111 protein-coding genes and 1 tRNA gene (1 of these 112 running past the window's edge) are annotated in these 115073 nt (G+C 52.3%); 54 read left to right on the top strand and 58 right to left on the bottom strand.

Annotation, left to right across the window (positions count from 1 at the left end):
• On the top strand, positions 1 to 1837 hold the 3' portion of the coding sequence (locus SQ11_RS02895) for an ABC transporter permease (RefSeq protein WP_041512643.1). Its footprint begins 668 nt before the window's first position; only the last 1837 of its 2505 coding nucleotides appear in the window; its start codon lies beyond the left edge, outside the window; its stop codon occupies positions 1835 to 1837.
• 51 nt (positions 1838 to 1888) lie between these two features.
• Positions 1889 to 3058, top strand: coding sequence for a DNA polymerase IV (gene dinB, locus SQ11_RS02890; protein WP_041512642.1), 1170 nt, complete (start codon positions 1889 to 1891; stop codon positions 3056 to 3058).
• A 15-nt stretch (positions 3059 to 3073) separates the two neighbouring features.
• Here the strand turns inward: dinB and SQ11_RS02885 are convergent, their stop codons facing one another.
• From SQ11_RS02885 to SQ11_RS02875, 3 genes are all read right to left on the bottom strand, one after another.
• The gene (locus SQ11_RS02885) at positions 3074 to 3367 is read right to left on the bottom strand and encodes a hypothetical protein (protein ID WP_041512641.1); all 294 of its coding nucleotides are present in this window, start codon (positions 3365 to 3367) and stop codon (positions 3074 to 3076) included.
• Between the two features lie 301 nt (positions 3368 to 3668).
• Complete coding sequence (locus tag SQ11_RS02880) at positions 3669 to 5321, bottom strand: membrane protein (protein ID WP_041512859.1); 1653 nt, start codon at positions 5319 to 5321, stop codon at positions 3669 to 3671.
• Positions 5322 to 5467: 146 nt separating this feature from the next.
• The gene (locus SQ11_RS02875; RefSeq protein WP_041512640.1) at positions 5468 to 6508 is read right to left on the bottom strand and encodes a phytoene/squalene synthase family protein; all 1041 of its coding nucleotides are present in this window, start codon (positions 6506 to 6508) and stop codon (positions 5468 to 5470) included.
• A 420-nt stretch (positions 6509 to 6928) separates the two neighbouring features.
• Here SQ11_RS02875 and SQ11_RS02870 point away from each other — a divergent pair, with 420 nt between their 5' ends.
• Positions 6929 to 7465 (top strand): dihydrofolate reductase family protein, encoded by a 537-nt coding sequence (locus tag SQ11_RS02870; RefSeq protein WP_041512639.1) that lies wholly within the window; start codon positions 6929 to 6931, stop codon positions 7463 to 7465.
• An 83-nt stretch (positions 7466 to 7548) separates the two neighbouring features.
• Here the strand turns inward: SQ11_RS02870 and SQ11_RS02865 are convergent, their stop codons facing one another.
• Positions 7549 to 8805 carry a sorbosone dehydrogenase family protein gene (locus SQ11_RS02865; protein ID WP_052493946.1) on the bottom strand — a complete coding sequence of 419 codons (1257 nt, stop codon included), beginning with the start codon at positions 8803 to 8805 and terminating at the stop codon, positions 7549 to 7551.
• 209 nt (positions 8806 to 9014) lie between these two features.
• On the opposite strand from SQ11_RS02865, the gene SQ11_RS02860 reads away from it, so the two are divergent.
• Positions 9015 to 9506 (top strand): macro domain-containing protein, encoded by a 492-nt coding sequence (locus SQ11_RS02860; protein ID WP_041512638.1) that lies wholly within the window; start codon positions 9015 to 9017, stop codon positions 9504 to 9506.
• Between the two features lie 74 nt (positions 9507 to 9580).
• On the opposite strand, the gene SQ11_RS02855 is transcribed toward SQ11_RS02860, so the two are convergent.
• The 4 genes from SQ11_RS02855 to SQ11_RS02840 all read right to left on the bottom strand — a co-directional run bounded on the left by SQ11_RS02855 (position 9581) and on the right by SQ11_RS02840 (position 14146).
• Complete coding sequence (locus SQ11_RS02855) at positions 9581 to 11986, bottom strand: penicillin acylase family protein (protein ID WP_041512637.1); 2406 nt, start codon at positions 11984 to 11986, stop codon at positions 9581 to 9583.
• Positions 11987 to 12098: 112 nt separating this feature from the next.
• Complete coding sequence (locus SQ11_RS02850) at positions 12099 to 12587, bottom strand: DUF1499 domain-containing protein (protein ID WP_041512636.1); 489 nt, start codon at positions 12585 to 12587, stop codon at positions 12099 to 12101.
• An 85-nt stretch (positions 12588 to 12672) separates the two neighbouring features.
• On the bottom strand, positions 12673 to 12981 hold the full coding sequence (locus SQ11_RS02845) for a cytochrome c (RefSeq protein ID WP_041512635.1): 309 nt from the start codon (positions 12979 to 12981) through the stop codon (positions 12673 to 12675).
• A gap of 352 nt (positions 12982 to 13333) precedes the next feature.
• A complete protein-coding gene (locus SQ11_RS02840; protein ID WP_041512634.1) occupies positions 13334 to 14146 on the bottom strand; it encodes a carotenoid biosynthesis protein in 813 nt (270 codons plus the stop codon).
• 295 nt (positions 14147 to 14441) lie between these two features.
• On the opposite strand from SQ11_RS02840, the gene SQ11_RS02835 reads away from it, so the two are divergent.
• On the top strand, positions 14442 to 17573 hold the full coding sequence (locus SQ11_RS02835; RefSeq protein ID WP_041512633.1) for a transglycosylase domain-containing protein: 3132 nt from the start codon (positions 14442 to 14444) through the stop codon (positions 17571 to 17573).
• 164 nt (positions 17574 to 17737) lie between these two features.
• Here SQ11_RS02835 and SQ11_RS02830 read toward each other — a convergent pair whose 3' ends face one another.
• From SQ11_RS02830 to SQ11_RS02785, 10 genes are all read right to left on the bottom strand, one after another.
• On the bottom strand, positions 17738 to 17938 hold the full coding sequence (locus SQ11_RS02830; protein ID WP_041512632.1) for a DUF2905 domain-containing protein: 201 nt from the start codon (positions 17936 to 17938) through the stop codon (positions 17738 to 17740).
• Between the two features lie 164 nt (positions 17939 to 18102).
• Entirely contained in the window at positions 18103 to 18777 is a 675-nt protein-coding gene (locus SQ11_RS02825; protein ID WP_041512631.1) for an alpha/beta hydrolase, read from the bottom strand.
• Between the two features lie 149 nt (positions 18778 to 18926).
• The gene (locus SQ11_RS02820) at positions 18927 to 19238 is read right to left on the bottom strand and encodes a ferredoxin (RefSeq protein WP_041512630.1); all 312 of its coding nucleotides are present in this window, start codon (positions 19236 to 19238) and stop codon (positions 18927 to 18929) included.
• An 84-nt stretch (positions 19239 to 19322) separates the two neighbouring features.
• Positions 19323 to 20441, bottom strand: coding sequence for a PotD/PotF family extracellular solute-binding protein (locus SQ11_RS02815; RefSeq protein WP_041512629.1), 1119 nt, complete (start codon positions 20439 to 20441; stop codon positions 19323 to 19325).
• Positions 20438 to 21244, bottom strand: a complete 807-nt coding sequence (locus tag SQ11_RS02810) for an ABC transporter permease (RefSeq protein WP_041512628.1) — start codon at positions 21242 to 21244, stop codon at positions 20438 to 20440. The genes SQ11_RS02815 and SQ11_RS02810 overlap by 4 nt, the downstream gene beginning before the upstream one ends.
• Position 21245: 1 nt before the next feature.
• Positions 21246 to 22157, bottom strand: a complete 912-nt coding sequence (locus SQ11_RS02805) for an ABC transporter permease (RefSeq protein WP_041512627.1) — start codon at positions 22155 to 22157, stop codon at positions 21246 to 21248.
• Positions 22150 to 23235: an ABC transporter ATP-binding protein gene (locus SQ11_RS02800; RefSeq protein ID WP_041512626.1), complete on the bottom strand. Its 1086-nt coding sequence runs from the start codon at positions 23233 to 23235 to the stop codon at positions 22150 to 22152. The genes SQ11_RS02805 and SQ11_RS02800 overlap by 8 nt, the downstream gene beginning before the upstream one ends.
• A gap of 195 nt (positions 23236 to 23430) precedes the next feature.
• Positions 23431 to 24945: a ubiquinone biosynthesis regulatory protein kinase UbiB gene (ubiB, locus tag SQ11_RS02795; protein ID WP_041512625.1), complete on the bottom strand. Its 1515-nt coding sequence runs from the start codon at positions 24943 to 24945 to the stop codon at positions 23431 to 23433.
• A gap of 97 nt (positions 24946 to 25042) precedes the next feature.
• Positions 25043 to 25645: an SCP2 domain-containing protein gene (locus SQ11_RS02790; protein WP_041512624.1), complete on the bottom strand. Its 603-nt coding sequence runs from the start codon at positions 25643 to 25645 to the stop codon at positions 25043 to 25045.
• Positions 25646 to 25657: 12 nt separating this feature from the next.
• Complete coding sequence (locus SQ11_RS02785; protein ID WP_041512623.1) at positions 25658 to 26518, bottom strand: Tim44 domain-containing protein; 861 nt, start codon at positions 26516 to 26518, stop codon at positions 25658 to 25660.
• 331 nt (positions 26519 to 26849) lie between these two features.
• Here SQ11_RS02785 and SQ11_RS02775 point away from each other — a divergent pair, with 331 nt between their 5' ends.
• The 4 genes from SQ11_RS02775 to SQ11_RS02760 all read left to right on the top strand — a co-directional run bounded on the left by SQ11_RS02775 (position 26850) and on the right by SQ11_RS02760 (position 30584).
• Positions 26850 to 27863 carry a 2-hydroxyacid dehydrogenase gene (locus tag SQ11_RS02775; protein WP_041512621.1) on the top strand — a complete coding sequence of 338 codons (1014 nt, stop codon included), beginning with the start codon at positions 26850 to 26852 and terminating at the stop codon, positions 27861 to 27863.
• A 50-nt stretch (positions 27864 to 27913) separates the two neighbouring features.
• Positions 27914 to 28816, top strand: a complete 903-nt coding sequence (locus SQ11_RS02770; RefSeq protein ID WP_052493945.1) for a GGDEF domain-containing protein — start codon at positions 27914 to 27916, stop codon at positions 28814 to 28816.
• A 60-nt stretch (positions 28817 to 28876) separates the two neighbouring features.
• The gene (locus tag SQ11_RS02765; RefSeq protein ID WP_041512620.1) at positions 28877 to 29773 is read left to right on the top strand and encodes a universal stress protein; all 897 of its coding nucleotides are present in this window, start codon (positions 28877 to 28879) and stop codon (positions 29771 to 29773) included.
• 250 nt (positions 29774 to 30023) lie between these two features.
• Positions 30024 to 30584, top strand: a complete 561-nt coding sequence (locus SQ11_RS02760) for a hypothetical protein (RefSeq protein ID WP_232297867.1) — start codon at positions 30024 to 30026, stop codon at positions 30582 to 30584.
• A gap of 173 nt (positions 30585 to 30757) precedes the next feature.
• Here the strand turns inward: SQ11_RS02760 and SQ11_RS02755 are convergent, their stop codons facing one another.
• Positions 30758 to 31597 (bottom strand): pyruvate, water dikinase regulatory protein, encoded by an 840-nt coding sequence (locus SQ11_RS02755; protein ID WP_041512618.1) that lies wholly within the window; start codon positions 31595 to 31597, stop codon positions 30758 to 30760.
• Between the two features lie 108 nt (positions 31598 to 31705).
• Here SQ11_RS02755 and ppsA point away from each other — a divergent pair, with 108 nt between their 5' ends.
• Both ppsA and SQ11_RS02745 read left to right on the top strand, forming a co-directional pair.
• The gene (ppsA, locus tag SQ11_RS02750) at positions 31706 to 34159 is read left to right on the top strand and encodes a phosphoenolpyruvate synthase (RefSeq protein ID WP_052493944.1); all 2454 of its coding nucleotides are present in this window, start codon (positions 31706 to 31708) and stop codon (positions 34157 to 34159) included.
• Positions 34146 to 34760, top strand: a complete 615-nt coding sequence (locus SQ11_RS02745) for an undecaprenyl diphosphate synthase family protein (protein WP_041512617.1) — start codon at positions 34146 to 34148, stop codon at positions 34758 to 34760. The genes ppsA and SQ11_RS02745 overlap by 14 nt, the downstream gene beginning before the upstream one ends.
• 234 nt (positions 34761 to 34994) lie before the next feature.
• On the opposite strand, the gene SQ11_RS18085 is transcribed toward SQ11_RS02745, so the two are convergent.
• Complete coding sequence (locus SQ11_RS18085; protein WP_156972391.1) at positions 34995 to 35129, bottom strand: hypothetical protein; 135 nt, start codon at positions 35127 to 35129, stop codon at positions 34995 to 34997.
• Positions 35130 to 35401: 272 nt separating this feature from the next.
• On the opposite strand from SQ11_RS18085, the gene SQ11_RS02740 reads away from it, so the two are divergent.
• Complete coding sequence (locus SQ11_RS02740) at positions 35402 to 35803, top strand: hypothetical protein (protein ID WP_041512616.1); 402 nt, start codon at positions 35402 to 35404, stop codon at positions 35801 to 35803.
• Between the two features lie 322 nt (positions 35804 to 36125).
• On the opposite strand, the gene SQ11_RS02735 is transcribed toward SQ11_RS02740, so the two are convergent.
• Together SQ11_RS02735 and SQ11_RS02730 are read right to left on the bottom strand one after the other, a co-directional pair.
• A complete protein-coding gene (locus SQ11_RS02735; RefSeq protein WP_041512615.1) occupies positions 36126 to 36404 on the bottom strand; it encodes a hypothetical protein in 279 nt (92 codons plus the stop codon).
• A gap of 337 nt (positions 36405 to 36741) precedes the next feature.
• On the bottom strand, positions 36742 to 37071 hold the full coding sequence (locus SQ11_RS02730) for a hypothetical protein (protein WP_041512614.1): 330 nt from the start codon (positions 37069 to 37071) through the stop codon (positions 36742 to 36744).
• A gap of 640 nt (positions 37072 to 37711) precedes the next feature.
• Between SQ11_RS02730 and SQ11_RS02725 the strand changes: the two genes are divergently transcribed.
• Entirely contained in the window at positions 37712 to 37891 is a 180-nt protein-coding gene (locus SQ11_RS02725; protein WP_041512613.1) for a hypothetical protein, read from the top strand.
• A 199-nt stretch (positions 37892 to 38090) separates the two neighbouring features.
• Positions 38091 to 39446, top strand: a complete 1356-nt coding sequence (locus SQ11_RS02720; RefSeq protein WP_041512612.1) for a bifunctional diguanylate cyclase/phosphodiesterase — start codon at positions 38091 to 38093, stop codon at positions 39444 to 39446.
• Between the two features lie 205 nt (positions 39447 to 39651).
• On the opposite strand, the gene SQ11_RS02715 is transcribed toward SQ11_RS02720, so the two are convergent.
• On the bottom strand, positions 39652 to 40191 hold the full coding sequence (locus SQ11_RS02715) for a DUF1269 domain-containing protein (RefSeq protein WP_041512611.1): 540 nt from the start codon (positions 40189 to 40191) through the stop codon (positions 39652 to 39654).
• Between the two features lie 427 nt (positions 40192 to 40618).
• Between SQ11_RS02715 and SQ11_RS02710 the strand changes: the two genes are divergently transcribed.
• Positions 40619 to 41566: a DUF3578 domain-containing protein gene (locus tag SQ11_RS02710; protein ID WP_041512610.1), complete on the top strand. Its 948-nt coding sequence runs from the start codon at positions 40619 to 40621 to the stop codon at positions 41564 to 41566.
• 220 nt (positions 41567 to 41786) lie between these two features.
• On the opposite strand, the gene SQ11_RS02705 is transcribed toward SQ11_RS02710, so the two are convergent.
• The 6 genes from SQ11_RS02705 to petA form a co-directional block, all read right to left on the bottom strand.
• Positions 41787 to 41862, bottom strand: a tRNA-Thr gene (locus SQ11_RS02705).
• 74 nt (positions 41863 to 41936) lie between these two features.
• Positions 41937 to 42365, bottom strand: a complete 429-nt coding sequence (locus SQ11_RS02700; protein WP_041512609.1) for a ClpXP protease specificity-enhancing factor — start codon at positions 42363 to 42365, stop codon at positions 41937 to 41939.
• Entirely contained in the window at positions 42362 to 42961 is a 600-nt protein-coding gene (locus SQ11_RS02695) for a glutathione S-transferase N-terminal domain-containing protein (RefSeq protein WP_041512608.1), read from the bottom strand. The genes SQ11_RS02700 and SQ11_RS02695 overlap by 4 nt, the downstream gene beginning before the upstream one ends.
• A 55-nt stretch (positions 42962 to 43016) precedes the next feature.
• Entirely contained in the window at positions 43017 to 43754 is a 738-nt protein-coding gene (locus tag SQ11_RS02690; RefSeq protein WP_041512607.1) for a cytochrome c1, read from the bottom strand.
• On the bottom strand, positions 43751 to 44998 hold the full coding sequence (locus tag SQ11_RS02685) for a cytochrome bc complex cytochrome b subunit (RefSeq protein WP_041512606.1): 1248 nt from the start codon (positions 44996 to 44998) through the stop codon (positions 43751 to 43753). The genes SQ11_RS02690 and SQ11_RS02685 overlap by 4 nt, the downstream gene beginning before the upstream one ends.
• A gap of 1 nt (position 44999) precedes the next feature.
• Positions 45000 to 45605 carry a ubiquinol-cytochrome c reductase iron-sulfur subunit gene (gene petA, locus SQ11_RS02680; RefSeq protein ID WP_084226702.1) on the bottom strand — a complete coding sequence of 202 codons (606 nt, stop codon included), beginning with the start codon at positions 45603 to 45605 and terminating at the stop codon, positions 45000 to 45002.
• A 307-nt stretch (positions 45606 to 45912) separates the two neighbouring features.
• Between petA and yacG the strand changes: the two genes are divergently transcribed.
• The gene (gene yacG, locus SQ11_RS16660; RefSeq protein ID WP_084226701.1) at positions 45913 to 46107 is read left to right on the top strand and encodes a DNA gyrase inhibitor YacG; all 195 of its coding nucleotides are present in this window, start codon (positions 45913 to 45915) and stop codon (positions 46105 to 46107) included.
• Positions 46108 to 46132: 25 nt separating this feature from the next.
• Here the strand turns inward: yacG and SQ11_RS02675 are convergent, their stop codons facing one another.
• Together SQ11_RS02675 and SQ11_RS02670 are read right to left on the bottom strand one after the other, a co-directional pair.
• Positions 46133 to 47074 carry a Nudix family hydrolase gene (locus SQ11_RS02675; RefSeq protein ID WP_041512605.1) on the bottom strand — a complete coding sequence of 314 codons (942 nt, stop codon included), beginning with the start codon at positions 47072 to 47074 and terminating at the stop codon, positions 46133 to 46135.
• Positions 47075 to 47090: 16 nt separating this feature from the next.
• Entirely contained in the window at positions 47091 to 47972 is an 882-nt protein-coding gene (locus SQ11_RS02670) for an ATP-binding protein (protein ID WP_041512604.1), read from the bottom strand.
• Between the two features lie 91 nt (positions 47973 to 48063).
• Here SQ11_RS02670 and SQ11_RS17135 point away from each other — a divergent pair, with 91 nt between their 5' ends.
• Both SQ11_RS17135 and SQ11_RS02665 read left to right on the top strand, forming a co-directional pair.
• Positions 48064 to 48222, top strand: coding sequence for a hypothetical protein (locus tag SQ11_RS17135; RefSeq protein WP_156972390.1), 159 nt, complete (start codon positions 48064 to 48066; stop codon positions 48220 to 48222).
• 128 nt (positions 48223 to 48350) lie between these two features.
• Entirely contained in the window at positions 48351 to 48845 is a 495-nt protein-coding gene (locus tag SQ11_RS02665) for a hypothetical protein (protein WP_232297866.1), read from the top strand.
• A 192-nt stretch (positions 48846 to 49037) separates the two neighbouring features.
• Here the strand turns inward: SQ11_RS02665 and argJ are convergent, their stop codons facing one another.
• From argJ to SQ11_RS02635, 6 genes are all read right to left on the bottom strand, one after another.
• The gene (gene argJ / locus SQ11_RS02660; protein WP_041512603.1) at positions 49038 to 50276 is read right to left on the bottom strand and encodes a bifunctional glutamate N-acetyltransferase/amino-acid acetyltransferase ArgJ; all 1239 of its coding nucleotides are present in this window, start codon (positions 50274 to 50276) and stop codon (positions 49038 to 49040) included.
• Positions 50277 to 50494: 218 nt separating this feature from the next.
• Positions 50495 to 50722, bottom strand: coding sequence for a sulfurtransferase TusA family protein (locus SQ11_RS02655; RefSeq protein ID WP_041512602.1), 228 nt, complete (start codon positions 50720 to 50722; stop codon positions 50495 to 50497).
• Positions 50723 to 50789: 67 nt separating this feature from the next.
• A complete protein-coding gene (locus SQ11_RS02650; protein WP_041512601.1) occupies positions 50790 to 51743 on the bottom strand; it encodes an ADP-ribosylglycohydrolase family protein in 954 nt (317 codons plus the stop codon).
• Positions 51744 to 51811: 68 nt separating this feature from the next.
• On the bottom strand, positions 51812 to 51991 hold the full coding sequence (locus tag SQ11_RS02645) for a Trm112 family protein (protein ID WP_041512600.1): 180 nt from the start codon (positions 51989 to 51991) through the stop codon (positions 51812 to 51814).
• Positions 51992 to 52131: 140 nt separating this feature from the next.
• Positions 52132 to 52548, bottom strand: a complete 417-nt coding sequence (locus SQ11_RS02640; RefSeq protein WP_041512599.1) for a biopolymer transporter ExbD — start codon at positions 52546 to 52548, stop codon at positions 52132 to 52134.
• Positions 52549 to 52614: 66 nt separating this feature from the next.
• Entirely contained in the window at positions 52615 to 53229 is a 615-nt protein-coding gene (locus SQ11_RS02635; protein ID WP_041512598.1) for a MotA/TolQ/ExbB proton channel family protein, read from the bottom strand.
• A 505-nt stretch (positions 53230 to 53734) separates the two neighbouring features.
• On the opposite strand from SQ11_RS02635, the gene xseA reads away from it, so the two are divergent.
• The 3 genes from xseA to SQ11_RS02620 all read left to right on the top strand — a co-directional run bounded on the left by xseA (position 53735) and on the right by SQ11_RS02620 (position 56881).
• Positions 53735 to 55066: an exodeoxyribonuclease VII large subunit gene (xseA, locus tag SQ11_RS02630; RefSeq protein ID WP_084226715.1), complete on the top strand. Its 1332-nt coding sequence runs from the start codon at positions 53735 to 53737 to the stop codon at positions 55064 to 55066.
• A gap of 210 nt (positions 55067 to 55276) precedes the next feature.
• Entirely contained in the window at positions 55277 to 55651 is a 375-nt protein-coding gene (locus SQ11_RS02625; RefSeq protein WP_041512596.1) for a DUF423 domain-containing protein, read from the top strand.
• Between the two features lie 51 nt (positions 55652 to 55702).
• Positions 55703 to 56881: a class I SAM-dependent RNA methyltransferase gene (locus SQ11_RS02620; protein WP_041512595.1), complete on the top strand. Its 1179-nt coding sequence runs from the start codon at positions 55703 to 55705 to the stop codon at positions 56879 to 56881.
• A gap of 161 nt (positions 56882 to 57042) precedes the next feature.
• Here the strand turns inward: SQ11_RS02620 and SQ11_RS18080 are convergent, their stop codons facing one another.
• Positions 57043 to 57174, bottom strand: a complete 132-nt coding sequence (locus SQ11_RS18080) for a hypothetical protein (RefSeq protein ID WP_269746024.1) — start codon at positions 57172 to 57174, stop codon at positions 57043 to 57045.
• On the opposite strand from SQ11_RS18080, the gene SQ11_RS02615 reads away from it, so the two are divergent.
• The 3 genes from SQ11_RS02615 to htpX all read left to right on the top strand — a co-directional run bounded on the left by SQ11_RS02615 (position 57164) and on the right by htpX (position 59383).
• Positions 57164 to 57745, top strand: coding sequence for an epoxyqueuosine reductase QueH (locus SQ11_RS02615; protein ID WP_232297865.1), 582 nt, complete (start codon positions 57164 to 57166; stop codon positions 57743 to 57745). The two genes, SQ11_RS18080 and SQ11_RS02615, sit on opposite strands and share 11 nt — an antisense overlap.
• 181 nt (positions 57746 to 57926) lie before the next feature.
• Positions 57927 to 58421 (top strand): disulfide bond formation protein B, encoded by a 495-nt coding sequence (locus SQ11_RS02610; RefSeq protein ID WP_041512593.1) that lies wholly within the window; start codon positions 57927 to 57929, stop codon positions 58419 to 58421.
• Positions 58422 to 58501: 80 nt separating this feature from the next.
• Positions 58502 to 59383 (top strand): protease HtpX, encoded by an 882-nt coding sequence (gene htpX / locus SQ11_RS02605; protein ID WP_041512592.1) that lies wholly within the window; start codon positions 58502 to 58504, stop codon positions 59381 to 59383.
• A 227-nt stretch (positions 59384 to 59610) separates the two neighbouring features.
• On the opposite strand, the gene SQ11_RS02600 is transcribed toward htpX, so the two are convergent.
• Entirely contained in the window at positions 59611 to 60498 is an 888-nt protein-coding gene (locus SQ11_RS02600; RefSeq protein ID WP_084226700.1) for a VacJ family lipoprotein, read from the bottom strand.
• Positions 60499 to 60900: 402 nt separating this feature from the next.
• Entirely contained in the window at positions 60901 to 62439 is a 1539-nt protein-coding gene (gene murJ / locus SQ11_RS02595; RefSeq protein ID WP_041512591.1) for a murein biosynthesis integral membrane protein MurJ, read from the bottom strand.
• Positions 62440 to 62663: 224 nt separating this feature from the next.
• On the opposite strand from murJ, the gene rpsT reads away from it, so the two are divergent.
• The gene (gene rpsT / locus SQ11_RS02590) at positions 62664 to 62927 is read left to right on the top strand and encodes a 30S ribosomal protein S20 (protein WP_041512590.1); all 264 of its coding nucleotides are present in this window, start codon (positions 62664 to 62666) and stop codon (positions 62925 to 62927) included.
• A gap of 82 nt (positions 62928 to 63009) precedes the next feature.
• Here the strand turns inward: rpsT and SQ11_RS02585 are convergent, their stop codons facing one another.
• Together SQ11_RS02585 and SQ11_RS02580 are read right to left on the bottom strand one after the other, a co-directional pair.
• Positions 63010 to 63810: a slipin family protein gene (locus tag SQ11_RS02585; protein ID WP_052493943.1), complete on the bottom strand. Its 801-nt coding sequence runs from the start codon at positions 63808 to 63810 to the stop codon at positions 63010 to 63012.
• A 60-nt stretch (positions 63811 to 63870) separates the two neighbouring features.
• The gene (locus SQ11_RS02580) at positions 63871 to 65274 is read right to left on the bottom strand and encodes a nodulation protein NfeD (RefSeq protein WP_052493970.1); all 1404 of its coding nucleotides are present in this window, start codon (positions 65272 to 65274) and stop codon (positions 63871 to 63873) included.
• A 252-nt stretch (positions 65275 to 65526) separates the two neighbouring features.
• Between SQ11_RS02580 and SQ11_RS02575 the strand changes: the two genes are divergently transcribed.
• The 5 genes from SQ11_RS02575 to SQ11_RS02555 all read left to right on the top strand — a co-directional run bounded on the left by SQ11_RS02575 (position 65527) and on the right by SQ11_RS02555 (position 71722).
• A complete protein-coding gene (locus tag SQ11_RS02575; RefSeq protein ID WP_041512589.1) occupies positions 65527 to 67506 on the top strand; it encodes an aminotransferase class I/II-fold pyridoxal phosphate-dependent enzyme in 1980 nt (659 codons plus the stop codon).
• Positions 67507 to 67779: 273 nt separating this feature from the next.
• Positions 67780 to 68952, top strand: coding sequence for an aspartate aminotransferase family protein (locus SQ11_RS02570; RefSeq protein ID WP_041512588.1), 1173 nt, complete (start codon positions 67780 to 67782; stop codon positions 68950 to 68952).
• 94 nt (positions 68953 to 69046) lie between these two features.
• On the top strand, positions 69047 to 69970 hold the full coding sequence (gene argF / locus SQ11_RS02565) for an ornithine carbamoyltransferase (RefSeq protein WP_041512587.1): 924 nt from the start codon (positions 69047 to 69049) through the stop codon (positions 69968 to 69970).
• A 26-nt stretch (positions 69971 to 69996) separates the two neighbouring features.
• Positions 69997 to 71214, top strand: a complete 1218-nt coding sequence (locus SQ11_RS02560) for an argininosuccinate synthase (RefSeq protein WP_041512850.1) — start codon at positions 69997 to 69999, stop codon at positions 71212 to 71214.
• Positions 71215 to 71236: 22 nt separating this feature from the next.
• Positions 71237 to 71722 (top strand): YajQ family cyclic di-GMP-binding protein, encoded by a 486-nt coding sequence (locus tag SQ11_RS02555; RefSeq protein ID WP_041512586.1) that lies wholly within the window; start codon positions 71237 to 71239, stop codon positions 71720 to 71722.
• Positions 71723 to 71731: 9 nt separating this feature from the next.
• On the opposite strand, the gene SQ11_RS02550 is transcribed toward SQ11_RS02555, so the two are convergent.
• The 6 genes from SQ11_RS02550 to SQ11_RS02525 all read right to left on the bottom strand — a co-directional run bounded on the left by SQ11_RS02550 (position 71732) and on the right by SQ11_RS02525 (position 75522).
• On the bottom strand, positions 71732 to 72442 hold the full coding sequence (locus tag SQ11_RS02550; RefSeq protein WP_041512585.1) for a type 1 glutamine amidotransferase: 711 nt from the start codon (positions 72440 to 72442) through the stop codon (positions 71732 to 71734).
• A 125-nt stretch (positions 72443 to 72567) separates the two neighbouring features.
• Positions 72568 to 73089, bottom strand: coding sequence for a FecR domain-containing protein (locus tag SQ11_RS02545; protein ID WP_041512584.1), 522 nt, complete (start codon positions 73087 to 73089; stop codon positions 72568 to 72570).
• 104 nt (positions 73090 to 73193) lie between these two features.
• Positions 73194 to 73613 carry a biopolymer transporter ExbD gene (locus tag SQ11_RS02540; protein WP_041512583.1) on the bottom strand — a complete coding sequence of 140 codons (420 nt, stop codon included), beginning with the start codon at positions 73611 to 73613 and terminating at the stop codon, positions 73194 to 73196.
• Positions 73613 to 74353: a MotA/TolQ/ExbB proton channel family protein gene (locus SQ11_RS02535; RefSeq protein ID WP_041512582.1), complete on the bottom strand. Its 741-nt coding sequence runs from the start codon at positions 74351 to 74353 to the stop codon at positions 73613 to 73615. The genes SQ11_RS02540 and SQ11_RS02535 overlap by 1 nt, the downstream gene beginning before the upstream one ends.
• Before the next feature lie 4 nt (positions 74354 to 74357).
• The gene (locus tag SQ11_RS02530) at positions 74358 to 75002 is read right to left on the bottom strand and encodes an energy transducer TonB (protein ID WP_041512581.1); all 645 of its coding nucleotides are present in this window, start codon (positions 75000 to 75002) and stop codon (positions 74358 to 74360) included.
• 4 nt (positions 75003 to 75006) lie between these two features.
• On the bottom strand, positions 75007 to 75522 hold the full coding sequence (locus SQ11_RS02525; protein WP_052493969.1) for a redoxin domain-containing protein: 516 nt from the start codon (positions 75520 to 75522) through the stop codon (positions 75007 to 75009).
• Positions 75523 to 76029: 507 nt separating this feature from the next.
• Between SQ11_RS02525 and SQ11_RS02520 the strand changes: the two genes are divergently transcribed.
• The 4 genes from SQ11_RS02520 to SQ11_RS02505 are packed head-to-tail and all read left to right on the top strand — an operon-like array spanning position 76030 to position 77830.
• Complete coding sequence (locus SQ11_RS02520; RefSeq protein WP_041512848.1) at positions 76030 to 76599, top strand: RNA polymerase sigma factor; 570 nt, start codon at positions 76030 to 76032, stop codon at positions 76597 to 76599.
• Positions 76596 to 76964, top strand: coding sequence for a DUF3619 family protein (locus SQ11_RS02515; RefSeq protein WP_041512580.1), 369 nt, complete (start codon positions 76596 to 76598; stop codon positions 76962 to 76964). The genes SQ11_RS02520 and SQ11_RS02515 overlap by 4 nt, the downstream gene beginning before the upstream one ends.
• A gap of 4 nt (positions 76965 to 76968) precedes the next feature.
• The gene (locus SQ11_RS16655; protein ID WP_084226699.1) at positions 76969 to 77361 is read left to right on the top strand and encodes a DUF3106 domain-containing protein; all 393 of its coding nucleotides are present in this window, start codon (positions 76969 to 76971) and stop codon (positions 77359 to 77361) included.
• A gap of 28 nt (positions 77362 to 77389) precedes the next feature.
• Complete coding sequence (locus tag SQ11_RS02505; RefSeq protein WP_041512578.1) at positions 77390 to 77830, top strand: RDD family protein; 441 nt, start codon at positions 77390 to 77392, stop codon at positions 77828 to 77830.
• Positions 77831 to 77940: 110 nt separating this feature from the next.
• On the opposite strand, the gene tldD is transcribed toward SQ11_RS02505, so the two are convergent.
• From tldD to SQ11_RS02490, 3 genes are all read right to left on the bottom strand, one after another.
• Complete coding sequence (gene tldD, locus SQ11_RS02500) at positions 77941 to 79401, bottom strand: metalloprotease TldD (protein ID WP_041512577.1); 1461 nt, start codon at positions 79399 to 79401, stop codon at positions 77941 to 77943.
• A 35-nt stretch (positions 79402 to 79436) separates the two neighbouring features.
• Positions 79437 to 80309 carry a carbon-nitrogen hydrolase family protein gene (locus SQ11_RS02495; RefSeq protein ID WP_041512576.1) on the bottom strand — a complete coding sequence of 291 codons (873 nt, stop codon included), beginning with the start codon at positions 80307 to 80309 and terminating at the stop codon, positions 79437 to 79439.
• Between the two features lie 416 nt (positions 80310 to 80725).
• The gene (locus tag SQ11_RS02490; protein WP_232297864.1) at positions 80726 to 84544 is read right to left on the bottom strand and encodes a YhdP family protein; all 3819 of its coding nucleotides are present in this window, start codon (positions 84542 to 84544) and stop codon (positions 80726 to 80728) included.
• A 312-nt stretch (positions 84545 to 84856) separates the two neighbouring features.
• Here SQ11_RS02490 and glnE point away from each other — a divergent pair, with 312 nt between their 5' ends.
• The 4 genes from glnE (at position 84857) to SQ11_RS02475 (ending at position 90427) form a co-directional block, all read left to right on the top strand.
• Complete coding sequence (gene glnE / locus SQ11_RS02485; protein WP_269746023.1) at positions 84857 to 87715, top strand: bifunctional [glutamate--ammonia ligase]-adenylyl-L-tyrosine phosphorylase/[glutamate--ammonia-ligase] adenylyltransferase; 2859 nt, start codon at positions 84857 to 84859, stop codon at positions 87713 to 87715.
• 129 nt (positions 87716 to 87844) lie between these two features.
• Positions 87845 to 88765, top strand: coding sequence for a branched-chain amino acid transaminase (locus tag SQ11_RS02480; RefSeq protein WP_041512575.1), 921 nt, complete (start codon positions 87845 to 87847; stop codon positions 88763 to 88765).
• Between the two features lie 44 nt (positions 88766 to 88809).
• On the top strand, positions 88810 to 89016 hold the full coding sequence (locus SQ11_RS16650) for a zinc-finger domain-containing protein (protein ID WP_084226698.1): 207 nt from the start codon (positions 88810 to 88812) through the stop codon (positions 89014 to 89016).
• 34 nt (positions 89017 to 89050) lie between these two features.
• Positions 89051 to 90427 (top strand): phosphomannomutase/phosphoglucomutase, encoded by a 1377-nt coding sequence (locus tag SQ11_RS02475; protein ID WP_041512574.1) that lies wholly within the window; start codon positions 89051 to 89053, stop codon positions 90425 to 90427.
• A gap of 275 nt (positions 90428 to 90702) precedes the next feature.
• Here the strand turns inward: SQ11_RS02475 and SQ11_RS02470 are convergent, their stop codons facing one another.
• From SQ11_RS02470 to SQ11_RS02460, 3 genes are all read right to left on the bottom strand, one after another.
• Positions 90703 to 91194 carry a hypothetical protein gene (locus tag SQ11_RS02470; protein WP_041512573.1) on the bottom strand — a complete coding sequence of 164 codons (492 nt, stop codon included), beginning with the start codon at positions 91192 to 91194 and terminating at the stop codon, positions 90703 to 90705.
• Positions 91195 to 91362: 168 nt separating this feature from the next.
• Positions 91363 to 92856: an alpha-amylase family glycosyl hydrolase gene (locus SQ11_RS02465; protein WP_041512572.1), complete on the bottom strand. Its 1494-nt coding sequence runs from the start codon at positions 92854 to 92856 to the stop codon at positions 91363 to 91365.
• Positions 92853 to 93050, bottom strand: a complete 198-nt coding sequence (locus SQ11_RS02460) for a hypothetical protein (RefSeq protein ID WP_041512571.1) — start codon at positions 93048 to 93050, stop codon at positions 92853 to 92855. The genes SQ11_RS02465 and SQ11_RS02460 overlap by 4 nt, the downstream gene beginning before the upstream one ends.
• 452 nt (positions 93051 to 93502) lie before the next feature.
• On the opposite strand from SQ11_RS02460, the gene SQ11_RS02455 reads away from it, so the two are divergent.
• Positions 93503 to 93979 carry a low molecular weight protein-tyrosine-phosphatase gene (locus tag SQ11_RS02455; protein WP_041512570.1) on the top strand — a complete coding sequence of 159 codons (477 nt, stop codon included), beginning with the start codon at positions 93503 to 93505 and terminating at the stop codon, positions 93977 to 93979.
• Positions 93980 to 94232: 253 nt separating this feature from the next.
• Here the strand turns inward: SQ11_RS02455 and SQ11_RS02450 are convergent, their stop codons facing one another.
• Positions 94233 to 97052 (bottom strand): Rne/Rng family ribonuclease, encoded by a 2820-nt coding sequence (locus SQ11_RS02450; protein WP_041512569.1) that lies wholly within the window; start codon positions 97050 to 97052, stop codon positions 94233 to 94235.
• 413 nt (positions 97053 to 97465) lie between these two features.
• Between SQ11_RS02450 and SQ11_RS02445 the strand changes: the two genes are divergently transcribed.
• Both SQ11_RS02445 and SQ11_RS02440 read left to right on the top strand, forming a co-directional pair.
• On the top strand, positions 97466 to 98494 hold the full coding sequence (locus tag SQ11_RS02445) for an RluA family pseudouridine synthase (protein ID WP_084226697.1): 1029 nt from the start codon (positions 97466 to 97468) through the stop codon (positions 98492 to 98494).
• Between the two features lie 196 nt (positions 98495 to 98690).
• Positions 98691 to 99641, top strand: a complete 951-nt coding sequence (locus SQ11_RS02440; RefSeq protein WP_041512568.1) for a S49 family peptidase — start codon at positions 98691 to 98693, stop codon at positions 99639 to 99641.
• On the opposite strand, the gene SQ11_RS02435 is transcribed toward SQ11_RS02440, so the two are convergent.
• Together SQ11_RS02435 and SQ11_RS02430 are read right to left on the bottom strand one after the other, a co-directional pair.
• The gene (locus SQ11_RS02435; protein ID WP_041512567.1) at positions 99633 to 100358 is read right to left on the bottom strand and encodes an SAM-dependent methyltransferase; all 726 of its coding nucleotides are present in this window, start codon (positions 100356 to 100358) and stop codon (positions 99633 to 99635) included. The two genes, SQ11_RS02440 and SQ11_RS02435, sit on opposite strands and share 9 nt — an antisense overlap.
• The gene (locus SQ11_RS02430; RefSeq protein ID WP_198140778.1) at positions 100355 to 100951 is read right to left on the bottom strand and encodes a Maf family nucleotide pyrophosphatase; all 597 of its coding nucleotides are present in this window, start codon (positions 100949 to 100951) and stop codon (positions 100355 to 100357) included. The genes SQ11_RS02435 and SQ11_RS02430 overlap by 4 nt, the downstream gene beginning before the upstream one ends.
• Positions 100952 to 101147: 196 nt before the next feature.
• Between SQ11_RS02430 and SQ11_RS02425 the strand changes: the two genes are divergently transcribed.
• From SQ11_RS02425 to mltG, 9 genes are all read left to right on the top strand, one after another.
• Positions 101148 to 101648 (top strand): DUF177 domain-containing protein, encoded by a 501-nt coding sequence (locus SQ11_RS02425; RefSeq protein WP_041512566.1) that lies wholly within the window; start codon positions 101148 to 101150, stop codon positions 101646 to 101648.
• 22 nt (positions 101649 to 101670) lie between these two features.
• Positions 101671 to 101850 (top strand): 50S ribosomal protein L32, encoded by a 180-nt coding sequence (rpmF, locus tag SQ11_RS02420; protein WP_041512565.1) that lies wholly within the window; start codon positions 101671 to 101673, stop codon positions 101848 to 101850.
• 78 nt (positions 101851 to 101928) lie between these two features.
• Positions 101929 to 102990 carry a phosphate acyltransferase PlsX gene (plsX, locus tag SQ11_RS02415; protein ID WP_041512564.1) on the top strand — a complete coding sequence of 354 codons (1062 nt, stop codon included), beginning with the start codon at positions 101929 to 101931 and terminating at the stop codon, positions 102988 to 102990.
• Complete coding sequence (locus SQ11_RS02410; RefSeq protein WP_041512563.1) at positions 102987 to 103946, top strand: beta-ketoacyl-ACP synthase III; 960 nt, start codon at positions 102987 to 102989, stop codon at positions 103944 to 103946. Before plsX ends, SQ11_RS02410 begins: the two co-directional genes overlap by 4 nt.
• A gap of 61 nt (positions 103947 to 104007) precedes the next feature.
• Complete coding sequence (gene fabD, locus SQ11_RS02405) at positions 104008 to 104958, top strand: ACP S-malonyltransferase (protein WP_041512562.1); 951 nt, start codon at positions 104008 to 104010, stop codon at positions 104956 to 104958.
• Positions 104959 to 105018: 60 nt separating this feature from the next.
• On the top strand, positions 105019 to 105762 hold the full coding sequence (gene fabG / locus SQ11_RS02400) for a 3-oxoacyl-ACP reductase FabG (protein WP_041512561.1): 744 nt from the start codon (positions 105019 to 105021) through the stop codon (positions 105760 to 105762).
• A gap of 146 nt (positions 105763 to 105908) precedes the next feature.
• Positions 105909 to 106145, top strand: a complete 237-nt coding sequence (acpP, locus tag SQ11_RS02395; RefSeq protein ID WP_004177211.1) for an acyl carrier protein — start codon at positions 105909 to 105911, stop codon at positions 106143 to 106145.
• A gap of 35 nt (positions 106146 to 106180) precedes the next feature.
• Positions 106181 to 107428 (top strand): beta-ketoacyl-ACP synthase II, encoded by a 1248-nt coding sequence (gene fabF, locus SQ11_RS02390; RefSeq protein WP_041512560.1) that lies wholly within the window; start codon positions 106181 to 106183, stop codon positions 107426 to 107428.
• Positions 107429 to 107444: 16 nt separating this feature from the next.
• Positions 107445 to 108443 (top strand): endolytic transglycosylase MltG, encoded by a 999-nt coding sequence (mltG, locus tag SQ11_RS02385; RefSeq protein WP_041512559.1) that lies wholly within the window; start codon positions 107445 to 107447, stop codon positions 108441 to 108443.
• A 133-nt stretch (positions 108444 to 108576) separates the two neighbouring features.
• Here the strand turns inward: mltG and gshA are convergent, their stop codons facing one another.
• On the bottom strand, positions 108577 to 110232 hold the full coding sequence (gene gshA, locus SQ11_RS02380) for a glutamate--cysteine ligase (protein WP_084226696.1): 1656 nt from the start codon (positions 110230 to 110232) through the stop codon (positions 108577 to 108579).
• Positions 110233 to 110988: 756 nt separating this feature from the next.
• Here gshA and SQ11_RS02375 point away from each other — a divergent pair.
• The 4 genes from SQ11_RS02375 to SQ11_RS02360 all read left to right on the top strand — a co-directional run bounded on the left by SQ11_RS02375 (position 110989) and on the right by SQ11_RS02360 (position 114741).
• Entirely contained in the window at positions 110989 to 111936 is a 948-nt protein-coding gene (locus SQ11_RS02375) for a CoA ester lyase (RefSeq protein WP_041512558.1), read from the top strand.
• Between the two features lie 264 nt (positions 111937 to 112200).
• Positions 112201 to 113391 carry a malate--CoA ligase subunit beta gene (locus tag SQ11_RS02370; protein ID WP_041512557.1) on the top strand — a complete coding sequence of 397 codons (1191 nt, stop codon included), beginning with the start codon at positions 112201 to 112203 and terminating at the stop codon, positions 113389 to 113391.
• Positions 113392 to 114279 (top strand): succinate--CoA ligase subunit alpha, encoded by an 888-nt coding sequence (gene sucD / locus SQ11_RS02365; protein WP_041512556.1) that lies wholly within the window; start codon positions 113392 to 113394, stop codon positions 114277 to 114279.
• Between the two features lie 54 nt (positions 114280 to 114333).
• Entirely contained in the window at positions 114334 to 114741 is a 408-nt protein-coding gene (locus tag SQ11_RS02360) for a hypothetical protein (RefSeq protein ID WP_041512555.1), read from the top strand.
• Positions 114742 to 115073 lie beyond the last annotated feature (332 nt).

Raw genomic sequence — 115073 nt, 5'->3', positions numbered from 1 at the left:
GGTGGAAAATTTCCGGAGATGGGCTCAATCGCATTTGACGCTGGGAGAAAGAATTGAAGGCATCCGCGATGCTCGCCCTGAGATCAAATCGGCGTTGGAGCGGGCAGAAAAATTTCTCAGTCTGGCCGCTCTCGCAAGCGTGGTACTGGCGGCGGCGGCAGCGGCGCTTGCGGTGCGCCGTTTCACGCAGCGCCATCTCGACGGTTGCGCCGTGATGCGTTGTCTGGGCGCCAGCCAGGCAGCGATGCTACGCCTTTACCTGGGGCATTTCGCCGCACTGGGCCTGATCGCCAGCGGGGCCGGTTGCCTGCTCGGTTTTTTCGCGCAAGAAGCGCTGGCTTTCTGGCTCTCCGGGCTGGTGAAGGCGGAATTGCCTTATCCCAGCGTGTGGCCTGGCGTGCATGGATTGCTGACCGGCATGGTGTTATTGCTCGGCTTTGCGCTGCCGCCCTTGCTCAATTTGCGTAGCGTGCCCGCATTGCGCGTATTGCGCCGGGATATCGGGATGCCGAATACGGGCAGCCTGACGGGCTACGCTCTGGGACTGATAGCGCTGGCGATATTATTTATGTGGAAGGCGGGTGACGTGCGTCTGGGTGCTTCTGTCATGGGCGGATTTGCCGCGGCGATAGCGGTTTTTGGTTCGCTGGGATTTCTGCTGGTTAAAGCCTTGGCACATATGCGCGGTCAGGCGGGGGGTGCGTTGCGCTATGGATTGGCGAGTATCCGGCGGCGCGCCACCGCTAGCGTGGTGCAGGCGGTGGCGCTGGGATTGGGCCTGATGGCGCTGCTGGCGCTGACATTGATCCGGGATGATTTGCTGCAAAACTGGCGCACGAGTTTGCCTCCGGACGCACCCGATCATTTTCTGGTGAATATTCAGGACGATCAACTGGAGCCGCTGGCGGCATTCTTTGACCAGCACGGCCTCAAGCGGCCACCGGTTTTTCCAATGGTTCGCGGGCGCCTGACAGCAGTCAACGGCAAGACCGTGACCGCTGGAGAATATACCGACATCCGCGCAAGACGGCTGGTTGAGCGCGAGTTCAATCTTTCCTGGGCGGAGGAAATGCAGAGCGATAACCAGATTATCGAGGGCCGCTGGTGGAAAAATGAGGATAAGGGAAAAGCGATGATGTCCCTGGAGGAAAGTATCGCAAAAACGATAGGTGTCGGTCTTGGTGACACGCTGACTTACGACGTTGCGGGGAGCACCTTTTCCGCCACGATCACCAGTCTGAGGAAGGTGGACTGGGATACGTTTCACGTTAATTTCTTCGTGGTTACACCCCCGGGCGTGCTGGAAAAATATCCGGCCACCTACATTACCAGTTTTCACCTGCCGCTGGAGCGTATGGAAGTCACCAACAAACTGATCAAAGCCTTTCCCAATCTGCTGGTGATCGATGTGGCGACTATCATCAGCCAAGTCCACAAAGTAATTGAACAGGTGACCAAAGCGGTCGAATTTGTTTTCCTGTTCACGCTGTTGGCGGGATTGGCAGTGCTGTATGCCGCGATCGCTTCCACCCAGGATGAACGCATTCACGAGGCTGCCATATTTCGCACGTTGGGGGCCAAGCGCGGTCAATTGGCGCGCGCCTGGGCTGCGGAATTTGCCTTACTCGGCGGACTGGCCGGTCTTTTCGCCGCGGCGGGAGCCAGTGCGCTGGGCTATGTCATCGGTGAATATACGTTGAATCTGACCTACACCTTCAACCCGTGGATATGGCTTACCGGCTTGCTTTCGGGAACGATAGGCGTCACCGTGGCGGGGCTGATGGGGACCCGCTCCGCGCTTTCAACTCCACCACTCATGACGTTACGGAGAATTTGATGAAGTATCGCAGGAATTTACTGCCTGCATTTTGATCGGGTGGATTGCTGAATGGTTCGGCGCATTGCACATCTTGATATGGATGCCTTCTACGCGTCGGTCGAGTTGTTGCGCTACCCTGAATTGCGCGGGGTCCCTGTCGTGATCGGCGGACAGAGCGATCGGCAACCGGCGCTTCTCAAGGACGGCAGCCGGCATTTCGCACGGCTGCGGGATTATGCGGGACGAGGAGTGGTGACCACGGCTACTTATGAGGCCCGCGTTTTCGGTGTCTTCTCCGGCATGGGTCTGATGAAAGCCGCGCCGCTGGCACCGGATGCGATCTTGCTGCCCGCGGACTTCCATGCCTATCGCCATTATTCACGGCTGTTCAAAACCGCCGTGGCCACTATCGCCCCCCGGATCGAAGATCATGGCATTGATGAGATCTACCTCGATTTGAGCGATCTGCCCGGCGACACCATGACGCTCGCCCAACGCATCAAACAGGCGGTATATGAAGCCACAGGACTCTCTTGTTCCATCGGCGTGACACCCAACAAGCTGCTATCGAAAATCTGTTCGGATCTCGAAAAACCCGATGGGCTCACCATACTAGGCCTGGCGGATATTCCAAGCCGGATCTGGCCTCTACCCGTCAAGAAAATTAACGGCATCGGCCCCAAGGCGACTGACAAGCTCGCAGCGCTTGGCATCACTACCATCGCCGAACTGGCGGGTGCCGAGCCCTCCTTTCTGCAGATGCACTTCAGCCACGCCTATGCTCGCTGGCTGCACGAGGTTTCCCACGGCATCGACGAACGCCCGGTCATCACGCATGCCGAACCTAAGTCGATCAGCCGGGAGACAACTTTCGAACGGGATCTCCATGCCCGCCGGGATCGCTCCCTACTCTCGGAAATCTTCACGGCGCTATGCACCGATGTGGCAGACGATCTCCAGCGCAAGGGTTACCTCGGACGCACCATCGGCATCAAATTGCGGTATGCCGATTTTCGCACCATAACCCGCGACCTCACGCTATCCCTTCCTACCGCCGACCCCATTACCATTCGCCGGGCAGCTGAAGAATGTCTGCGGCGCGTACCGCTGAATCGGAAGCTGCGGTTGCTGGGTGTGCGGGCCAGCGCGCTGTCTTCCGCGAAGGTTGCACAGCAGAGTGCCCGCATATCCCGTCAAAGGGAACTCCCGCTGACTGTGCAACAACCTATCGAGCAATAGAACGTGGCTGGTCACTCAAGGTTGCCGGTCTTTACGCAACCAGCGGAAAAAGAATACATAAATAAAGGCAGGAACGAACGGAAGTATCCACGGAAACATCTGTGCAAGCCATGCGGCATAAAAATTGTTCATGTAGCGAGCCTTGGCTGAAGCGCAGGCTTCCGCGGCAGGCAGACGGCAGGCCACCTCGATCTCCAGGGATACCTGGGCATGGGCCCGCCACAGCCAGTATGCCATTGATGCCGCAAAAATAATCAGAAGTAGCGTAAACAGCGTTATGCTGCCTTTTTGTCGCAATATCGGTTGCATTTCTTTCCGCTCCCGGGAGGGGTGGCTTGATTTTGAATAACGGAAGGTTCAACGGCCTTGCCCGAGCCAAGCGGCAAACGGATGGGAAATCCGGTGGAGCGTTCTGAGGAGCCCAATTCCTCACCCCGTCGCATGATGTACTCCGGGTGAAATGTTGTCAAGTGACGGGAGCAGCGGAAATCAGGTCTCCTTCATGACAAGCTTTCGTTTTGCATGAGTTCACACGCGCTTTCTGCGGCTCAGCGCATATCGATCGTGACGTACATGCCAAAATGACCTTGTAATAGTCGGCATAAAGAATTCAGGCGTTACGAAAGCGCGTTCGTTTGACGAACAAAATGGCCAGGAGTGGGAGCGCAAAACCGATGGCGGTCACGGTTATCAGGAGTAAGCCCAGTTCGCTGTAATCGGCAGGTACCGTGATTTCACCGGTGGCGGGGTCCTTTACCTCGCGGGCGACCACAAAGATTTGATTGATGTATTTGGTTGCGAGCTGCGAAGCGGATAGGGCAAGGTTGGTAAATGAGGCCATTACCGCAAAGAAGGTTGCCTTGAGCTTTTCAGGCGCCGAGTTGGCGATCCACGCCAGCATCGGGATCATGGCGATCTGACCGAGGGGCGACTCCAGCGCGGTATCGATAACAGCGATAAACCGGGCATCCACGACGCCGCCGGTAAGGGAAGCAGTCCATTCATGCAAGCCGAAATACATGCCGATTATCGGTAATGACAGGAAAGTCCCGGCAATGGTGAGGGCGCCTATGATATAGGCCATCGAGCGCTCAGCCATGAAACGGCGGAAAATGAACATTCCGGCGAGCGTCAGCGTTGCGCCGATGAGCGACAATGCAGCAAGAAACTGCTGATCGAAACCCAAGTCGTCGATCATCCACCATGTCGAACCCGCGCCCGGTCCCGGCATGGCGCGGAATACAAATATCAAGACTGCGGTGCCTACCAGTACATTGCGCGCCTGGGGCTCGAGTTCTCCAGTTAGCCGCCACATCAGAAATAGCACAATCGCCATGGAAACGCAGAAGACGATTTCTTCCCCGCCAGGGATGCGGTTGAGACCCACGCTGAGGGAAACCGCGGTAAAGGCCAATCCACCGCCGAGGATCCACCAGTTGACCGGAGGCGGTTCGGTATATGTGCCAAGAAGCGCTTCGCATTCCTCACGGCTGTGCCCTTGTGCCGCAAATCGCGCCATATCGCGCCGCCGCAGCCAGGTAGCGAACAAGACCCCAAAAACGGAAACCAGCGGGATTATCAGGGCAAGCTGATAGACGAACAGATAAGTGGCCGCCTTATCCGCCTCGGGCAGTTCACCTACGCCGTGCAGCAGGAAGACATTCATCAACGAAACCAGGACACCGCCGCTGATAATGGCGACACGCCCCAGGGTCTGCATAGTGACATGCATGGACTTTCGATCATCCAGTGTCAAGGGCTGTCCGTATGCATCCACGCGCGGCACGGCTTCGACCGTCATGGCATCCGCAACCACGTCCTGCAGCACATAGCCCACGGGTGCGAGCAATGCCGCGCTGACGTACCAGGCTTCCACCGTGGCGATGGCGCGCATTGCGTCCGTGTGGCCAAGCAGCCCGATCATGATCAGCAGGCTCAGCGTGATAAGACTTGCCCCCAGATATACGAGCAGCCCCTTCCAGCGCCATACCAGATCCACCAGATGGCCGAGCGGCATTTTCAGCGCCCACGGCAGCATCATCCAGAACCCGAGTGCCGCCAGAAACTCGGCTGAAAGACCCAGCCGTTCCTTGACATAAAATGTACCCACGATTCCTGTCAGGCCGGAAATACCGGCGGCGGCATAGACCATGAGCGGCGGCAGGTACGACAAACGCATTTCCCGTCCCAATGCGAAAATATTGGCATCGAGCCAGCGGCCCACGGCAGCAACAAATCCGATGGAAGGGGGTGCGGTCGTCATAGAATGGTTTTTTTTGAGTGCTATCCGGATATGGCGTGCTAATTTATGGGCATGGCCTTGCCATTGCATGCTTTGCTTTTGATCTTAGTGGATTCGCCGGAAAATTTGCCGGGTAAGACCCACCGATTCGCCTGCGGGTCTACGACTCAGACAATATACTCCCTGAGACGGTTCCAGTAGGCGGTCGCCACGTATTCATTGGCGCAGGTAAGTGTTGTTATCGCCATTACCCCATACACGGTGCTGCGGGGCGCTTTCACATTGACGGCGGGGTTGAGTAAGTCGGGAGCCACCGCGACGCGTCTCAATGTCTCTCCGGCCAACAAAATCGGCCACATACAGGCCAATCGCTGGCGTGTCTCGGATCGGGGAATGGCCAGGGTGTACCGCCAGCCCTCATCCAGATGTTCCAGGGCAAGCCGGATGAGCCGATTCAAGGCGGGCCGGAATTTCGGCAGATTGTCTTCATTCAGCAGATCAGCGGGCTTTAATCCAGCTTCCTGCAGGAGCGGCACTGGCACATAGCAGCGGCCATTATGCAGGTCGCGGGCGATGTCCTTCACAATATTGGTAAGTTGCAATCCTTTTCCGAATCTCACACCCATGGCGGACATCTTCGTGACATCCCATCGCGCCATCACCGAGCTATGCGCACAGACCATTCTGGTCCAGAATTCCCCGACACAACCCGCGACATAGTAAGTGTACTGATCCAGCTCGTCCAGCGTGGATAATGCAGTAAGTTGCCCGGCCGACTCACCGGGAAACCGGGTCAGATCCATTTCCATCCCGTTGGGCAGCACCTCCATCAGCCATTGGATGCGCGCCCGATCCCCGGCGGAGTATGTTTCATACAATTTCAAACAATCCTCCAGCCGCTGGAGAAGAATGCTTTCCGCAGAGTCTTTCTGGTGGGGAACCAGTGCGGTCTGAATCTCCCGAATGGCCCGCCAATCAATTTCAATAACTCCAAATTGCGCGCGAAACTGATTGAGGTATTTCAGACGTTGCGTACGGTCGATAAGATCCGTATCGGCAATGGTATCGGCGGCGCGCGCAAACAGATACGACAGTCCCATCTGATCGCGCACCCCTGCCGGCAGCACATTAAGCGTGAGATAAAATGACCGGGAGACCTGCTTGAGAATATCATGCAGAAGCTCGTGTGTGGCGGATTCGGTGCTCAAGGATAGGAATTCCAGAAATGCTCGATCAATCAGGGCCGAACATTACATGGTGCCGAACATGAACGTCAAGATATTGCGTTCTTCAAGCGGATATTCGGGGAGAGAAGCTTCTCATTCCGGACGGATGGCATTAACGAAGCCACAATAAAAACGATAATTTGGAGCCCAAGTAAAATCAGGGCAGATTCATCGTTTATGCTGCGTGCTTAGGATGGATGGGGCGTAGCATAGCCTGTCGAAAGATCCTGCGCAAAATGGTTTGAGCCCGCCTAGGCGGAGCTCAGATTGGATGGGCTGATGGACAACATTTGATCCAGCACGGCGTCAAGGAGAGAGCTTCGCCAGATATGCTTTTGGATCTCGCCATGGATAATTTGTAAACGGATATTCATCTATAAATCAATAGGAGATTGAAAACGAATGGCGAGGATTCTCGGCTATATTGCGTCAAGCCTTGACGGCTTCATTGCGACCGACGACCATAACCTGGATTGGCTCTTCCGATACAACGATATGGATTTGGGAGAGCATGACTACGAGTTGTTTATCAAGCGTATCCGTACGGTTGTTATGGGGCGCGGCACCTACGATTTTATCGCCAACGATCCGGCTCCATGGAGTTATGGAGACCAAAGGGTTTTGGTTGTTACTTCAAGCCCCATCGATCGCCCTAAAGGGGATCTTGAGGTGCGCAGCGACGTCGACGCTCTCATCGCCGAGTTGCGAGTACTGGAAGATGGCGACGTATGGATGCTCGGAGGCGGGCAATTGCAAATGACATTCTTGGAAAAAGGCGCCCTGGATGAGATCGAAATCTACCTCATTCCCGAGTTATTGGGCGGTGGCCGCCCACTGTTTCCCGCTACAGGCCATCGCGATAGTCCAAAGCTGATTAGTGCGCAACCGATGGATAGAGGATGCGTACGTCTTCACTATCGCTTTGACCGTTTCGAGTGAGCCGAAGATTGTTGCAAAACTTCCGGGGACCGTGTGAAAACGATCAGGTAGCGCCCGGCCGATGAAAGCATATCGAGACAGCATTAATCTTGGCACATTCTCTCTCTACGTCTGACCCATAGCGCTATCAGAACCATTCCCGCCAGCATCATCGCGTAGCCTTCCGGTTCCGGTACGGCGGTTATCATTCCAATCCGGCCGTTGATGCTCACCAGATACAGATTACCAAAGCCATCTTCGCCGAATGAAGAAATTTGTCCGGAAATGCCGGTGGGAGACAGCAGTTCGGCGGTTCGGTCGGTGAGTTCCGTAATGCCGGTGCCGGTGAAACGGAAAGACATGACCTGATCGGTAACGAAGTCGGCAAAAAAGTAAGTTCCTTGCAGTCCATCAATCTCCAACCCACGGTATACATAGCCGCCGGTGATTGAAGCACCTAATCCGTTATGATCATATTCGAAGATCGGCGGCGTGTGATTCGGAGGTTGCGCATCGTCCGGAAAATTCAAACGGGTTCCTTCGAATACGCGCCAGCCGTAGTTGGCGCCAGCGCTGCCGATGTTGATTTCTTCCCGGTTGTTCTGCCCGACATCGGCAATATAGAGAGTACCGGTTTCCCGGTCGAAACTGTCGCGGTATGGGTTACGCAATCCGTAAGCATAGATTTCGGCGTTGATTCCGGGGTTGCCATTTGCCAGATTGCCTGCGGGAATCGCATAGCCATATCGTGTGGTGTCGCCGGGGAAACGGTCGGCCGATACGTCGACACGCAGCATTTTACCGAGGTTCTCGGTGAGATTTTGTGCGCGATTCTGCGGATCGTCACGAAATCCGCCGTCTCCGGTCCCAATGTATAGATTGTTTGCCTCACCGGGGCGAAAACCGATCCAGCCCGCTTTGTGGTTGCTGAACTCGGGTTGAGCGATGGTGATCACGGTCTGTGCGCTGGCGGCATCCGCGACATTAGGCTGGGCCGCACTGGCTTGGTAGGTGGCAACCACCGTATCGAGGGTGGTCTTGTTTATATAGTTGACATAGAAGCGCCGATTGTCCACGAAGTTCGGATCGAATGTCATGCCAAGCAGGCCACGCTCACCCGAGGTATCGACCGAGCCGGATAAATCGAGGAACGGAGTTGGCAGCACCGTACCGTTCTGAATAATCTTGATTAACCCGCCCTTCTCGACAACGAACAGACGCGAGTCTCTATTGGGTGCGGTGGCGAATAATGGTTGATCAAAGCCGGTCGCGACAAGCCGGGTCTGTAGCGGGGGAATGGGCGCCGCCCAGGCGGTAGTGGAAATTGTTGCAGCTAATAGCGTGAAAAATGATTTGATCATTATTGTTTCCTTAAGACCAAATTTTATGGACGGGTACCCATTTTCTAGATTAATGCTTAGCCGCATTTCTATGAATAACATTAAATCCTGTACGTTGTTTCCTGTATATAGGACGATCTTCCCATTGCGCTTGATAAAGGAGGTACGCCAGCAAATAAGAAATAAATTGCTATACTGGATTTTTAATAGTCCCTATTACTGGAGGCTACGTGATTTATGAGGTAAGGGGCGATATTCTGTTGAGTCATGCCCAGGTTATTGCCCACGGGGTGGCCCCCGATGATTATTTCAATCAAGGATTGGCCCTGAGCCTGGGTGAGCAATGGCCGGCCATGGTCAAAGATTTTCGGCACTTTTGCCACGCAGCGCAGCCAAAATCCGGTGATGCGTGGGTGTGGTCTGGCGCAATGAGCAAGCGCATTATCAATCTGCTCACTCACGAAGCGCTGCATAGCCAAGGTAGTGGACCGGGGCGTGCCAGAACCGAATATGTCGATCATGCATTACGCGAACTGCGTTATTTGCTGGAATATGACAGATTCGCCAGCCTGGCGTTGCCGCGCCTCGCAACCGGAGCAGGCGGTCTGGATTGGGATGCGGTACGGCCGCTGGTCACGCATCATCTTGGAGAGTTAGGATTGCCTATTTACATCTATACCCATTACGAGAAGGGAATCCAGGCCGTCGAACCCAGGCAGTGATAGCGTTCTCATATCGCTGATATTCGTTTCTTGCTCGATATATCCCGCCTCTTGCCACGCTGATCATTATCGGATTATGGCATTCTCCCAACAGGATGTGCGGCAGGCTGCAGATGCAGCGTCTGCCTGGGCGGACCCGGGAGGAATGGCGTTGGTTTGCCGGCCACCCAGTCCGCATGACCGCTTCCATAGTAGGGCGACAGCGGGTGCCCGCTTTGTCCACCGGCCATTTCGAAATAACCATGCTCTTCATCGCCGGGTGCAACCGCGAAACGCTGCGAAGCGCCAAAATCCGGCGCTTGTACGCGCGGCATATTGACGTCACCAGGTAGCGCGTCTTTTCTCATGTCCAGCCAGTATGCGACAAATTCCGGCAGGATACGGCTAAGCGGATGCCGGATACGCGCGGTGTTGCGCTCCCCCCAGCTGCGTTCGGCGATACCCCCCGGCTGATTTTGCATGCGCTCGGCTACGCGTTTGGCACAGCTGACGAGCAAATCATCCCAGCTGGCATAAGCCGGCGGCAACAGGTGTTGCGGGCGGTGCGCGATCAAGGTCCACACCGCGTATTCGGCCTGATTCAGCTTTGGCAGCACAAAGTCTGGGTGATCGCGCCGGATGGCGGCAGCAAAGCCGCTGAGGACACTATGGGTGACTTCCTGGCGGAATGCCCGCACCGCCCGGTAAGCCACCGATGCCGTCGAAGCATGTCCATTCCAATCAAGGAGTGCCTGCTGCATTTCGGTGTGCCAGGGTGCGGCTTCCAATGGATTCAGGGTGAGTTCAAGAAGCTTTTTCCAGCGTACGAGGAATAGCGCGCGATCGTCGAGCTGGATCGCCAGCATGCCGGCAGGCGAGAAACGCTCCTGTTCGCGCATGCTGTCGCGGATTTGCTTTGCACGCGCGCCAAGGTCGTAGCCGCCGTCGCCGAGTCTATCAAGCAACGGGCCATCGACGGTACGTGCATTGGCGGTCCACAGGCGCTGCTCCGGTGGATCGACAATCAGTGGATACTGCGCGGGCATAAGCCAGCCGTTCCACCCCATGTCCGGCTTGCTCCAGTCGGCTGGAAGCGTCGGGTCATAACCATTCGTACGTGCGGGGATGCGGCCTGCGATGGTCCAGCCAATTTTACCTTGCCGGTCGCCGACGACAAAGTTTTGAGCCGGAATGCCCGCATTTTGCGCAATTGCGATGGCTTCATCAACGGATTCAGCCTGATCCAGCAAGGTGAGTTCCATATTTACCGCGCCAGACCGGTGTGCGGCCCAGGCCAGTGCCAGCGGCGTGCCATCATGGTCGGCAGCCAGGATAGGACCCCACTCCGTCTCATGCACCTCCTGCGTTTCATCAGGCGCACCGCGCACATGCAGGATTTCGCGGTGAATAGTGACGGGTCGCCATCCAGTCGAGCTGAGATAACGCGAGGCATCCGCCGGATGATGGATAACACGAACCCAATCCGCGAGATCACCATAACTGTTGGTAAAGCTCCAGGCAATCTTACGATTTGAGCCGACGGCAATGGCCGGTGTACCGGGCAGACTGGCACCGCTGATGTCGTTCATGAGTCCAGTGCGGCGCGAGTTCGGATAGATCAGGCGCGCGCGGAACCAGATACTCGGTACACGAAGATCCAGGTGCATGTCATTGGCGATCAGTGCGGCGCCAGCAGCCAGCGAACCAGCAACGGCGAAGCTGTTACTGCCAGGCAGGTTGTCGCTGTGCTCATCGGTGCTGCGCATCAGGCCGGGATCGAGCTTATGCAGATCCAGCTCTTCAGCGGAGGGAAGCCGTGGCCAATCAAGTGCCGTGCCAATGAGTGGCGCGTCCCAAGCACCGCCCCCGGCGGTGAGAAATCGATAGGCGGCTTCAGGGAGAGCCGCGCGCATGGTGGAGAAGGCAAGCTCGCGGCGATTGCCGCCATCATTCAGCATGAAATACATTGCCTTGACGACCAATATACTATCCTCGCTGCGCCATGGGAGCGGGCGCGTACGCGTCAGCAGATATGGAAATGGCCGCACCGTAAGAGCGTCCAGACCCTCATTCACCCCATCGCGATACGCATCGAGCAACTCGCGCTGTGTGGCTGGCAGCTCTTCCAGTATCGCCGATGCGCGGGCACGCATGCGATGCATCCGTACTTTGAGGTCGGTTGGCAAGGCGGCGGGACCGAATAATTCCGCCAGTTCCCCGGCTGCCTTGCGCCGCATCAGATCCATCTCGAAAAAACGTTCCTGCGCATGGATGAAACCGAGTATCCGAACCAGATCATGACGATCTTGTGCGCGCAAGGTCACGCTGCCAAGCGCATCCCGCTCGACCGTCACGGGTGCGGCCAGTCCCGCCATGTTCACGGTTCCCTCGTATTGAGGCAGGCTGCTCCGTAGGGCCAGCCAGGCAGCAGCCATCAACAGCAACGCCAGTATAAGCAATCCAGACAGGAGCCGGTAGATCGGGCGTAGCGCGGCGGTCATAGAGGAAGCGTAGAAGTTGAAAACGGTTGTGCCGGCGCCGGTTTAGCTTAGTACATCCGGTTTCCGGGCGCCATGCTCGCGACCAGCCAAGCATTCATACCGATAAGCAGGTTCAGGAAGATTCCAGTTTTTGCCGGATGAACTCGATACGTTCGCGGTTTACGCCTAAATCGCTGCTTCCCAGGCGCGAGGATGACCGTACTTGAATTACTCCCGCAGCCGGGTCAAAATAGAATTCGGCATCATCCACATACTTCATGATCCGGGTAGTGAATTGTACGTAAAGGTAACCAGGTTCCATTTTAACTATTTGCGCACCATCCATTGTCTTGATGATGCTGGCAATTTGGGACAGCGTGGCGGCACCATCTCCCTTCATCGATAAGGGTGCGATGCTGGCATAAGCACGCTGCGGGTGATCGGGATAGAGTGATGCTTGACTGGAGACACTATTGGGTGTTTTTGAAGGTGGCTTGAGTTTACCTTCACGCACGCCTAGATCAGTGGGCGGCGTGCCTTTCAGGAGCCCAAGCTGGCCAGCGATCACCCCCGTGATAACCACGAGAGCGACAACAATAAGCAACCACTTAATAATCACCATTAATATCGAGATCCTGCCGTAAACTGACCGCCCGCATTACGCGTTGACCTGTTGTTCATGGGGTCGTGCAAGGACGATCGGCGGATTACTTGGTTTTGCTGTTTGAGAGTACAAATTCCGCCAAACGTTGCGCCGGTTCACCTTTAATATTGGGGAATGCAGGCATGGACATGCTTCCTTTATGTATTTTCTGGATAATGGCATCCTTATTCGCCACGGCGGAACTCAGCGTCATCACGTTGCCGGCCGCTTCCGGCTTGTGGCATTTGGTACAGTTTGCATAAAATATATCTTCTCCGCTTGCACTTTCGGGCGGCGTGTAAGGATCGGTCTTCGAACAACCAACCAAACTTACGAACGCGGAGATTGCCAACAATAAGGTCATTTTTTTCATTTTCTATTCTCCAGTTTATTTTCTGATGGTAGGAATTCAGGATTGAATTTCATGGATGGCATTATCCCAGATAATCCATTAGCCGGCTCTCCAAGCTTAGGCGAGCGCTGGCGGCCAGACTGCGGCCATTTTCGCCGCTTGTCCGGCGTCCACGGACCCAGCTATGGACTTCCCTCATCCGGTAAAACTGCCTCGCAACCTACCTTGCCATCATCTCGAGTCCTAAGGGATGATCCGGGATTATATCTTGTCTGTCTGAGGGTTAAGATATTGTATTGCTCGACTGGGCTGAAGAGTGGCCCTGGGAATATGTCTGCCGCCGTTGTGGAAGCAGAATACCCACGGCGGGGGCTTATTCAGAAGCTCCCAAGTGACCCAGAAGCCGAAGGGCGAGTAATACGGTGAGCGGGATATAGATGAGCAGACCCGTCATGCCTAGAAGTGATTCGCCGATCCAGAAAGTGACAGTGAGGTTGAAGATCAATACGCCATAATAGAGGCCGCAACCCAGGAGTATGTATCCGGTGACCGCCCGATCAGGCGAGAGACCGGTCTGGAGAAGTTTTCGATCCAATGGAAAATAAGCACGGAGCGAAAGGAAGCCGACAACCGCCCAGCCGATATAATTCGCCACAGGTACGCCAAAATGGGTGCCGGGATCGGGATAGTAATAAATCTGACCGAGAAACCAGCGCTCCCCGCGAAGTGCGACTGGATCAATGATTATGTCGATGAAACTGAAAAAAAGAATTGTCAGCAGCATGACAGGCCAATCCGTTCTTGTAGCGAGAGGAAATCGCATCCGGACCATACCGATAGAGAGCCCAAGGCCCTGTGGACGGGTGGCAGGTAAAAGAAAAGCCAAGGCCATGCAGTAACTCGCATAAAGAAGGAAGGGAAGCGAGAGGGAATCCATAAACGGAATATCCGCGATATACAATTCCTGCCCGACGGTCGAGCCGGTATAGTGATACCAGCCGAATGGAATACCGGTACGAGTGGAAGAAAATTCGCACAAAAGTGCCACGAGCCATGTGATTCCCATGAAGTACCATGTTCTTCGCCAGCCGATCAGGCGGGCCGCGGAGAATAGAAAAACGGTGAGGAATATAAATACGTAAGGGCGGAGGGCAATTGTCTTAAGGAGGAGGCTAAAAAATTCCATCGGGATTCCATTGGTTCAGTAAGGCAGGTTCACAATTCCGAGATACCGTTGCAGGCCCCCATCCATGTTGTTTATTATGCAGTTCAAAATTCCTTTGCTGCAACGCAACACTGCGGCAAGCGTGAGATTATCAGGCATTTGTGCTATGGAATGCGGATAAAATCAACGATATCAATGAATTTGCCAATATATCCCGCTTTATCCCATCAATCATGCAATATAGCGTGAAACTGAATCCATATCGTGGATCTTCAATAACTTATAGAGATCAAAATCCCATTTTGATAACTCCATCGTGAGGCGTGCGCTCAAATTTCTTGCCCTTGTTGTCCTGATCCTGCTTTTCGTCGCGCTGATTATTGCTGCTTTCCTTATCTACTGGGAAGCGGAAACTTCTACATATCAGGCACACCGTCTCGCCAGGCTGGCCGGCGAGCTGAACTGGGAAGTAAAAAGTGGACCCAGTGACGATCCGCATTTTCCGCAATCGGGACCTTATGACGTGCGTTTGGGCTATAGCCGGCTGCCGGAGATGCTGCATAATCTGGTCATACATGGTTTTCAGGTGCAGGCGCAGGCACGGGCTTCCGCACGCATGAAGGAACTTGTCGCCCACGGTTTGTTCGTCCCCTATCATGAGAAAACCCAGGCCGGGCTGGAAATTGCCGCTAGCGGAGGGCGGCCATTGTATCGGGCCATCTTCCCGGGCCGGGTTTACAAAAACTTCGAAGCGGTTCCCTCGCTGGTGGCGGACAGCCTGTTGTTCATCGAAAATCGAGAGTTGCTTGATCCAATCCACTCAAAAAAGAATCCCGCAATCGAATGGGATCGGTTGGGCAGGGCAATACTGGACAAGATAATCCAGGTCTTTCGTCCCGAGCACGGTGTGGTAGGGGGCAGCACGCTGGCAACCCAGATCGAGAAATACCGCCATTCCCCCAATGGCCTGACGATTACGCCCGAAGACAAGCTTCAGCAGGTTGCTTCCGCCTCCGTGCGCGCTTACCTGGATGGGAAGGAAACGATGCCCGCCCGCAAGCGTATTGTCGTGGATTATCTTAATACCGTCCCGTTGGCCGGGGCCGCGGGTTTCGGCGAAGCGAACGGGTTGGGGGATGGTCTATGGGTATGGTACGGTCTGGATTTTGATGAAACCAATCGCATCCTCAGCTCGCGATTCGTCGACGGTGATGGGCTGATCGAGGGGGCCCGTCTCTACAAGCACGTGCTGAGTCTGATCATTGCCCAGCGCAGGCCCTCCTATTATCTGCTTGCCGGACGCAAAGCGCTCGAGGAGCTTACTGACAGCCATTTACGCGTGCTTGCCCAGGCTGGCGTGATCCCTGACAGCCTCAGGGATGCCGCACTGGAAATTCCGTTACGTTTCCGCGACACCGCGCCACCCGAAGAACCCAGGAACTTCTCCGCCAAGAAAGCCGTTAATGCGGTGCGCATGCAACTTGCATCCCTGCTCGGATTAAAGCGCATGTATGATCTGGACAGGCTGGATTTGTCTGTGCAGAGCACTCTCGATGCAGACCTCCAACAGAAAACCACGGATGTGCTGCGCCAGCTCAAGAATCCGGAACATGCGAACGCGGCGGGATTGTATGGGCCTCGCATGCTGGATACGGAGGATCCGAGCAAGATCGTCTACAGCTTCATGCTCTCGGAGTTGACCCCGGAAGGAGCCAAGTTCCGGATCCAGGCTGATAACTTCGACCAGCCCCTGGATATCAATAAGGGGACCAAGCTTGATTTGGGTTCCACCGCGAAATTAAGAACATTGGTGACCTACCTTGAAATTGTCGAAGCGCTGCATGGGAAATATGCAGCATTGGACAAGAAATCCCTGCTTAAACAAGAGGTGGATCCAAGCGATATGCTGAGCCGCTGGGCGATCGGGTATCTATCGCAAAGTACGGACAAAAGCCTGGCAACCATGCTGGATGCCGCTCTGGAGCGTAATTATTCGGCCAATCCTGATGAACGTTTTTTTACGGGTGGCGGTGCGCATGTTTTTCACAATTTCAAGCGCGAAGACGACCGCAAGTTTCTGAGTGTGCGCGAGGCAACGCTGAAGTCGGTCAATCTCGTATACATCCGTTTGATGCGAGATATCGTGCGCCACTATATGTTCCACATCGCGGGTTCGTCCGCCAGGATACTGAAAGATGCTGGAGACCCTGACCGGGAAGGGTATCTCAGACGATTTGCGGACAAGGAAGGCAAGCAGTTTATTAACCGGTTCTATCTTAAATACAAGGGGAAAACAGCGACGCCGGATATGATTGGTAAAGTATTTTTTTCCAGCTTCCGGCACACGCCGCGCCGTCTCGCCGCCGCATACCGTTATATTTACCCTGAATCGACGTTCGGGGAATTCGAGAAATTCATGCGGCCGTATCGGTCCGTTTTTAAACGTCTGACCCCGGATTTTCTTCAGGATCTGTATGAAAGTTACGGACCCGGTAAATACTCGCTGGCCGACCAGGGCTATATAGTCACCGTTCATCCCTTGGAGTTATGGCTGGTACGCTATTTGATCACTCATCCGGGCGCGCAATATGCGGATGTAATTCAAGCCAGCACTGATGAGAGGGTGGCTGTCTACCACTGGCTGTTTAAGACTAAATACAAGAACTCGCAGGATAGCCGAATTCGCGGACTCCTGGAGATCGAAGCATTTCTTGAAATTCATCGCAGCTGGAAACGGCTTGGCTATCCTTTCGATTCACTGGTGCCGTCGCTTGCCACCGCCATCGGGAGTTCAGCGGACCACCCCGCTGCGCTTGCCGGACTGATGGGTATCATTCTCAATGATGGAGTGCGGGTTCCAGCGGTGCTGATCGAACATCTGCACTTTGCGGCTGGCACGCCTTTTGAAGCCATCGTCGAACGGCCACCCGTCCAGGGCGAGAGGATATTTTCCCCCGAACTGGCGGCGGCAGTGCGTGGCGTATTAACCGATGTGGTGGCGACGGGAACAGCGTCGCGGCTCGCCCGCGCCATGGTGGAAGAGCGCGCCATGGTGGAAGAGGATGGTAACGTGGAAGAGGACAGTAATGAAATCCTGATTGGAGGAAAGACGGGGACAGGAGATCACCGTTACATTACGTTTTCCTCGCCTGGCGTCGTCAAAGAATCCCGTGCTGTGAATCGTTCAGCGACTTTTGTGTTCTTCATCGGCGATCGTTTTTTCGGAACGATGACAGCGTTTGTGCCGGGTGCGGATGCTGCGAATTATAAATTCACCTCGGCGCTCTCCACACAAGTCGTGAAGCATCTCCTGCCCATCCTGAAGCCTCTCACGGACAAGGCCCAGCCGCTGCCCGAGCAAGCCGAACAGGCCAAACGAGCTTCGCAGAAAAAGGTAGTCAAAGAAGCTTTGCCTAAAGCAAAAAGAAAGCATGGAAACTCGAGTTGAGGATCTCCAGAATAGGGCTCAGTCATCACTGCTGATCCATCGTAGGAAGACGATTAATCCTAGAATAAACCCAAGGCCTAAAACGGCCTTCAGAAATTCCTTGACGAACCAGAACAGCATGGATTCATAAAGATCCAATTATTTATCCTCTTCAAAAGCAGTGGTTATTTTCGGAACCACCACCATAGCAGTGACAGGAAAAGGGACACTACCAGCCCCGTAGTCAGGGGAAAGTAAAGCCGGAAATTCTCCCGCTCGATGACGATATCTCCCGGCAGCCGTCCGAGAGGTAGTTTCGACAGCCACGGCCATGCAATGCCCATCAATACCAGCAGTATCCCGAGTATGATGAGTAGACGTTGCATAACGATTTCTTTGAGATACTCGCGCCCGTACCCGCATGAGTGTGGGTGAGATTCCAGGGGGGATCTGCGGCTTAGTGTAAACGGTTTTTTCGGAAAAGATCAATTTGCTCTTTCGGGTGATGCATAACCCCGTTATCCTCTGCAAGCTTCCCGGTTGATCACACTCAGGGCCGGCATGAATCTTGAACAACGCGTTTAAGTATGTGCAGCCGGCCATGAAAAAAATGTTCGGCGCCGGGAATGACAACGACCGGCAATTCCTGGGGGGCAGCCCAGTTCAGAACGGTATTGAGCGGAACGATGTCGTCCTGATCGCCGTGAATAATGAGTATATCCGGGATCGATTCGCTGTCCTGTTTAGCGCCGGGGTGAGCGAGGGAAGGGGCATTCAATCGTTCCACCGATGGGGCCACCATGATCAGTTTTTGAGGCGTGAGCCTGTGAGCGACATACGCCTGGATTGCTCCACCGAAGGAGAATCCAGCCAGTATCAGTGGTGGAGACTCATTGAAAGAGGAAGCGAATTGATTCCTGGTTGTTTCAATCACTGCGAGCACGTCCTCGATCTCGCCAGCCCCATGGTCGTTCCCTGAGTAACGATCACCCTGGCTTTGTTCCACGCCACGGAAATTGAATTTGACCGCGATGAATCCCAGTTCGAGCAGTGCCTTGAAGAGGGTATGGACCACTTTATTGTTCATTGTTCCGCCGTACAGCGGATGAGGGTGCGTAATGATGGCAATCCCGCGCGGATGGTCGGAATCCGGTTCCGCCAGAACTGTTTCCAATCTTCCCGCGGGACCATCGACAAAGATTTTTTTTGGAGTGCGTGAATTCAATCTAAATCCGGTAGCCGTAGCGGACTTAGCCAAAAGGTGAGAATCAAATGGCAAGTTCTTTACGAATCATAATCTTAAACTGATAAATAAGCGGTCGACTGCGAGTCTCAGATTCAACAGATGAACCGAATCTGGCCATTTTCCCGCCTTCAGATTCTCAGCCGTTCGACTACGCGGCCATTTCTCAGATGTTCTTCAATGATTTCGTCGATGTCTTCTTTATCCACATACGTATACCAGACATCTTCCGGATAGACCACAATAACCGGCCCTTCATTGCAACGGTCAAGACATCCCGCGTTGTTGACCCGCACTCTTTTGCTCTTGCTGTCGAGTCTAAGCATCTTGACACGCTCCTTGGCGTAATCGCGCATTGCCTGGGCACCGTGATTGTTACAGCAGGCTGCCCCTCCTTCACGCTGATTGACGCAGAAAAATACATGCCGCTGGTAGTAACTCATAAAGAAAGTTTTAGAATGGGTGAATAAGAATTATACCGGAACGGATGAGTATTTCCAGAGAGTGCCGCTGCCGGCAGCGGCGGGCTATCGCAGCTTAATTTCGGTCCATAACCGGCTTAGCAGGCGGCGTTTCTTGCGGTCGAGGTCGTGCAGCATCTCCAACCGGTTGTGCAATTCAGCGTCTGGAAATATCGCCTTATTGTTCGCAATTTCGGGCCGGATATATTGCATCGCGCCCGTGTTGGGATTGCCCGATCCTATGAGATTGGTGAGCTCGGCGGAGTTTTTTCCGTCCAGCATGAAATTAATGAATTGATGAGCGAGGTCGGGACGATGCCCGCTTCGATGGAGTACCAAACTGTCGAGTGCCAGAACCGCTCCTTCCTTGGGGGTCGAGTAGCCGATCGTGAATCGGCGTCCGGTTTTTGTTGCATCGAGCGCCGCCTGAAACATATCATTGGAATATCCATGCGCCACCCACAGGTTGCCTATGGCCAACTCTTTGATATAGCTGGTGTTGCTGAAAGCTGCCCAGTAGGGCTTTGCGCGTATGATCAAATCCGAAGCCTGCTTCCAGTGCCCTTCGTCAGTATCGTTAGCCGAATAGCCCAGATACTTTAGTGCCGCAGCCATCAATTCGCGCTGGCTATCAAGTACGGTTACGCGCCCCTTGATCTTTTCAAGGTATTCCGGTTCAAAAATAATTGCCCAGGTGTCGGTGGGAAGGCCGAGTTCCTTTATTCTTTCCGCATTGAAGCCAAGCAGGGTAAGCGTATAGGCATACGGAACGGAATATTTATTACCCCTATCGAATTCGGTATCAAGATATGCGGGGTTGATATTCTTGAGATTGGGCAGTAACGATTTATCCAGCGGCTTGAGCGCCCCCTGCCGAATAAGAGTGTCCATCGCATTGCCGGTGGGAACAATGAGATCATGTCCAGTCGCGCCGGCAGCCAGTTTCGCCAGCATTTCCTCGTTGTCGGAATAATAGTCCTGCGCTAGCTTGCAATTGCAGAGTTCCTCGAATCGCACAATTGTTTGCGGTGCAATATAATTATTCCAATTGAATAGGTGAAGCGTGTTTCCGGCCACCCTGGCGCCATCTTGATCCTGTCTTGCGCAGCCCGTAACGAATGGAATCAGCAATGCGATCAACAAAAGCGATACCAGCGGTAACGCGAGCAAACGCCGTGGATTCATTGTTTTACTATTTCTCGCGGCATTTTGACTCTTCCCGACGAGGCGCGCGATTCCAGTCTGGCCGCAATGATGATCATGACCAGCGTAAGCAGCATCAACAATGTGGAGATGGCATTCACTTCCGGTGTCACCGCTACCTTTATCATGGTGTAGATCTGGATGGGAAGTATCGGTTCGCCGACGCCTTTGGTAAAGAAGGTGATGACGAAGTCATCAATGGAGAGGGTAAAAGACATCAAGGCGCCGGCCACCACCGCTGGCATGATAAGCGGCAGAGTAACAAGCCGGAAAGTTTGCCACCGCGATGCGCCGAGATCGCGTGCCGCCTCAAAGAGGCTTTCATCCATGCCCTGAAGCCGTGCCCGTACGATAATGGCAACGAAGCCGATACAGAACGTGGTGTGCGCGATGATGATGGAAACCATGCCCAGCGTTAGATTCAGGACTTGCAGGAAGAATAGCAACAGCGACACGCCCAGGAGGATTTCGGGCATTGCCACCGGCGTGAAAACCAGTATTGGCAGAACCTTGAGCTTATATCGGTGTATCGCCAGCCCTGCCATGGTGCCAAGCACGGTGGCGCCGAGACTCGCGCTAAACGCGATGATGAGCGAATTGCGCGCGGCAGTGAGCATTTCCGTGTTGTTGAACAGCGCCTGATACCAGGACAATGTGAAGCCTACCCACTCGGCATTCAGCCTGGAATCGTTGAACGAATAGAGCACCACGATCGCGAGCGGAATATACAGAAAGGCGTAGATCAGCACCGCCATGGACCATAGCCAGATATTGCCGCGGCGCATGCTAGGCTCGTTGTCCGGTGGCGGAACGCGCGAACCATGTCGCCAGCCCGGCGACGGATAGCACCGCCAGCGTTAGCATGATTGAAAGCGCTGAGCCAAAAGGCCAATCACGGGTGCCGAGGAACTGGTCCTTGATCAGATTGCCGATGAGAATATCGCCTGTGCCACCAAGTATATCGGGCACCGCAAACATGCCCAGCACTGGAATGAATACCAGCGCGGAACCTGAAAATACACCCGGCAGCGATAGCGGCCAGGTGACACGCCAGAAGCGTTGCCAGGCCGTTGCGCCCAGATCCTGAGCCGCATCCAAAAGGGAGGCATCGTGCTTCTCCAGATTGGTATAAAGAGGCAGTATCATGAACGGCAGATGTACATAAACCATTCCCACCAATACCGCGAACGGCGAGAATAACAGCGTCACCGGCGCGAGGCCGAATGCGCCAAGGATAGCGTTGACGAAATGGCTGAACGCGGACTCCGGTCCAAGAATGATCATCCAGGCATAAATGCGGATGAGGAAATTGCTGGCGAACGGTAGTACCACCAGCAGAACCATCAGATTGCGGAACCGTTTCTCGCTGCGTGCGATCAGCAATGCCAACGGATAGGCCATGATGAGACAAATCAACGTAGTGGCTAGTGCGACGCCGAAGGATTTGAGGAAAATCTTGGCATATAGGACGTCGCTGAAAAAGAATTGATAGGCCTCGGGCGTGAAACCATATTCACCCGAAATTTTCTCCGCGGGTGCGGCAATGGGCGCCAAACCTCCAAACTCGCCCGGAAAGCGGAATGAAGTGAGAATCATGATCAGGGTCGGCGCGACAAAAAAAACCACCAGGAACAACAGTGGCGGGCCGCTCACCAGATATCTGGCGGCGCGGTTCTCTCTTGGGGCTTCTTTAATCATTCAGGAAAATACCCGCATCGTGGCGCCATGAGACGCCGACTTCATCCCCAACTTCGAAAAATGTGGCGCGTCCTGGCGAGGAGTTGGGCAGCAAAGCCTCTATGTATGCGCCATTGGAGAGTTCCACGATATAGGTCGTGACATCTCCGATATACAGAAAATCATGTACTTTGCCGACGAAGTGGTTTTTCAACCGGGGCTCTTCCGAAGGATGGGAAATTCGAACCTGTTCGGGACGAATTGCCATCATGCCATCATCGCCCGCCTTTATCCCTTCCCTGCCAGCAGTGATCACTTCGCCCAATTCTCCCACATTAAGTTTCAGGTGCGACGGCGTGGCTTCCACAACCTGTGCATTCATCATGCTGATCTTGCCGATGAAATCCGCGACGAAACGGTTTCTTGGAAAACCGTAGATTTTGGAGGGTTCGTCAATTTGTTCAACATTGCCATGATTCATCACCGCGATGCGATGTGATAGCGCCAAGGCCTCATTCTGGGCGTGGGTAACGAAAACGAAGGTTACTCCCACTTCTTTCTGAAGGTTGATGAGTTCGATCTGCATTTCCTCGCGCAGCTTCGCATCCAGCGCCCCCAACGGTTCATCCAGCAAGAGCAGGCGAGGACGATTGACCAGCCCCCTGGCGAATGCCACGCGTTGTTTCTGCCCACCCGATAATTCATGCGGAAAACGGTTACCGAATTCCGGTAAACGCACGCTATCCAGGGCCTCTCCAACTCTGTTTTTTATGTCTTGCGGGGTTTTTCCCGCCATCTTGAGCGGAAACGCGATATTGTCGGCTACCGTCATATGCGGAAACAACGCATAGGTTTGGAACACGGTATGGACAGGGCGTTTTTCCGGCGGTGTGCCAACCATATCCTTCCCGTCCAGAAGAATTTGACCGGAATCGGGAAGATCGAATCCGGCGATCATCCGCAAGAGCGTGGTTTTGCCGCAGCCCGATGGTCCCAACAGCGTGAAGAATTCGCCTGTTTCAACGCTAATGCTGACGTTATCGACTGCGGTATAGTCACCGAAGCGCCGGGTTACGTTACGGATTTCCAGGAGCGACATGGTCGTGCCAATGAAAAATCGGGGATTTTACCAAAATTCTTTCAAATTACTGCGTTTGGGAGCCGCCGCACTTGCGCGGCACTGATAAGAGTGTGCCCCTGTGGAACTTAAATGGGAAGTGGAACTGCGCTGCGGCGGGACAATGCTTCCGTCTCTTCCGAGAGGGGGAGAACCGGTGGTCGGAAAGTTACAATCTTATTGCCACATCTGCCACAGTATTGCCACCGCCAGCAATATCACAATAATGGAAAGCAGGCGATTCTGGCGTTTTTTTTCCACCACAAATTCGCTCATTTTCTGTTCCAGCTCCTTTGTGCGGATTTCGCTCAAGGCATGATGAAGCAAACGAGGGAACTGCGGCAGCATGACTGCCCAGCTTGATGCCTCTTTGCCCAAACGGCGGGTGAATCCACGCCACCCGAGTTGCTCGGCCATCCAGTTTTCCAAGTACGGCTTCGCAGTTGTCCATAGATCAAGATCGGGGTCCAGGTCGCGCCCCAGTCCTTCAATATTCAACAAGGTTTTTTGTAGCATTACCAGTTGCGGCTGGATTTCAACATTGAATTGGCGCGAAGTCTGAAACAGTCGCAGAAGCACGCGGCTAAAGGAAATTTCCTTCAGCGGCTTATCAAAAATCGGCTCGCACACGGCACGGATCGCGGTTTCGAAATCATCAACCCGCGTATCTTTCGGCGCCCACCCTGCCTCAACATGCGCTTCCGCCACGCGCTTATAGTCACGGCGAAAGAATGCCAGGAAATTTTGCGCCAGATAATTCTTGTCCTCGTCGGTGAGTGTACCCATGATGCCGAAATCCACCGCGATGTAACGGCCGTCGCTGCCAACGAAAATATTGCCGGGATGCATATCGGCATGGAAATAACCGTCACGGAATACCTGAGTAAAAAAAATCTCCACGCCCACCCGGGCGAGCCTCGGGATATCCACCCCCTGCTCGCGCAGCGTCGTTACATGGCTGATGGGCGTGCCTTTTACGCGCTGCATCACCATGACGCCGGAATAGCAGTAGTCCCAATAGACTTCCGGGACCAAAAGCAGGGGGGAATCAAGGAAATTGCGCCGCAACTGACTACAGTTGGAGGCTTCGCGCATGAGATCAAGCTCATCTTCCAGATGCCGGGAAAATTCGCTTACCACTTCGCGTGGTTTCAATCGCTTGCCGTCTGGCCATAGCGCTTCAACCAGCCAGGCGCCGGTTTCCATTAATGCCACATCATGGGCGATTATGGGGGCGATGCCGGGGCGCAGCACCTTCACCGCGACTTCTGTGCCGTCTTGCAGCACCGCCAGATGGACTTGGGCGATCGATGCGCTGGCTACCGGCTCGGCATCGAATAGCAGGAAGACTTCATTGACAGGCTTCCCATAGATCTGTCCCAGTGTTGTAAGGGCGAGACTGGAAGAAAACGGTGGAACCTGATCTTGCAGCTTGGCCAGTTCATCGGCAATATCCTGCGGCAGAAGGTCGCGGCGGGTGGAGAGCATTTGGCCGAACTTGACAAAAATGGGTCCCAGCGCTTCCAGCGCTAGGCGAAGGCGTTCGCCACGAGCCTTATCCAGCCGTCGCCAGAATGTGGTTACCTTGACAACAGGTCGCAGGAAACGCAGCCGTGCATGGCCGAGAAAAAATTCATCAAGGCCGAAACGAAATGCTACCGCGAGTATTTTGAGAAGACGAAAGAAACGCATTTAAACGCCAGTTCATCCGTAGTTAGAACCTCTGAGCAAGCGACCTGGGTTTCCAGCAATGCGCTTCACGAAGTGGTTCCTTAATAATCTTCTCAGTTTATAGAGGTGTTCTGTTACCTAGAGGCCTGTCGGCCGTCAATGCTTTTACCCGTTCTTCCAATTGTGCCGCCTCGTCCTGCAATGCATTTATTTCCCGAATAAATTCATGCATATCAATGGGCTTGGCCAATAGTGGCTGCTCTTCCGTCAGGTATTCCACGAGCGTCTGAGACAGGTTACGAATGGTTTCGGTGTGCCAATGCATCAGACGGTCGCCGGCCTGTACCACGCGATGTGCCACGATATCGCCCACTACCCCGCTTAAATCCTGTTCCACGTCCCAATGCAGATTCTTTCCGATATGGAGAATCTCTTCGGCGAACGCGCTGTCGCCGGAAATCCTGATTTCACGATAAGCATCCTCCTCGTGTGCAAGCAGGCGCGGCAACAATCGGGGAGCAAGGGTGAAGACAGCGTCGTCCAGGGCGCCGCTTGATGCGGTGGATACCTCGCCGCTGGCCTGCACGGTCAGGGCGAGGTTAAAAAAAGGCGGAAGACGAAAACGCGCAGTCTTGCCGGCACAGGGTTGCAACCGTTTGCGCGCCCAGCTTTCCCCCCGCAGCAGGTGGTTGAGCGGGGCTATCGCGGCCGATGCCAACATAAGCACTAAAATCTAGGAAACCTGTTGAATTCCCGCCAACAGCCAGACGGATTCAGGGTCCTTAAGATTTTTCTGTACGTGCCATATTTCATCAAACGCTTCCGGTGATCCGCCGGGGGCTTCACGAAGCTGCCCATTGAAGCGGACACTGGCGATAGCCAGGTCTTTCTCGGTAACGACCTCGAGTAATTCCGCGTTAATGGCCATCACCTCGGTTCTTTGAGGCTCATTGCCGCGCTCGTTGATCTGCATGCTTATTTCGGCGAACATTTCGGGAGTGGTATATTCCCGGATATCACTTACGTCACGCGCATCATTGGCCGCTTGCAGGCGAATGAATGAGGTTTTGGCATTGCGTAGAAACGGCGCCACCTCAAAATCAGCGGGAATATTGGGGGTGCCGGTTTGGACAGGTGCGGCTGAACTTGCTGTGGTTGCCGCTGGTGCTGGGCTAGCCGGGGGAACGCTGGTATTGCCGGTGTTCCCTCCCATCCCCGAAAACTGCATCGGGCGCGTAGACTGTTCCTGCCGCGGCCTGCGCAACATCCGTACGACAAAGAACACCGCAGCCATCAGCGCAGCCAGCATCAGTACATCCATCATGTTGATACCTTCGAATGCGCCGCCCATGAAAAGCGCCGCCAGCAATCCGCCTGCGGCTAAACCCGCTAGCGGGCCCATCCATTTATTGCCTCCCGCGGCTGCAGGCGCAGCGGACGGAGCCTGCCCCGGTTTGGGCGCAGCTTGCGGACTCACCGCTTCACGTTGCTTGCCAATACTTTTACCCCCGCCAAAGCGTTTTGCCTCAGCATCAAAGGCGGCCAATCCGAAGCTAAGAATGGCCAAAGTGAGCAGAGTCAATATTTTCTTCATGAAGGTCTCCTGAAATAGGGCTGAAGCGGAGAGTATAGCACTATCGATTCATTCGAATGGGAGACTGTATTATGAAAATAATCGATATTTGGCGCGCGAGGAATTTGTAGCATGCCTACCCCTGCCCGATGTATCAAGCTAATGGAAATGGTAGCGTCTTATTCGCCGGTCAGACTTATTGTTCAAAAGAGATATTCATCAATCGCCGCCGGCGCAAGCAATTTGAAGAGTTTCCTTGCTTTCGTATATATTGCATAATCAGCCTTGATATATCCAAAGACTTCCCCCGAGCCTCCAGTCAAATTTGGATGTTTTTATTTGAAGTCATGCTATGACTACCGTTGCTTTTTACGATGCCAAGCCTTATGACCGTCAATATTTCGAGCGGGCACCGGGGGCTGGACGGCTGCGTCCTCGATTTCATGAATTTCGTTTGGTCGAGGAAACGGCAGACACGGCGGCGGGCGCGCAAGCGGTCTGTATTTTCGTTAATGACCGTTTGACCCGTCCTTGTCTTGAAGTCTTGCACCGCGCGGGAGTGCGGCTCATTGCCTTGCGATGCGCAGGTTTTGATAACGTGGATATCGATGTGGCCAGGAAACTCGGTCTTGTTGTGACTTATGTTCCCGCCTACTCGCCTCATGCCATTGCTGAGCATACCATCGGATTGCTGTTGACGCTCAATCGTAAAATACACCATGCTTACAATCGCACCCGCGAGCATAATTTCTCGCTCAATGGTTTCGTCGGTTTTGATATTTGCGGAAAAACGGTAGGCATTATTGGTGCTGGCAGGATCGGACGGATCGTGGCGCAGATTTTCCGGGGCTTTGAAGCCAGGGTGATAGCCTGTGATTTGCTTCCATCGGTTGACTGGGCGAAAGAACATGGCGTGACTTATGCCGATTTCGATACCGTGCTCACCACAAGCGATATTCTCACGCTACATGTGCCGCTTACACCGGATACGTTATACATGCTTAACGAACAGACGCTTTCACGGATGAAGGCCGGTTCGTACCTTATTAACACCAGCCGCGGCAAACTCATCGATACCAGCGCTCTCCTCGCGGCACTCAAGAATGACCATCTCGGCGGCGTTGCGCTGGATGTTTACGAGAAAGAGGCCGGTATTTTCTTTGAAAACCTTTCCGGCGGGATATTGCACGATGATGAGCTCTCGCGCTTGCTGACTTCCCCCAAGGTACTTGTTACTTCGCATCAAGGATTCCTGACACATGAGGCGCTTACCGAGATCGCTCATGTGACAACAAGCAATCTTTTGACGCTGGAAACAGGCGAGCCCTTTCTGGAAGGGACTACTTTAAGTCCGGCGAGTCGCTAGCGCCTTTGACGCGTTACGCACAGATCATACTTCTATTGGTAATTCAATAAATGACCTCAGATCATGACCCATCGCCAACATTGATTAATAATCCTCCGTTGCTGGAAAAGGCACTTGAAAAAAGCCAGGAGGTGAAGGATAAGGTGGAGAAGTGTGCCGATGAGCTATCTACCGTTAACGAAACCATAAAGAAGGAGATGGCGGCCGGTATTACATTGTGTCAGGCGGAGAAAGCGCTTGCACAAAGCGAAAGTGTGGAAGATAAAGTGCACGAGTGCGCTGGCGAGCTTAATGAAGTCAATGATGTTCTGGCGCAGGAAATCGATGACCGCAATAAGCTCAATCGGGAGTTGATCGAAACGCTGCAAGAGCTGTCCACTGCCCAAAATGTTTTATCCGATCCGCAAGATGTGCTGGCGATTGCGCAGGAGGTGGTGGGGGAGGCAAAACAACGTACATTGCGCGATTTTGTCACAGGAATTCCCAATCGTGAGCTATTCGACGATCGCCTCGACCAGGCGATTGCCCTTGCCAAGCGGTGCAACTGGATATTGGCGGTGATGTTCATTGATCTGGATGGTTTTAAGAAAATTAACGATACGCATGGCCATGCCATAGGTGACAGAGTCTTACAGGTTGTGGCGCAGCGATTGTACGAACGGGTTCGCGGTGAGGACACCGTCTGTCGTTATGGCGGGGACGAATTTCTTTATTTATTGGTAAACCCCCAGAGCACCGGGAATATTCAACGAATCGCGCGTAACGTGTTCGATCGAATTTCGCAAGTTTTGCTTATCGATGATTTGAGACTGATCATTGAGCCCAGTATTGGTATTGCGGTGTACCCTGATGATGGAAGTACCGCCCAGGAACTGGTGGCGAATGCTGATGCCGCCATGTATCGGGCGAAAGGCAAAAAAGCCGGTTGTATCTTTTTCACCCCGATTCTCTAAGTCCGGCTGGCTGCTGGCGCCACAAGAGTGCGCCAGGCCCTATTGCGAGGAACCTATATAGTGGAAAAAATTCAACGCATTCTCGTCGCCACGGATTTTTCTCCCCGGGCCGATCAGGCGGTGCAGCGTGCGGCGAAGCTGGCAGCCGGACACGAGGCGATATTGTATTTATTGCATGTTCTTCCGTCGTTTCCAATTGAAGCCTTCAAGCGTTTGATGACGGATACTCCGCTGGAAATGGAACAGAGGCTCTACAATCAAGCCAAGGCGATACTGCAAAAGAGGGCTGAAACGCTGGCCGGTGAGGGGCTGGACGTCAGGCATCACGTTGCAATCGGGAGGGCCCATATTGAGATCAATCACTATGCTGAATCCCATCATGCCGATCTGATCGTGATAGGCGATCAGGGCGAAAGCTTTCTTCAGGAATTCTTTTTGGGTACTACTGCATCAAAAACCCTCAGAAAAGGTCATCATCCATTGCTGATCGTAAAACAGGAAGCCACGGACCGATATCGTCGCATATTAGTGCCGGTGGATTTCTCACCCCCTTCACGATTCGCGCTACAGATGGCGTTGAAAGTCATCCCCGCCGGAATAGCGCCGATAGAGGCTTCCATTCACGTGCTGCATGCCGTTGAGCCATTTGGTGAGATGCTGCACGGTGACGAAAACAAGGAAGCAATTGAACTCTACCGCTCCAGGGCGCTTAGCCGTGTCCATCACAACATGGAGAATATTATCGCCTATTGCGCCCCGGGTGATACCCGCGTGATTTCCGTTGTCGAGCATGGTTTCCCGCCTGACATGATTCGGGACAAAGCGCGATCTCTCGATGCCGATCTGATTGTCATCGGTAAGCGTGGAGAAACGGAACTGGACGAAGCGCTGTTCGGGTCTGTCACCAAGCATGTTCTCTACGAGACACCCTGCGACGTCTTGATAGTCAACCCGTAAATGCCCGTAAATAAATGGCCATTTCGTATGGAACTTCTGGATAGGTCTTCGGATTTGCCGGCAACCTGTTGCAGGATCCTCTCAGAGTATTCTGATCCAGATATTTGACCGGATCGGGAAACGAAGGTGAGGGGGATTTGCGAATGGATTGGCGTACCTTGTATTGTTACCATGGTTTAAATAGCGCCCATAAATCATGATCTTCATCATCAATATTGTTGCAATTTTTGCTTCGTTTTCACTGAACCATATGAACGCGATTTATTGGGGTGCTGTCCTGCCAATACTATATGCAATTGTAGTCGCACCGCATGCATTGATCGGGAGGCCGGATATTCCCCGAACCGCAATAAGAAGAACGCTGGATGGAAAATGGAATAATGCGGAAGATCTGGCCAGCTATATTATTAAATACTGGATGGCCTTCGCCTATCCAGTCACTTCCTGGAAAAAACAGCGCAACAGCGTAATTCTGTATCTGACATCGTTTTTCCTGGGAACGGTCTATTTCTTCGAGGAATTATTTGTGGCCGGTACGGTGATGTTTACAGCCGGGTATGCTCTTTATCACATGAGCCTGAGAGTGGACAGACCCAGATCGGTATATGCCAATCAGGAACTCAGGGAGGATACCGAGTGTGAATTTGCGAGGCGAGAATGGGAGCTGGCGGCGATGTCGATCATCGCATTTTCTGATTTGTATCCCGATGATAAACCTTCGAAGGATTCCTCAAATCAGGTTTTGGAAGATGCTGATGTGAAATTGCTGCTGGCAAAACATCGCTACGATAATGGAGCGAGTTGGCTCTAGCCCGGGGTGGGCAGTTAGATCGCTCATTTTCAGTAAAGCCCGTGGTCCTAATTTCCCGCCTCTCAAAAACCGCACGTGCCACCCCGTCCCACCCTCTGATTTAGGCTGATTGACAAAGACTTTTCGTCCCTCTTTCCCGTTACAACCCGCCCCCGTACCATCGAAATATCGCATTAGTAAATTCTGCGCCCCAGTTTTGCCTGATGCAGGACAGCCGTTGCCAGCTCCTCAATGGATTTGTTGGTGGCATCGAGGTAAGGGATTCCCTCCTGGCGCATCAACGCTTCAGCCTCCCGCACTTCATATTCGCAATTCTTGAGAGACGCATAGCCGCTGCCCGGTTTGCGTTCGTTACGTATCTGGTGCAACCGTACCGGATCGGTGGTAAAGCCAAACAGCTTGTCGCGTAGGTTATCGAGCTCCGCTGGTAGCCGCCGGTAGCGAAAATCATCGGGTGTAAGAGGGTAATTGGCGGCACGGATACCGTATTGCAGCGCGAGATACAGGCAGGTAGGCGTCTTGCCGCTGCGGGAGACACCTATCAGAATGATGCCGGCTTGTTGCCAATTTCGATGGGAGATGCCGTCGTCGTGCTCCAGGGTATATCTGACCGCCTCGATACGTTGGCCGTAATCCGTCCCGGTGTCCACTCGATGGGAGCGCCCCACGGTACGCGATGAATGTGTGCCCAGCTCGGCTTCCAGCGAACTAATGAAAATATTAAAGCAATCCAGATGGAAGGCATTGGCAGAATCTAGGATAGACCGAATCTCGGGATTCACAAACGTGCTGAATATCAAGGGACGCACCCCGTCCACGATGGCACAGTCGTTGATCTTTATCACGGCGGCTGTGGCTTTCTCGGCGGTATCGAGATACGGCAGGGTGACTTCGGCAAAAGACAGGTTTTCAAATTGCCTTAACAGGCTATGCCCCAGCATTTCGATAGTAATACCCGTCCGGTCGGAAAGGAAGAACGCGCTGCGCCGGGGTGCCCCCGCTGTGGTTGACATTTGTAGTAATGCGCCAATAATGTTGACTGCGATCAAAATATCGCGTTTTAGCCTGTAACACAATCCAGCTTAGATACGATCCTGCAGCATGCGTCAACGGGAGTGAAAATGAACGATTCACGATACGTAGCCTGGTTCGACGAGCTGCGCATGGTCGATGTCAGTAGCGTGGGCGGCAAGAATGCCTCGCTGGGAGAAATGATCAACCAATTGTCTCGCGCGGGTGTGCGGGTTCCCGCGGGTTTTGCAACGACCGCTCATGCTTATCGCGATTTTCTTGCCCATGGGGGTCTCGCACAGCGTATCGAGAATGCCCTTGCAACTTTGGACGCCGGAGATGTGGGGGCGCTAGCAGCAACCGGTGCGCAAATTCGTGCCTGGATAGTGGAAACGCCATTGCCGGCACGGCTGGAGAAGGAGATATCCATCGCTTATGAGAAAATGTTGCAGGACACAGGGACCCGCGATGTCTCCGTGGCGGTGCGTTCTTCCGCAACCGCCGAAGATTTGCCTGACGCTTCCTTCGCGGGGCAGCAGGAGACTTTTCTTAATATTCAAGGGTTGGATAAATTACTGATAGCGATCAAGAATGTATTTGCTTCGCTCTACAATGATCGTGCCATTTCCTATCGTGTCCACAAGGGTTTCACTCATTCCGAAGTAGCGCTATCCGCGGGAGTGCAACGCATGGTACGTAGCGACATCGGCACTTCCGGCGTAATATTTACATTGGATACCGAATCGGGATTTGACCAGGTGGTCCTCATCACAGCGTCCTATGGTCTGGGAGAAACCATCGTGCAGGGTGCGGTTAATCCCGACGAATTCTATGTTTACAAGCCTGCACTGGAGCAGGGAAAACCCGCGATCCTCCGGCGAAATCTCGGTTCCAAGCTTATCAAGATGCAATTTTCCGCCAGTCGCGAGGCCGGCAGCCCGGTGGAAACGCTGGATGTGGACGAAGCCGAGCGCAGGCGGTTTTCCATTACCGATACAGATGTGGAGGAATTGGCCCGTCATGCACTTGTCATTGAGCGGCATTATCGAAGGCCGATGGATATCGAATGGGGCAAGGACGGCATAGACGGTAAGCTCTATATCCTGCAGGCACGCCCCGAGACGGTGCAAGCCCGAGCCGGCGGGGAGATGTTGCGGCGCTATCGTTTGAAAGCCAAATCGGAGGTGTTGATATCGGGGCGCGCCATCGGTCAGAAAATAGGCAGCGGACCTGTGCGCCTGATTTTGAATGCCGCAGAAATGTCACGGGTGCGGGCCGGTGACGTATTGGTGACCGACATGACCGATCCCGATTGGGAGCCGGTAATGAAACGCGCTGCCGCCATCGTCACCAATCGCGGTGGCCGTACCTGTCATGCCGCCATCGTTGCGCGTGAACTGGGTATTCCGGCGGTGGTGGGCTGTGGTGATGCCACCAGTGCCTTATCTGAAAATCAAATGGTCACGGTATCCTGCACGGAAGGCGATACCGGTAATATATACCGTGGCATTCTGGAAACCGAAGTGATTGATCTTGCGCTGGATCAGATGCCAACGCCACCGGTCAAGATCACCATGAATGTTGGTAATCCGGAGCTGGCGTTCGATTTCCAGCGTATACCCAACCATGGCGTGGGACTGGCGCGGCTGGAATTCATCATTGCCCGCATGATTGGGGTACATCCCAAGGCGGTTCTGGATTACCCTGATATCCCGCCGGACTTGAAAAAGGAAGTGGAAAACCAATGCGTGGGTTATCGTGATCCGGTCAGCTTCTATGTAGAGAAGTTAACCGAAGGTATTGCGACGCTGGGTGCCGCATTTTTCCCTAAGCCGGTGATTGTGCGCATGTCGGATTTCAAGTCCAACGAATACTCCAGCCTCATTGGCGGACAGCGATATGAGCCCAAGGAAGAGAACCCGATGCTGGGCTTTCGGGGTGCTTCGCGCTACATCGCGGAAAATTTCCGTGATTGTTTCGAGCTGGAATGCCGGGCATTGAAAGAAGTGCGCGACAAAATGGGGCTCACCAATGTGGAAATCATGATCCCCTTTGTGCGAACGGTGACCGAAGCCAGGCGCGTGGTAGAGTCGCTGGCGGCGAATGGCCTGAAACGGGGCGAGAACGGATTGCGGTTGATCATGATGTGTGAAATCCCGTCCAATGCGCTGCTGGCAAATCAATTCCTGGAGTATTTCGATGGTTTTTCCATTGGGTCCAACGACCTTACCCAACTCACTCTTGGGCTGGATCGCGATTCCAGTCTGATTGCCGAATCCTTCGATGAACGCGACCCCGCGGTGAAAACCTTGCTGCGTCTTGCGATTCAGGCATGTCTTAAAGCGGGCAAATACGTCGGGATTTGTGGCCAGGGCCCCTCTGATCATCCTGACCTGGCGCAATGGCTTATGAAAGAAGGTATCGAGAGCCTGTCGCTCAATCCCGATACCGTAGTGGAAACCTGGTTGTATTTGGCTGAAGAAGCAAAGAATCTGGCGTCGCGTCAGAGCGAAGCCATGTCACTCCAGATTACGTCTATCAAGGGTCACCATGGCAAGAAATAGCTTTCCGCGTCATATTGGTTTTATTCCGGACGGAAATCGACGCTGGGCTCAGGATCAAGGCTTGCCCAAGGAGCGCGGGTATGCTTATGGCATTGATCCAGGATTGTCGTTGTATGAAATATGTAAAGAGCGTGGGGTCATCGAGGCCTCCATTTATTGTTTTACTCAGGATAACACCAAACGGCCCAATGCTCAGAAGCTTGCATTTACTGACGCATCCGTGGCATTTGCTTTTGAAATCGCGCGCCGGGGAGCGGCACTGCTGGTTGTTGGCGATGAGACCTCGGCGCAATTTCCCAAGGCGTTGGAAGTATTTAGGCAGCGCCAGGGGACGGGCATGAAGGTGAATCTGCTCATTAACTATGGCTGGGAATGGGACCTGGGGGGGCTTAAAAATGGCAACCTACATTCAAACGACGTTTCACGGCTGGATCTCATTGTGAGATGGGGAGGAGGGCGCCGCTTGAGCGGTTTTCTTCCGGTGCAGTCGGTTTATGCGGATTTTTATGTCAGAGATGAATATTGGCCGGATTTTGATCCCCAGCATTTCGAACATGCGCTATCCTGGTTCAAGAGGCAGGATCGGACATTTGGCGGCTGATTTGGCTGATTTCCGAATGAAGCCTGCGCTACTGTATTGTTGATGCGGCAAGACAGATGAGGGTTTGACCCGGAATCCAGCCCGAATCAACAATGGCTTGCTTCTAACATCACTGGATATCGGCCTGTGCCGGTATGACTCTTCTATTGTTGTTCACGGGTCAGTGAGTAGAGTGCTCATTTCCTTGGTCCACTAATCAGACAATTCGCGTTCCAGCGCGAGCGCCGGATCATACTATGCAGATCCGGTCACGGTACCTTTCCATTCCCGGCTTTTATTGCCGCGGCGATTCAACGAACAATGATGGGGTGCGCCGATGGCGGCTTGTATGGCGATATCGAACATATGCCGTGGAATCAATTCGCGCATTCTTTGCCGCTACAAGTCCGCTGCTTGACGACTGCATTTTTTGCCGGCATATCCTGCCGCGCTAAATTCAAAATTTTCACAAATTAATCACATCTATGTGACATCTTCTTAACATCCGGTGTGGCAGTCTGTTCACCATGAGTGCATAGCAGAAGGGGTTCTATGCATTTCATAAATAGGGGAAAGAGATGTACGAGTTTGGCTGCCCTACTAGGCTGTTCTTTAGGCAACTACCAGGTGCTTATCTCATGTTGGTTTAAAGGAGAGATACTATGAAGCAATTGCTTTTTCATGTTTCGATGGTTTGCCTTTTTCTCCCCATCCTATGGGTGATCGGTATTTCATTAAATGAATATGGTTTTCCTTTAATGGAGAAATATCACGATAAGTCCATAAAATTCTTTGTTGCCTTGCCTTACTGTCTTATTATTGCAGCGTCGTTATATGGATCTGGTTGGGTTGCCGAGCGGTTATCCCGTTTTCTGATGAGGAAGTTCGGAAAACCCGATGAAAACCCACAGCCTGAAAGTGGGTGGCCGGATAAAGTCTTCAACCCGGCAATCATGGAGAAGAATCGTTCTGTTTTCATGAAGAACGTCGACAACTGGTTAAAAGATAATATGCTGGCGAGGGTCATTTTTGGTCTCATTATTGGTTTTGTAATAGTGATGTAATGACACCGGGACCGGTTACTGTTGATATTGTCCTGGGTTTTATCCTGTTTGCCGGTCCAAAGAAATAAAAAATCCAGATACGGATCGTTGATGGGCTGCTGCCATGAATCGGCGCGCTGAAAGACAAGATCGGTCCAGGTGTTTATGTCCCCTTTTTGGGGATACCCCGGATCGCTATTTCATCCCGTAGTAATTGCTAAGACCCCACACGATAAAGCCGGCTCCTGGCAGTCTCATCGCGGCGGGAGATGATGCCGTCCGCGGGTGGTGGCTGATTCAATCAGTTGCTTTACTTCGGACTTCCTCATTCCGGAAATCCAACTTAATGCCTTGTCTCTCCCGAACCGTCGCAAACGTTCAGTAGTACGCCTATCAGGTTTACCATCCCATCAATGAGTAAATTCAAATGCTCTTCGTTGGGTTCGAACGTTCGCAATAACATGAGCGTTTGACCTACCGGCACTTCCCCATGCTTTATCTGGTGGTGCGCAAGATTCAAGGCGAGTAACCGCGCACATTCGGCAAGTTGTTCTTTTGTCGCCTTTTCCATCAGTATATCCGCCAGTTCATATGTCTGGTCGAACGTTGACATTTCCGCCATAATATTTGCCTGTTTTGAAGTTATCAGACCTTAATTGGGGTATACACCTATAACTCCCCCACTTATCCTGCATCAGCGAAGCATAAATGAAAGCAAATTCGTCGCTTTACTTATGTTCAGGGAGGCGGAAAATAGCCAATCAGCGGGAGAATCATTCCCTCGTATGTTAACTGCATTACCAGGTTTTGCTATTGGACTGAAGTACGCCTAGTAGGCGAGGAACAGATTACGATATTGAGAATCGCTTAGGGGGGAGGAAGCAAATTGGAGTAATTGATCGGTAGCTCCAAGGCCGCACATATCGATTGAATTTCTTGCCGCTCATGTATGCAGCATCTTATTTCTGCCGCCTGTCACGCTGGCGTCGTTCACCCATCCCTCGCTCGTATGTTTCACTCTCAACTTTATGAGAGGAATTGGGCTTGCAAATAGCGGATACGATTTGCAGAGCCCTTTGATGAGCGGAATCAATGGTTATTTGAGATTCATCCCCCTCGGCAAGGGTTTGCAGCAGATCAATAAGCTCTTTTTTTGTGTGAGGAGGCAGGGTTGCCATAAGCGCCTCAACGATGTAATGAGACCGTTGAAGTTCTTCAAGCGAGGGGTTCGAGACCCGTTGGTTTAGTTCAATAACTTCCTTACTTGATCCAGCCTTCGCGTGTTTCATGGTCAATATCTCCTAAAGAGGCTTCGAGCATGATGCCATTCCAAAGCCTGGGAAGGAATTGATCTGTTCAATGACGTCGGCCATGGTGGCGCCGGTCGGGTAGCTCTCTTTCACCAGAGCCTTGCTGGTTATTTGGATCGGACTGTCTTCTACAGTATTGCCGCCTTTCCGGTCCCCTTCGTTTATATTCCCGCTTTGAATTCAAGTCTCTAGAAGGGAAAGAACGGAATAGGGGAATAACATTGGGCGGTAGCGATGAGTCATCCATTTTTATAGTCCTGTGATCGATCAATCGAGTTTTAATTCAAGCTGAACTTTTGGCCGGATCGCCCATGCCTTTAGGGGTTCGGTACGCCCGTCCATATACCTAGTATTAAGGAAGCCTTGAAAACATGCCAGCTTTAATCTTAGCATTCCTCTCTAAAATAACAAAATCCCTGGTGGATGGATACTGTAGATTACAGAAACTGATCGGCGGGTAGGGTTGAGTCACTGCGCGGAGTTTTATTGCCCAGAGTTGTGACATGCCCTTATCCATGCGATCCTTGGCTAATAGGGAGATCTGTCGATCACACCCAACCCGGGCAGGTTCGGGGAGTCAGCTAACGGAGAATCCGGATTTATTACAAAGGAGTTCAATATGTCAGCAGCTTCGGATGCAAAGAGAATGTTCGTTGAAAATCTCAATTCATTTGGGAATGAACAAAATCAACCGGAAAAATATAACCTTTATCTTGGACTGATCTATCTGGCCGCATCGGTGGAGCAGATCCAGCAGGACCTGGAACAAGTTAAGCAGCTATTAGCCAAACGGTATTAAATTCAGAACTTGGATAGCGCCGCGAGGTTTCTATTCAGAATAGGTGTTATGGGTTTTGGAGATTAAATTTAAGACAAGTTAACGTTCCAGTAATCGGGAGGCCAATATATTGGCGGCCTGCCACCAAAGACTTAAGAGTAATCGTTATAATCCTTTCCTTGATACCGGCAGGGTCAATCCTGGACAGCATCCTTCATATATGGACAAAAAAACTTACGCCCCTTTGGCTAAAATGATGGATTACCTGCTCGATGCTATTTGCGTTGTTGATGGAGAGGGGCATTTTGTCTTTGTCAGTGCCGCATGCGAGCGTATTTTTGGCTACACGCCGAAGGAAATGATCGGTAGGGCCATGATAGAAATGGTGGTACCCGAGGATCGAGCGAGAACTATCCAGGCGGCCGATGAAATAACATCCGGGCATCCCAAGCTTGATTTTGAGAACCGCTATATACGCAAGGATGGACAAGTGGCGCATATTATGTGGTCAGCCCGGTGGTCTGAAGTCGATCAATTGAGAATTGCTGTTGCACGAGACATCACCGAGCGCAAGCGGGCCGAATCAATGCAAGCAGCGCTCTACGCCATTTCCGAAGCCGCGCATACTGCAGCGGATCTAACCTCTTTATTTCAACTAATTCATCAAATAATCGGTGGGCTGTTGTCAGCGACTAATTTTTCCGTGGCAATATACGATGAGAGCAATAACCAACTGAGCTTTCCCTATTGCGCCGGAGACTTCGGCAAGGCGTCCGACCTTCAGCAAACGGCTGTAGGTACTCTCTGCGCGAAAGTAATTAGTACCGGCCGGCCCCTGTTGCTGGGACCTGAGTCTCTGCCCGCCCTTCCCGAGGAGTTACAAGCTGTCAGCAATAGCAGTGTGCTTTGCTGGCTCGCCGTGCCGCTCAACTCCCATAAGGGTATTATCGGCGTCCTGATATTGAAGGGTAATTCGGACAGTGCACCCTACACCAAAAAGGACAAGGAATTGCTGCAGTTTGTCTCCACTCAAGTTGCCACCGCTATCGAGCGAAAACAGTTGCAAGCCCGACTGACGCACATGGCGCAATACGATGGATTGACCGGACTCCCCAACCGAGGACTTTTATATGATCGCCTAAAAATGGCGCTCGCGAGAACACGAAGGGAACAAAGGCAAATGTCTCTGCTCTACCTGGATTTGAACAATTTCAAACAAGTTAATGACTCTTTGGGTCATGCTGCGGGAGATGAGCTGCTACAGGAGGTTGCCAATCGCCTGAAGCAGTGCGTACGCGATTTGGATACGGTTGCGCGCATGGGAGGGGATGAGTTTGTAGTGCTGCTCGAAAACATCCAGTGGCCTGAGCACGCCTCGAATGTAGCCAGAAAAATCCGTAGTGCCATCAGCCAGCCTATAAAAATAGAGAGTTGCAGCCTATGCATACTGCCGAGCATTGGAATTGCACTCTACCCTGATCATGGCGACGAGGCGCATCAACTTCTCAGACATGCTGACAAGGCCATGTATCTCGAGAAAAAGAACATTGACGCAAAAAACCGTAGTCCATCCTGAAATATCTAGCCACCTGCATACATATTACCCTCTCAAGGCATTCAAAGGGGCACCGTGGAATTTTGCCAGAATTAAGGCTGTATACCAGAGCCTCCAAATGGTGAACATCCACCTCTCCAACGATGGGATCATCCGCAGTGAGAGTGTGCTGCAGGCCACAAATTCATCAGAACCCAGAAAAATCTGATTGCGCCCTACATCTCAGCTATGCCGTGATGGAAGGTGTTGAATCTGCCAAGGCTTCCCGAAGCTTTTTCTCCTGCTCGGGAGACAGCGACGTTCGCATGACCTCGCCTCTAGTGCCGGAGAATTCCGCCAGAACCCTTTCCGGCTGCGCCTTGCGTACGAGAATGAAAAGTGCCGACGAGTTGATGGGAATGGTTTCGCCCAACGACTTGATGAAATCATCGTCGATGCCGTAGTCGGAGAGCGAACCGGACAGCGAGCCTGCCCCGACGCCGATTGCCCCGCCCAATACAAAGCCGGCAAACGGATGCAGGAACAGCAGTCCGACCAGGGCTCCCCATAAGCTGCCGGAAATAAAAGTGAAACTGGAACCGATCGTCGATTCGGTAGTGATAAGATTAATGTTCTGCTTAAGGTGGACCTTGCCGGCTTCGTCGCGGATGACGACAACGGCGTCCTCAAGATCTATCAGGTGTTCCTTTTTTAATTTGGCAAGCTTGAGCAAAACACGATCGGCTTCTTCGGCATCTTTAAAACCCACTGCAATCAATTCAGACATATTTCTCTCCCGTCATAAAGTTGTTGTTAGCCGGAACGCATGAAACTATCCAGTCATATTCCCGAAAGAAAGTTCATGGGGGATCTTTGTGTTCTTCCCTCCATCGGGCAATAGGGTTCAAGAGATGCAAATTGTTCCACTCAAGCCGGGTTCTGACGATGCCTGGCTTGCAGCTGCAATGGGAATAATATAGTAATTATCAGCCTCATTGTACCGGTCTTCCGTTCGGTGCCATACAGAAAAGGGTGGGGCATACGGTATGGAATGTGCTTCTGGCATGGCATAAGGCGAGGTCACGTGATGCAACGTCACTGGCAAACTCGATTCGCAAGGCCTTGGCATGCTAAAAGGCTATAGCTTCCGGCAAATAACAAGACCTGACCCTATGTATGTGTTTATTCAAACCGTTTCCATATAACGAGCAATCATGAACCTTAATACATCACTGAACCTCTTTCTTGATGAATATCCAGCCGCAGCAAGTCAGCCGCTTTCTGGAAACACAGTTGCCGCGCTCGTACGGCGAGAGATTCCTATAGCTATCGAGCGGGCCATTGGTGAGAACGACAGATATAAAGTTCGTGGGAGTCCCGGGCAAGGCAACTGGGCGCGCGTACCTTGGGTTGCCATTTACGACATATTCATTACTGAAACGGCGCAAGATGGTTTTTATGTAGTTTACTTAGTTAAGGAAGACTTCTCTGGTATTTATCTCTCTTTGAATCAAGGCGTAACAACTATCCGTCGTGTATATGGTTCCGATGCAAAAGATGCTTTGGCTGCACGCGCGTGTGATTATTTAGCCCGTCTCGGACCGATTAATAAGTCGCTAATCGTCGGTCCGATCAATTTAAAGGTTACAAGCGGATCGAACCTTGGCGCCTTTTACGAGCAAGGATCTATCTGCGCAAAATATTACAAACATGGGGAAATACCAAACGATGAGCTCTTGGGCAAAGACTTAAAAGAGCTGCTTAAGTTGTATCTACTTCTAGCGACAAAAGACCTAGTACCTGCTTCGGTTAGTTCAGAGGAAGATGATGAGGCTGGACTCAACACAGAAGACCTTACCAAGCTACGTGAACATAAGCGTATAGAAAGAAATCGCAAATTGGCTGAAAAGGCTAAAAAAGTTCACGGCTATATTTGCCAGACTTGTAGCTTTGATTTCGAAGAGAAATATGGGGAAATAGGTCGTGAATTCATTGAAGCGCATCATTTAACACCGCTACATATCTTAAAAGGGCGGAAGGTAATGCTTGATCCCAAAAAAGACTTTGCAGTTTTATGCGCGAATTGCCATCGAATGGTACATAAATCTGAATTTGTGAATCGGGTTGAAGACTTTCGTGCGAAATATATAGTTAAGAAATGAGGACTATTCACGTTATCCCCCAGAGGCTCTGTATGGCGTTAAATTGCCTCCTTTGCTGTAGTCTTACCGAATAATCTACTATAGGGCCTACTCATTTTTTGGCTTCCCAACCAGGGCGCGAACGTGAGACCTGTGGATTAAGAGTTCACATTGATATCGCTCCGGCGTCTACATAAAGAAAGTGGCTTACAGATAATTATCCGTAAGCCATTGTTTATAATGGTGCCGACACCAAGAGTCGAACTCGGGACCTTCTGATTACAAATCAGCTGCTCTACCAACTGAGCTATGCCGGCGCGGGTGTAATTATAGAGACTGGGAAGCGGAGGAGCAAACCTGTGAAGGGGGGTGCTGCAAAACAATGGGGGATTTATTTGATGACCTGAAAGCGGCGCTTTTTACTCGTAAGGGCGGGCGGGGTTTGTGCCGATGACTGTGGCTTGTGTGGATTTTCAATGCCGACGTCAGGTTGCGCCGTATCTGCTTCACCCTCCGGCGGAAAAAGGATGCCTTGCGAGGTTTCCTTGGCAAATATTCCCTGAACCGCATTCACCGGTACGGAGATCTCGCGCGATAAGCCGTTAAAGCGAGCGGAAAACTGGATGACATCGTTGCCTAGCGTAAGATGATGGGCTGCATCAAAACTGATGTTGAGTATGATCTCACCATCCCTTACAAATTCCTCCGGTACACGAGTCTGAGTATCCACCTTCACCGATAGATAGGGAGTATAGCCGCTATCGGAACACCATTCGTAAATAGCGCGAATCAGATAGGGCCGGGTGGAAAGTTCTTTCATTTGCGCATTGCCTTTTCGGAAGCGGTAAGCGCATCGATGAATGCCGGTCGGCTGAACAAGCGTTCGGCAAATTTCAGCAGCGGCGCAGCCTGCTTGGGCAGCTGAATGCCATAGTGATCGAGCCGCCAAAGAAGGGGCGCAATCGCTACATCGAGCATGGAAAATTCATCCCCCAGCATGTATTTCTGTTTGACAAATACCGGTGCAATCACCGTCAGATTGTCGCGGATTGTGGTGCGCGCCTTATCCGACGTTTTCTGATTGCTGCTCTCGACGGAGTCGATATGGCAAAAGAGCTCCTGTTCAAAGCGGTGCAGAAACAATCGTGCGCGGGCACGCATTACCGGATCCGCAGGCATGAGCTGCGGGTGTGGGAAGCGGTCATCGATATATTCGTTGATGATATTGGATTCATACAAAATGAGATCGCGCTCCACCAACACCGGCACCCGGCTATAGGGGGTCATTACCGCCAGATCTTCCGGCTTGTTGTGAAGATCGACATCGATAATCTGAAAATCCATGCCCTTTTCATACAGCACGATACGACAGCGATGGCTGAATGGGCAGGTGGTGGCTGAGTACAGCGTCATCATAAATAGTTACTTCCCAGCATAATTGAACTAAGCACCTTTGACGGAGGTGAGATAATTAGTGGACATCCTTCCAGTATTCCAGTTTCAGGGCATAGGTCAACCCCAGCATGGCGAACAGGAAAAGCATCACAATAACCCCCAATTGTACCCGTTTTGTGGCCGCAGGTTCCCCTACGTAAACCAAATAATTCACCAGATCAGCGATATACATATCATATTCGGTTTTTGAAAGCGTACCAGGCGTAACCTGTTTCAATTCCTTGACCTCATGTTTTCCACCGTGGCCGTCATCAACGGTTTTGACCGCAACCGATTGTATTCCCTGCAATTGGTAAAGTGCATGGGGCATGGCAACCTTATCGAATATCAGGTTATTCCAGCCAGTGGCCGTAGATTCATCGCGGTAGAATTTGCGAAGATACGTATAGAGCCAGTCTGCGCCACGAGAGCGGGCAATTACCGACAGATCGGGTGGAGCTACGCCGAACCACTGTTTGGCTTCCTTTTTCCTCATGGCCACCGTCATGAGTTCACCCACTTTCTGCCCGGTAAATATGAGATTGTCGCTGATCTGATTTTCGCTCAGATCGAGGTCTCTTAGCCGGTTGTAGCGCATGTATTCGGTACTGTGGCAAGCCAGGCAGTAATTGGCAAAAGCCTGCGCGCCGCGTTGCAGGGAAAGCTTATCAGTGGGATGAATGGGCGCCTTGTCGAGTTTCACTTCGGCGCCGCTGGCAAAGGCGACAAGGGGAGCCAGGCAAAAAATAAATAAAAGATGTGTTATTTTTTTCATTCTGTCACTCTTGTCGGCTCAGGCTTGGTTTTGTCTATCTTGCTGTACCACGGCATAAGAATGAAGAAGGCGAAGTAGATAACCGTGAATATTTGTGCCAGCAGCGTATAGAGCGGAGTGGGTGATTTCGTGCCGAGCCAGCCGAGCACAAAAACGCTAATGACGAAAAGCGTGAGGGCGATCTTGAAATAAGGTCCCTTGTAACGGATCGATTTTACGGGACTGCGGTCCAGCCAGGGCAACAGGGCAAAAATTGCGACCGACGCACCCATCAGCACGATACCCCAGAGTTTTGCGTCTATCCAGAGAAAGTTGACGGTAACCGCCCGCAGCATGGAGTAGTACGGGGTGAAATACCATACCGGCGCGATATGATCGGGGGTTTGCAGCGTATTGGCGGGCACGAAATTATTGTACTCAAGGAAATAGCCGCCCATTTCAGGCATGAAAAATATAATGCCGCAGAATACGATTAAGAATCCAACCACCCCGAAAATGTCCTTCACCGTGTAATACGGATGGAAGGGGATGCCATCCACCGGAATGTGGGTTACCGGATCCTTGTTTGCCTTGATTTCAATACCGTCGGGATTATTCGACCCGACTTCATGCAAGGCGACGATGTGGACGAATACCAGTGTCACGAGCACGACTGGCAGGGTCACCACATGATAGGCGAAGAAACGGTTGAGCGCGGCGTCCGATAGCATGAAATCGCCCAGGATCCAGTTGGAGAGGGTTTGCCCGACGACCGGGATTGCGCCAATCATGCTTATGATCACCTGGGCACCCCAGTAGGACATCTGCCCCCAGGGTAAAATGTATCCCGTAAACGCCAGCATCATCAGGATAAAGAAGATGCCCATGCCGATCAGCCAGAGAAGCTCGCGCGGCTTGCGGTAGGAGCCATACATCATTCCGCGGAACATGTGCAGGTAGACCACCACGAAGAACATGGATGCGCCGGTGGAGTGCATATAGCGGATCAGCCAGCCAAAGTCCACGTCCCGCATGATATATTCGACCGAGGCAAATGCCATGCTGGCGTCAGGCTTATAATTCATGGTGAGAAAAATGCCGGTAAGGAGCTGATTCACCAGCACGAGGAAGGCAAGCGAGCCGAAGTAGTACCAGAAATTGAAGTTCTTTGGTGCGTAATATTCGGCGAGATGGTATTTCCAGGTCTCAGTCAAAGGAAAACGTGCATCCAGCCATTCCCTCATTGAATCCAGTCGCTTGTTCATTTTATGCGGACTCCTTACGATCAGACCCGATCAATAAGAGGTTGTCGCTCAAATACGTATGGGGAGGAACAACCAGATTGGTCGGCGCGGGAACACTTTTGTAAACTCGGCCCGCCAGATCGAATTTGGAACCATGGCAGGGGCAGAAGAAACCACCCAGCCAGTCGGCTCCAAGATCTGCGGGAGCAATGTCCTTGCGAAAAACGGGGGAACATCCCAGGTGGGTACAGACACCTTCCACAACCAGAATTGCCGGCTTGATGGAGCGCGTTTCGTTCTGTGCGTAAGCAGGCTGCTGGGGTTTTTCCGATTTGGGGTCGGCGACCTGACCGTCAAGCGTCTTCAGGGTGGCCAGCATCTCGGGGGTGCGGTCCAATACCCACACAACCTTGCCGCGCCATTCCACCATCAATAGCATGCCCGGCTCAAGTTTGCTGAGATCAACCTCAACCGGCGCCCCGGCCGCCTTGGCGCGTTCACTGGGCATCATGGCCATCACGAAGGGTGTTGCGACGGCGGCGGTTGCGATCGCTCCCCCCACCGAGGTTACGGCGATGAGGAAACGCCGCCGGCTACTCATTTCCTGTTTTTTTTCAATATCTGCCATATTTTGCAGTCCCGTTTTCCGGTTCGTAAGCCTTAAAAAAAACCTATAAAAAACTTAACCATTTTAGCATAGTATGTATTGGAAAATAAATAATGATAAGAAAACATATTGATTGCATGGCGGAAATCATGAGAATCCGGCGCTTCGGCACAATGCGCATTTCCTTGTTCCGGCAAAATACACTTATGCGTGGGTGGTTATTATAATTAGATCGTTTGATGAGCCCGCAACACCGGGTGGCGGTGCTTGGTTTTATTTGCCCGGAATAGTTTCCCGGGCGTTTCTCTGGCGTATTTCTTATTCTTGAATGAAGCAACCCGTCGTCAATTGTCCCCAGTGCGGCAAGACCGTGATCTGGAATAGCACTCATCGTTACCGTCCGTTTTGCTCCGAGCGATGCAAGATGATCGACCTGGGACAGTGGGCTGCAGAATCCTATCGCATTCCGGAAAAGGATAGCGAACAAGATGAAGAATTAAAGGATGAAAAGGATGAGAAATAGAGCGGTCAGAAATCGGCAATACGTATCAGGTAGTACCCCGCATCATGGCGATGCCATGGGCGCCATGTTCCCAGGCGGTGGTTAAATCCTCTTGGCGCAAGCCGCCCAACGCGTATACCGGAAGCGAACATCCCCGGACAAGTGCCGCAAATTTCCGCCATCCCAAGGTTTGCGACTCTGGATGGCTTAACGTCGGCAGCACTGGTGCAAGCACCGCAAAATCCACACCGAGCTGCTCGGCTTGGAAAAGCTCCTCCGCGTTGTGACAGGACGCCCCACACAGGCCGATGTCGGGAAGCGCCGTAAGATTCATCAACTGTGCGGACGGGAAGTGGATTCCATCCGCGCCGGCTTCGCGGCACAAGTGAACATCACCGTTTATTAATACCTTGGCGCCGTAACGATGAGCCAGTGTAACCACCTCACAGGCAAAAACATGCAAAGCTTCTTTCGTCATTGCCTTCTCACGTACTTGCACCAGTCGCAAGCCCTCTTGCAACACATGTTTTATCCGCGTTAATGAATGTTTAGTTCCCAGTTCCATCGCGTTGGTGATCGCATAAACCGGCGGCAGATCGAGTGCTCGCAATATTGGCGCATTGGCCGGGAGCATGGGTTCAACTGCGACCTCGTTTGCGAATTGCCACGATAACTCCTGCTCTTCGCGGGGGTGGGGCTCGCCGTGCCATTCCATTACGCGATAAAAGTACAAGCGCACAGTCGCGTGAGGATAGGTAAATGTGCGAGTGATCCACGGATAGGCATATTGGAGTTGTATGCCCAATTCTTCCAGCAGTTCGCGCCTGAGGGCATGCAGCAACGATTCATCAGGCTTCACCTTGCCACCCGGAAATTCCCAGTATCCCGCATAGGGCTTGCCTTGGGGCCTGCGGGCAAGGAGAAAGCTGCCATCGGGCCGGGTGATGACCGCAGCCGCGACTTCGACGATATCAGGGGGCTGAAGCATGTCGCAAGAAATTTCCTTACCGCTTCTCGAATTCTGTTTTCTGTTTCCCTGCCCAGTCACGCGCAAACTGCCAGGCGACGCGGCCGCTCCGGGAGCCGCGTCCCAATGCCCATTGCAGCGCCGCTTCGCGGACAGGGGGAGTCATTTCGTTAATACCGAAATAACCAAGCCACCGGCCGGCAATATCCAGGTATTGATCCTGATCAAAAGGATAGAATGACAACCATAGACCAAAGCGTTCCGACAGCGAAATTTTTTCCTCGACCGACTCACTCGGGTGAATCTCCCCTCCAATATGCCGGGTGTCCAGATTGTCCCGCATGGATTCCGGCATCAGATGGCGGCGATTGGAAGTGGCATAGACCAGGACATTTTCTGAAGCGGTTGCGATGGAGCCGTCCAGTATCACCTTCAACGCCTTATAGCCGGGCTCATCGGACTCGAATGAAAGATCATCGCAATACAGGATGAAGCGCTCCGGTCGCTGGTATATTTTTTCGACGATATCGTGCAAGCCGGTGAGGTCATGCTTTTCCACTTCAATTAAACGTAATCCCGCGGCGGCATACTTGTTAAGCATTGCTTTTACCAGCGATGATTTGCCTGTACCGCGTGCGCCTGTAAGCAGCACGTTATTGGCGGGATATCCCCGCACGAACTGATAAGTGTTTTGGTCCAGGAGTTCTTTCTGCCGTTCGACGCCCCGTAATGAATCGCAGGTAACGCGATGGGGGTGGAGAACAGGCTGTAGTATGAATCCGTTTCCGCCACGTTTCCGCCAGCGGAATGCAATAGCCGCAGTATCCCAGTCTGGGTCAGGCTGTTCAGCGGACAATAGCCGTTCCAGGCGGGAGAGCAACGTTCCGGCACGATTGTATAGCGTGTTCCAATTATCCATGATTACCAATAGCGGATATTTTTATATAACTAGCTGAAGATAATAATCTATTACCGATTTTCTAAAATCACCCGGCACAACGGTATTCTTGATGCTTGATTACCTGATAACAGCACCGGGACATGATCTTGAGATCGGGCTTGAGCATCTACGTTATGTGCGCTATCGTACGGAACGGTTCCGCGGGAAACGCGACAATTTAAAGCGTTACGTCAATATCCGCAATGGTACCGGTTTTTCTGAAACGTAACAGATTGCTCATGCGCGGATCTTTGCAAATAGATCTTTTATGAGCTGCCATAGCAAGCGCGTCGGCAAGAGCGTGTTTTTTCGCAAGCTTATTATCAAACACCCAGTAAACATCCAGGAGAAAATATCATGAATAATATGCCCAGTAAAAAATCAATCATTTCTCTCGCCGTGGGATCCGCCATTGTCGCCACGCTTGGCGCTGCGCCTATTGCCTCGGCGGCCGAGAATCCTTTCGTTGTGCAATCCCTAGGTAAAGGCTATATGGTGGCCGAGTATCATGAGGGTGCAAAAAAGGATGCATATGGTGACAAGAAGCCCGGTGAAGGCCGATGTGGAATGTCCATGGCGGATACGGATAAAGATGGCCGAGTCAGCAAGGAAGAGCACGCTCGCCACAGTCAGATAATGTTCGAAAGAATGGATGCCAATGGGGATGGGTATATTGACAAGGAAGAAGCGGATAAAATGAGAATGAAACATAGGCGCGGCCATCACTCGCAAGGATCCGGTCAGGGATCCAGCCAGGGATACGGATCTCCCGGCCAAGCTCCCATGGCCGGTGAATATGAAGCAGGCTGGGGTGGCAAAAACCTGCAACATATGAAAACCATGGGCGATTAGGAAAAATCCATTGTCGGTTGCTTTATCCGCCGGCATGAGCGAACACCCGAGAGCCCGGGTACACGTTGAAAGGCAAGACCGTTGCGCGTTTTGTGGCGCGCAACGGTAGTCTTTTACACGTAGGGGTGCAGGGTCGGCGGGAATTGATTCACCAATACCTCCCCGATTGTTGCTTAGTATAGTGTGGGATTGCTAACTTCGATAATCCGCGTTGATTTTTACATACTCGTAGGATAGATCGCAGGTCCATACCGTGGTGGACGCCGGCCCCCTGTCAAGCACGACTCGTATGGTGATCTCAGATTGTTTCATCACCCGCTGCCCATCCTGCTCCCGATAGCCGGATGCTCTGCCGCCATTCTCCGCAACCAGTACGTCATCCAGATAGAGTTGCAACCTGTTCACGTCAAGCCCATCTATGCCCGCATAGCCAATGGCTGCCAGTATTCGGCCCAGATTGGGATCAGATGCGAAGAAAGCAGTTTTAACCAGCGGTGAGCGGGCAATGGCGTATGCGGCTTTATTGCATTCGTCCAACGTCTTGCCGCCTTCAATCCGCACGGTGATAAACTTGGTGGCGCCCTCCCCATCGCGCACGATCGCCTGCGCAAGCTGTACCGCAACTTCTGTGACTGCATCTTGCAGTGCGATGAATCCGGTACTTGCCTTATCCGTGATTACCGGATTGCCCGCATGACCCGTGCCAACCAGAATGAGAGCGTCATTAGTGGAAGTATCGCCATCCACGGTGATGCGGTTAAATGACTTGTCCGCGGCATGCCGCACGATTTCCTCCAGCAGCGGTTGAGTCACGGCGGCATCGGTGGCTATGTAGCCCAGCATCGTCGCCATGTTGGGATGGATCATCCCGGAGCCTTTTGCAATGCCGGTAACGGTCACGGTTGTGCCGTCAAGGCAAACCTGTTTCGACACCGCCTTGTGCACCAAATCGGTTGTCATGATTGCCTGCGAGGCGGCGAACCAGTTGTCCGGCTTGAGATCGGCTACCGCTGCGGGTAAACCCAGGACAATTTTCTCCAGCGGCAGGGGTTCCATGATCACTCCGGTGGAAAACGGCAATACCTGATGGCTGCCACAATCCAGCAATCGGGCAAGCTCGGCACAAGTGGCGCGGGCATGTGCAATGCCTTCCCTACCTGTTCCCGCATTGGCATTACCGGTATTGATGACTAATGCACGGATCGAAGATCTGGAATCCGCATTCGAAAGATGCTCTTTAGCGACAGCTACCGGCGCAGCGCAGAAAGCATTTTGCGTAAATACGCCGGCAACATTTGCCCCGCTATCCAGTGTGATCACGAGTAAATCCTTGCGGCCGGGTTTTTTGATTGCAGCTTCCGCAATGCCGAGGGAAACGCCCTTTATCGGAAGCAATTGTTCGGGAAGCGAAGGTATGAGGTTAACAGGCATAATGAGGCGGCTGGTAGTGGAGTGAACAGATTGATCTCAGATAATTTATCAGGCGGCTTTGCGAGGCGACGCAATTGCGGTCAGTGGGTTTGCCGCACTTTCGCCGTACCCGGGTCCATAAACCAAGGGCTTCTTCTTCGCCGTCATCTCGCGTTCTAATGGATTATCCGGGTTAAAAATACGTTGGTAGCGCTCGAATATATCCATCGCGAATGTGCTTATTTTTTTCTCAGGTAAAACATGAATTCTCCGGCTGTTTCGGAAGAGGACAGCAGCTCATTGCCTGTCTGATCGGCGAAAACCTGGAAATCAATCACCGCGCCGGGATCGGTTGCCAGAATTCTTAGCACCTGTCCCGTCGTCATTTCCGCCAGGGATTTTTTAGTTCGCAGAATGGGCAGCGGGCAATTCAGGCCGCGCACATCCAGTTCATTGTCGCAATTCATGCGTGTCCTCTTTGATGACTCGTTAACAGCTGGCGGCAAAGTGGATTCAAAAGGAAATACGTGAGCTTCAGAGTGCCGCCAGCGCGTCGGCAGCCGCGGTAAGCTTTCCATATCGCGCCAGCCACGATAGCGGGATAGGGAATCCGTAATCATTTTTTATTGCTGAATGAGCCGCAACCAGGGAGCCAAGCACGATTGAGCGTCCACAACTATCGCCGCCGGCACGAATGTTGGATTCGATTGCATGGCCATAGTCGGATGCGTGTTGCGCAATATGGAAAACTATCGGCAGACCTTCCGCGACATGGCAGGACATGCCAAAGTGCTGTGCCGCCGCGATGCAATCCAGCGTCGGCAACGCGAGCGCCTCTTCAAGCAGGGGCCGGAGAGCACTCCCCGCAAAAGGTAGAGCTTTTGCCAATGCCTGATCAATCGGAGTACCCTGCAATACTTCAAACAAAGCCGCCGCTGAACAGTGCGCCGCAGCAACCGCTAGCGCGTTATTATTGGTTACCCGCACGGCTTCCTCGATCCGCCCCAGCAACTCCTCCAGCGTCCCGGTGTGAGTGGCAACCAGTGGCGGAAGCGCTGCGAGGGAGGGGTGTTGATCATCATCGGCACCGGATGCCGCCGGAAATTCCGCAGGTTCCAACCACAACAATGTGCGCAGCGTCTGACGGGTGGGGGAGTCAATATAGCCTACGAATGCGCCGCCGGGCCCAAAGTGTGCGCGGTACTCGGCCTGATATTCGGGACGATTGAATTCTCCATGCTTTGCCAGATGTTTCAGCATTAACAAGCAAGCCTCGCCGTAGCTGCTCGAGTCTCCGGGAGATTTGCCGCCATGGGCGAAGTATCCTTTCGACCCCGCATAATTGCCGGCGTCGGGGTGCAGGAACACCAATCCCCCGGCCGCTTCAATTTCCGCAATACGCGCTGGATCGTAAAGCCAGTGCAGGCCGAGCGTGGCGGAATCGGCCACGAGAGCACCGAGGACAGCGGCGCTATTTGGACTTTTCATCGCATTCACAATCCCTCAAATTTCTCGGAAAGAATCGTTCAGATTCCTTTTAATTATCCAGGTACCTTCTAAACTTCTTCCTCGGGGGATAGTTTTCGCGCCTCATCTTCCAACATCACCGGAATACCATCCTTAATGGAAAAAACCAGCCGATCCGCCTTACAAATCAGTTCATTCTCAGCTTTCCGGTAAAGCAGCGGTCCCTTGCATAAAGGGCATACCAGAATATCAAGCAATTTTGCGTCCATAATTGTTATCCCAATTTTATAAGATTGCCTTAGCCAATCCGTATCAATTCTTCATTCAGCCAGGATTCAGGCGTTACCAACCTCAATTCCCTATCGATGAAAGTCGTGTATTTTAACGCCCATTCTCATGGACGCGCGTTCTATCTGGGATTTTCAGTCGTGAAAGTAATGCGATTGTATCCCGCCATGCGTGCCGCCTCCATAATCGCTATTACTGACTGATGAGTGGCATTTGCATCTGCATTGATGACAATGACAGGGTCAGGCCGGCTGCCCGCGGTGGCGCGCAACTCAGCACTAAGTCCTTCAGCACCGGAGTACTCGATGGATTTCCGGCCTACCATATAGCCCCCGCTGGCATTCACCGACACCTCAATGACATTAGGGTGTTCTGAGGTTTTGTCGGACGCTGCCTGCGGCAAACTGATCTCAAGTTCTGAAAATTTCGAGTAAGTCGTGGTAATCATCAGGAAAATAAGAATTACCAGTAATACATCGATCATTGGCACCAGATTAATTTCCGGCTCTTCTTTTTGTCTGCCACGCTGAAAATTCATGGGTAATCTGGGTTTAACCGTTTGGTAAAAATGAACAGTGAGCGATGAAGGGCTCGCGCCATAAAATCAATCCTGCCGCTCGCCGTGAATGATTTCCACCAGTTTTAGCGCTTGCAATTCCATTTCCACGACCAGTGAGTCCACTTTCGCACGGAAATGACGATAAAAAATCATGCTGGGAATAGCCACCAGGATGCCGAATGCCGCATTATAAAGCGCTACGGAAATACCATGAGCGAGTTGTGCGGGATTGCCGCTATCGGTGGAAAGCGTACTCGCGCCGAAAATTTCGATCATGCCAACCAAGGTTCCAAACAGCCCCATCAGCGGACTAAGGGAAGCGATGGTTCCCAGCGTGGTGAGATAACGGTCAAGGTCATGAGCTACCAAACGCCCCGCTTCTTCGATGGATTCTTTCATGACTTCCCGTGTACTCTTATCATTTCTCAACCCCGCGGCAAAAATTTGTCCGAGGGGAGAGTGATTTTGAAGACGGGTAAGCATACTTTCACTGATACCACTTTTACGGTATTCGTGTACCACCTCTGGCAGGAGATCTCTCGGGGTTACTACGCTTAGGCGCAAGGTCCAAATGCGCTCACCAATAATACCGGCGGCAACGACGGAAGCGAGGATAATCGGCCAGATTGGCCAGCCGGCAGCTTGAATCAAAGCGAACACGCGACAGTCTCCTTAATAATCCGGTGCGTAAAATCAGAGCCATAATCTTAAACCCAGATAATCCAGCCATTGAACGCTCATTTCTCTTTTTCCGCTCAGCGTCATACCGATGGTGATTTTTCTTCCCGCTCGATCTTCACCTTAATGGCAAGTTCGCTGCAAGGCGGATTGCGCGGCAAAAGCATATTCTTCACTTCGTTCAATTTGCCGGATTTAGGATAATGTATCTTGCCCATGTAATTTCAGCAAGGATAAGGAGGGAAGGACATTATTTTCTTGTCCACAATTGCTGTGGATAAGTTTGTGGGTGGTTTGCAGATAAGGGCATTAAGTCGGCCTCCCATAACAATATTTTCTGATTAGGTTAATTTTTGAACTTCCATATAATCGTTGTAAAAACATTTAGTTATCAATATAGATAGGATTCATGCGGGTTTGACCGGGAGAATTATGCATTTTTTGTGACGAATGTGGATTACTGTAGAATGTCAAGATGAATTTGTTTATGGAAACCGAGATTGCTCGCACCGTCTTGAGCGTGAGCGAATTGAATCGTGGCGCCAAGGACTTGCTTGAACAGGCGTTTCCGTTGCTGTGGGTGAGCGGTGAAATTTCGAATATCAAGTGCTATGGTTCGGGCCACTGGTATTTTTCTCTCAAAGACTCGAGCGCCCAAGTACGCTGCGTCATGTTCCGGGACAAAAATCAGTATCTGGGCTGGGAACCCAGGGATGGCATGCAGGTGGAGGTGCGTGCGCTGGTGACGCTATACCAGGCGCGGGGAGATTTTCAGTTGAGTGTCGAGACCATCCGGCGGGTGGGGCTCGGCACATTATTTGAAGCCTTTGAGCAACTCAGGGCCCGTTTGGGAAAAGAGGGGCTGTTTGACCTCGAGCGGAAGAAACCATTGCCCCTATTTCCACAACGGATCGGTATTGTCACGTCTCCGGCCGCCGCCGCACTGCATGATGTTCTGTCCACATTGCGGCGACGCATGCCTTCCCTGCCTGTGATCATTTATCCCACGCCAGTGCAGGGCATCGACGCAGCTGTAAAAATTGCGGCAGCTATTCGGCAGGCTGCAAGCCGTGCTGAGTGCGACATCCTGATTGTTTGCCGAGGCGGCGGCAGTATTGAGGATCTATGGGCATTTAATGAAGAAATTGTAGCCCGGGCAATAGCCGCCTGTCCGCTGCCCATTATCAGTGGTGTGGGCCATGAGACCGATTTTACCATTGCTGATTTTGTCGCTGACATTCGCGCACCTACGCCAACCGGCGCATCGCAGCTCGCCTGTCCGGATCGTGAAGAATTGCTGCATCGCACTAAAATTTTGTACGGCCGCGTGCAGCGCGAAATGCGGCGCGATTTGGAAAACCGCATGCAAAAAACCGATATGCTCGCAGCCCGGCTGGTGCATCCTGGTGAGCGGATCAAGGATCAGATTGCGCATCTTCAGCGTTTGCATGAACGGCTCGCTGGCTCCTGGCAACGGAATTCAGAGACAAGATATTGGTGCTTACGCGACCTTGATCGGCGCATCACCGGCAGCCGGCCTGACATTCCCCATCTGATGAAGCGGCAATATGAACTGGGTCTGCGGCTGAATCGGGTGAGTGTCAGCCGCATTGAAATGCTCATAATGGGTTTGCAGCGTCAACAGGCAAATCTAGCGCACCTAAACCCGGCGTCAGTATTGGAGCGTGGCTATAGCATCGTTTATGCCGCTGACGGCACAGTACTGAGAAGCAGTAAGCAGGTCGGCATCGGCGATACCATTCGAGTGACATTTGCCAAAGGGTGGGGCAAGGCGAGCGTGTCGGAGAAAGGCGAGTAGCCACGTCGTATCCGAGGCCTCCCGATCAATGCCAACACAATCGTAAAAATTCGCGATCATTGTGGACATTTAGGAAGCGGTAATGCAGACTTGGGATGTGCCTGACCGCGTTAGCCCTTAGTATGCCAGGTAGTATTTTTCAGCATAAACCAATGCGGCTTTCCGGCCACTGATTTTGTAAAGTCTTTTTCACCAGGGAAATTATCTCCAATGCCAAGAACCTTCCTTATGCTCGGGGCCATTAATGCATTTTTATGCGTAGGTCTCGGTGCTTTCGGCGCACATGGTCTGAAACAAAGACTTTCCACCGACATGCTCGCGGTATATCAAACGGGGGTGCAGTATCATTTCTACCACGCGCTGGGGCTTCTCGCGGTGGGCTTGATACTGCTGCACTTTCCCAAATCCAGACTGGTTGCGTTCTCAGGCTGGTCGATGATCGCGGGCATCGTCTTGTTCTCGGTCAGTCTGTATGTGCTGAGTCTGACGGGGATACGGGGACTCGGCGCGATAACGCCCCTTGGCGGCGTAGCGTTTCTGAGTGCATGGGCGACGCTTGCTTACGGCGTATGGTCTGCAAAATGATCTGTGTAGCTTTGTAATGGTCGTTGTTGAATTTTTGATTTCATTGCATCGGTGACACTTCATTATTTTTTCGCACCTTGCCCGCGCGGGTTGGAGTCCGTACTCGTCACCGAACTGGAACAGCTCGGCGCATCTTCTGTGCGGGGACGTGATGGCGGGGTGCAGTTTCAGGGCGATCGGCGCGTCTGTTATCGGGCGAATCTGGAAAGCCGTGTTGCCAGCCGTATTCTTTGGCGGATTGCAACCCGGCCCTATGCGAATGAGGCCGATATATATAATATCGCTCGCGCTTTGCCATGGAATGAATGGTTTGTTCCCGCGCTCACTATCCGGGTTAATGTGGCCGCGATCAAATGTCCGCTGCGCAGTCTCGACTTTGTCACTCTCAAAATCAAGGATGCAGTCTGCGATAAATTTCGCGAAATTACCGGCAGTCGTCCCAGCGTGGATACGGTGCAGCCGGATATACGTATTCATGGGTTTCTCGATGCCAGGGAATTTTCTTTGTACCTGGATACCTCCGGTGATGCATTGTTCAAGCGCGGTCTAAGAAAAACCGCCGGAGACGCTCCCCTGCGGGAAAATCTGGCGGCCGGAATTTTAAATCTGGCGGGCTGGCAACCGGGTATTCCGCTGCTCGATCCGATGTGTGGCAGCGGTACATTCCTGCTGGAAGCGGCACAAATTTCATTAAATATCGCGCCCGGATCGAAGCGCAGTTTTGCATTCGAGAAGCTGAAGGAATTTGATAAAGGGCTGTGGGCTCAGCTTAGGGAAGCAGCCATAGCACGGCAAAAACCGGTAGTCCGCCAGCCCATATTCGGCAGCGACCTGTATGGCGACGTTTTGGCGGATGCACATGCAAATTTGTCTGCCGCGGGATTTTCCGAGATTGTTACCCTCAAGCAGGCGAATTTGCTGGAAATCTCCGCACCCGCGCCTCTCGGCTTTCTTGTCACCAATCCTCCCTACGGAGTTCGCCTGGGCGAACCGGAAAGACTTGTGGAGTTTTATCCCAAACTGGGCGATGTCTTGAAGAAAAAATTCAGTGGCTGGAAAGCTTATATTTTTACCGCCGATCCGCTTCTGCCAAAATTCATACGCTTGACAGCTTCACGTCGCACGCCGCTATTCAACGGTGCGCTGGAATGCCGTTTGCTGGAATATAAAATGGTGGCGGGTGGAATGCGAAAGGTTCGGGAAACGGACATTACACACCAGGCAGACTAGCAGCCTGTCGGCCTTAAATGAAATTGGCTGCAAAAGCCGGGTGTAAAAGCATCGGGGCCGGTCCATATTTTGCCGCTTTTTCGGTCAATAGAGCAATTATTGGTCTTCAGAATCGTCAGAATCTTTCCTCACCCAGTCACTTTTTCGCTGCCGGTGGAAAATTACGCGTAAGTCTGATAGCCTGTTGCCATGAATGAAACGACACGACCCAATCTCGTTCCTCCGGGCGGCCATAAAAAGGTGCTGTTGCATTCATGCTGTGCGCCTTGTTCGGGAGAGGTCATGGAAGCCATGCTGGCCTCCGGTATCAATTACACGATCTTCTTCTATAACCCCAATATACATCCCGAGCGGGAATACCTTCTGCGGAAGGACGAGAATGTCCGATTTGCGGAAAAACATGGGATTGAGTTCATCGATGCCGACTACGACAAGGAAAACTGGTTCGCTCGCGCTAAAGGCATGGAATGGGAACCCGAACGCGGCATTCGATGCACCATGTGCTTCGATATGCGTTTCGAGCGCACGGCGTTGTATGCGTTCGAGAATGACTTTCCTGTAATGACGAGCTCGCTCGGTATCTCGCGCTGGAAGAACATGGAACAGATCAACGATTGCGGCCGCCGCGCCGCGGGACGTTATGAGGGTCTGACTTATTGGGATTACAATTGGAGAAAGGGTGGGGGCTCGGCACGCATGATCGAAATCAGCAAGCGCGAAGAGTTCTACCAGCAGGAATATTGCGGTTGCGTCTATTCCCTACGCGATACCAATCGGCACCGGCGAAGCCAGGGCCGCCCGCTGATCGAGCTTGGCACCCAATTCTATCGACTCCCCACTGCTGACGAAGACCCGTCGAAGTAGTGCTCTTCGCAACCTATTTCGTCCGTCGATGGTTGTTTCACTGGCATCCTGAAAACGGTATGCTCCACCCGTTTTATTATCTGATCCGAACTCCTGTAAGAATAAACCCGGAAAATCTATTAGTGGGCTCTCCGAACCTACTCGAGTGCTGGCCAGATCTTAACTGTCGTTATAATAGTCGATGAAGCCGGGAATAAGAGCGATCCTTTTATTGATATTTCTGAGCTGTGCCAGCCTGGTCAGCTATGCCCTTTATCTCCAGCTGATAAAAAATCTTTTGCCGTGCCCGCTGTGCGTCGTACAACGCGTGGCTTATTGGCTAGTCGGTTTAATTGCGCTATTGGCGTTTCTCCATAATCCTCGGGTAATACTACGCCGGATATACAGTGGTGCCATCGCCCTTCTTGCATTTACCGGGGCGGTGGTCGCATTGCGTCAAGCGTGGCTGGTGCGCTACCCCGAGGCATTCGAATGTGGCATCAGTCCAGAAGAAAAATTCTTGAATGCCCTGCCCATTGCGCGATGGTGGCCCACGATGTTCGAAGCAAATGGAGATTGCGCCGATGCAATATGGAAATTCGCATCACTCAATCTTCCAGATTGGTCAGCTATTTTTTTCTTAATCTTTGGTGGTTTGGCGGTTTATATTTTTTTCGCCGGACATAATGGACGTTAGTGAGCATTTTCGTACTTGAAAACTGAACTTGCAGCCCCATTTACAATCTGTCTTTTACACGTCTCAACGAACCCACCTCTATGAAACGAATTTTCTTATTTGTAATCACCAATCTGGCGATTCTATTAGTGCTGAGCATTACCCTGCGCCTATTAGGTGTGGACCGTATGCTGGATGCCGAGGGTAGCGGCATAGATTTCAATTCCCTGCTTATTATGGCGAGCGTGATAGGATTTGGCGGGTCCTTGATTTCGCTTGCCATGTCCAAGTGGACCGCAAAGCGTATGACTGGCGCGGTGGTGATCGAGCAGCCTTCCGATCCGACCGAGCGCTGGTTGGTGGAGACTGTCAAGCGTCAAGCCGATCGTGTAGGAATTGGCATGCCGGAAGTGGCGATTTATGATGCGCCCGACGTGAATGCCTTTGCCACGGGCATGAATCGCAATGATGCATTGGTGGCCGTGAGCACCGGCTTGCTGCATAACATGCAAAAAGATGAAATCGAGGGAGTGCTTGCGCATGAAATAAGTCATGTCGCAAACGGCGATATGGTCACACTCGCGCTGATTCAAGGTGTAGTCAATACTTTCGTGATTTTCCTGTCGAGGGTAATCGGTCATTTTGTGGATCGGGTGGTATTCAAGACCGAGCGGGATCACGGTCCGGCTTTTCTTATCACGACCCTGGTGGCCCAGATGGTATTGGGGATACTTGCCAGCATGATAGTCATGTGGTTCAGCCGCCAGCGTGAGTTTCGCGCCGATGCGGGGGGTGCGCAGCTGGCAGGGCGGAACAAAATGATTGCCGCGTTGGAGCGACTTAAACAACAGCATGAACCCACGCAGTTGCCGGATAGATTGGCGGCCTTCGGTATTTCCGGAGGGAATAACGGTCTTAGGGGTCTATTTATGTCGCACCCGCCACTCGAGACACGTATTGCGGCGTTACGTGCAATGCCTTGAATTTAGCTGGAATTTGATACAGAAAAGAAGTTGATTCGGGGATCGGGGAGGTATCCGGTATTTCCCCGAGGCCAAGCGACGGCCGTCTGGGAATATCAAGGTGCCGCGATGGGAAGCAGTGGCACCCGGTTTGTCACCGTCCCCCTGTCGTACCGCATTGTCTCGTAAAGCACGAACTTCTCTAGCCGGAACGGGATTGCTGCGATTCCTGAATTTTCAGAAATTGTTCAATCTTCTTCCGTATCTTTGCTCTTGGGCGGATTGCCATCATGCACCAGGTTGCGCCGACGCTGGAGATAGGCGTCGCGTACGAATTCATATTTATCCAGGGCGGCTTCATCCAGCGTCTTCTCGGATTTAAGCAATCCGGCACGTGTATCGGTTGCCCGGGTTCCGCCAACGATGGGGCCTACAAAAGGCGCTACAAAGAAGCTGCCTATGAAGACGGGATCTGTAGCCAGGTCAAGCACGCGGCCCCCGGCGTCACGAGTGGAGCTGGGTCCAAGAAAAGGCAGCACCAGGTAAGGTCCGGTCGCGACACCATGATAACCCATGGTTTGGCCGAAGTCTTCGTCGTGTTTCTCCAAGCCGATGTCGCTCGCCACGTCAACTATACCGGCAAGGCCCAAAGTGCTGTTGACGAGAAAGCGCGTGGTGCTCGTCAGTGCATTACTGAATTTGAGTTGCAGCAGGTTATTAACTGTGACCGGGACATCATTCAAGTTGGAGAAAACATTTCCCACCGCCGTTTCAACAGGATCAGGCACCAACCACTTGTAGCCCTTTGCCACCGGCTTGAACACGTAATTGTCAACCGACTCGTTAAACCCGAATATCTTACGATTCACGGGCTCCCACGGGTCTTTTTTGTCAGTGTATTTCGGATAGGCGACCGGCGCGCCATTCTTGAATACAGGGCCACCCGCCGACTCCGGCGAGCTCTTTTCGTTATTGACTGCGGCACTCTTATCGGTCGAAGCGCTGGTGCTTGGATCAGCAGAAGCACTCGTATCAGTGCTCGTTGCAGGCGACGCGCCCGTGGCAGAGGTGCCTGAGTCAACCGAAGCGCTCGTGGCGGCAGCGCTGCTACTAGCCGAAGCGCTTTCGCTAGTCACCGTGCTCTTATTGGTTGTAGCACAGCCACTAAGAAGAAATCCCAGGAGTAATAACGATAGGGAGGAAGATCTGACGAGGTGAGCCATGTTTAAAATATATAAATTATGTGCAGCCAGCACGAAGTAACCGTCGCCATTATAGGGCTAATTCGAGTTTAAAATGAACTTTTTTATAACGTGCGGTACGGCTTCGGTTTTAAAGATTTCGGATGCGGGTTCCGTGAAGGAAATTAGAGGCTAAGCGCAGCGAGGGGAAGGGTAATTTGCGCATGCCGCTTTTACGGCTGGGGATGCGGGATTGGCGAGAGCGGAAATCCCGCCGTGATGTTAGCGATTGCAAGTATCGGCAGGCATTCGCAGGCGGATTTTGTTCCAGCTTTTTGCTTCAACTCCGGCCCTTGGCTATATCGTGTCGCGTCGTTTGAAATTCCTGAGGCGGAAACCGAGCAGCCACAACGTAACGAAGTAACTTATTGCGCCCGCTATGACTATCCATGTCAGCCGGGCGGCGCGTTCCAGGGTTCGGGTCAACAACCACGACTCGTCGCTGCCTGAGGCAAACCATAATGTGCTACCCATTACCGCTAGCGCCACCAATATCTTGATGATAAAAATCGCCCATCCCGGTTGCGGTTGATAGATTTGATGGCTGCGCAACTTGTAGTAGAGCAGCCCGGCATTAAGACAGGCACCCAGGCCAATGGCTAGCGCGAGTCCGGCGTGGCGCAGCGGTATGATAAATGCGAGATTCATCAACTGGGTCGCGATCAGGGTAAGGACGGCAATCTTCACGGGTGTTTTGATATTTTGCCGCGCATAGAATCCGGGCGCCAGTACCTTCACCAGTATCAGTCCAAGCAGTCCCACGCTGTAAGCGACCAACGCGTTGCGCGTCATCCATACATCGTGGGCGGAAAACTCGCCGTGGTAAAACAATGTTGCGATGAGCGGCGTGGCAAGCAGTGCCAGCGCCAGCGCCGCGGGCAGCGTTAACAGCATGGTCAGGCGCAGGCCCCAGTCCAGCAGGCGCGAATATTCTTCAGTGCTGTTGTCGGCGTAGTGGCGGGATAATGAGGGCAGCAATATTGTTCCCAGTGCAACACCCAACAGGCCGGCGGGGAATTCCATCAACCGGTCGGCATAGTAGAGCCACGACACGCTGCCCGTAATGAGGAATGAGGCAAATATTGTGTTGATGAGCAAGCTTAGCTGGCCGATGGAGACACCAAACACTGCGGGGCCCATTTGCTTAAGTACGCGCCATGCGCCGGTGTCGCGGGATTTCAGCCGCAGACGCGGCATCAGCTTGATGCGCATAAGAAAGGGTGCCTGGAAGGCGAGTTGCAATATGCCGCCGATAAATACCGCCCAGGCAAGCGCGAGCACCGGTGGATTCATGAATGGCGCAAGCCACAAGGCGCAGCCGATGAACGACAGGTTCAACAGTGCCGGCGTGAGCGCTGGTACTGAAAATTTGCCATAGGTGTTGAGTATGCCTCCCGCCAGGGCAACCAGTGAGATGAACAGTATGTAGGGAAAGGTAATTTGCAGCAGTTCGACCGTCAGCTCGAATTTCTGCGGACTGGCCGCAAATCCCGGTGCGCTGACATATATTATGAGGGGCGCGGCGATAATCCCTATCAATGTAACCAGAAACAGCGCAGCGGACAGGAGTGTCGTAACATGATCGATGAGTTCACGTGTTTCCTCCGGGGTGCGGCGGGTTTTGTATTCTGCAAGGATAGGCACAAATGCTTGTGAAAATGCTCCCTCGGCAAACAGGCGGCGCAACAGGTTGGGAATGCGAAAGGCAACGAAGAATGCGTCGGTTGCGACGCCGGCACCAAAAATACGGGCGATCAGCACATCGCGTAGGAATCCCAGAATTCGGGATATCAGTGTCATCCCGCTAACGGTGGCAAGGGTTTTGAGCAGATTCATGGGGGAGTATGTTAACCTGAATATACCCGTTGCGGCCGTGTATCGCTGATTCGTCCCGGGACCGCCATCGATTCGGAAGGCTCTCCGCTTGGTTCCCGCACCCGGAGGAGGTCCCTAGATCCAGATAGTTTGGCCGGCTACCGTTAACACTGTTTTCCTTGCAATGTGGCGAAAATGTCCGTAACATTCAAAAATTTTTAGAAATCGTCAATCGAGGGATCTACATGGCCAATAGTGCACAAGCGAGAAAACGTGCGAGACAAAATGTTAAGCAACGTGATCAAAACACCAGTCTGCGTTCCCAGTTGCGCACCGCGATCAAACATGTGAGAAAGGCTGTTGGGACCACTGACAAAACCATCGCGCAAGCTGCATTCAAGGCATCCATCGGCACCATTGATTCGATTGCCGACAAGGGAATCATTCACAAGAATAAGGCTGCTCGCCACAAGAGCCGTTTGTCAGCCGCCATCAAGGCAATGGCCTGACCGGCCAGTCGCGTTAAAGGCGAGCCAGCAATCCGTAGAGTCTCTTCATTTTTTCTGTTTTTCGTTAGGTATTTATTTTCTGTTATCTGACAGCAGTACGTTCAGGGGACTTATTGGGCGTTTCTGCCGGATAACGGTTGAAGGCCTCCGTCAGCGCCGATACCAAGTCCATCGGTATGGGAAAAATGATGGTATTGGACTTGTCATTGGCGATATTTGTGAGAGTCTGTAGATAACGAAGTTGCATCGCGCCCGTTTGTTGGGAGAGAATTTGCGCGGCTTGCATCAATTTGTCCGATGCTTGCAACTCCCCTTCGGCATGAATCACCTTGGCACGCCGCTCGCGTTCTGCCTCCGCCTGGCGGGCAATGGCCCGTATCATGGATTCATCGATATCCACATGCTTAATCTCGACGTTGGAGACTTTGATGCCCCATGCGTCGGTCTGGATGTCCAGCGCCCTCTGGATATCCATGTTGAGTTTCTCGCGCTCCGCCAGCATTTCATCAAGCTCATGCTTGCCCAGTACGGAGCGCAGGGTCGTTTGCGCGAACTGACTGGTGGCAGCAAGGAAATTCTCCACTTGAATAATGGCTCTTTGCGGATCGACCACACGAAAATATACCACCGCATTGACTTTCACCGAGACATTGTCGCGTGAGATCACATCCTGACTGGGGACATCCATCACGACAGTGCGCAGGTCGACCCGTACCATTTTCTGGATACCGGGAATTATCAAGATGAGGCCTGGACCTTTCACCTTATGGAAACGGCCCAGCATGAATACGACGCCGCGCTCATATTCCCGCAAGATGCGAAACGCTGTAAACAGCAGCATGAGAATGATGACAAGGGTGCCAAAGCCGAAATTGGTAAACATGGAATGTCTCCTCTATTTAACCTAAATCTGGGAGTTGACCGCTCACTCCCGGATTTCGGTTTATTTCTCCGCTGAAGTTACCTGTAAGACCAGACCGTCCATTCCTGTCACGCGCACCTTCTGTCCATGGATTAGAGGTTGCGCGCAATGTACGTTCCATATTTCGCCATGAATGCGGGCCATGCCTTCTCCCGAGGCATCTTCCAGCATCTCTCCCACGGCGCCGATCAATTCCTCACGGCCGCTGACAATGGGGCTGCGCCGCGCCTTCAGCGCCATGCCGATGACAGAGATCAGGAATAATCCGCTGGCCAAGGTAATGCCCGCAATCACAGGCCAGGAAATGCCGTAGCCGGGCATATCGGTGTCAATCAGCATCAATGAACCGACTACAAAAGCAATAATGCCGCCCATGCCAAAGGCGCCAAAGCCCGATAGATAGATTTCCGCTGTTATGAATGCGATGCCGAGCAGGATCAAGGCAAGGCCGGCATAATTCACCGGCAGTAGCTGGAATGCATACATGGCAAGCAGCAGGCAGATAGCGCCCGCCACACCGGGTAATACAAACCCGGGATTGGAAAATTCAAAGAAAAGTCCGTATATGCCGATTAGCATCAGGATATATGCCACGCTGGGATTGGTGATCACTGCCAGTAATTGCGTACGCCAATCGGGTTCGACGACTTCCACTGTGGCCGAAACCGTATCCAGAGTCAGATTCCGGCCAAGTAGGGTGACTTGTCTGCCATTTACCTGTTTCAATAGATCCGGTATGTCAGTAGCAACATAATCGATGACTTTGAGATTCAGCGCTTCAGTCGCCGACAGGCTTACCGCTTCGCGCACGGCCCGCTCAGCCCATTCCGCATTGCGCTCGCGCATCTGCGCAAGCCCACGGATGTATGCGGCGGCGTCATGGATCAATTTGCGCGACATCTTATCCTGCGCCGGCACGCTGTCATCTTTTGCATTCTGATCATGGCTCTCATCCGGCTGTGTCGCGGGTGAACCCGGTGATGGCCTCGGCTTGGATTTGGGCTTGGCTGGCGGCTCGGGCGATTCCGGCAAGCCACCGATTTGAACCGGTGTGGCTGCACCCAGATTGGTGCCTGGAGCCATCGCGGCGATATGGCTGGCATAAAGAATATAGGTGCCGGCACTGGCCGCCCGCGCTCCACCGGGCGCCACAAAAACCGCCACCGGGACCGGTGACGCTAAAATGTCGCGCACGATCTGCCGCATCGAGCCATCGAGGCCGCCTGGCGTGTCCAGTTGCAACACGATGAGTAACGCCTTCTCGTGGTCGGCACGTTGAAAACCGCGTTCGATAAAGTCGGCGCTGGCCGGTGCGATCGGACCCTGCACTTTCAGTACTATCACCGGTGCAGCCAGAACGAGAGCCGGCAGCAAAAGCAGCAGCGCCGCCACACCATGATGCACAACAGAAATGATCGGTTTCATGTTTTTCAATATAGACCGTTTCAGTCCTGACTGCATTCAGACGCTCCAAGATGAAATGTGAACGCATTTTCGTCGCTTGCACAGCGTTGATAGACCAAGCTATGGACTTTTCCCGCCGGCAAGACTGTCTCTCCCCTGTTTTGCCGTCAACTCGAGCCCTTAATGGATCATCTGGATTGAAATCTCTTTCTAGGCTTGCAATCAATGTTGTTTTAGCGCATAAAGCGGTTTTTATATTGAAGGCAGCGCTTCATGAAGAGACCAGTCAGCCGGATTCTTGTCATCAACGATGAGAAACTGATATTAAAGGAGCTCATCAAGGGGCTGAATGCGGCCGCCAAGTCTCTGGAAAATCCGTTAGGGATCACTTTTGCCGGCGTTACCACCGCACGCGAAGCACTGCAGGCAATCGAGGAGGATGGCGACATTCAGTCGGTAGTGGTGGACGATACGCTCTATACCCTGAAAAACGGCGAAAAGGGTTCGCGTAACCTGCAAATGACAGCGTTGACGCTGGTACAGAAAATCACCCGATTTCGTCCGGAGTTGGATATCTACATCCTGATCGCACAGGAAAAAGAGGATGAAGTGGTGGATGCACTCTTTTCCGAAACGGTGGACGGCTACTTCTATCGTGAAGAGCGTGATTACCGGGGGATGTACCGCATTCTCAATGCGCAGCTTCAGGAGAAAGCGCGCACACCGTTTTATGACCAGCTTAAAAATTATGTGCTCATGGCGAAGGATGCGTGGCACACGCCCGGGCATTCTTCCGGCGATTCGCTTCGTGACAGCCCTTGGGCCAGTGATTTTTACCAGTTCATTGGCGAGCATGTTTTTCGTGCAGACTTGTCGGTGTCGGTACCGATGCTTGATTCGCTGATGGAACCCTCCGGCGTGATCGCGGAGGCGCAGAAGATTGCGGCGAAGGCATTCGGGGCGCGGCGCACCTTTTTTGCCACCAACGGTACCTCTACTGCGAACAAGGTGATATTTCAGACATTGCTCGCTCCCGGCGAGAAGCTGCTGCTGGACCGGAATTGCCACAAGTCCGTGCATCACGGTGTCGTGCTGTCCGGTGCCCATCCGATTTATCTTGACTCGTCGGTCAACAAGAAATTCAGTGTTTATGGACCGGTGCCCAAGCAGACCTTGTTCAGTGCCATTGAAGAACACCCGGATGCCCAGGCGCTCATACTCACCAGTTGTACGTATGATGGTTTGCGCTACGATTTGCCGCCTATCATTGAGGCGGCGCACGCCAGGGGAATCAAAGTCATCATTGATGAAGCCTGGTACGGGTTTGCCCGCTTTCATCCGGCCTTTCGCCCCACCGCGATGGAAGCGGGCGCAGACTATGCCACCCAGAGTACGCACAAGGTATTGTCGGCTTTTTCTCAATCCAGCATGATTCATGTCAACGACCCCGGCTTCAAGGAGCATCTGTTTCGCGAGAACTTCAACATGCACACGTCCACCAGTCCGCAATACAGCATGATTGCAAGCCTCGACGTGGCACGCAAGCAGGCGATGCTGGAAGGGTACAAGCTGCTTTCACGGACGTTGGAACTGGCGAAGGAAGTCCGTATGCAAATCAACTCCACCGGGGTATTCCGGGTACTGGAGCTCTCTGATCTGCTGCCTGACGAAGTCAAGCAAGACAATATTCAGCTCGATTCCACCAAGGTTACCGTCGACATCTCCCGCTGCGGCTTTACGGTGGAGGATTTAATTCAGGAATTGTTCGAGCGTTATAACATTCAGGTGGAGAAATCCACCTTCAATACCCTGACGCTACTGCTCACCATTGGCACCACCCGCAGCAAGGTTTCGCGGCTCTATGATGCGCTGATGCGCATTGCGCGCGAAGGCCGTGCGCCCCGCCGGCTCTACCAGACCCCGGAGATTCCCGGTTTTACCGACCTGAAATATCTGCCGCGTGATGCGTTCTACTGTGGCGGTGAGCTGATGCCGCTGCTGGATGAGCAGGAAAGAGTCAACAACAATCTGGATGGCAGGATATGCGCGGATCAAATCACTCCTTATCCGCCCGGCATACCCGTGCTGGTGCCGGGACAAACTATCACGCAAGCGGTCGTGCAATATCTCGTAAGCATGTTGCGTTCCCAGAAACGGGTTGAAGTGCATGGGATCGTTTATGATGGATATCTACCGTGTTTGAGATTGCTGACCATCACCGAGGAAAAAGGCTTGAAAAAGCTGGTTAAATAGGTAAAGATACAAGTTGTGTAAAAAATGAACAATTCACGGCGGCTCATGCCGCCGTGCTGCATTCTGGCTCTAGGAAAAGGTGTTTGTTTATAGGCGCTTCCAGGATTATGGGTACTTCCATGAACTGGAGACCCAAATCAGTTCAATTGCCAATCAGGCACCGGCTGAGCGTGCGAGGAATTTTGGCGCGGCGCATATACTTGCCGGTCTGTAATCGTCAGATAACTTGAGTAACGTAGTATCACGATAAAACTTGGATTTATAGAGATTCTTATGTCAAATTTGATGAATACTTATTCGCAGCTCCCCGTCACCTTTGCCAAAGGAGAAGGCGTGTGGCTGTGGGATGAAGCAGGGAAGCGTTATCTCGATGCGCTTGCCGGCGTTGCGGTATGCGGTCTGGGACATTGTCATCCCAAACTTGTTGCGGCGCTTTGCAAACAGGTCGGGACGCTTATTCACACTTCCAATCTTTATCATATCGGTAAACAGGAGCAATTGGCCAGCAGGCTGGCGGCATTGTCGGGCATGGACAACGCTTTTTTCTGCAACTCCGGCGCGGAAGCAAACGAAGCGGCGATCAAGCTGGCGAGGCTTTATGGCCATGGCCGAAGTATCGATCTGCCCACTATTATCGTGATGGAAAAATCCTTTCACGGACGCACCATGGCGACCTTGACTGCAAGCGGGAACCGCAAGGTGCAGGCCGGTTTTGAGCCGTTACTTACCGGCTTTGCACGGGTTCCCTACAATGACCTGGAAGCCGTGGCCCAAGTGGGCGTGCACAACAAGAATGTTGTCGCCATACTGGTTGAACCTTATCAGGGTGAGGGGGGCGTCAATGTGCCTCAGGCGAATTATCTGCAAGGTTTGCGCCATCTATGCGATCAGAACGGCTGGCTGCTGATGCTCGACGAGGTGCAGTGCGGGATCGGCCGTAGCGGCAAATGGTTCGCCTTTCAGCACAGCGGCATTATGCCGGATGTGATAACGCTGGCTAAAGGTTTAGGCTCGGGTGTAGCCATTGGTGCTTGTCTTGCGAAGGGCACCGCGGCGGAAGTATTCAAGCCGGGCAATCACGCTTCTACTTTTGGCGGCAATCCCTTGGCCTGTACCGCCGCGCTTACCACGCTGGAGGTAATCGGAGAAGACGATTTGCTAAGAAATGCGATGGAAGTGGGCGATTTCATGCGCAGCATGTTTAAAGCGCGGTTGGCCGGTTTGCCGGATGTCAGGCAAATTCGTGGACAGGGGTTGATGATTGGTATCGAACTTTCCAAACCCTGCGGCGATCTTGTGAAGGAGGCGTTAAAACGAGGGCTGCTGATCAACGTTACTTCGGATAAGGTGGTGCGTTTGTTACCGCCACTCGTCATGCAGCGGAGCGAGGCAGAGCAGGTAGTGGATACCCTATCCATGCTGATAAAGGAATTCCTGATGGCATGACGGAGAATCGAGGGCCATGAAAAGTGAAGCGTGAAAGCATCCCGGTTCATGTTTCGGTGCTTCGAGACTCGCCATCCATGATTCAGGAATAATTATGCAGATCAATCACTTTTTACAGTTCAACGATTTTTCCCGGGAAGAATTCGAGTATCTGTTTGAACGGACGCGCTGGATCAAACACGAGTTCAAGCAATACCGGCGGTATTGGCCACTGGAAGATCGTACCATGGCGATGATTTTCGATAAGCACTCGACTCGTACCCGCTTATCATTCGAGGCGGGTATGCACCAGCTGGGCGGTGCGGCGATCTATCTTTCCACCCGGGATACCCAACTCGGACGCGGCGAGCCGGTGGAAGATGCGGCGCGCGTAATTTCACGCATGGTGGACATCGTCATGATTCGTACCTATGAGCACGATATCATCAGGCGTTTCGCCGCGCATTCGCGGGTACCCGTGATCAATGGGTTGACCGACGAGTACCACCCCTGTCAGATCATGGGTGATATTTTTACTTTCATCGAGCAATGCGGAAGTATCTCGGGCAAGACCGTGGCGTGGATCGGGGATTCCAATAACGTTTGCAACACCTGGCTTCAGGCGGCAGAGGTATTCGATTTCAACGTACACGTTTCGACCCCGCCCGGTTATGAGGTCGAGCCGGAACGGGCTGGGCTTTATGGCACCGGTCATTACGAGGAATTCGCCGATCCGCATGACGCTGTGAAGGATGCCGATCTTGTCACTACAGACGTTTGGACGAGTATGGGTTTTGAGGCTGAAACCGAGGAGCGTAAAAAAGACTTCGCCAATTTTCGGGTGGATACCGAAATGATGTCCTGTGCAAAGAAAGGCACCTTGTTCATGCATTGCCTGCCTGCCCATCGGGGCGAAGAAGTGGCGGCGGAGGTCATCGACGGGCCGCAATCGATCGTTTGGGAAGAAGCCGAGAACCGGCTGCATACGCAGAAGGCGCTGATGGAATATTTGTTGTTGGGAAGATTAGAGGGTGTTTGAATATGAAAAAAGTGAAGAGCGGCGGCGTGTCCAAAGTTAACAAGGTCGTTCTGGCCTTTTCCGGCGGACTCGATACCTCGGTGATTCTGAAATGGCTGCAAGATACATACCAGTGCGAAATTGTGACTTTCACCGCGGACATTGGTCAAGGAGAGGAAGTGGAGCCTGCGCGCGCGAAAGCCAAACAATTCGGGGTAAAAGAGATTTTCATCGACGATTTGCGCGAGGAATTTGTACGCGATTTCGTTTTCCCCATGTTCCGTGCCAATACCATTTATGAGGGAGAGTACCTGCTTGGCACCAGCATTGCCCGTCCGCTCATCGCCAAGCGGCAAATTGAAATCGCGCATAAAACCGGAGCGGACGCGGTTTCGCACGGTGCTACGGGCAAGGGCAATGATCAGGTGCGCTTCGAACTCGGCTACTATGCGCTCCAGCCTGATATTCGCGTAATCGCGCCGTGGCGTGAATGGGATCTTACCTCCCGGGAAAAGCTTCTGAGCTACGCGGAACAGCATGGCATTCCGGTGGAAATGAAGAAAAAGGGTGGCTCTCCTTACAGCATGGATGCCAATCTGCTACATATCTCCTATGAGGGCCGTATCCTGGAGGATCCCGCACAGGAGCCGGAAGAATCGATGTGGCGTTGGAGCGTTTCACCGGAGAAGGCCCCCAACGAGGCGGAATACCTCGATCTGGAGTTCAAGCAAGGCGATATCATCGCCCTGAATGGTAAAAAGCTCTCTCCCGCGCGCGTACTCGCTAAACTCAATCAACTAGGCGGCAAGCACGGGATCGGACGTTTGGATCTGGTAGAAAATCGTTACGTGGGCATGAAATCCCGTGGCTGTTACGAGACTCCCGGCGGTACGATCATGCTGCGCGCTCACCGTGCCATGGAGTCCATTACGCTCGATCGGGAGGTGGCACATTTGAAGGATGAGTTGATGCCACGTTATGCCGCCCTGATTTACAACGGTTACTGGTGGAGTCCGGAACGCAGAATGATGCAAACCATGTTTGATGCATCCCAAAGCCATGTAAACGGATGGGTGCGCGTGAAACTCTATAAAGGCAATGTGATCGTGGTGGGAAGAGACTCCAAAACAGACTCGTTGTTTGACCCGCACATTGCCACCTTCGAGGAAGACAAGGGCGCTTATAATCAGGCGGATGCGGCTGGGTTTATCAAGTTGAATGCGCTACGCATGCGTATTGCGCAAAATTTGAAAAGCAGAAAATAATTGCCGGGCGAAAGGGGAGATCATGCCGTCATTCGATATTGTTTCGGAAGTTGATAAACAGGAAATCAGGAACGCGATCGATCAGGTGAATAAGGAGGTAGGCACACGTTTCGATTTCAAGGGATCCGATGCGCGTGTAGAGCAGTCGGATTACACACTTACTATTTACGCTGACGATGAATTCAAACTCAGCCAAGTATTGGATATTCTGATGGCCAAACTCGCCAAGCGCAATGTTGACGTACGTTGTCTGGATAAAGGAGGGGTAGAGAAAGTCAGCGGCAATAAAGCCAAGCAGCAAGTCACGGTTAAAACGGGGGTGGAAAGCGAGCTGGCAAAAAAGATTATCAGGCTTGTCAAGGATAGCAAGCTCAAGGTACAGGGCAGTATCCAGGGCGAAGCGGTGCGTATTTCAGGTGCAAAGCGCGATACCTTGCAAGAGGCAATACAACTGGTAAAGAAATCCGTCACCGAATTTCCGCTGCAATTCCAGAATTTCCGTGAATGATTCGACCGCCTACCCATTACACATTAGGCCGGAAACCCATTTTTCGTATAAGCGATGGGCGATTTGATTTAATGCTGATACCCGGTTAACCAGATCCCTTTGCATAGCCGCAGCGGATTGCACCGCCGGTCCGGAACTGCCGGCTATCTCCTCAGCACCTGCTTGGCACCAGGTTTTTACCATATCTTCAGTCATCTCGACATGGCATTGCATCCCCAAATGCATATTCAGTGCGAACGCCTGATTTTCGCAATACGGACTGGAAAGCAGGCAGGTTGCGCCATCCGGTAAAGTGAAGTTTTCGCCATGCCAGTGGAACGACTCGAATTTGGACGCTTCCCCGAACCATTCGCGGGCAGCGGCATTATCCGCGACGCTGACTTCACCCCAGCCGATTTCCTTGGTCGGATTTTTGCTTACCGCACCCCCTAGCGCCTTCGACATCAATTGGCCGCCGAGGCAGTGACCTAATACCGGGATATCGTTCGCTACCGCTTGCCGGATCAATGCAAGCACTGGCACAATCCAGGGTAGATCGTCGTTTACGCTCATGGGACCACCGAAGAACACCAGCCCACTGAATTGATCTGCGCTCGAAGGCAGTATTTCATTAGCGTCAACTTTCACGAGCCGCCACGGAATGGAATGTGAATCAAGAAACGTCGCGAAGTATCCCGGACCCTCAATGGGAAAATGCCTGAAAATTGCAACGGGTTTCATGGGAATAGGCTCGCTCGTTATGCGCTACGATACATGCTTGAAGGCCTAGCGACGGCCGAATAACCGGGAAAAGGGGGGGCGCCGGCACATTGCCGGTTTTTCGCCTGGCTACGGCCGCGTATCCGCTACCGGCGAGGGTGCCACGGGGCTACGTCCGTTTCAGCGATGACCCTTTGTCCGGTAACGCTCGTGTTATTGAAATCTGCCCGTTCATGGGCGCCAACCAGGTACTTCCCCGTCTCCACCTGGATTTCGACCTGTCCGCTCGCTACGGCGACGGTGCCGCCATCCGCCCGTTTGCTGACACTAAAACGCGTGCCGACATCCTTTATATAGGTCGTGCCCACCTTTACCTGGAGCTTGCCGGGGTCATGACCCTTGACATCGAAAAAAGCGTTGCCCCGCAGCAATTCGACGCGGGGAGGCTCAGTGTTGGTGATTGTTACGCTGCTGTCGGCATCCAGACTGATATCGATATCAGGGGTGGCCGCGAAAGTCATGCGCTCCCCCGGCACGGTTTCATGCAAACGCGTTGCTGTGGGTTTGGCGATAAGCCATGACATGAGGCCCAGAAATAGGGCTGCGGCGACAATGGAAAGATTTATCAGAAAACGGCGCCAGCCGCGAAACCGCATTACGGCAGGCATATCGCCATGGCTACCGAGGCCGTAAATTGCCTGCCGGGTATCAGACCTACAATGATCAAATTACCAGCAAGTGACGTTCCGATTCTAACCATGCCTGGAGGGCGCTACTGTAGTGATGGATCGGTAACAAATCCGATTCTTACCAGTCCGGCTTTTGCTGCAATAGACATTACCTTGGCCACATGTTCATAATGAACATGTTTGTCAGCCCGGATATGGAGCTCGACATTGGGATCCTGTTGTACCGTCGCACTAAAGCGCGGCGCCAATTGATCCATCGTTACAGCCTCGCCATTCCAATAAAGGCTTGCATCGTCTCGAAGACCAAATTCGATATGTTCCGGTTTAGTGATATTTGGGCTGCTAGATGCTTTGGGGAGATCCACCTTAACCGAATGAGTCAGCAACGGTGCGGTAATGATGAAGATTACCAACAACACCAGCATTACGTCCACCAGCGGTACGACATTAATCTCGGTCATTGGCGTCTGGCTGCTGCCGCTGTTCATGCTGCCAAATGCCATCACGACCTCCTTTCGCTAGGGCTAACCACACGCAACTGACGTTCATCCACCGCGGAACTATTGGTTTTGGCACCGACGGCGATCAATATGAACAGATCATGCGCGAAGGCATCAAGACGTCCCAGCCATATGCGATTGCGCCGCACAAATGTATTGTAGGCCAATACAGCCGGGATCGCTACAGCCAACCCCAGCGCTGTCATAATCAACGCTTCGCCCACCGGGCCGGCTACTTTGTCCAAGGTGCCCTGACCGGAAAGGCCGATTTGCACCAATGCATGGTAAATGCCCCACACCGTGCCGAATAAACCGATATAGGGGGCTGCCGAGCCTGCCGAGGCGATGACCGTGAGACCGTTCTCAACACGAGTTGCTTCCTGGTCGAGGCCGTTGCGCAGTACCCGTGTAATGAACTCGCTGGGTCCGCCCGCAGCGGCCAGTTTCTGCAGGCCATGTTTCTCGGAATCGACTGCGGCATCCATCGCAAGCCGAGCAAGTTTGGCAAATGCATTATCGTCCGAGCTATCTTTCAAGGTAGAGTTTACCTCTTGCAATGAACTGGCGCTCCAGAAACGCTTGAGAAACGCGTCTGCACGCCGTCCCGTGAGATAGTTGGAAATACTCTTCGTGAGTATGAGATACCAGCTTGCCACCGAAAGTGCCATCAGGAGTACCAGTACACTTATACCAACGCCATCTATCTGGGCGAGAAAGTGTGAAAATCCTAATCCCTGTTCCATTAAATCAATCTCCTTGCAGTACAAAGTTGAAGGGCTGAAGCGCAATGGCCCGTACCGGCTGGCCATTACGCTGGGGCGGCGTGCAGCGCCAGGTTTTCACCGCGACCAGGGCGGCTTCGTCCAGACGTTTGAAACCGCTGCTATTGATGATTTGTGCCACACTGATGCGGCCGTTTTCATCCAGTTCCACCCGTAGCACCAGCTTGCCTTCCTCGCCAAGCCTTCGCGAAAGAGCAGGGTATGCAGGGGCATTCAATTCCGGGCATGTGACCGATAGCTCCGAGGAAAGCGTGACGGGACCGGGCGCCATCTGTTGAGGCTGCGGCGCTACGGCTACCGGTTCTGGTTCTGGCTCTGGTTCAGGCGCGGTCGGTGGTGCCACCGGCTCGCTTGGCGATAATACCGGTGCTTCCGCCACCAATTGGCGAGATTGTGGTGGTTTCTTTACCGGCTGAGGCTTCGGTGGGGGTGGCTCTGGCTTAGATTCTTCCTTGGGTCTGGCTGCCGGAATAAAGTTGACGATCAGTGTCGCCAATTGTTCCGGTGGAGGAATCAGCTGCTGCTTAAACAGGAAATACAGCAACGCACCATGCGCCGCAAGAACAAACATCAGGCCGGGTAGGGCAACAGGATTACGCTTCATTATCATGCGTTCAACGTCCGGGGCCGGCTACGGCATTGCGAACCAACCAGTCCTCAAAGAACTTCTTGCTGACCAGACCGGTCTTGGCTTCTCGTTGATGCTTTTTGTCATAGAAATACGTACGCGGTACTTCGCCGTACCAGCGGCGGTCGATTTCAAAACGCAAGCGTTCCGGCATATCCTCCGCAAAAACCCATTGCTCGGCCTTGTCCATCCCATAGCTTTCTGTCCGGGCGATAAGCTGTGGCGTATCACCCACTGAATCAGTAGCAATGAGAACGACGTCCAGCGCCGGATGATTGCGCTTGAGCTCACTCAGCATTTTCAATTCGGTTGGGCAGTATTGACAATCAAGCGACCAGAAAACCAGGATGAAGGGCTTGCCTTCACGGGCACCAAGGACTTTGTCAAGACTTCCCAGCGTAAATGGGCGAACACTTTCGGCAGCACCGCTAGCATTCATGAAAGTGAGTATCAATACGAGAAGCAGCCCTCCCATTACGGGGCGAAACGGATAATGAGCCATGCCCAAACCGCCTGCCCGCAACGAGTGGATTATGATTTTGGTCTTGAAGATACCGAACATTTAGTAATGTAAATCTAATTAAGAATCAGTCGCACTTGCAATATTTTACCACTTAATTTGCATGTTGATGCGCAGCATGCAAAGTGTCGAGAATATTTTTTTCTTACCTTAAGGGTTTATGCTTGGGCAACCCTCGATTAAGCCGTGAAAGAGAATGATAGGCGTGAGATCCGCGTATCACAATGCGACAAATTGTCGCAGCTGGAATGGGTTAAACTTGACGACAAACTCTGATTGAGATTCAGGTGGTTCGGCTCATTATCAGGTGCAATTCTTACTATTTCACATGTGGCCAGCCATGCCGAATCAGCCGAAGCTAATCTTTGCAAACACCGCTGCTTAGGTTCTGTCTTTTCTTCAGTAAATTTTTTCGGAAACCAGGAAAACTTTGCTAACATTATTCCTGTTTTTCTGCCATTTTTTTTATCTACTTATAGGCAAATCGTCCTGGCTACTCAACAGGAATTTTCCAATTTTCTGGCTGAAGTCGAGCGGCGAGCCTATAAACAAGCATTGTTCGCGGTACGCGACGAACATGTGGCGCTGGATATTGTTCAGGACTCCATGACGAAGCTAGTTGAGAAGTATGCCGCCAAGCCACCGGAAGAATTACCGCTCCTGTTTCAGCGCATTCTGCAGAATACGATACGGGATTTTTACCGCCGCCAGAAAACCCGTTCCCTATGGACTACACTTTTTTCATCTTTTACACCTAAGCAGGAAAAAGATGACGAAGACTACGATTTCCTGGAAACCTTGCGTGTAAAGGGAGAGTCAGATTCTGATGATCCTCATGCGCAACTGGAGCAGGCCCAACTTATCAATTTGCTTGAGAGAGCCATTGAAACCCTTCCAGCGCGTCAACGGGAAGCCTTCCTGCTGCGTTACTGGGAGGAAATGGATGTCACGGAAACTGCAACAGCTATGGGGTGTTCCGAAGGAAGCGTGAAAACTCATTGCTCGCGCGCAACCCACGCTCTTGCTACTATATTGAGAAAAGAAGGAATTGAGCTATGAATGAACCAGAGTTGGGGGGGAAAGTTGCGCGGCTGTTGAATCATGGTCTGGATGATATCAAGCAGAGCACGTTGAATCAGCTGCAATCGGCACGCAGGGCGGCTCTCCAGAATTATCAGGTGACCGGGGAAATTGTTACAGCCGGTCACGGTGTTTCCGCGCGGGGGGGCGATGATTGGCATCTAAGAACAGGGAAATGGCTATCCTTGATAATGTTGTTGTTTGCTTTCGCAAGTGTGGTTTATTGGCAAACGTTCCAGCAGGGTGACGATAACGAGGAAATCGACATAATGTTGCTGGTTGATGATCTGCCAGTCAATGCCTATCTCGATGACGAGTTTGATGCCTGGCTAGATCATCCCTAGCAGCATGGCTAGATCATCCCTAGCAGCAGCGTTCTGGCTATGCATTTCGTTTTCAGTTCCCGCTCTATCTGAAGCCAGTCAGCCTGTCTGGAATGGATTGAGTCCTCAACAAAAAGAAGTCCTGGCTCCCCTTGCGGAAGAATGGGACCGTATGGACCCTGCAAAGAAAAAGAAATGGCTAGGCATTGCTAAGCGCTATCCGCGAATGACACCGTCAGAGCAGCATCGCACGCAGTTGCAGATGCGTGACTGGTATTCTCTGACTCCTGAGCAGCGCGAGCTGGTGCGCGAGAAGTACAAAACAATTAAAAAACTGCCGCCGGACAAGCGGCATGAAATAAAGCAGAAATGGCGCGAATATGAGCAGACTCCCGAGGATCAGCGAGGCAAGAAATAGCCCGTATTGCGCATTATTCTGGTAATAAATGAAAATTTCCGCACCCGGATTTTGGCGTCGGCTGGTGAGCATGATTTACGAATCCCTGCTCCTGGCTGCGATACTGTTTATCGCTGGCTTCGTTTTTCATCTTATATTCCGGGACACCAGTTCCATTTTTTTCAGACCTGCATTTCAGCTTTATCTGCTGCTGGTAGCGGGTACTTATTTTTCCTGGTTCTGGACCCATGGCGGACAAACATTGCCCATGCAAACCTGGAAATTCCGTGTTATCAGTACCGATGGGAAGCGGCTTTCCCTGAAACAGGCGATTGCGCGCTATTTATTTGCAGTGATCGGTATCTTTTTCTTTGGTTGCGGAATACTCTGGGCATTATTTGACCGGAACCGTCAGTTCTTGCATGACAGGCTCGCAGGGACTCAACTCGTAAAACTGGAGGATAGCAAGATTTTGGAAGAGAACTTATGAATGAGATTCGAAGAGCCGTCTAATAGTATTCATTATCCGGATTCAAGATTGCCGGTGAAGCATGGCTGACCATCCTTTCAATCTTGCCAAAAGTATATTGCTCAATAGATCTAAGCGGTGCCCCCCACCGTCAATCCATCTATGCGCAGCGTGGGCTGACCCACTCCTACCGGTACACTCTGCCCTTCTTTTCCACAGGTACCCACACCGGGATCAAGCGACATGTCGTTGCCTATCATGGTCACTCGTGTAAGCACATCGGGACCATTGCCGATCAAAGTCGCGCCTTTTACCGGATAAGATATTTTTCCATCTTCGATCATATAGGCTTCGGCAGCAGAGAAGACGAATTTCCCGCTCGTGATATCCACCTGTCCGCCGCCGAAGTTCACCGCATACAGACCATGCTTCACCGAAGCGATAATCTCCTCAGGGCTTTTGTCGCCATTCAGCATATACGTATTTGTCATGCGTGGCATAGGAATATGAGCAAATGATTCGCGCCGGCCATTACCTGTGACAGGGGAGTTCATCAGGCGCGCATTCAGACTGTCCTGCAAGTAGCCTTTGAGTATTCCGTTCTCGATCAGCACGGTGCATTGGGTGGGATTCCCCTCGTCATCGATATTCAGCGACCCGCGCCGCCGTGCAATCGTGCCATCGTCCACCACGGTTACGCCGGTGGCAGCCACGCGTTCGCCAATCCGCCCGGAGAATGCCGAGCTGCCCTTGCGGTTGAAATCTCCTTCCAGTCCATGCCCGATGGCCTCATGCAGCAATATTCCCGGCCAACCCGCGCCAAGCACCACTGTCATGGTTCCCGCCGGGGCAGGTTTTGCAGCCAGATTGACGAGGGCCTGATGCACTGCTTTCGCCGCATAATCGCGCAGCACGTCATCAGTGAAATAAGCATAGTCGAAGCGACCGCCTCCGCCGGCCACGCCTTGTTCACGATTGCCATTTTCCTCGGCAATGACTTGCAACGAGATTCTTACCAGAGGCCGCACATCCGCCGCCACGACGCCGTCACTGCGTGCCACCAGCACCACTTCATATTCTCCACCGAGGGACGCCATGACCTGGATAACACGCTTGTCAATGGCGCGAGCATAACTCTCAAGCTTTTCGAGCAACGCTACCTTGTCCGTATCTTTAAGACTGGCAATCGGGTCCTGAGGCAAGTAGAGTTCCCGTCCGATGCTACGTCTAACCGCCTGCACCGATTGCGCCGTTCCCTGACGAGCAATGGCCCGGGTAGCCTGCGCCGCCGAGGCAAGTGCCGGCATGCTGATATCGTCAGAATAGGCAAACGCAGTTTTGTCGCCACTTACCGCCCGTACGCCCACCCCTTGGTCGATGTTGAAGCTGCCTGATTTGACTATGCCTTCTTCCAAAGCCCAGCCTTCGGCGCGGCTATACTGAAAATACAGATCGGCATAGTCAACATGGTGCGAAAGCATTTGTCCAAACACTTGCTGCAATCCGGCTGTATCAATTTCGTGCGGCGCAAGAAGGCAACTGTTGGCGGTGGCAAAGAGATCATTGGGTTGGATGATGGTTTCTGTAATCATGGCGTGTCCGGGTCAGGAAAAATCATCGAGAGAGATTAACAGTGATATAAAGTGCGGTGATTCAACGCGGGGAGACTGTTGCGCAGGCTCGCCTGATATTCTGGATTGATGTCGGCAATCACTACGCCCGATCCGCGAGGAAGGCGATCGAGCACGACTCCCCAAGGATCGACAATCATGCTGTCGCCGTGCGTTTCCCGGCCATTAACATGATAGCCTCCCTGAGCAGGTGCAACGACATATGCGAGATTTTCGATGGCGCGGGCACGAATTAATGTTTCCCAATGAGCCTTGCCAGTGGTCGCGGTGAATGCTGCCGGAGCAAAAATGATGTCCACTTTTCCCATCGAGCGATAAAGCTCCGGGAAGCGCAGATCGTAGCAAATGGAGAGACCGATGCGGCCGAACGGCGATTCCAGGGCTACCACTCCGCAGCCCGCCTCGATGGTTTCCTCCTCGGCATAGCGTTCGTTGCCAAGCTCCAGCCCGAATAGATGTATCTTATCGTAACGGGCTACCTGCCTGCCTTGATCGTCATAAACCAGGCAACTGTTGCGCACCTTGTCGGGCCTGGAAGACACCAGCGGTACCGAACCGCCTACGAGCCAGATATTGAGGCGTTTTGCGGTTTGGCTCAAGAATTCCTGTATCGGCCCCTGATTATCGTGCTCGCGTGCCGCGACTCTATCGGCATCCTGCATTCCCATTATGCAGAAGTATTCCGGCAGCGCTACCAATTTTGCTCCTTGGGCGGCAGCCATATCAAGCAGCCGCGCGGCCTCTTCCAGATTGCCGGATACATTGGGTCCGGCCGCCATCTGAATAGCCGCAACACGAATAGAACCTTTCTGCGTCGTTCCGGGTGCCGTTACAGTGCGGGCAGCACGAGTGACTGAATTATCGAGCATTATTTATGACCTGATCTTCTATAAATAGCAAACATACATGAATGGAAGCCACTGTCAGCCATGCCTTTTTTTCGACCAATAGAACAACTATTGGCCTTCAGGATTGGCAAGATCTGCCTTCGCCCAGCCACTTTCTTCGCTTCGATTCTTCAAGTCCGACAGGCTGGTAAGGGGATCCGGCTATAAAGAAACAGAGTAACTCAAAAGAATATCTTTATAAACCCTTAAAATGCAATGCCGATGAACGGGAGCACTTGCATTCCGCGATTGGAGACTGGCAAGCCAAGTAAAATCTTCAGAGTATGAATCGTTTGCCGGCGGCGGCTGATCATAAGTAGTGTGCTAAATCCGTGTAAATCATGATCCCTAGCCAAGAAATAAGTAAAAACGGGCGATTAACCCCATCGGATTTAAGATCAGGGCTGTTCTTGCGGCTGCCAGGATATTCGGGTGATGATCGGATCCGCCCAGGTACCCGTTACGTTGTATTGTTTGGATGGCGGAGAGTTTTGCAATGCATGGCTTACGATGCCCACCACCGGAGTGGCTAATCCGAGTGAGGGGGTAACTGTCACGTGCAGCTTTTGCGTTTCTGCTTCCAGATTCAACTCGCCGTCCATGAGAATCTTCGCCGCAGGCCCTTCAATTCTCAAATCATCGGTGGCCGCTACCCCCCGGGTGATTTTGACATCGCCAGAAATATCATCGAAACCGAATCCTTCACTGAAGACGTCGTGAAAATCCAGGGTTATTCTTCGAGGCAGCGCCCGCAGGTCGAACATCCCGAACAATCTACCAATTCCCGGCTCAAATCTGGGAAATTGTCCCCGCCTTGCCTTTATCTTAAGGTTGCCGGACAGCGTGGGATAGTCGATTGACCGCGGGCTGCCGTGCCACGACAATTCCCCTTCGACCCTGCCGCTGCCGCGTTTTACGTGATCAGGATAGCCCAGGTGTGTCAGAAAGTCGCCTATGTCGGTTGCATTCAGTGTAACAGTGGTCTGTACGCGCGGCGGCGTGGCGTGGCTTTGCCATATTCCCCGTGCCGTCAGGGAGCTATCGGAATTGGTTATATGCAGCTTCTCGACGCGCCACCCCTGTTCGTGCTGACCGGCTATCAATTCCAGGGCGCCCAGGTGCTTCTCGCCGATAACAAAATTGTCGGCCATCACATCAAATCCGGACAGGCTGTTTTCTCTATGCGGTGTTGGTGTTATTAGGCCCGGATTGACAGGTGAATCGGCAGGGATGCTGAGTGTCCTCAATCGCGCAACTATTTTGCCATTGCCGGCCGGATTCCAGCTTACCCCACCCTTGATTTCCTTGCTTGCAACGGTTGAATGCCATAGTTCATGTTCTTTACTGGCGTTCAGCGTAATATCGTTGAGGCGTTTACCCAGAACGTCGAGTGTGCCGATATGAACATTGATATTTGCAAGATTCGGTGCCGGTGCCATTTCATCATTGAACTGTCCAAGCATATTTTGCCAATAATCCAGATCGAAACTTGGTAAAGTGCCGGTCACGGATATTCCTTTTTTCTCAGGTAACAAAGCGGGTCCCGTACCGAAATTCACGATGCCGCGTTCTACGTGATGATTGCCTGCTTTGTCTTGCAAACGCCTGATTTTTGCTGTTACCAGTCCACCATAACTAAAATTCAAGAGATCTCCCTTATCCGAGGCTTTTCTTTCAAAACGAAGTGTCGCCATGCTCGTGGCGGTTTTGGAAAAAGGCTCAGGCAGATCCAGGGTCACGCCATGCAATGATGATTCGACAGATATGTCCGCCAGCTTGTCATGCGTTTGAATAGTTGCTCGCCAGTCGGTGCTGCCGCGCAGATACCGTGACCATAACTGCGCGGTATTCACAGTCCCGCTTTGCGGCTGTTGGTACAGATTGCCCAGGTTGGCTTTGCCGTTGGCGGACACGCGCATGCCCCCGCCCGGCATGATGGTGGAGTTGATGATCACCGGGCCGCCAAGGAATTGAGCGGTCACGTTTTCTATTTTTATCTCGGAGCCGGAAAAAGCCAATATGCCATTGACTTTCTCCAGATTGGGTATGCGTGCGCCTGGATTGATCTGGTTATCCATGAACTGGTAATTACCCGCCAGCTTGATACCGTCCTCGTTATGCAAGGGAATATCAAGTTTAAACAGTAATTTCCCATTTCCGGTAATCCCGACATCATCGGCGAAGCTGCCGGTATACTTGGCTATATATTTTGCGGCTAATGTCAGGAACTCGCTGGTACGGCCATTGGCTTCACCTTCGCTTTGCAGCATCGCGTCGGATGCAGTGGCGTCAGCGATGCGCACCTTTACCTTGCTTAATGCCACGCCGGAGGTACTACCCCGTGACGCGTCCAGTCTGATATCGCTACCTTGCAACTGTAGATTTCCCGATATGTTCTCGATCCGTGGCCACCCCGGAATATGATCCAGCACCACCTCCGATGCTTTCGCATGCAATCGGAAAATGCCGGTATTGCCACGGGAAAAAGGAAAGTCAGCCAGGTTGCCCTTGAGATGCAGTCGTGCATCCAGAAATTCTCCAGCCACGATGAAGTTGCCAAGCCAATCGCGGAGGTAGGGATTCGCCGTTACGGGTGTGTAGTGCCGCAGATAGCTGGCATCTGCGCGAGTCAGATGACCTGTCAGATCCACCACTCCTGGTTTGCCTCGAGTGAAACGATAACTTCCATAAGCTAAGCCAGCCGCATGAGAGTTGGAGAAAGTAATGTTGTTGAACTTGAATGCGATAGAATTTCTCTCCGTCAAGTAATTCCAACTCGCCTGGCCGGTAAATATATCCAGCATCAGCGGCTCCTGGAATATTTCAGGCAATTCAAGTCTGACTTTTTGAGAATTAAGATTCAGGGTGCCGCCTCCTTCCGTCACATCGATATTACCGGTAACGCCGCTGAAGGCTGGCAGGTTTTCAGATTTTTTCATGCTCAGATTGGTAAATCTTCCTTTGGCATTGAAATGTCTGGGGGCTTGCCATTCGCCGTCCCATTTTGCTCGCATAGAGTGAATTTCTCCGCGAGGCGACAGCTTGCCAAGCTGCTCGCGCAATGACTGGTTAATGGGAAAGTATTCCGCCAGATTCCCGACGATTTCCAGACTCAGATCATCGACACTTAATTTCCCGGTGCCAGTTTGACTATCGCCCGGGGAAATCATTTGTACCGAGAAATTTACCGGGGTCAGTTCTCCTTCACCGCGAACAGACGCACTCAGTCCGCGCGCAAATAGTTCAATGCCCTCTTTCGTGCCCTCATTTATCGTTTGCCAGCCAACCCTGCCCCGCAAACGGATGAGGCTCAACTCCGGCAGGTCTTGCGCCAGTTGTACCTTGACATTATGCAAGCGCATATCGGCCGTCAGCTTTTTCATGTCGCCCCGGTCCACCCGGCTCCACATGCGAAGCGCTCCAATACCCCGATTGAATTTTATTTCCGGTGGGAAGGGAAGCCAGACAAGCGCGGCGGCGATATCGGCATGATCGATTTGCGTGAATAGTTGTCCTCGCCACTGTTCGGGGATGCCCAACGACTCACCGGTAAAATCACCACGAATGTCCAGCTGCGCGGCAAGTTCGGCAGGGGGAATGGCGCGTATGCCGAAGCGATGTCGATTCCCATGGTTTTCAAGGCGCAAATTGACTAACAGTTCAAGTTCGGGGGCGCCGCGCAGGTCGTCCTGCCAGAGGATGCTGGCGTTATTGATGATGACTTGCCGCTGTCGCAGGAGCCAGTCAGAAAAACCATTTTCCTCGTCCGTGAGTTCACTGTTGAGGGCAAAGCCCGCTACATGGATCGCGCCTGCGGGGTCGCGGCGCACGATCAGATCAGGCTGTTCGATGCCGATTTCGCGAAACCGCAGTTCGCCATGCAATAATGAGCGCCATGAAAGGGTGCCTTCCAACTGATGCAACAGTAATGAGATATTACCTGCTTTGTCGTGCACCTTTATGGTGCGCAGCATCATATGAGGGCGGAATCCATCCCAGTTCGCGCTGATCTCACCGAGGGTCACGTGCTGACCGGAAGCGTGGCTGATGGCGGAAGCGATAGTTTCCCGGTAGCGCTCAATGTCGGGTAGCAACCAGTAGCGCAATGATAGCAGCAGGAAAGAGAAACAGGCCGCTGTCACAATCAGCACCCACGCGAATAACCGGAACAGGCGGCTGCTCCCTCTTGCAAAGGGTAAAATTGCTGACGGATTCAATAAATAGTTCCGGTGTTATATCCAGACAATGTGTTTTTACGTACCCAGCCGTGAAGATGCGAAGTCTACTCGGTGTTGAAAGGATTAGTAATTATCGAATTAGGCCCGGATATTTCATAATCGCGTGATGATCGCGCAAGATTTCATTTTTTTGGGAATTTTGTGAGAGAGTGGGTACTTATTCATATGCCCGACTGAGCAAAATTTCCATACGAAACAGAAGACCAGTGAGGAACGCGCCTTAATTAATGAAACACTCGGGTTAGATGTGGCGATGATATTCTTTGTTCCATTGTTCGAACGAATTGTTCCATGCCACTTCATGCCGCTGGGATAGCCAGTTTGCTGAAAATTTATTGTAACTCCGAATCCTCAACCATGCATGCCGATCATTCCCCCGAAGAAATAATTGAATCCATTCTGCCGTGCAGCCGGTATGTCCAGCGCCTCCTTGAAAGTGAGCCTGAGTTGCTGATCGAACTGGGGCAAAATGTGAAACAGCCTTTTCTCCGGGAGGAAATGCACGCTTTTCTGAACGCAAACGCCGATGTTGCAAATGATGAGGCGGGGTTAAACCGTATCTTGCGCAGCTTGCGCAAACGGGTAATGCTGCGCCTGGTGGTACGTGATCTGGGCAGATTGGCCGATCTTGGCGAAATTATGATGAGTATGACCGATCTGGCGGAAACCGCCATCGGTTTCGCGTTGGAACGCCATCACGCATGGTTAACCGATTCTGGTCGCTATGGTCAACCCAGAAGTGCCGATAACGGGGCTTCCCAGCGAATGCTGGTGATTGCCATGGGCAAGCTGGGCGGTGGCGAGCTTAACGTTTCATCGGATGTCGATCTGATTTTCATTTATCCGCAAGATGGTGAAACCAACGGAGCCCGTTCTATTTCCAATCACGATTACTTCGCTCGCCTGGGCCGCAGGCTGATTGCCAGCCTCAATGATATGACTCCCGACGGATACGTTTTCCGGGTGGATATGCGGTTGCGCCCATATGGCGAAAGCGGTCCGCTAGCAATGAGCTTCGCCATGCTGGAAGAGTATTTCGTTACCCAGGGACGGGAATGGGAGCGGTACGCCTGGATCAAGAGTCGAGTCATTGCAGGTCCCTGTGCGGAAGGGTCGAGGCTTATGGAACGGATAACGCAACCGTTCGTATTCCGGAAATATCTGGACTTCGGTGCCTACGAATCGATGCGCGACCTGCACTCGCAAATTCGCCAGGAGGTCAGCCGCCGTGAAATGCATGCAAATATCAAGCTCGGTCCGGGCGGTATTCGGGAGATCGAATTCATCGCACAGGTGTTTCAACTGATTCGTGGCGGGCGTGATGCCGACCTGCGTGCCCGTCCCACGCTGATTGTATTAGGATGTCTACGGGAAAAGCGCCAATTATCGGACAAGGCGGCTGCGGAACTCTCGGATGCCTATTGTTTTTTGCGCAATCTTGAGCATCGCTTACAGTATCTTGATGATCAACAGACTCAGACGCTGCCCGAAAGTCTTGCAGATCAGGCGCTGATAGCCACCACAATGGGTTTTCCTGACTATGACGGCTTTTTGCGGGAACTCGACAGTCATCGCCGCAATGTAACCCATCATTTTGAGCAAATATTTGCAGCGCCGCGGGAATCCCAGAAGCTCGACACGCTCGCTTGGTTATGGCAGGAACCGATCAATGAGGGGGTTGGAGCCGAAGCCGCCACTGCACAGTTGGTTACGATGGGATTTCGTAGTCCGGAAACAATTCTCAAACAATTGCAGGGATTTCGCACCAGCATCCGTTACCGGCAACTGCCCAAAACCAGCAAAAATCGGGTCGACGCGCTTGTTCCCGCCCTGATCGAGGTCGCTGCCAAATTCCCGGCTGCGGACATTACCCTGGAACGTTTGTTATCGTTACTTGAAAGCATAAGCAGGCGTGCCGCTTATCTTGCGCTGTTACGGGAATATCCACAGGCCCTGGATCGCGTCGCCAAGCTGGTCAGCGCGAGTCGATGGGCCAGTGAATACCTGAGTCTGCATCCTATTTTACTGGATGAGCTGCTTAATCCCGCCGACCTCCAAGGTACGCCCGACTGGTCCGGGTCGGGAGCGAGGTTAACTGGGCAATTAAATGACATTGGCGGCTTCGGGCGTGAAGATATCGAGCAGCAGATGGATGTGCTGCGGCATTTTCACCATGCCGAAGTATTCCGGTTGTTGGCCCGGGATGTGGAAGGATTGCTGCCACTCGAAACGTTGAGTGACCACTTGAGCGACCTGGCCGATTTGATACTTGACACAGTGCTGCGTCTGGCCTGGTCAGGGTTGCGAAGGAGGCATCGCGATGCCCCGGCTTTTGGTATCATCGGCTACGGCAAACTGGGCGGAAAGGAGCTGGGTTACGCCTCCGATCTGGATATCATTTTTCTTTATGACGACACGCATCCCGATGCACCGGAAATCTACGCCAGGCTATGCCAGCGTGTTAATTCCTGGCTTACCAGCTACACGTCGGCTGGACTGTTGTATGAAACTGATTTGCGTTTGCGTCCCAACGGCGGGAGCGGTTTGCTGGTAAGTTCCACCGAGGCCTTCGATCAATACCAGCGTAATCAGGCCTGGGTCTGGGAACATCAGGCTTTGACAAGAGCGCGTTTCGTGGCGGGTAATGCTCATGTGAAAGAGGCTTTTGAGTGTACCCGCAAAGCGGTTCTTTGCCAGCGGCGGGACCTGGCGGGTCTCGCATGCGAAGTTTTGAGAATGCGTCAAAAAATGCTGGACGCCCATCCCAACTCTACCGGATTGTTCGATATCAAACATGATCGCGGCGGCATTATTGACGTTGAGTTCGTCGTGCAGTATCTGGTCCTGGGCTACGCTTGCGAATATCCGGAATTGACGAACAATATTGGTAATATCGGACTGCTGAAACTTGCTGGCGAGCTTGGACTTATTCGCGCGGAGACGGCGGACAGGGCACTTCGCGCCTATCGTGAATTCCGGCGGGTGCAGCATCGGCTAAGATTAAATGGGGATTCGGGTCTTCGGGGTATTTCATCAGCAGGGAACGAATCACAGCAGTTTGCACGTGTCGAATTGGATTGTTTAAGGGATAACGTTGAGGCGGTATTGCGTTTATGGGAAGAAGTATTTGGAACACAATGTCTTTCTTGAGCGCTGTAATTTCGTTATGGGGCTCGGAAATAAACATAAAAACAGTATGAACGCTGACTGGGTGTTTTCATTTTTCATGTGAAAATGCGTTAGAATACTTAGCTACAAATTTTCCCTGGGAGTCTCTGCATGTCAATGGCTGACCGCGACGGCGTGATCTGGAGCGATGGCAAAGTAATTCCGTGGCGCGATGCTACTACACATGTGCTGACGCACACGCTGCACTATGGCTTGGGGGTATTCGAAGGCGTGCGTGCCTATCAAACACCCCAGGGCCCCGCAATTTTTCGCCTGCGGGAACATACCGACCGGCTATTCAATTCAGCGCATATTTTCATGATGAAAATGCCCTATGACAAGGCAACGCTGATGCAAGCTCAATGCGATATGGTAAAGCAGAATAACCTGGAATCATGCTATATCCGTCCAATCGCCTTTTATGGGTCGGAGGCGATGGGCATTTCCGCCAAGACACTTTCGGTGCATGTGGCTATCGCTGCCTGGCCGTGGGGTGCCTACCTGGGGGCGGATGGCCTGGAAAGTGGCATCCGTGTCAAGACCTCATCATTCACACGGCATCACGTTAACATCAATATGTGCCGTGCCAAGTCGGTCGCTACCTATGCCAATTCAATCCTGGCTCATCAGGAAGTTGCCAATGATGGCTATCATGAGGCTCTGCTGCTGGATGTGGACGGCTATGTGGCGGAAGGATCGGGTGAAAATATATTCATCATCAAGCACGGCAAGCTCTATACGCCGGACATGACTTCCTGTCTGGATGGTATCACGCGTTCATCCATCATAGAGCTGGCAGCTGAAATTGGAATTCCGGTGATCGAGAAACGCATCACCCGCGACGAAGTGTATTGCGCTGACGAGGCGTTTTTCACCGGTACCGCAGCTGAAGTCACACCGATTCGCGAACTCGATAACCGTAGTATTGGCAATGGCAAGCGCGGCCCGATCACCGCCAGATTGCAGGCCATGTTTTTTGACTGTGTCAATGGAAAAACCGAGAAACATGCCGCCTGGCTTACCTACGTCTGACTACATCCGATTAATATTTAATGTTCCATCCGAGAGAGCAGTCGATGCAGAATCAAGCTAACGATAATAATCAGCGTCAAATCGAAGTCACAGCGGATGATTTGCCGCTACATTGTCCCATGCCAACAATGCTATTATGGAATTCGCATCCGCGCGTATTTCTACCAATAGGGGATACGGGTGAAGCGCTATGCCCCTACTGCGGCACACGCTACACGCTCAAGGGCGGCGCGGGGGCGGGGCACCATTAGCAGCACGTAACTCATCTCGTTTCACGAAACTCTCATGCATGCACTTCCGCAAGAAATTTTTAAAGCCTATGATATTCGAGGTATCGTAGGTAAAACGCTGACGGCTGAAATAGTCGAAGCCGTCGGGCACGCTATTGGTTCCGAGGCACGGGTCCGTGGGCTCACATCGGTAGCGGTGGGCCGGGATGGCAGGTTATCAGGGCCGGACCTTATGCTGGCGCTGGCAAGAGGGTTGCAAAAAAGTGGTATTGATGTGGTCGATGTGGGAATGGTCGCCACACCCATGCTTTACTTTGCGGCCCATATGTTGTGCGATTATTCTGGCGTAATGGTCACCGGCAGCCATAATCCGCCTGACTATAATGGTTTGAAAATGGTCTTGGGTGGTGAAACCCTGGCCGCTGAATCCATCCAGGCCCTGCGTTCACGTCTTGAGACCAATGATCTTATTCACGGAGAAGGCCAATACCGTAAGCATGACATTTCCGCAACATATCTCCAACGCATAATCAGCGATGTCAAGTTGACACGCCCGATGAAAATTGTCATCGATTGCGGGAACGGCGTGGCCGGTGCCTATGCACCAACGTTATATCGCGGATTGGGGTGCGAGGTAACCGAGTTGTTTTGTGAAGTGGATGGATCGTTTCCCAATCATCATCCCGACCCGTCCGTCCCCGAGAACCTGCGCGACCTGATTCACGCGCTCAAAACCACCGGTGCGGAAATCGGACTCGCCTTCGATGGCGATGGCGATCGCGTCGGCGTGGTCACCAAGGATGGCAGCATTATTTATCCTGATCGCCAGTTAATGCTGTTTGCGGCCGATGTGTTATCCAGAAATCCTGGCGCCCAGATTATTTTCGATGTGAAATGCACCCGCAATCTGGCACCATGGATCGAGCGTCACGGCGGCAAGCCTATCATGTGGAAAACGGGACATTCGTTCATCAAGGGGAAATTGAAAGAAACCGGTGCGCTGCTGGCGGGGGAGATGAGCGGCCACATTTTTTTCAAGGAGCGCTGGTATGGATTCGATGATGGTCTTTATGCGGGCGCCCGTCTACTGGAATTGCTCAGTCACCATGTGGATATCGATGCTACCCTTCATGCCATTCCTGATGCGATCAGCACGCCGGAATTACAGATCAGATTGAAAGAGGGCGAAAACTACGCCGTTATCGCACAGTTACAGGAATCCGCTCGCTTCGATAATCCGGAGCGCGTCATCACCACCGATGGACTGAGGGTGGAATACAAGGATGGTTTCGGTCTGGCGCGCTCATCCAATACCATGCCGGTGATCGTACTCCGCTTTGAGGCGGATAACGCAGCTGCCTTAAAACGTATTCAGGATGATTTCCGCATCGTCATTTTGCGAGCCAAGCCGGATGCGATGCTGCCGTACTAGCCGCACGTATTCGCAGCCGATTCGTTTCCTTGAAGTCCGACAGGCCGGGCGTGCCAGTAGCGGCGGCACCCAAGGCATTTTGCAGTGCGGCTGGCTTTGCCGGCATTATTGCGCTGTTGACTGGCCTTTTGCGGGATAAATGACCTGCTGCGCAATTACCGGATGCCGACGAAGGCTGCATGGTGACATAATCGATTCCAGAATCATTTTCCTTGCTCCGTGTCTTTGAAAAAGATTCTGTTTACCTGCAAATCAATTACGCCGAAAACCATGGCTTATTCCATCAGCGGAATCGCGGCAGCGAGATCGTAGCGAACGATAGCCCGGATCTTATTCTCAATCTGCAGGTAACGTGCCACCTTTACCCCAGGAAGAACCTTGCTGAGCTTGGGTACATACGATTGCTTCAATTTGACTTCGGCTTGTTCGACGGCGATTGCCTCATCAAGCAGTTTTCTTGCCGTTTCGTCGGGCACTGCACCCTTGTTATAAGCCAAGGCATAGTCACTGATAAGCTTCGCCATGCGTTCGTTGATCTCGTGCAGATCTTGCTGGTAGGCATCGTAGATAGGCCAGAACGTCTTTGCTTCCGCCTCGGTCAGCTTCATGTTGTTCGCAACAACAAACTTCTTATCTGCGACGACTTTTTCACGCAAGATATCCATATTGCTCGCTATATTGTCATCATCGGCGAATGCCGGGAGCACCAGTGTCGTGGCGAGAATCAACAAAGCGGAACGCAGCATGTTCGTTAAATTTTTCTTCATTATTTATTACTCCACGGGAAATTAAGGTTGGTCAATGGAACTCTGTGCGGAATGTTCTTTTCCGCCGGAAAGCAGCATGTCAGCATACCCGCATGATAAAATGCATAGTATTGCCGAATCAATAATTTGTGGTTCTCCGCCCTCCTTGTCCTTTGCTTCGAGTCAGCCCTACGCTTCAGCCCGATATACGTCAAATACGTGATACGCCCATGCCGGTACGTCCAGATAAAGACCTTGCGCGGCCAAGCCATCGCCGTTCCTCTCATAAATCGCCGTCCCCATTCGATCATATAGCTGCCACGCTTGTCCTTCAAGACCCGCCCACGGCATCACGACGTAACACTGGCTTTGGTGATCCGAGTAATTGATAGCGATCAGACGTTTTCCTCCATCCTCTCCGGTCCACGAATAGGCGATGAAGCAGGCCGAGGTCCAGTTGCCATCCCATGCGGGGCAGCACTCAAGTAACCGCCAGTTGCCTTCTCGAAAGACCGGATCCCGCAGGCATTCGATCAACGCCGTATAAAATTCGGCGACAGTATGATCCACAGGTTCCGCTGGTCCCCGCCGCAAATGGACTGGGATTCGTATCTTCCGGCCCTCGAATTGCCCTTGATGGAAGAAACGCAAACCCGGTGCCAAAAAAGTGATGATTGCCGCAGGTCGGTGGGTTTTCGGAGAGAAGGCCGCCGCCGCGCGTGGTTCGTCATGATTTTCAAGAAAACGCACCAGTTTGTCCTGAAAGTTCAGATCTGCCAGGAAGTGTTCCCGGATCGGGCGTACGTGTCTCTCATGTAAACGGTCATAAAGCCGCTTGTCGTAGGTATAGTCGAATCCCTGCTGCTGGAGGGCCGATTCCAGATCCCAGTACACCTCGGCAAGAAATAGAAAGCCCGGCATCTCGTCGTGTATGGTCTTCGTTACCTGCGGCCAAAAGGGGGCCACAGGAATTCCCCATGTCCTTTCAAAGACCTCGGGCAGCACCAGCATTGCCATATCGCAGCGCACGCCATCACACCGGATAGCGATTTTCCGCAATTCGGCATCCATGGCCTCCCGGAGGACAGGATTGCCGTAGTTCAGCTGGAGCGTATCCGGCCAGCCGGCGAAATACGGATCACGGCCATAGGCCAGAATTCGCTCTCCTTTGGCTGTTTCCATCCGGCGGTAATTGTATGGTTCCGCAGCCAGTTCCTCTTCGCCGCCCCTCACATAGTAATCCGGGTACTCGCGCACCCAGGGATGATCCAGTGCCGTGTGGTTCGGCACGAAATCGAGAATCAGGCGCAGGCCGTGGTCATGAAGACGCCGGCGGAGCCGGTCGAGGGCCTCATCCCCGCCAAACTCATCATGTACCCGGTAGTCCTGGATCGCGAAGCAGGAGCCGCAGATATCGACCGGGCGGAAGTCGGGGAGCACCCGATGATACTCCTTTAGCCATTCCGGGTTCGACCCCGATACTTGCCGACCGGCGAAGCCCGTCTGCCAGATCCCAAGGAACCAGATCAAGTCGAAGCCCGCCAGCACCCACCCCTCTAGCACCCGGTCCGGAATGTCGTCGAGAATTGCCGGCCGGCCCAATTCAGCGGCGCGTTCCGACAAATAAACGCGAGTATTGACCTGAAACAGGGAAGGATACCGGGGGTAGCGCTTGGTCTTCATCCTGTTTTCCCGGTTTCTCCATGGTTGCCCTCACTATGGGTGAGTCCGTACAGGCGCTCCTTCAGGATGGGGTCGAGCTCGTTCCACAAATCGAGGTCAAAGTACAGCCGCTGTTTTTCATCGCGGATTCCCGACTCGTGGCCGTCACTCAACCGCTTCTGTTCCACTACGTCGACGATTTTTTGCTCCGGCATGGTTTCCTTCTTTTTTTCTTCTTTTGCAGAGGGTGTGCTCTCTCTTTCTCTCTCTCTACCGTATATATTTTTTCACTGTATACCTCTGCTGTTTATACGGTCAATACGTTTTATTGGCGTGTGCAGCGGGCAAATGCACCCTCTAGTTTATGCAATCCCGAAGCTGGGGGCAGGCATGGAATGGACAAAGGTTAAAAGGATCGAAGATGGAATTTGAGAAATACATTACAGGGCGGCTGCAAGGACGGCCAAAATAAAGAGGCGGCACGGCTGCCTGGGGTATGCGACTGGACTCTCCACCAAATCCATCATCTTTGATACACTTTGGCTCGCGCAGCACCCTGCAAAATCCTGCAAAAAGCGGATTCCCAGGTTTTATATGCTGCACGGAGCTTGTTTGGATGAAATATCGAGGATAAGAGGGTTGTTATCACGGATCGACTGGAAAAATAATGATTAAAGTTCTTTTTGTCTGCATGGGCAATATCTGTCGTTCACCCACTGCGGAAGCAGTGTTCAGACATCAAGTCAGAGCTGCCGGCTTTGAAGAAGCGATTTATATCGATTCCGCCGGTACCCATGATTTTCACACTGGCGAGCCGCCGGACGAGAGGGCCCAAAGAGCAGCCGTGCGGCGTGGCTATGACGCCAGGGAACTGCGTGCACGACAGATACACGAGAAGGATTTCGAGGTTTTTCACTATATTCTGGCGATGGATAAAGGCAATCTCGCCATACTCAAGCGGGAATGCCCTCCAGAACACAGCCATAAGCTTGGACTGTTGATGGAGTATAGCAAACAGTTTTCTGAGGGCATAACAGAAGTACCCGATCCTTATTTTGGCGGACATCAAGGTTTTGAACACGTACTGAATTTGGTGGAAGAAGCGGGAAGAGGGCTGCTGGATCGAATTCGTAATGAAAAATAACCCTAAATCCGGTCATTGGACGGTAGAGCCCCGGTTTTTGGAAGGCGTTGCAACCCCTCAAAAGGTGAGAATCTAGTGCCATAAGAATCCTCCACGAATCATAGTCCCTAAACCGACAGATGAGCGGTCAACCACCGGATTTGGGATAATTAAAGCATCAGATTTATTCGCTATGAAGGCTCGTCATGAGGTCGATAAAAAAGGCGGAAAGTAAATTTTCCGCCTTTTAATTATTGCAGGGTGCAGGGGATGCTTATTTATGCGTCTCGATTTGTACCAATGGTTCATTATGCTCCACCAGCGGGGCGGGAGCCGCTCTTTTTCGCCGACGCGCCGCCAGCACGGGTTCTCCTGCCGCATCGGCCTCCACTGGTTTTATTTTTTCCGGAATGGTCTCTATCATGATCAATCCGCTTTCGGCCAGATTCGGTATTTCGGTTGCATACGATGATTGATGCTGCGGGGATTCTTCCAGTTCCGGCGCGGGTGGCGGCTCATGCGCTAATGTGGGAATTTCATTCTCTGTGCTTGCTTCATCCTCGATAGGCTCCCGTTGTTCCAGTGCCACGGTGAGGGAAGCGGGTGCATTCGCAGACGGGGATTCCGCAACGGGCTCCTGAACGGCCAGCTTCTTCTCCGATATGGTTTCCGGAGCAATCGATACAGGTACTTGTAGCGATTCCACGGATTCCGTCAGCGCCGCTGGCTCCGTCATTACGGCCATAACCTCGTCTGTTTGCAACGATGCGGATACGCTTGCGGATTCCGGTTCCGAGGGCAGATCCACTGTCGGCAAGGAGGAAGAAGCCGTAATAAGCGCGGAAGCCTCTTGTACGGGTGCGGGAATGAAGGCTGCCGGTGAAAGGTCTTCTTTTTCTTTGCGCGTAGCCTGGCTAGTTGTCTGCTGAGGATGGGCATCTCGCCCGATGGCCTGTTTACCTTCAGGAGTGACGCGCTCCGAGCGCTCGCCGCGATCACGCTGCCTTCCGCCGCGACGCCGGCGGCGCCCGCCATCTTCGCTTTGCTGCAACAGGTCTTCAGTCGCTGGCTGCTCTTCTCCCGTCGGTAACTTGGCGTCGGCCCGGATTTTCTCGTCACGCGGCGCGCGTGGCTGCTTTTTTTGATTGGGCCGTTCGCCCTGGGGTTTTGGTCCGCCACGATCGGGGCGCTGAAGCGCAGCTTCCCGCACCGGACCTGAAGTTCCAGGGATCTCGCCGCCTCGTTCAGCACGATCGTCCCGCACGCGTTGACCACTCCGTTGTACTTTTTCATTGGGTTCACCACGTCCTTCGCGTCCGCGATCGCGTCGCCCGCGTCCGCGCTCCGGGCGCTGTGGAGTGAGCGTAGCCAGTTCCGGCTGGCCTTTCTTTTCCTCACCACTCATTTGTTTGAACCAACCGAATATCTTATCCAGGAACGAGGACTGTTGCGGTATAGGATGTGGTTTTTGTTCACGTACCGGAGCTGGCTGTGATGGCGTGATGCCACGTACTGCCGCCAGCTGCCGTGCGGGTTTGGTTTCCTGCGCGGCGGATGGCAGGGCAATTTCCTGGGCCGGTTTTTCTACCATCTGATAGCTGGTTTGAACCTCGCCAAGTTTCACGTCATCATGCCGCAAACGCGTGATGTTGTAGTTGGGGGTTTCCAGATGAATGTTTGGAATCAATATTACATTAACCTTCAAGCGAGCTTCGATGGCATGAATTTCCGCCCGCTTCTCGTTCAAAAGGTAAGTGGCGACATCAACCGGTACCTGGGCGTGGAGTACGGCGGTGTTCTCTTTCATCGCCTCTTCCTGGATGATGCGGAGGATATGCAACGCGGAGGAGTCGGTGCCGCGAATGTGCCCGGTGCCATGGCAACGTGGGCAAGAAATGTAGCTGCTTTCACCCAGTGAAGGGCGCAGGCGCTGGCGCGACAATTCGAGTAAGCCAAAACGGGAAATCTTGCCCATCTGCACGCGGGCCCGATCATAACGCAATGATTCATGCAGACGGTTCTCCACTTCACGCTGATTACGCGTAATTTCCATGTCGATAAAGTCAATCACCACCAGTCCGCCCAAATCCCGCAAGCGCAATTGCCGCGCAATTTCGTCAGCGGCTTCCAAATTGGTATTGAGCGCGGTTTGCTCGATATCGGAACCGCGCGTGGCACGTGCCGAATTTACGTCGATGGACACCAGCGCTTCGGTATGATCGATAACAATAGCGCCGCCCGAAGGCAATGTCACTTGGCGTGAATAGGCTGTTTCAATCTGGTGCTCGATCTGGAAACGAGAAAATAACGGTACATCGTCGCGATAGAGCTTGACGCGACTCACGTTGGCGGGCATGACATGACTCATGAACTGACAGGCCTGTTCATAGATGCTTTCGGTATCAATCAGGATTTCGCCGATCTCCTGATGAAAATAATCGCGGATGGCGCGAATTACAAGGCTGCTTTCCTGGTAAATCAGGAAGGCACCGCTTTGATTCTTCGACGCATCTTCAATGGCTCGCCACAGCTGTAGCAGATAATTGAGATCCCACTGTAACTCTTCCTCGCTACGCCCTATTCCGGCGGTGCGGGCGATAATACTCATGCCAGGCGGGACATTCAGTTGTGACATCACGTCACGCAATTCCGCGCGATCCTCGCCTTCGATACGGCGCGACACACCGCCACCGCGCGGATTGTTGGGCATCAGAACCAGATGGCGGCCAGCCAAGGAGATATAAGTAGTGAGTGCCGCGCCTTTAGTGCCACGTTCGTCTTTATCTACCTGGACGATGAGTTCCTGGCCCTCATGAAGTACATCCTGAACGCGAACCCGGGCCGGATCGGCATTATCCTTGAAGTAGGAGCGGGAAATTTCCTTGAAGGGAAGAAAACCGTGGCGTTCGCCGCCATACTCAACAAAGGCGGCTTCGAGACTGGGCTCGAGACGGGTGATGACTGCCTTGTAAATATTGCTCTTGCGTTGTTCTTTGCCGGCGGATTCAATATCGAGATCAATAAGCTTTTGACCGTCGACAATGGCGACACGGAGTTCTTCCGGCTGTGTCGCATTAAATAACATGCGTTTCATTTTTATGCCTCCCGCGCTCTGGTCACGGGCAGACAGCCTACGTGCGGGGGGAGATTGTGTCCGACGCACATATACGAGTTTTTTAGTCAGGCAACTTGGGTCATAGAGTCGGGCTGCTGGTTAAAGATGACTATTTCTCTGGCTTGTCACTGGGGTCCTGCTTTCTTCCAAGCAGAACCGGAAAATTAAGTTTCAATCAGGTTTCGACTATGGCTGTTCCGGCAAGCGGACGCTACGAAACTGAAAACTGAAATCTACGTGTGCTTTGAGCGCGCAAATCAATTACCATCGCTACTTTATTGGTGAGCGACATTAACCAGGTTTTTTCGAAGTCGGCTCTTGTCTCTGTCGGACAAAATCTCATCAACAGCGCCACTTTGCGCACCGGATAAAGGATAGGCTGGAACTCCGAATTGGTAAGTATAAGTAGAATTAAGGATTTAGGCAAAGAATTTCCTCCGCGTGCCGTGATCAAGGAAGTCGTAGGAGAGGATAGCAACGGTCAGCGTATCGATAATTTTCTGATGAAGCGCCTTAAAGGCGTGCCCAAAAGCCATATCTATCAGCTACTGCGGAGCGGCCAAGTGCGGCTTAACAGCAAGCGTGTGGACGCGGCCCACTCGCTGAAGCCGGGTGACATCGTGCGTATCCCGCCGGTGAGAATAGGGCAGGACAATCCTCTTTCCAGAAAAAGGATTGCCAAATCCGCCTTGGTTTCATTCGAAGTATTATATGAGGATGAAACGCTCATGGTCATCAACAAGCCCGCGGGGCTTGCGGTTCATGGCGGAAGCGGCGTGAGCTTCGGTGTCATCGAGCAATTGCGCGCTCAGCATCCCGATTGGAAATTCCTGGAATTGATCCATCGGCTTGACAGGGAGACTTCCGGCGTTCTGCTCCTTGCCAAAAGCCGTGCGACGCTCGTTGAATTGCACCGTCAAATCCGCGCAGGACAGGTGGAGAAACGGTATCTGACATTGGTGAGAGGCAGATGGCATAATGCGAGGCAAAGCGTGAGACTATCCCTCAACAAATATGTGACAGCCGCCGGAGAACGGCGCGTGGCCGTCGCTATGGGTGCAGGAGATGAGGCCGGTGGAATGATTTCTCATACGGTATTTTCCCTGAAGAAATCCTGGCAGGACTTCAGCCTGCTGGAGGCCGAACTAAAAACCGGGCGTACTCATCAAATTCGGGTGCATCTTGCTCATCTTGGTTTCCCTATCGCAGGTGACGACAAGTATGGGGATTTCACGTTGAACAAAAAACTGGCCAGTAGCGCGACAAAACCGGGTCTGGAACGCATGTTTCTACATGCTTTTCTTGTCGAGGTAACGCATCCCGTAACCGGTAAGAGCCTGCGCCTGGAGGCCCCATTAGCAAAAGATCTGCAGGAATTCTTGAATGGATTGGATGGCGTCACTGTGGCGGCGGGTCGCTGAATCGGGAGTAGCAAGTGCTTGTGATGGTCGAAACAGAATCGGATCATCGAAGCGCTGTCGGCAGGGAAGTGCATTCCATAATTCGCGGTTTGCATGTCATATGCGGCTTGTAGTATCAAAAAATAGAAAAAAAGAGGTAATATTTTTGAGCAGCATAGGGTTTGCTGCTTATTCTCTCGAAGGATTACGTTAAATCATGGCTGATTCAGACAACCGTAATGAAAGCTGGGACAAGCAGGTACTTGAGAAACTGGTACTCTCTTCCGTGCAGGAGCAACGAAGGACACGGCAATGGGGCATATTCTTCAAGTCACTTACGTTTATCTATCTGTTTATGCTTCTGTTTTTTGGATTGGGGTGGCTGGGTGACAGTGAAATGTCCATTTCCGGTAAACATACTGCCCTGGTTGAGCTGCGTGGCGTCATTTCACCCGATAGCATTAGCAGCGCGGATAATATTAACGCAGGCTTACAGAATGCATTCAAGGATAAGAAAACGCAGGGTGTGATTTTGCGTATCAACAGCCCTGGCGGCAGTCCGGTGCAGGCAGGCTATATCAACGACGAAATCCGCCGCTTGCGCGCGGAATATCCTCAAATTCCACTTTACGCCGTAGTCGAGGACGTTTGCGCCTCCGGTGGTTATTATGTCGCCGCCGCCGCTGACAGGATTTATGTGGATAAAGCCAGTATTGTCGGTTCCATCGGCGTGTTGATGAATGGCTTTGGTTTTACCGGCGCAATGGAAAAGCTGGGTGTCGAGCGGCGATTAATCACGGCGGGAAAAAATAAGGGTTTTCTTGATCCTTTCTCACCGCCCAATACCGAACAGGAAGAATACGCCAAGAAAATGCTGAGCGATGTCCACGAACAGTTTATCCAGGTGGTACAGCAAGGCAGGGGAGAACGTCTGAAGAACTTGCCGGAAATATTCAGCGGCATTGTCTGGACTGGTCAGAAAAGCATAGATCTTGGACTTGCCGACGCCATGGGCAGTGCCGAATACGTGGCGCGCGAAGTCATCAAGGCCGAGCATATCGTGGATTACACCACCCGGGAGGGATTTGCCGAGCGCTTCGCCAAACGCTTCGGTGCGGTGATGGCGGATACGCTGATTAGCACAGGGAGTAGTTGGGGGTTACGGTAAGTTACCCTTGCAGCCTTGCAGCAAAAAAATGGTGGGCTTGTTATTGAGATCGGGTAAGGCGCTTTTCCATTCCTTGATGGTTCTGGTTGAAATATATTCGTTCTCCAGCGTGAGATTGCAGGCAACGCAGAGAACCGTGTCGTCGCGACAGGTAAGAACAAGGGATTCCAGCAGTTTCTGATTGCGGTATGGGGTCTCGATGAATATCTGTGTCTGATCGCGAGCTATCGAATTTCGTTCCAGTTCAATGATTGAACTGATACGTTCGTTTTTTTCTACCGGGAGGTAGCCATGAAACGCGAAGCGCTGGCCATTCAATCCCGACGCCATCAGTGCCAGTAGTATGGAAGATGGTCCCACCAGTGGCACCACCCGGAGATTTTTTTGATGAGCAAGACGCACCAATCCTGCACCAGGGTCGGCTACGGCGGGGCAGCCGGCTTCAGATAGTAAGCCTACATCATTTCCCGCAAGCAATGGGCCGAGCAGATTTGCCAGTTCTTTGATCCGGGTATGCTCATTCAGCACTTGCATGCTGATTTGCTGTAACGGCAGGATACAGCCAATCTGTTTCAGAAATTGACGGGCAGTTTTGGGGTGCTCGACAACGTAGTGACCAAGGCTGGCTATGCGTTGCCTTACCGCAGCAGGAATCACCCAGGCAATATCACCCCCTCCAAGCAGCGTGGGAATGAGATAGAGCGTACCGGAGCTCATACTATCCCTACCCCTTCATACGCCAGCATCTCCACCAACGCGATCAGCGGCAGGCCTATCAGTGCAGTGGGATCATCGCTCACCATATGTTCAACCAATGCAATCCCCAGTCCTTCGGACTTGGCGCTTCCTGCGCAATGATACGGCTGTTCTTTATCGAGATAATTGTAGATTTGCTGATCGCTTAACTTGCGAAATTTGACACGGGAAGGAATAAGTCGCGTCTGCATGTTGCTGTTTCGGGTATTGAAAAGACTCAAGGCTGTATGAAATACAACTTCTTTCCCACGAATGAATTGTAACTGCCTGGTTGCATTGGCACGGTTCAATGGTTTGCCGAGCTGGACGCCTTCCAGTACCGCTACTTGATCGGCGCCGATAATGAGCGCATCAGGATAGATTAACGCAACGGCACGGGTCTTTGCAGTGGCAAGGCGAAGGGCAGTGGCTTCCGGAATCTCATCTGTCAGGGGAGTTTCATCAATTTCCGGACTAAATACCTCAAACGGAACTTGCAGGCGTGTGAGGAGTTCATGGCGATAGACGGAGCTGGATCCCAATATAAGTCGTTGAGCAATCTGTTGTGTTTTCAAAGTTTGCCTTTAGATGGATTTTGACACCCGGAGGCAAAAAATATATTATGCGCGCCGTACGAGTAGCTCCGAAATTCTAATACTAAATGCGTTGACTTATCAATTGAAGGCATGCCGTACGGTAGCAGGCAACCCGCAACCGGACTTGCAAGGCAATATCGGGATGCACGCAATTTGATTTTATAAAGGTGCCCTTATGCCGGGACAGCTCACCATAGATGCCATCGATTTTGCTCATAACGCCGGCGTGCATCATGGTAAAATCTCGATTTCCGAGCTCGGGCGCTTGCAGGATTATCTGGTGGGTAATGGCGGTGAATTGAAATATACCGTTGCCGGCGCTCTGGACAAGAGCGCAAAGCCGGTTTTGCGGATCATTGTGCAGGGATCAATAAACCTCCGGTGTCAGCGTTGTCTTGGAGAACTCAAGCATGTACTGGATTTGCAGACGAATCTATTACTGGCTAGAAATGAAAGCGAACTCCATAGTTTCGATGAAGATGAGTCAATTGATGTAATTCTGGCAGGATCCGGTATAGACGTTCTGGCGCTGATTGAGGATGAAATAATCCTGAGCCTGCCGATTTCGCCGCGTCACGTGGAGAGTGAATGCGCGATTATCAGAGCTGGCGACGGAGATACAGCGGGCGAAAGATCTCCGTTTTCCGCGCTGGCACAACTGAAAAAGCTGCATTGAAATTTACTTAAGGAGCAATACCATGGCAGTCCAACAAAACAAAAAATCTCCATCCAAGCGTGGCATGCACCGTTCGCATGATTTTTTGACCAGTGCGCCGTTAACGGTAGATTCCAGCACTGGCGAAGTCCATTTGCGTCACCACATCAGTCCCAACGGTTATTACCGCGGCAAGAAAATCGTCAAGAGCAAGGAAGATTAAAATTTCTCCCCATTGTTCCGGGGATATCGAAGATTTCAGCTTATCCCGGCCTTATCTCGGGCTCAGGGGGCGTCAATATTGGATATTACCGTAGCCATAGACTGCATGGGTGGCGATCATGGCCCTCATGTGACGGTTCCCGCAGTCGTTGATTATCTCCGGAATAATCCGGGAACGGATATTGTTCTGGTGGGATTGCCCGACGCCATCGAGTCAGAGTTACGTGCAATCAAGTTTGCGCCTGGTCCGCGGCTCAGAATTCACGCCGCGAGCGAGGTCGTGGGTATGGATGAATCGCCCGCTCTGGCGTTACGCAACAAAAAAAAATCCTCGATGCGGGTCGCGCTCGATCTCGTAAAAAGTGGTGAGGCCCAGGCTTGTGTTAGCGCGGGTAATACCGGTGCACTGATTGCAACCTCACGCTTTGTGCTGAAGATGCTTCCCGGCATTGACCGGCCAGCGCTTGCGGTGGTACTGCCTACCATACGGGGACGTACCTATGTGCTTGATCTGGGCGCCAATGTGGATTGTGGCGCCGAGCACCTGCTTCAATTCGGTGTCATGGGGGCGACCCTGGTATCTTCGGTTGAAAATAAAAAGAGGCCAAGCGTTGGCTTACTGAACATCGGCGAGGAAGACATTAAAGGTAATGAAGTAGTGAAACAGGCGGCGGAGCTACTGCGTGACAGCGGGCTTAATTTTTATGGGAATATCGAGGGCGATGACATTTATAAAGGGACAACCGATGTGGTTGTATGTGATGGTTTCGTCGGCAATGTTGCTTTGAAAACGTCGGAAGGCGTAGCACAGATGCTTTCCACTTACCTGCGTGAAGAATTCAGACGAAATCTTCTCACAAAATTTGCGGGGCTCATCGCCTTGCCGGTCATTAAAGCATTCAAACGGCGGGTGGATCACCGCCAATACAATGGTGCAAGCCTGATGGGGTTGCGTGGCATCGTCATCAAGAGCCACGGTGCTGCGGATAGTTATGCATTCGCTTTCGCCATCGCCCGCGCCGTGGATGAAGTGCGCGGCGGCATGTTGCGCCGCCTGCGTGAGCGCATGGCAGAGTTACCGCATCAGCCGGAGGACGCATCTTCATATCTTCGATCCATGCCGCAAGGGCATTCGACATGATGTATTCCAGAATTGTGGGGACCGGCAGCTATTTGCCGGAAAAAATTCTCACGAACCATGATCTTGAGAGCATGGTGGATACCAGTGACGAATGGATACGTACCCGCACGGGTATTGAGGAACGGCGCATCGCTGCGGACAACCAAATGGCAAGCGATCTGGCGCTCAATGCGAGCCGTGAAGCAATGGAGGCGGCGGGTGTTGGGGCTGCGGATATCGATCTGGTCATTGTCGCTACTACCACGCCGGATGTGATTTTTCCCAGTACGGCCTGCATTTTGCAGAATAAGCTTGGCATCAGGGATTGTCCGGCATTTGATGTACAGGCGGTATGCAGCGGTTTCGTCTATGCGCTTGCCACGGCTGACATGTTTATTCGTGACGGCAAATGCCGTACCGCGCTGGTGGTGGGAACCGAAGTTTATTCGCGCATACTCGACTGGACCGATCGCAGCACTTGTGTACTTTTTGGTGACGGCGCAGGGGCTGTGGTGCTGACCCAAAGTGACCAGTCTGGAATACTTTCAAGTCATTTGCATGCTGACGGCGATTACAGCAAAATCCTTGCGGTACCCGGGAGCGTTTGCGGCGGCAAGGTGCAAGGCAGGCCGTTCGTTGTGATGGAAGGTAATACGGTTTTCAAGTTTGCGGTAAAAGTTTTGGAAGAAGTGGTCCATGAGGCGCTGACCGAGAATAATCTACGGGTATCCGATATTGATTGGTTGATTCCGCATCAGGCCAATATCCGCATTATTCTCTCGACCGCAAAAAAATTAGGAATACCGATGGAGAAAGTGGTTGTCACGCTGGAGCGGCAGGGCAACACTTCCGCCGCCTCCATTCCCCTGGCGCTGGACGCCGCCGTACGCGACGGACGCATTAAATCCGGGCAGCATGTGCTGCTTGAGGGCGTAGGAGGGGGCTTCACCTGGGGGTCGGTGCTGATCCGTTGGTAAGGCATTGACACCAAAAAAAGGGTCCATAAATGATTCATCCATTTATAAAGAGGGAACGTCAATGGAAGTTCCCGTAAGATTTGCCTGTGTGTTTCCTGGCCAAGGCTCCCAGTCGGTGGGAATGATGAAGGGGTACGCCGATTTTCCTGTCGTGCGTGATACCTTTAACGAAGCGTCCGATATTCTCGGCAAGGATTTCTGGACAATGGCCGAAGCGGGGCCGGCTGATAAGCTCAATCTGACAGTTAACACCCAGCCGCTCATGTTAATGGCAGGTATTGCGGTATATCGCGCTTGGGAAAGTCTAAGCAATACGAGACCTGTTTTTGTAGCAGGACATAGCCTGGGCGAGTACACGGCATTAGTTGCCTCGGGGGTGCTGGCTTTTGCCGATGCATTGTCACTGGTATGTTTTCGGGCAGAGATCATGCAGCAGGCGGTCCCGGAGGGTGTCGGGGGCATGGCCGCAATTCTCGGACTTGACGATGAGTTGGTGAGCGCGGTATGCAAGCAAGTCACTGACGCTTCTGATGGAGAGTTGCTGGAGCCGGCAAACTTCAATTCGCCTGGCCAGATCGTGATCGCGGGACATAGAAATGCGGTGCTGCGTGGCATGGAACTGGCCACTTCAAGTGGTGCAAAACGAGCATTAATGTTACCGATGAGTGTGCCCTCACATTGCTCCTTGATGGGCCAGGCTGCGGGGCAAATGCAGCAGAAGCTGGAGCAGGTAAGGCTCGTGTCGCCAAAAATTCCGGTATTGCACAATGCGGATGTGCAGCAACACGATGAACCCCCTGAAATAAGGAAAATTCTGGTACAGCAATTATGCAAACCGGTGCGATGGACGGAAACCATCCGTTCTTTTGCCGCAGCAGGTGTCTCTCACGTGATGGAATGCGGCCCAGGCAAGGTGCTGGCGGGACTGAACAAGCGTATCGATGGAAATATACAGAGTTTTGCATTGACGGATGGTGTAGCCCTTCGGCATGCCGCGACCGTATTAGGCTGAAGAAGCTGAGCCCTGTAGCAGAGAGCCTATTCGTGTGATTCTTGTTGAACGTACTGGAGAATAATTCTGCAAAATCAAATAGCATTCGTAACCGGCGCCAGCCGGGGTATCGGACAAGCCATTATGCTTGAGCTCGGCAGGCACGGCGCCACCGTAGTGGGTACGGCCACCACCGAGGATGGCGCCCAGATTATCAGCCGCAACCTGCAGGAAGCAGGTATTAAAGGTAGTGGTATGATGCTGAACGTAAATAACGCCGTTCAGATTGAAAACGTTCTTGGCAGGGTACGTCAGGAATTTGGCGAGATCGCAATACTGGTGAATAACGCCGGTATTACCCGGGATAATATACTTGTCCGGATGAAAGACGAAGAGTGGGATGAAATCATGGAAACCGATCTTAAATCAGTTTTTCGTTTGAGCCGTGCAGTACTGCGAGCCATGATGAAAGTAAGGTATGGACGCATCATCAACATTTCATCGGTGGTGGGCGCCACCGGCAATATGGGGCAGGCTAATTATGCCGCGGCTAAGGCCGGGATTTTTGGTTTTAGCAAATCTTTGGCGCGTGAGGTAGGCAGCCGTAACATTACGGTCAATTGCATTGCACCGGGTTTCGTTGAGACTGACATGACACGTACACTTACTGCCAAACAGCACCAAGATTTGATCCAGCACGTGCCGCTGGGAAGATTGGCGCAGCCCAAGGAGATCGCTTCAGCAGTCGCGTTTATCGCTTCACCGGACGCGGGATACATCACCGGTGCGACGCTTCATGTAAATGGTGGAATGTATATGGACTAACGGCAGCCTTCAAATTATTGAAGGATAGCGCACCATCTCAGGGCGTATCCTGTTGCTTATTTTATGGTTGAGAGTGTTCTGATTTTATTAATACCGAAAACTTGCTAGAATGACGGCGTTTTTCTTACCGGAGAAGAGGTATCTAGATGGAAAATGTAGAGCAGCGTATAAAAAAAATCGTGGCAGAGCAACTGGGAGTAAATGAGGCGGATGTCAAGAATGAATCGTCCTTTGTGGACGATCTGGGCGCTGACTCGCTCGATACCGTGGAGCTGGTCATGGCGCTGGAAGAAGAATTCAAGTGCGAAATCCCCGATGAGCAGGCAGAGAAAATAAATACCGTTCAACAGGCCATTGATTACATCAATTCTCACTCCAACTAATTCCCGCTTTAAATATATCCCCACTCGGAGTCGCTTTGTCCAAGCGTAGGGTAGTCATCACCGGTCTAGGTATTATTTCGCCTGTCGGAAACACTGTTTCGGATGCGTGGACCAATGTGGTCGCGGGAAAATCGGGCATTACTCGCATTACCCGTTTTGACGCTTCCGCATTTGCGTCGCAGATCGCCGGCGAGGTCAAGGATTTTGATGTCACGAATTATCTTTCCAGCAAGGACGCGCGCCGGATGGATATTTTTATCCACTATGGCATGGCCGCGGGAATCCAGGCGGTCAAGGACGCGGGTATCGGAGAGATAGGCGGCACACACCTCGATGCCGAGCGTATTGGCGTCAACATCGGATCCGGAATCGGTGGTTTGTCGATGATCGAGAATACCCACGACACCTATCACGCGAGTGGTCCGCGCAAGATCTCGCCATTTTTCATTCCCAGCACCATCATCAACATGATCGCGGGTAACTTGTCCATCATGTTCGGCTTCAAGGGGCCGAATCTTGCGATTGTCACCGCCTGTACCACTGCGACGCATTGCATTGGGGACTCCGCACGTTTGATCGAATACGGGGATGTGGATGTAATGGTTGCGGGTGGCGCGGAGTCCTGCGTAACTCCGCTCGCTATCGGCGGCTTCGCTTCGGCACGGGCCTTGTCTGTTCGAAATGGTGATCCGGTTACCGCCAGCCGTCCATGGGATAAGGGCCGGGACGGCTTCGTGCTGGGCGAAGGAGCGGGGATTCTGGTGCTGGAAGAACTGGAACATGCAAAGCGCCGGGGAGCGAAAATTTATGCCGAACTGGCCGGTTTCGGCATGAGCGCCGATGCTTATCACATGACGGCACCCTCTGAAGATGGCGAGGGCGCCGCACGTTGCATGGCCAATGCACTCCGAAATGCGGGCATAAAAACCACCGAGGTGGATTACATCAACGCTCACGGAACTTCCACTCCGCTGGGTGACATCGCGGAAACCGTTGCGGTGAAGCGCTGCTTTGCTGAACATGCGAAGAAACTTGTGGTCAACTCCACAAAATCCATGACCGGTCATTTGCTAGGCGCCGCAGGTGGAGTGGAGGCAATATTCTCCGCCTTGGCGGTGCATCATCAGATTTCCCCTCCCACCATCAATATTTCCGATCAGGATCCGCAATGCGATCTCGATTACGTCCCCAATACTGCGCGAGAAATGAAAATTGATGTGGCAATGTCAAATTCATTTGGCTTTGGTGGTACGAACGGTACGCTCATCTTCCGTAAGATTTGACTTACCGTTGTAGCGCATGCGGACGCTGAAACGCATTCTTTTTCTCGGGCTGGTTGGCGTAATCCTATTTGCTGGCTGGTTTGTTTATCAGATCAATAAACCCGTTCAGCTTCCTGTTGTGCCCTACGAATTTTCCATCGAACCCGGTAGTAGTTTGAGAAGCGTTGCAAAGCAATTGGCTGACGCAGGTGTTTTGAGCGATGTCTGGTCGTTTGTCCTGTTGTCGCGGGTGATGGGGGTCGCCTCTTCCCTCAAGGCCGGAGACTACGAAATTGCAGCGAGCACCTCGCCGCTGCAATTACTGGAGCGCATCACCAAAGGTGACGTCAATCAAAGTGAGATCAGATTCATAGAAGGCTGGACTTTCTCGCAGCTTAGACAACTCCTGGACGAGCAACCGGCCATCCGGCACGACACTACCCATCTAAGTGACAAAGAAATTCTGCAGTTAATCGGTGCGAACGAAACATCAGCGGAAGGATTATTTTTCCCCGATACCTATTTTTTTGCGCGAGGCAGCAGCGACATCGCAATACTGAGGCGTGCTTACCACGCGATGCAAAATCATCTCAATGTCGCATGGGCCGAGCGTGCTGCGAATCTGCCGCTGACAGATCCCTATCAGGCATTGATCCTGGCCTCAATTGTTGAAAAAGAAACCGGGAAGGAGAGCGATCGCACCATGGTGGCCGCCGTATTCGTCAACCGGTTGCGGCTAGGCATGTTGCTGCAAACTGATCCGACGGTTATTTATGGTCTGGGTAAAAAATTTGACGGTAATCTGCGCAAGAAAGATCTTCTTACTGATCAGGAATATAATACGTACATGCGGCGTGGCCTACCGCCCACCCCTATTGCCATGCCGGGGTTGCCTTCGATTCAGGCAGCGTTGAATCCTGCTAAAACCAATGCACTTTACTTTGTCGCAAGAGGAAACGGGGAATCACATTTCTCCAATAACCTGACGGATCACAATCGCGCCGTGTCCAGGTATCAGAAACGACAAATACCGTAGATTTTGTGTCTAACCGCTTGACGGTGGCAAAGGATAGGTTATTGATGAAATAATCAATCGTGAGTTTTGACCGTCTCGATTGGAATCCGCTGGCCACATCTGATGTTTCGATAGCTTCAATGTTTCCACGCTGCTAGCGCCTTTTTTTGAGAAAACCGTCAGGCGGGTTCTGCAGGCGGTCTAGCGCGGAAGTTTTGCTGGCCGTGGTTTCCTGAAAGAAGTAGTTGCTCAGATATTTATCGAAAGGGATCTCATCCGTGGCATCCAGGCGTTTCTGTTGCGCCAGTGACGTTTTGACCTGGAGGTCAAAGTGTCTTTTCACCAAGGCATCGAGCGGGGTACTCTGAAAATAATGTGTGTGTTCACGGGATTTCTCCAATATCAGCTCGGTAATTGACAGCTTCCGGTCGCGCATGATCGACAGTATTCTTGCCGAGGCGGTCAACTCGGGATGATGAATTACTTCGAGCTGTTTCTGCAATGACCGGGTGTAGGGCCTATCGATGTTACCGTTATCCAGAATCTCACAGATCTCCTGCATCTGCTCACACAGTTTCAGCGCCCATTGCCGCAGCGGGATTTCCCGTCCGTTGTCCAATAGCTTCAACATAGGATCTCTCCCTCGATTGGCTACAGATAGCGCATTCCAAGTAATCTCGCCATATTGCTTCAAGTCATGTCCCGCGTTGGACTGGAATAAACAGAAAAGGCCCAGCGCTTCAAGAAAGCGTGTGGTTTCGATCGAAATGCCTGCGGGTTCAAACATATCGACATCCACGGATCGTATTTCAATATATTGAATTCCCCGGCTTCCCAGCGCCTGAAGCGGCCTCTCGTTGGATCTCGTCGGCTGTTTCGGCCGCACCGAAGTGTAATACTCATTCTCGATTTGCAGGAAATTGGTATTCAGCTGCCGGTACTGGTCGCCCACCTTTGCTCCGATCCTTTCATACCCGAGATAAGGGATCGTTGTCGCCCTGCTCAAGTCACGTATGTATTCCTCGATGCTGTTAAAGGAAATGTGAAACATCGATTGAACGGGATTCAGGTAGCCGATCTCGCTCATTCTCAAAGAGGTTGCATAAGGTTTGTAATAGGATGTTTCATCGAACTTGTCCAAGGCGCGGGAATGTGCGGACTTGCGGTTGTCAATGAAGCTTTTGCCCACCGCTGGGGACGAGCCGAATAAATACAGGATGAGCCAGCCATAACGCTGAAGGTTTCTAATCATTCCCATATACGCATACGTGGTGAATGATTGCAGATCGCCAGTATGTTTCATGAAATGCTGATATTGCGGCCAGAATGGTTCAGGCAGCGAATAATTAAAATGGATTCCGGCGATGACTTGCATGCAACGGCCGTAGCGATAGCTTAAACCTTGCCGGTAGATGCGCTTCATCCGTCCGACATTGGATGAGCCATATTCGGCAATAGGAATTGCCTGGTCCCGCAAATCGCCGATAGGCATACTGGCCGCCAGTAACAGTTCGTCATCGAGGTTTGCGCAGACGTATTGATGCAAGTCCGTCAGAAAATCCAGCATTTCGCTGCTGTCCGATAATGCCGGCGTGATCAATTCCAATAATGCCTCTGAATAATCGGTGGTGATATGCGGATGAGTCAATGCAGCCCCAAGCTGACGCGGGTGGGGTAACTGCGATATGGATCCTTCGCGGGTGATTCGGAGACCTTCTTTTTCGATGCCTTTCAGCCCCTGGGTTAATAAGGGCCGAAGAGACTCGCCGACGAGTCTTTTGAGGGATTTGTTGGATAATTTGTATGACATCCTATAGCTCCTGGAGCCTAATTTCAAACAGCGAGGAAATACGTATTGGTTTGGAGGTTTATTGTTTCTTCCGATAACTTCCTTTTGGGTATAACCCGCCATGATTTCAAGGGTGTCATTTAAATATTTGTGGAATCAATCCAGGCTATTTTCAATTACGAATACCAATATTTTTTTCTTAGTATCAATCAGACAACGATCGCAAAAACTGGTTGCTAAAACTGCCGGTTATGGTTCTCAATTATCCATTCTGCGCCTATTAATTTTAACCGATTGATATTAGTAGCATAAATCCGATAAGGCCGATAACTATTTCCCCCTATCCGAAACATAGCATCAAACCATGAAGCTTGCTCTATGAGAACTTGGGATTTTAGTAAAATGATGTTATTCATATGATAATTAGCTAGTTTAACAAGGAGCGCTTGATCGAGACCTATTCTTGCGTCACCTCGATCCCGGTGATTTTAATTTGGGAAAGTTTGTGCTCGACAGCATGATTTATCGGGTATTTTTGCTATATGGCTGCGCTGAAGATGAATCATCGTCCATGCGCGCCAATTTATGGAAAATTGAGTTTTCCCGAGAAAGGGTGCCAGGCTTTGGATAAATGTAAGAATTGACATTGCCGTCTTCAAAAGTAGAATGGCGGGTTATTTAATAAATGCCGGGTATCGTTTTTTCTTGATTCATGTCTAGAAAAATCAAAACTTCGGCTCCTATAAAGTTAATTTACTCAAGTTCAGGAAGGAGAAAATGAGTCACACATTATATGAAGCTTCTGTTTTACGTGTGCAGCGCTGCGAGCTGGCCGTTCCGGGATCAAACCCTGGCATGTTCGAGAAGGCGATGAAAAGCGGCGCGGATTTCATTTTTCTTGATCTTGAAGATGCAGTTGCACCCGATGATAAAATACAGGCGCGTAAGAATGTCATCGAAGCGCTCAATGATCTGGATTGGAAAGGCCATGGCATAACAATCTCGGTGCGTATAAATGGCCTGGATACGCAATTTATGGTTCGAGACGTAGTTGATCTGGTCGAGCAAGCAGGCCATCGGCTGGATACGATTTTGATTCCAAAAGTAGGAGTCTATGCTGATGTCTATATGGTCGAGGCAATGCTGAACCAGTTGGAAATGCAGCAAGGGTTAACGAACAGGATTGGTATCGAAGCATTGATCGAAACGGCTTTGGGTATGGCTAATGTGGAGGATATTGCCCGCAACGGAATATCCGGCCGGCTTGAGGCGCTGCATTTCGGTGTGGCCGACTACGCTGCCAGTAATCGCGCCAGGACCACAAACATTGGTGGACTCAATCCGGATTATCCGGGTGACCAATGGCATGCTGCCATCAGTCGTATGACAGTTGCCTGCCGTGCCTATGGCTTGCGCCCCATCGATGGCCCCTTTGGCGATATTAAGGATCCAGATGGATATAAACTGGCGGCAAGAAGGGCCGCAGCCTTGGGTTGCGAGGGCAAGTGGGCTATCCACCCATCTCAAATTGCACTCGCAAATGATGTATTCACACCCCCTGCGGCGGAAATTGAAAAAGCGCACCGTATTCTGGCTGCTTTAGCGGAAGCGGCGGCCCAAGGCAAGGGAGCGGCCGCGCTGGACGGCCGATTAATTGATGCTGCCTCCGCAAGAATGGCCAATAATGTAGTTAAAATGGCAGAGGCAATCGCCGCAAAAAACTGATAGTGATATTTTAGCGGCTTCCTTAAGAAAACGACCGCCTCTTGCGGTCTTTTCTTTCGCGAGGCTCATCCGCGCGGATCAGCGATACATGCCGCGCATGGCAAAGATGTCCGCGCGCGATGGATATTGCATAGTACCCAAGAACCGGATGTTTCGATTATTTCCGGCGTGTCGCGCATTTCCGCGGTGGCAGGAAGGGTGTTTGCCGCCTATTTTAGGTTGAGGTTTGAATATTTTTATTTCTTAAACAGTTAAGGTGATGTTTTGGATATTCACGAGTATCAGGCGAAAGAGATTTTGGCAAAGTATGGCGTTAAGATCGCGGAAGGGGGGTTGGCATACAGTCCCGAAGAGAGTGTCCAGCGTGCCAGAGAGATCGAAGGGAATGTCTGGGTGGTGAAGGCGCAGATTCATTCCGGGGCGCGTGGTAAAGCGGGCGGTATCAAAATTTGCAACACTCATGACGAAGTTGAAGAGGCTGCCGAAGAATTGTTGGGAAAAAATTTGGTTACCCATCAAACCGGGCCGGCAGGTAAGGTTTGTTCAAGGGTGTATATCGAAGCAGGAACGGAGATCGCTCAAGAACTGTATCTCTGTTTTTTGATTGATCGAAGCTCCGAGCGTCTCGTCATGATCGGTTCCGCGCAAGGTGGAATGGAAATTGAGGAGTTGGCTGAAACGGATCCCGGGGCAGTCAAAAAAATTTATATTGAACCCGCTGTCGGCCTCCAGGATTTTCAGGCGCGCGAGATGGCGTTCTCCTTGGGGCTGGAAGCTACACAACTCATTCACGCCGTCAGAACCATAAAGGGCTGCTATCGTGCGTTGCGCGACCTTGATGCAAGTATGCTGGAAATCAATCCGTTGGTCGTCACCGGTAGCGGCGAACTCATCATACTGGATGCCAAAATGAGTTTTGATGATAACGCCTTGTTTCGACGTCATGAAATTGCCGAGTTGCGCGATAAAACTCAGGGAGACCCCCGCGAGGTGGCGGCTGCGGACCATGGTTTGAGTTATGTAGGTCTGGATGGCGATATCGGTTGCATGATCAACGGCGCCGGCCTGGCCATGGCCACCATGGATATGATCAAGCTTGCTGGCGGTGAACCCGCGAACTTCCTTGATGTTGGCGGTGGCGCATCCGCAGAGCGTACGGAAAAGGCATTTCGCCTGGTGCTGGCCGACAAAGGTGTCAAGGCGATGCTGGTCAACATATTCGCCGGGATCAATCGTTGTGACTGGATCGCCGAAGGAGTGGTGCACGCGGTAAGAAATATCGATATGAGCGTTCCGCTGGTTGTGCGGTTATCCGGCACAAATGTTGAAGAAGGCCAGCGGATCATTGCCGAGAGCGGCTTGCCCATCATTACCGCGGGCACGCTGGCGGAAGCGGCGGATAAAGTTGTCCGGGCTCGCAATGAAGTCGTTGCGAAAGAAAGCAAAGGAAAATAGATGGCAATCTTGGTTAGCGAAAGCACGCGTATCATCATTCAAGGTTTCACCGGTAAGATCGGTACCTTCCATGCGCAGGATATGATCCATTACGGGTCAAATATCGTGGGAGGGGTTACCCCTGGCAAGGGCGGCCAGCGGCACTTGGATCTGCCTGTTTTCAATACGGTAAAAGAAGCTGTAGAGAAGGTTGGAGCCGAAGCCAGCATCGTATTTGTTCCGCCGGCGTTTGCGGCGGATTCAATTATGGAAGCCGCTGATGCCGGCATTAAATACTGTGTGGCGATTACCGATGGTATTCCCACTCAGGATATGATGACTGTCAAGAACTTCTTGCGCCGTTTTCCTGTCCAGGAAAGAATGGTCCTGACAGGCCCGAACTGTGCCGGGACGATTAGTCCGGGACGCGCGATGCTGGGAATCATGCCTGGGCATATTTATATTCAGGGGAATGTTGGAATTGTCGGCCGTTCCGGTACGCTGGGTTATGAAGCTGCTGATCAGATGAGGCTATTGGGTATTGGCATATCGACCTCGGTAGGGATAGGCGGCGATCCGATTATCGGCAGTTCGCATCGTGATATTCTTGAGAAATTTGAGGAGGACACCGAAACCAAAGTTGTGATCATGATCGGTGAGATTGGCGGACCGCAGGAGGTTGAAGCCGGAATTTTTGCAAAAGAACATATGAGCAAGCCGTTGATTGCCTACATTGCAGGTTTAACTGCGCCGCAAGGCCGTCGCATGGGGCATGCCGGCGCGATTATTTCAGCGGCTGGCGAAAGTGCCGCGGAGAAAGTAGCCATGCTGCAAGAGCTGGGTATCACGATCTGTCCGACTCCTGCCGCAATGGGAGACACTGTAGCAGCGGTATTGGCCAGGATGTAAGCCTTATGGGTAGCTGGTTTTTATCGGATGCGCTTGAGAGTGGAGGCTTAAAACATGGCAATCGGCTGGATGACAGCATTAAAGATTATTCCATGGGCAGATGTGCTGGAGTCGGCACCTCATATCGTCAAAGCGGCAAAACGCCTCTTTGCGGCGACAAAGGCTGATGCAAGCACCTTCGCGGAATCCTCAACAGAATCTTCAACAGAGTCTTCAACTTCAACGGCCAGCAGCGGTCTCGCCAATCTGGACAAACGAATTCGTCTGGTTGAGACAAGAATCATCGAATTGAGCGAGGAACAAAAATCGTCCAGTGAATTAATCAAGTCGCTGGCTGAGCAAAATGCGCTCATTGTCGAAGCCATTGAAGTATTTCGAGTCCGGATAAAGCTTCTGCTTACTGTTTGTATCTTGCTGATCGGTGTGCTGGCGGGTCTGGTATTCTGGCTGGTAATGAGATAGATATGTGTGTCCGGCCAGTGGTCGGTTGTATGGACAATTGAGGCGATGGTCGTGGTACCAGAAAGTGTAATAGTACTGGCGCTACCTGTTTATATAAACCGGAGCTAAAGTATGGTCATAACAAAAATTGGTTTAATAGAAAAACAGAACAGATATCTTTGCCTCAAGTAGGCAAAGGCGATCATGGGCCAACCCGTGGCATTTGTACCTGCCACGGTTCTTTCTGGACTACGGAGATAAGGAGAAGAGAGATGGTTGTGAAGCTTGGGCTGAGGCTCATCACGCTGACATGCGGGGCGCTGCTGGCGGCGTCTTCATGGGCGAACTTTCCC

The sequence above is a fragment of the Nitrosospira sp. NpAV genome (assembly GCF_000832065.1).
GTDB lineage: Bacteria > Pseudomonadota > Gammaproteobacteria > Burkholderiales > Nitrosomonadaceae > Nitrosospira.
This window is presented reverse-complemented; position numbering and strand designations above follow the sequence as displayed.

What these genes read in the sequence shown, in the direction of transcription:
- dinB (WP_041512642.1), top strand. Translation starts at nt 1,889, where the DNA reads ATGGTTCGGCGCATTGCACATCTTGATATGGATGCCTTCTACGCGTCG.
- SQ11_RS02885 (WP_041512641.1), bottom strand. Translation starts at nt 3,367, where the DNA reads ATGCAACCGATATTGCGACAAAAAGGCAGCATAACGCTGTTTACGCTA.
- SQ11_RS02880 (WP_041512859.1), bottom strand. Translation starts at nt 5,321, where the DNA reads ATGACGACCGCACCCCCTTCCATCGGATTTGTTGCTGCCGTGGGCCGC.
- SQ11_RS02870 (WP_041512639.1), top strand. Translation starts at nt 6,929, where the DNA reads ATGGCGAGGATTCTCGGCTATATTGCGTCAAGCCTTGACGGCTTCATT.
- SQ11_RS02865 (WP_052493946.1), bottom strand. Translation starts at nt 8,805, where the DNA reads ATGATCAAATCATTTTTCACGCTATTAGCTGCAACAATTTCCACTACC.
- SQ11_RS02855 (WP_041512637.1), bottom strand. Translation starts at nt 11,986, where the DNA reads ATGACCGCCGCGCTACGCCCGATCTACCGGCTCCTGTCTGGATTGCTT.
- SQ11_RS02850 (WP_041512636.1), bottom strand. Translation starts at nt 12,587, where the DNA reads ATGGTGATTATTAAGTGGTTGCTTATTGTTGTCGCTCTCGTGGTTATC.
- SQ11_RS02845 (WP_041512635.1), bottom strand. Translation starts at nt 12,981, where the DNA reads ATGAAAAAAATGACCTTATTGTTGGCAATCTCCGCGTTCGTAAGTTTG.
- SQ11_RS02840 (WP_041512634.1), bottom strand. Translation starts at nt 14,146, where the DNA reads ATGGAATTTTTTAGCCTCCTCCTTAAGACAATTGCCCTCCGCCCTTAC.
- SQ11_RS02830 (WP_041512632.1), bottom strand. Translation starts at nt 17,938, where the DNA reads ATGCAACGTCTACTCATCATACTCGGGATACTGCTGGTATTGATGGGC.
- SQ11_RS02820 (WP_041512630.1), bottom strand. Translation starts at nt 19,238, where the DNA reads ATGAGTTACTACCAGCGGCATGTATTTTTCTGCGTCAATCAGCGTGAA.
- SQ11_RS02815 (WP_041512629.1), bottom strand. Translation starts at nt 20,441, where the DNA reads ATGAATCCACGGCGTTTGCTCGCGTTACCGCTGGTATCGCTTTTGTTG.
- SQ11_RS02810 (WP_041512628.1), bottom strand. Translation starts at nt 21,244, where the DNA reads ATGCGCCGCGGCAATATCTGGCTATGGTCCATGGCGGTGCTGATCTAC.
- SQ11_RS02805 (WP_041512627.1), bottom strand. Translation starts at nt 22,157, where the DNA reads ATGATTAAAGAAGCCCCAAGAGAGAACCGCGCCGCCAGATATCTGGTG.
- SQ11_RS02800 (WP_041512626.1), bottom strand. Translation starts at nt 23,235, where the DNA reads ATGTCGCTCCTGGAAATCCGTAACGTAACCCGGCGCTTCGGTGACTAT.
- ubiB (WP_041512625.1), bottom strand. Translation starts at nt 24,945, where the DNA reads ATGCGTTTCTTTCGTCTTCTCAAAATACTCGCGGTAGCATTTCGTTTC.
- SQ11_RS02790 (WP_041512624.1), bottom strand. Translation starts at nt 25,645, where the DNA reads ATGTTGGCATCGGCCGCGATAGCCCCGCTCAACCACCTGCTGCGGGGG.
- SQ11_RS02785 (WP_041512623.1), bottom strand. Translation starts at nt 26,518, where the DNA reads ATGAAGAAAATATTGACTCTGCTCACTTTGGCCATTCTTAGCTTCGGA.
- SQ11_RS02775 (WP_041512621.1), top strand. Translation starts at nt 26,850, where the DNA reads ATGACTACCGTTGCTTTTTACGATGCCAAGCCTTATGACCGTCAATAT.
- SQ11_RS02770 (WP_052493945.1), top strand. Translation starts at nt 27,914, where the DNA reads ATGACCTCAGATCATGACCCATCGCCAACATTGATTAATAATCCTCCG.
- SQ11_RS02760 (WP_232297867.1), top strand. Translation starts at nt 30,024, where the DNA reads ATGAACGCGATTTATTGGGGTGCTGTCCTGCCAATACTATATGCAATT.
- SQ11_RS02755 (WP_041512618.1), bottom strand. Translation starts at nt 31,597, where the DNA reads ATGTCAACCACAGCGGGGGCACCCCGGCGCAGCGCGTTCTTCCTTTCC.
- ppsA (WP_052493944.1), top strand. Translation starts at nt 31,706, where the DNA reads ATGAACGATTCACGATACGTAGCCTGGTTCGACGAGCTGCGCATGGTC.
- SQ11_RS02745 (WP_041512617.1), top strand. Translation starts at nt 34,146, where the DNA reads ATGGCAAGAAATAGCTTTCCGCGTCATATTGGTTTTATTCCGGACGGA.
- SQ11_RS18085 (WP_156972391.1), bottom strand. Translation starts at nt 35,129, where the DNA reads ATGCGCGAATTGATTCCACGGCATATGTTCGATATCGCCATACAAGCC.
- SQ11_RS02740 (WP_041512616.1), top strand. Translation starts at nt 35,402, where the DNA reads ATGAAGCAATTGCTTTTTCATGTTTCGATGGTTTGCCTTTTTCTCCCC.
- SQ11_RS02735 (WP_041512615.1), bottom strand. Translation starts at nt 36,404, where the DNA reads ATGGCGGAAATGTCAACGTTCGACCAGACATATGAACTGGCGGATATA.
- SQ11_RS02730 (WP_041512614.1), bottom strand. Translation starts at nt 37,071, where the DNA reads ATGAAACACGCGAAGGCTGGATCAAGTAAGGAAGTTATTGAACTAAAC.
- SQ11_RS02725 (WP_041512613.1), top strand. Translation starts at nt 37,712, where the DNA reads ATGTCAGCAGCTTCGGATGCAAAGAGAATGTTCGTTGAAAATCTCAAT.
- SQ11_RS02720 (WP_041512612.1), top strand. Translation starts at nt 38,091, where the DNA reads ATGGACAAAAAAACTTACGCCCCTTTGGCTAAAATGATGGATTACCTG.
- SQ11_RS02715 (WP_041512611.1), bottom strand. Translation starts at nt 40,191, where the DNA reads ATGTCTGAATTGATTGCAGTGGGTTTTAAAGATGCCGAAGAAGCCGAT.
- SQ11_RS02710 (WP_041512610.1), top strand. Translation starts at nt 40,619, where the DNA reads ATGAACCTTAATACATCACTGAACCTCTTTCTTGATGAATATCCAGCC.
- SQ11_RS02700 (WP_041512609.1), bottom strand. Translation starts at nt 42,365, where the DNA reads ATGAAAGAACTTTCCACCCGGCCCTATCTGATTCGCGCTATTTACGAA.
- SQ11_RS02695 (WP_041512608.1), bottom strand. Translation starts at nt 42,961, where the DNA reads ATGATGACGCTGTACTCAGCCACCACCTGCCCATTCAGCCATCGCTGT.
- SQ11_RS02690 (WP_041512607.1), bottom strand. Translation starts at nt 43,754, where the DNA reads ATGAAAAAAATAACACATCTTTTATTTATTTTTTGCCTGGCTCCCCTT.
- SQ11_RS02685 (WP_041512606.1), bottom strand. Translation starts at nt 44,998, where the DNA reads ATGAACAAGCGACTGGATTCAATGAGGGAATGGCTGGATGCACGTTTT.
- petA (WP_084226702.1), bottom strand. Translation starts at nt 45,605, where the DNA reads ATGGCAGATATTGAAAAAAAACAGGAAATGAGTAGCCGGCGGCGTTTC.
- yacG (WP_084226701.1), top strand. Translation starts at nt 45,913, where the DNA reads ATGAAGCAACCCGTCGTCAATTGTCCCCAGTGCGGCAAGACCGTGATC.
- SQ11_RS02675 (WP_041512605.1), bottom strand. Translation starts at nt 47,074, where the DNA reads ATGCTTCAGCCCCCTGATATCGTCGAAGTCGCGGCTGCGGTCATCACC.
- SQ11_RS02670 (WP_041512604.1), bottom strand. Translation starts at nt 47,972, where the DNA reads ATGGATAATTGGAACACGCTATACAATCGTGCCGGAACGTTGCTCTCC.
- SQ11_RS17135 (WP_156972390.1), top strand. Translation starts at nt 48,064, where the DNA reads ATGCTTGATTACCTGATAACAGCACCGGGACATGATCTTGAGATCGGG.
- SQ11_RS02665 (WP_232297866.1), top strand. Translation starts at nt 48,351, where the DNA reads ATGAATAATATGCCCAGTAAAAAATCAATCATTTCTCTCGCCGTGGGA.
- argJ (WP_041512603.1), bottom strand. Translation starts at nt 50,276, where the DNA reads ATGCCTGTTAACCTCATACCTTCGCTTCCCGAACAATTGCTTCCGATA.
- SQ11_RS02655 (WP_041512602.1), bottom strand. Translation starts at nt 50,722, where the DNA reads ATGAATTGCGACAATGAACTGGATGTGCGCGGCCTGAATTGCCCGCTG.
- SQ11_RS02650 (WP_041512601.1), bottom strand. Translation starts at nt 51,743, where the DNA reads ATGAAAAGTCCAAATAGCGCCGCTGTCCTCGGTGCTCTCGTGGCCGAT.
- SQ11_RS02645 (WP_041512600.1), bottom strand. Translation starts at nt 51,991, where the DNA reads ATGGACGCAAAATTGCTTGATATTCTGGTATGCCCTTTATGCAAGGGA.
- SQ11_RS02640 (WP_041512599.1), bottom strand. Translation starts at nt 52,548, where the DNA reads ATGAATTTTCAGCGTGGCAGACAAAAAGAAGAGCCGGAAATTAATCTG.
- xseA (WP_084226715.1), top strand. Translation starts at nt 53,735, where the DNA reads ATGGAAACCGAGATTGCTCGCACCGTCTTGAGCGTGAGCGAATTGAAT.
- SQ11_RS02625 (WP_041512596.1), top strand. Translation starts at nt 55,277, where the DNA reads ATGCCAAGAACCTTCCTTATGCTCGGGGCCATTAATGCATTTTTATGC.
- SQ11_RS02615 (WP_232297865.1), top strand. Translation starts at nt 57,164, where the DNA reads ATGGAAGCCATGCTGGCCTCCGGTATCAATTACACGATCTTCTTCTAT.
- SQ11_RS18080 (WP_269746024.1), bottom strand. Translation starts at nt 57,174, where the DNA reads ATGGCTTCCATGACCTCTCCCGAACAAGGCGCACAGCATGAATGCAAC.
- SQ11_RS02610 (WP_041512593.1), top strand. Translation starts at nt 57,927, where the DNA reads ATGAAGCCGGGAATAAGAGCGATCCTTTTATTGATATTTCTGAGCTGT.
- htpX (WP_041512592.1), top strand. Translation starts at nt 58,502, where the DNA reads ATGAAACGAATTTTCTTATTTGTAATCACCAATCTGGCGATTCTATTA.
- murJ (WP_041512591.1), bottom strand. Translation starts at nt 62,439, where the DNA reads ATGAATCTGCTCAAAACCCTTGCCACCGTTAGCGGGATGACACTGATA.
- rpsT (WP_041512590.1), top strand. Translation starts at nt 62,664, where the DNA reads ATGGCCAATAGTGCACAAGCGAGAAAACGTGCGAGACAAAATGTTAAG.
- SQ11_RS02585 (WP_052493943.1), bottom strand. Translation starts at nt 63,810, where the DNA reads ATGTTTACCAATTTCGGCTTTGGCACCCTTGTCATCATTCTCATGCTG.
- SQ11_RS02580 (WP_052493970.1), bottom strand. Translation starts at nt 65,274, where the DNA reads ATGAAACCGATCATTTCTGTTGTGCATCATGGTGTGGCGGCGCTGCTG.
- SQ11_RS02575 (WP_041512589.1), top strand. Translation starts at nt 65,527, where the DNA reads ATGAAGAGACCAGTCAGCCGGATTCTTGTCATCAACGATGAGAAACTG.
- SQ11_RS02570 (WP_041512588.1), top strand. Translation starts at nt 67,780, where the DNA reads ATGTCAAATTTGATGAATACTTATTCGCAGCTCCCCGTCACCTTTGCC.
- argF (WP_041512587.1), top strand. Translation starts at nt 69,047, where the DNA reads ATGCAGATCAATCACTTTTTACAGTTCAACGATTTTTCCCGGGAAGAA.
- SQ11_RS02555 (WP_041512586.1), top strand. Translation starts at nt 71,237, where the DNA reads ATGCCGTCATTCGATATTGTTTCGGAAGTTGATAAACAGGAAATCAGG.
- SQ11_RS02550 (WP_041512585.1), bottom strand. Translation starts at nt 72,442, where the DNA reads ATGAAACCCGTTGCAATTTTCAGGCATTTTCCCATTGAGGGTCCGGGA.
- SQ11_RS02545 (WP_041512584.1), bottom strand. Translation starts at nt 73,089, where the DNA reads ATGCCTGCCGTAATGCGGTTTCGCGGCTGGCGCCGTTTTCTGATAAAT.
- SQ11_RS02540 (WP_041512583.1), bottom strand. Translation starts at nt 73,613, where the DNA reads ATGGCATTTGGCAGCATGAACAGCGGCAGCAGCCAGACGCCAATGACC.
- SQ11_RS02535 (WP_041512582.1), bottom strand. Translation starts at nt 74,353, where the DNA reads ATGGAACAGGGATTAGGATTTTCACACTTTCTCGCCCAGATAGATGGC.
- SQ11_RS02530 (WP_041512581.1), bottom strand. Translation starts at nt 75,002, where the DNA reads ATGATAATGAAGCGTAATCCTGTTGCCCTACCCGGCCTGATGTTTGTT.
- SQ11_RS02525 (WP_052493969.1), bottom strand. Translation starts at nt 75,522, where the DNA reads ATGGCTCATTATCCGTTTCGCCCCGTAATGGGAGGGCTGCTTCTCGTA.
- SQ11_RS02515 (WP_041512580.1), top strand. Translation starts at nt 76,596, where the DNA reads ATGAATGAACCAGAGTTGGGGGGGAAAGTTGCGCGGCTGTTGAATCAT.
- SQ11_RS16655 (WP_084226699.1), top strand. Translation starts at nt 76,969, where the DNA reads ATGGCTAGATCATCCCTAGCAGCAGCGTTCTGGCTATGCATTTCGTTT.
- SQ11_RS02505 (WP_041512578.1), top strand. Translation starts at nt 77,390, where the DNA reads ATGAAAATTTCCGCACCCGGATTTTGGCGTCGGCTGGTGAGCATGATT.
- tldD (WP_041512577.1), bottom strand. Translation starts at nt 79,401, where the DNA reads ATGATTACAGAAACCATCATCCAACCCAATGATCTCTTTGCCACCGCC.
- SQ11_RS02495 (WP_041512576.1), bottom strand. Translation starts at nt 80,309, where the DNA reads ATGCTCGATAATTCAGTCACTCGTGCTGCCCGCACTGTAACGGCACCC.
- glnE (WP_269746023.1), top strand. Translation starts at nt 84,857, where the DNA reads ATGCCACTTCATGCCGCTGGGATAGCCAGTTTGCTGAAAATTTATTGT.
- SQ11_RS02480 (WP_041512575.1), top strand. Translation starts at nt 87,845, where the DNA reads ATGTCAATGGCTGACCGCGACGGCGTGATCTGGAGCGATGGCAAAGTA.
- SQ11_RS16650 (WP_084226698.1), top strand. Translation starts at nt 88,810, where the DNA reads ATGCAGAATCAAGCTAACGATAATAATCAGCGTCAAATCGAAGTCACA.
- SQ11_RS02475 (WP_041512574.1), top strand. Translation starts at nt 89,051, where the DNA reads ATGCATGCACTTCCGCAAGAAATTTTTAAAGCCTATGATATTCGAGGT.
- SQ11_RS02470 (WP_041512573.1), bottom strand. Translation starts at nt 91,194, where the DNA reads ATGAAGAAAAATTTAACGAACATGCTGCGTTCCGCTTTGTTGATTCTC.
- SQ11_RS02465 (WP_041512572.1), bottom strand. Translation starts at nt 92,856, where the DNA reads ATGAAGACCAAGCGCTACCCCCGGTATCCTTCCCTGTTTCAGGTCAAT.
- SQ11_RS02460 (WP_041512571.1), bottom strand. Translation starts at nt 93,050, where the DNA reads ATGCCGGAGCAAAAAATCGTCGACGTAGTGGAACAGAAGCGGTTGAGT.
- SQ11_RS02455 (WP_041512570.1), top strand. Translation starts at nt 93,503, where the DNA reads ATGATTAAAGTTCTTTTTGTCTGCATGGGCAATATCTGTCGTTCACCC.
- SQ11_RS02450 (WP_041512569.1), bottom strand. Translation starts at nt 97,052, where the DNA reads ATGAAACGCATGTTATTTAATGCGACACAGCCGGAAGAACTCCGTGTC.
- SQ11_RS02440 (WP_041512568.1), top strand. Translation starts at nt 98,691, where the DNA reads ATGGCTGATTCAGACAACCGTAATGAAAGCTGGGACAAGCAGGTACTT.
- SQ11_RS02435 (WP_041512567.1), bottom strand. Translation starts at nt 100,358, where the DNA reads ATGAGCTCCGGTACGCTCTATCTCATTCCCACGCTGCTTGGAGGGGGT.
- SQ11_RS02425 (WP_041512566.1), top strand. Translation starts at nt 101,148, where the DNA reads ATGCCGGGACAGCTCACCATAGATGCCATCGATTTTGCTCATAACGCC.
- rpmF (WP_041512565.1), top strand. Translation starts at nt 101,671, where the DNA reads ATGGCAGTCCAACAAAACAAAAAATCTCCATCCAAGCGTGGCATGCAC.
- SQ11_RS02410 (WP_041512563.1), top strand. Translation starts at nt 102,987, where the DNA reads ATGATGTATTCCAGAATTGTGGGGACCGGCAGCTATTTGCCGGAAAAA.
- fabD (WP_041512562.1), top strand. Translation starts at nt 104,008, where the DNA reads ATGGAAGTTCCCGTAAGATTTGCCTGTGTGTTTCCTGGCCAAGGCTCC.
- acpP (WP_004177211.1), top strand. Translation starts at nt 105,909, where the DNA reads ATGGAAAATGTAGAGCAGCGTATAAAAAAAATCGTGGCAGAGCAACTG.
- mltG (WP_041512559.1), top strand. Translation starts at nt 107,445, where the DNA reads ATGCGGACGCTGAAACGCATTCTTTTTCTCGGGCTGGTTGGCGTAATC.
- gshA (WP_084226696.1), bottom strand. Translation starts at nt 110,232, where the DNA reads ATGTCATACAAATTATCCAACAAATCCCTCAAAAGACTCGTCGGCGAG.
- SQ11_RS02375 (WP_041512558.1), top strand. Translation starts at nt 110,989, where the DNA reads ATGAGTCACACATTATATGAAGCTTCTGTTTTACGTGTGCAGCGCTGC.
- sucD (WP_041512556.1), top strand. Translation starts at nt 113,392, where the DNA reads ATGGCAATCTTGGTTAGCGAAAGCACGCGTATCATCATTCAAGGTTTC.
- SQ11_RS02360 (WP_041512555.1), top strand. Translation starts at nt 114,334, where the DNA reads ATGGCAATCGGCTGGATGACAGCATTAAAGATTATTCCATGGGCAGAT.